This is a genomic window from Sandaracinaceae bacterium, from assembly GCA_020633055.1.
Classification (GTDB): Bacteria; Myxococcota_A; Polyangia; order Polyangiales; family Houyiibacteriaceae; genus JADJJE01.
The window spans coordinates 171,639-286,981 of sequence record JACKEJ010000012.1 but is presented as its reverse complement, the minus strand read 5'-3'; the positions used below and the strand labels follow the sequence as shown (position 1 = coordinate 286,981).

General features: G+C 69.1%; 82 protein-coding genes, 1 other RNA gene and 1 pseudogene (2 of these 84 cut by a window edge). 40 read left to right on the top strand and 44 right to left on the bottom strand.

The features are described 5' to 3' along the window. Positions 1–309: the 5' portion of a Rieske 2Fe-2S domain-containing protein gene (locus H6726_27570; protein ID MCB9661437.1), read on the bottom strand. It extends 678 nt beyond the left edge of the window; only the first 309 of its 987 coding nucleotides appear in the window; it begins with the start codon at positions 307–309; its stop codon lies beyond the left edge, outside the window. A gap of 253 nt (positions 310–562) precedes the next feature. On the opposite strand from H6726_27570, the gene H6726_27565 reads away from it, so the two are divergent. Then, positions 563–1,618, top strand: a complete 1,056-nt coding sequence (locus H6726_27565; GenBank protein ID MCB9661436.1) for a fatty acid desaturase — start codon at positions 563–565, stop codon at positions 1,616–1,618. On the opposite strand, the gene H6726_27560 is transcribed toward H6726_27565, so the two are convergent. Next, the gene (locus H6726_27560) at positions 1,512–2,129 is read right to left on the bottom strand and encodes a Crp/Fnr family transcriptional regulator (GenBank protein MCB9661435.1); all 618 of its coding nucleotides are present in this window, start codon (positions 2,127–2,129) and stop codon (positions 1,512–1,514) included. The two genes, H6726_27565 and H6726_27560, sit on opposite strands and share 107 nt — an antisense overlap. Positions 2,130–2,360: 231 nt before the next feature. On the opposite strand from H6726_27560, the gene H6726_27555 reads away from it, so the two are divergent. Next, positions 2,361–3,737: a cytochrome P450 gene (locus H6726_27555; GenBank protein MCB9661434.1), complete on the top strand. Its 1,377-nt coding sequence runs from the start codon at positions 2,361–2,363 to the stop codon at positions 3,735–3,737. A 25-nt stretch (positions 3,738–3,762) separates the two neighbouring features. Here the strand turns inward: H6726_27555 and H6726_27550 are convergent, their stop codons facing one another. After that, positions 3,763–6,045: a serine protein kinase PrkA gene (locus tag H6726_27550; GenBank protein ID MCB9661433.1), complete on the bottom strand. Its 2,283-nt coding sequence runs from the start codon at positions 6,043–6,045 to the stop codon at positions 3,763–3,765. Next, on the bottom strand, positions 6,042–6,587 hold the full coding sequence (locus tag H6726_27545) for a hypothetical protein (protein MCB9661432.1): 546 nt from the start codon (positions 6,585–6,587) through the stop codon (positions 6,042–6,044). The genes H6726_27550 and H6726_27545 overlap by 4 nt, the downstream gene beginning before the upstream one ends. A gap of 68 nt (positions 6,588–6,655) precedes the next feature. Between H6726_27545 and H6726_27540 the strand changes: the two genes are divergently transcribed. Beyond that, entirely contained in the window at positions 6,656–7,351 is a 696-nt protein-coding gene (locus H6726_27540) for a hypothetical protein (GenBank protein ID MCB9661431.1), read from the top strand. 28 nt (positions 7,352–7,379) lie between these two features. Here the strand turns inward: H6726_27540 and H6726_27535 are convergent, their stop codons facing one another. Beyond that, positions 7,380–8,024 (bottom strand): hypothetical protein, encoded by a 645-nt coding sequence (locus tag H6726_27535; protein MCB9661430.1) that lies wholly within the window; start codon positions 8,022–8,024, stop codon positions 7,380–7,382. A gap of 49 nt (positions 8,025–8,073) precedes the next feature. Further along, positions 8,074–9,048, bottom strand: coding sequence for an RluA family pseudouridine synthase (locus H6726_27530; protein ID MCB9661429.1), 975 nt, complete (start codon positions 9,046–9,048; stop codon positions 8,074–8,076). A gap of 69 nt (positions 9,049–9,117) precedes the next feature. Between H6726_27530 and H6726_27525 the strand changes: the two genes are divergently transcribed. After that, positions 9,118–12,096, top strand: coding sequence for a carboxypeptidase regulatory-like domain-containing protein (locus H6726_27525; protein MCB9661428.1), 2,979 nt, complete (start codon positions 9,118–9,120; stop codon positions 12,094–12,096). 81 nt (positions 12,097–12,177) lie between these two features. On the opposite strand, the gene H6726_27520 is transcribed toward H6726_27525, so the two are convergent. From H6726_27520 to H6726_27510, 3 genes are all read right to left on the bottom strand, one after another. Then, complete coding sequence (locus H6726_27520) at positions 12,178–13,413, bottom strand: PQQ-binding-like beta-propeller repeat protein (protein ID MCB9661427.1); 1,236 nt, start codon at positions 13,411–13,413, stop codon at positions 12,178–12,180. A 2-nt stretch (positions 13,414–13,415) separates the two neighbouring features. Further along, complete coding sequence (locus H6726_27515) at positions 13,416–14,468, bottom strand: hypothetical protein (protein MCB9661426.1); 1,053 nt, start codon at positions 14,466–14,468, stop codon at positions 13,416–13,418. Between the two features lie 186 nt (positions 14,469–14,654). Continuing rightward, positions 14,655–15,200, bottom strand: a complete 546-nt coding sequence (locus tag H6726_27510; GenBank protein MCB9661425.1) for an RNA-binding protein — start codon at positions 15,198–15,200, stop codon at positions 14,655–14,657. Positions 15,201–15,522: 322 nt separating this feature from the next. Here H6726_27510 and H6726_27505 point away from each other — a divergent pair, with 322 nt between their 5' ends. Beyond that, positions 15,523–17,379, top strand: a complete 1,857-nt coding sequence (locus tag H6726_27505; protein MCB9661424.1) for a beta-galactosidase — start codon at positions 15,523–15,525, stop codon at positions 17,377–17,379. Between the two features lie 714 nt (positions 17,380–18,093). Continuing rightward, positions 18,094–18,255 carry a hypothetical protein gene (locus tag H6726_27500; protein ID MCB9661423.1) on the top strand — a complete coding sequence of 54 codons (162 nt, stop codon included), beginning with the start codon at positions 18,094–18,096 and terminating at the stop codon, positions 18,253–18,255. Between the two features lie 463 nt (positions 18,256–18,718). Here the strand turns inward: H6726_27500 and H6726_27495 are convergent, their stop codons facing one another. Beyond that, entirely contained in the window at positions 18,719–19,498 is a 780-nt protein-coding gene (locus H6726_27495; GenBank protein MCB9661422.1) for a hypothetical protein, read from the bottom strand. 229 nt (positions 19,499–19,727) lie between these two features. On the opposite strand from H6726_27495, the gene H6726_27490 reads away from it, so the two are divergent. Next, on the top strand, positions 19,728–21,029 hold the full coding sequence (locus H6726_27490; protein ID MCB9661421.1) for a M18 family aminopeptidase: 1,302 nt from the start codon (positions 19,728–19,730) through the stop codon (positions 21,027–21,029). Between the two features lie 1,223 nt (positions 21,030–22,252). Here the strand turns inward: H6726_27490 and H6726_27485 are convergent. From H6726_27485 to H6726_27455, 7 genes are all read right to left on the bottom strand, one after another. After that, entirely contained in the window at positions 22,253–23,185 is a 933-nt protein-coding gene (locus H6726_27485; protein ID MCB9661420.1) for an FHA domain-containing protein, read from the bottom strand. 9 nt (positions 23,186–23,194) lie between these two features. Beyond that, positions 23,195–24,874, bottom strand: a complete 1,680-nt coding sequence (locus H6726_27480) for a hypothetical protein (GenBank protein ID MCB9661419.1) — start codon at positions 24,872–24,874, stop codon at positions 23,195–23,197. Positions 24,875–25,032: 158 nt separating this feature from the next. Next, positions 25,033–25,707 (bottom strand): hypothetical protein, encoded by a 675-nt coding sequence (locus tag H6726_27475; GenBank protein MCB9661418.1) that lies wholly within the window; start codon positions 25,705–25,707, stop codon positions 25,033–25,035. Beyond that, positions 25,704–26,267, bottom strand: a complete 564-nt coding sequence (gene pyrE, locus H6726_27470) for an orotate phosphoribosyltransferase (GenBank protein ID MCB9661417.1) — start codon at positions 26,265–26,267, stop codon at positions 25,704–25,706. Before pyrE ends, H6726_27475 begins: the two co-directional genes overlap by 4 nt. A 26-nt stretch (positions 26,268–26,293) precedes the next feature. Then, positions 26,294–26,899: a polymer-forming cytoskeletal protein gene (locus H6726_27465; protein ID MCB9661416.1), complete on the bottom strand. Its 606-nt coding sequence runs from the start codon at positions 26,897–26,899 to the stop codon at positions 26,294–26,296. Then, on the bottom strand, positions 26,896–27,252 hold the full coding sequence (locus tag H6726_27460) for a polymer-forming cytoskeletal protein (GenBank protein ID MCB9661415.1): 357 nt from the start codon (positions 27,250–27,252) through the stop codon (positions 26,896–26,898). Before H6726_27460 ends, H6726_27465 begins: the two co-directional genes overlap by 4 nt. Before the next feature lie 60 nt (positions 27,253–27,312). Further along, entirely contained in the window at positions 27,313–28,419 is a 1,107-nt protein-coding gene (locus tag H6726_27455) for a hypothetical protein (GenBank protein ID MCB9661414.1), read from the bottom strand. A gap of 225 nt (positions 28,420–28,644) precedes the next feature. On the opposite strand from H6726_27455, the gene H6726_27450 reads away from it, so the two are divergent. Next, positions 28,645–30,000: a glutamate--cysteine ligase gene (locus H6726_27450; GenBank protein ID MCB9661413.1), complete on the top strand. Its 1,356-nt coding sequence runs from the start codon at positions 28,645–28,647 to the stop codon at positions 29,998–30,000. Between the two features lie 76 nt (positions 30,001–30,076). Here the strand turns inward: H6726_27450 and H6726_27445 are convergent, their stop codons facing one another. The 14 genes from H6726_27445 to H6726_27380 all read right to left on the bottom strand — a co-directional run bounded on the left by H6726_27445 (position 30,077) and on the right by H6726_27380 (position 49,614). Next, positions 30,077–31,318, bottom strand: a complete 1,242-nt coding sequence (locus tag H6726_27445) for a tyrosine--tRNA ligase (protein ID MCB9661412.1) — start codon at positions 31,316–31,318, stop codon at positions 30,077–30,079. An 84-nt stretch (positions 31,319–31,402) separates the two neighbouring features. Then, positions 31,403–31,732, bottom strand: a complete 330-nt coding sequence (locus H6726_27440) for an integration host factor subunit beta (GenBank protein MCB9661411.1) — start codon at positions 31,730–31,732, stop codon at positions 31,403–31,405. A gap of 99 nt (positions 31,733–31,831) precedes the next feature. Further along, entirely contained in the window at positions 31,832–34,450 is a 2,619-nt protein-coding gene (locus H6726_27435; GenBank protein MCB9661410.1) for a HEAT repeat domain-containing protein, read from the bottom strand. 144 nt (positions 34,451–34,594) lie between these two features. Beyond that, positions 34,595–38,410 carry a hypothetical protein gene (locus tag H6726_27430; GenBank protein MCB9661409.1) on the bottom strand — a complete coding sequence of 1,272 codons (3,816 nt, stop codon included), beginning with the start codon at positions 38,408–38,410 and terminating at the stop codon, positions 34,595–34,597. Positions 38,411–38,576: 166 nt separating this feature from the next. Then, on the bottom strand, positions 38,577–39,782 hold the full coding sequence (locus tag H6726_27425) for an aminotransferase class I/II-fold pyridoxal phosphate-dependent enzyme (GenBank protein ID MCB9661408.1): 1,206 nt from the start codon (positions 39,780–39,782) through the stop codon (positions 38,577–38,579). A gap of 165 nt (positions 39,783–39,947) precedes the next feature. Next, positions 39,948–40,541 (bottom strand): NADH-quinone oxidoreductase subunit I, encoded by a 594-nt coding sequence (locus H6726_27420; protein ID MCB9661407.1) that lies wholly within the window; start codon positions 40,539–40,541, stop codon positions 39,948–39,950. Positions 40,542–40,554: 13 nt separating this feature from the next. Next, entirely contained in the window at positions 40,555–42,120 is a 1,566-nt protein-coding gene (locus H6726_27415; GenBank protein ID MCB9661406.1) for an NADH-quinone oxidoreductase subunit H, read from the bottom strand. Next, a complete protein-coding gene (locus H6726_27410) occupies positions 42,117–43,730 on the bottom strand; it encodes a (2Fe-2S)-binding protein (GenBank protein ID MCB9661405.1) in 1,614 nt (537 codons plus the stop codon). Before H6726_27410 ends, H6726_27415 begins: the two co-directional genes overlap by 4 nt. Positions 43,731–43,743: 13 nt before the next feature. Continuing rightward, the gene (locus H6726_27405; protein MCB9661404.1) at positions 43,744–44,964 is read right to left on the bottom strand and encodes an NADH-quinone oxidoreductase subunit D; all 1,221 of its coding nucleotides are present in this window, start codon (positions 44,962–44,964) and stop codon (positions 43,744–43,746) included. A 9-nt stretch (positions 44,965–44,973) separates the two neighbouring features. Then, positions 44,974–45,687, bottom strand: a complete 714-nt coding sequence (locus tag H6726_27400) for an NADH-quinone oxidoreductase subunit C (protein ID MCB9661403.1) — start codon at positions 45,685–45,687, stop codon at positions 44,974–44,976. Next, positions 45,684–46,271, bottom strand: coding sequence for an NADH-quinone oxidoreductase subunit NuoB (nuoB, locus tag H6726_27395; protein ID MCB9661402.1), 588 nt, complete (start codon positions 46,269–46,271; stop codon positions 45,684–45,686). The genes H6726_27400 and nuoB overlap by 4 nt, the downstream gene beginning before the upstream one ends. Further along, a complete protein-coding gene (gene ndhC, locus H6726_27390) occupies positions 46,259–46,618 on the bottom strand; it encodes an NADH-quinone oxidoreductase subunit A (GenBank protein MCB9661401.1) in 360 nt (119 codons plus the stop codon). The genes nuoB and ndhC overlap by 13 nt, the downstream gene beginning before the upstream one ends. 187 nt (positions 46,619–46,805) lie before the next feature. Then, positions 46,806–47,642 carry a secretion protein gene (locus H6726_27385; protein MCB9661400.1) on the bottom strand — a complete coding sequence of 279 codons (837 nt, stop codon included), beginning with the start codon at positions 47,640–47,642 and terminating at the stop codon, positions 46,806–46,808. A 46-nt stretch (positions 47,643–47,688) separates the two neighbouring features. Further along, entirely contained in the window at positions 47,689–49,614 is a 1,926-nt protein-coding gene (locus H6726_27380; GenBank protein ID MCB9661399.1) for a protein kinase, read from the bottom strand. Between the two features lie 84 nt (positions 49,615–49,698). On the opposite strand from H6726_27380, the gene H6726_27375 reads away from it, so the two are divergent. From H6726_27375 to H6726_27335, 9 genes are all read left to right on the top strand, one after another. After that, positions 49,699–50,433, top strand: coding sequence for an ATP-binding cassette domain-containing protein (locus tag H6726_27375; GenBank protein ID MCB9661398.1), 735 nt, complete (start codon positions 49,699–49,701; stop codon positions 50,431–50,433). Beyond that, a complete protein-coding gene (locus H6726_27370) occupies positions 50,430–51,221 on the top strand; it encodes an ABC transporter permease (protein ID MCB9661397.1) in 792 nt (263 codons plus the stop codon). Before H6726_27375 ends, H6726_27370 begins: the two co-directional genes overlap by 4 nt. A gap of 7 nt (positions 51,222–51,228) precedes the next feature. Continuing rightward, a complete protein-coding gene (locus tag H6726_27365; protein ID MCB9661396.1) occupies positions 51,229–52,050 on the top strand; it encodes an ABC transporter permease in 822 nt (273 codons plus the stop codon). A 2-nt stretch (positions 52,051–52,052) separates the two neighbouring features. After that, positions 52,053–52,811 carry an ATP-binding cassette domain-containing protein gene (locus tag H6726_27360; GenBank protein MCB9661395.1) on the top strand — a complete coding sequence of 253 codons (759 nt, stop codon included), beginning with the start codon at positions 52,053–52,055 and terminating at the stop codon, positions 52,809–52,811. Beyond that, positions 52,808–53,827, top strand: coding sequence for an MCE family protein (locus H6726_27355; protein MCB9661394.1), 1,020 nt, complete (start codon positions 52,808–52,810; stop codon positions 53,825–53,827). Before H6726_27360 ends, H6726_27355 begins: the two co-directional genes overlap by 4 nt. Positions 53,828–53,943: 116 nt before the next feature. Continuing rightward, positions 53,944–54,708, top strand: coding sequence for a hypothetical protein (locus tag H6726_27350; protein MCB9661393.1), 765 nt, complete (start codon positions 53,944–53,946; stop codon positions 54,706–54,708). A gap of 25 nt (positions 54,709–54,733) precedes the next feature. Further along, the gene (gene pyrF / locus H6726_27345) at positions 54,734–55,468 is read left to right on the top strand and encodes an orotidine-5'-phosphate decarboxylase (GenBank protein MCB9661392.1); all 735 of its coding nucleotides are present in this window, start codon (positions 54,734–54,736) and stop codon (positions 55,466–55,468) included. Then, positions 55,465–56,232: a 23S rRNA (guanosine(2251)-2'-O)-methyltransferase RlmB gene (gene rlmB / locus H6726_27340; protein ID MCB9661391.1), complete on the top strand. Its 768-nt coding sequence runs from the start codon at positions 55,465–55,467 to the stop codon at positions 56,230–56,232. Before pyrF ends, rlmB begins: the two co-directional genes overlap by 4 nt. 33 nt (positions 56,233–56,265) lie before the next feature. Beyond that, positions 56,266–56,493: a hypothetical protein gene (locus tag H6726_27335; GenBank protein ID MCB9661390.1), complete on the top strand. Its 228-nt coding sequence runs from the start codon at positions 56,266–56,268 to the stop codon at positions 56,491–56,493. A 94-nt stretch (positions 56,494–56,587) separates the two neighbouring features. Here the strand turns inward: H6726_27335 and H6726_27330 are convergent, their stop codons facing one another. Then, positions 56,588–57,328, bottom strand: a complete 741-nt coding sequence (locus H6726_27330; protein MCB9661389.1) for a competence/damage-inducible protein A — start codon at positions 57,326–57,328, stop codon at positions 56,588–56,590. Between the two features lie 39 nt (positions 57,329–57,367). On the opposite strand from H6726_27330, the gene H6726_27325 reads away from it, so the two are divergent. Beyond that, positions 57,368–58,090 carry a hypothetical protein gene (locus H6726_27325; GenBank protein ID MCB9661388.1) on the top strand — a complete coding sequence of 241 codons (723 nt, stop codon included), beginning with the start codon at positions 57,368–57,370 and terminating at the stop codon, positions 58,088–58,090. Between the two features lie 98 nt (positions 58,091–58,188). On the opposite strand, the gene H6726_27320 is transcribed toward H6726_27325, so the two are convergent. The 3 genes from H6726_27320 to argE all read right to left on the bottom strand — a co-directional run bounded on the left by H6726_27320 (position 58,189) and on the right by argE (position 61,292). Beyond that, positions 58,189–58,515: a PEGA domain-containing protein gene (locus tag H6726_27320; protein ID MCB9661387.1), complete on the bottom strand. Its 327-nt coding sequence runs from the start codon at positions 58,513–58,515 to the stop codon at positions 58,189–58,191. Continuing rightward, positions 58,512–60,053, bottom strand: a complete 1,542-nt coding sequence (gene guaA, locus H6726_27315; GenBank protein MCB9661386.1) for a glutamine-hydrolyzing GMP synthase — start codon at positions 60,051–60,053, stop codon at positions 58,512–58,514. The genes H6726_27320 and guaA overlap by 4 nt, the downstream gene beginning before the upstream one ends. A gap of 72 nt (positions 60,054–60,125) precedes the next feature. After that, positions 60,126–61,292 (bottom strand): acetylornithine deacetylase, encoded by a 1,167-nt coding sequence (gene argE, locus H6726_27310; protein MCB9661385.1) that lies wholly within the window; start codon positions 61,290–61,292, stop codon positions 60,126–60,128. A 45-nt stretch (positions 61,293–61,337) separates the two neighbouring features. Here argE and H6726_27305 point away from each other — a divergent pair. The 7 genes and pseudogenes from H6726_27305 to ssrA all read left to right on the top strand — a co-directional run bounded on the left by H6726_27305 (position 61,338) and on the right by ssrA (position 68,642). After that, positions 61,338–61,826, top strand: a pseudogene (locus tag H6726_27305) (NYN domain-containing protein). A 692-nt stretch (positions 61,827–62,518) separates the two neighbouring features. Next, entirely contained in the window at positions 62,519–63,169 is a 651-nt protein-coding gene (gene clpP, locus H6726_27300; GenBank protein ID MCB9661384.1) for an ATP-dependent Clp endopeptidase proteolytic subunit ClpP, read from the top strand. Continuing rightward, complete coding sequence (locus H6726_27295) at positions 63,166–64,281, top strand: histidine phosphatase family protein (GenBank protein ID MCB9661383.1); 1,116 nt, start codon at positions 63,166–63,168, stop codon at positions 64,279–64,281. The genes clpP and H6726_27295 overlap by 4 nt, the downstream gene beginning before the upstream one ends. A gap of 7 nt (positions 64,282–64,288) precedes the next feature. Further along, positions 64,289–65,248: a hypothetical protein gene (locus H6726_27290; GenBank protein ID MCB9661382.1), complete on the top strand. Its 960-nt coding sequence runs from the start codon at positions 64,289–64,291 to the stop codon at positions 65,246–65,248. Positions 65,249–65,360: 112 nt separating this feature from the next. Further along, the gene (locus tag H6726_27285) at positions 65,361–67,040 is read left to right on the top strand and encodes a sigma 54-interacting transcriptional regulator (protein MCB9661381.1); all 1,680 of its coding nucleotides are present in this window, start codon (positions 65,361–65,363) and stop codon (positions 67,038–67,040) included. 145 nt (positions 67,041–67,185) lie between these two features. Continuing rightward, positions 67,186–68,064: a hypothetical protein gene (locus H6726_27280; GenBank protein ID MCB9661380.1), complete on the top strand. Its 879-nt coding sequence runs from the start codon at positions 67,186–67,188 to the stop codon at positions 68,062–68,064. Positions 68,065–68,282: 218 nt separating this feature from the next. Further along, positions 68,283–68,642, top strand: a transfer-messenger RNA (tmRNA) gene (gene ssrA / locus H6726_27275). Positions 68,643–68,655: 13 nt separating this feature from the next. On the opposite strand, the gene H6726_27270 is transcribed toward ssrA, so the two are convergent. Continuing rightward, a complete protein-coding gene (locus tag H6726_27270; protein ID MCB9661379.1) occupies positions 68,656–69,171 on the bottom strand; it encodes an HNH endonuclease in 516 nt (171 codons plus the stop codon). An 861-nt stretch (positions 69,172–70,032) separates the two neighbouring features. Between H6726_27270 and H6726_27265 the strand changes: the two genes are divergently transcribed. From H6726_27265 to H6726_27235, 7 genes are all read left to right on the top strand, one after another. Then, the gene (locus H6726_27265) at positions 70,033–70,995 is read left to right on the top strand and encodes a ParB/RepB/Spo0J family partition protein (GenBank protein ID MCB9661378.1); all 963 of its coding nucleotides are present in this window, start codon (positions 70,033–70,035) and stop codon (positions 70,993–70,995) included. Continuing rightward, the gene (locus tag H6726_27260; protein ID MCB9661377.1) at positions 70,949–72,493 is read left to right on the top strand and encodes an IS21 family transposase; all 1,545 of its coding nucleotides are present in this window, start codon (positions 70,949–70,951) and stop codon (positions 72,491–72,493) included. The genes H6726_27265 and H6726_27260 overlap by 47 nt, the downstream gene beginning before the upstream one ends. Then, positions 72,402–73,220, top strand: a complete 819-nt coding sequence (locus H6726_27255) for an ATP-binding protein (protein MCB9661376.1) — start codon at positions 72,402–72,404, stop codon at positions 73,218–73,220. The genes H6726_27260 and H6726_27255 overlap by 92 nt, the downstream gene beginning before the upstream one ends. A 222-nt stretch (positions 73,221–73,442) precedes the next feature. Beyond that, positions 73,443–74,891, top strand: a complete 1,449-nt coding sequence (locus tag H6726_27250) for a hypothetical protein (GenBank protein MCB9661375.1) — start codon at positions 73,443–73,445, stop codon at positions 74,889–74,891. Next, on the top strand, positions 74,888–75,628 hold the full coding sequence (locus H6726_27245; protein ID MCB9661374.1) for a hypothetical protein: 741 nt from the start codon (positions 74,888–74,890) through the stop codon (positions 75,626–75,628). Before H6726_27250 ends, H6726_27245 begins: the two co-directional genes overlap by 4 nt. Beyond that, a complete protein-coding gene (locus H6726_27240; GenBank protein ID MCB9661373.1) occupies positions 75,628–79,986 on the top strand; it encodes a hypothetical protein in 4,359 nt (1,452 codons plus the stop codon). Before H6726_27245 ends, H6726_27240 begins: the two co-directional genes overlap by 1 nt. Next, complete coding sequence (locus H6726_27235; protein MCB9661372.1) at positions 79,983–81,020, top strand: hypothetical protein; 1,038 nt, start codon at positions 79,983–79,985, stop codon at positions 81,018–81,020. Before H6726_27240 ends, H6726_27235 begins: the two co-directional genes overlap by 4 nt. 831 nt (positions 81,021–81,851) lie before the next feature. On the opposite strand, the gene H6726_27230 is transcribed toward H6726_27235, so the two are convergent. The 3 genes from H6726_27230 to H6726_27220 all read right to left on the bottom strand — a co-directional run bounded on the left by H6726_27230 (position 81,852) and on the right by H6726_27220 (position 96,797). Then, a complete protein-coding gene (locus tag H6726_27230; protein MCB9661371.1) occupies positions 81,852–87,959 on the bottom strand; it encodes a VCBS repeat-containing protein in 6,108 nt (2,035 codons plus the stop codon). Positions 87,960–88,460: 501 nt separating this feature from the next. Then, positions 88,461–91,574: a hypothetical protein gene (locus tag H6726_27225; protein ID MCB9661370.1), complete on the bottom strand. Its 3,114-nt coding sequence runs from the start codon at positions 91,572–91,574 to the stop codon at positions 88,461–88,463. Between the two features lie 27 nt (positions 91,575–91,601). Beyond that, positions 91,602–96,797 (bottom strand): hypothetical protein, encoded by a 5,196-nt coding sequence (locus tag H6726_27220; GenBank protein ID MCB9661369.1) that lies wholly within the window; start codon positions 96,795–96,797, stop codon positions 91,602–91,604. Positions 96,798–97,012: 215 nt separating this feature from the next. Between H6726_27220 and H6726_27215 the strand changes: the two genes are divergently transcribed. Then, positions 97,013–103,165, top strand: a complete 6,153-nt coding sequence (locus tag H6726_27215; GenBank protein MCB9661368.1) for a VCBS repeat-containing protein — start codon at positions 97,013–97,015, stop codon at positions 103,163–103,165. Positions 103,166–103,899: 734 nt separating this feature from the next. Then, positions 103,900–104,031, top strand: coding sequence for an ATP-binding protein (locus H6726_27210; GenBank protein ID MCB9661367.1), 132 nt, complete (start codon positions 103,900–103,902; stop codon positions 104,029–104,031). A gap of 75 nt (positions 104,032–104,106) precedes the next feature. On the opposite strand, the gene H6726_27205 is transcribed toward H6726_27210, so the two are convergent. Genes H6726_27205 through H6726_27195 form a run of 3 tightly spaced genes read right to left on the bottom strand, consistent with a single transcriptional unit; the run spans position 104,107 to position 106,355 of the window. Beyond that, positions 104,107–105,603 carry an IS66 family transposase gene (locus H6726_27205; protein ID MCB9661366.1) on the bottom strand — a complete coding sequence of 499 codons (1,497 nt, stop codon included), beginning with the start codon at positions 105,601–105,603 and terminating at the stop codon, positions 104,107–104,109. 39 nt (positions 105,604–105,642) lie between these two features. Continuing rightward, positions 105,643–106,005 (bottom strand): IS66 family insertion sequence element accessory protein TnpB, encoded by a 363-nt coding sequence (gene tnpB / locus H6726_27200; GenBank protein ID MCB9661365.1) that lies wholly within the window; start codon positions 106,003–106,005, stop codon positions 105,643–105,645. Beyond that, complete coding sequence (locus tag H6726_27195; protein MCB9661364.1) at positions 105,999–106,355, bottom strand: hypothetical protein; 357 nt, start codon at positions 106,353–106,355, stop codon at positions 105,999–106,001. Before H6726_27195 ends, tnpB begins: the two co-directional genes overlap by 7 nt. Before the next feature lie 3 nt (positions 106,356–106,358). On the opposite strand from H6726_27195, the gene H6726_27190 reads away from it, so the two are divergent. After that, positions 106,359–106,895 (top strand): ATP-binding protein, encoded by a 537-nt coding sequence (locus H6726_27190; protein ID MCB9661363.1) that lies wholly within the window; start codon positions 106,359–106,361, stop codon positions 106,893–106,895. A gap of 895 nt (positions 106,896–107,790) precedes the next feature. After that, positions 107,791–109,461, top strand: coding sequence for a PKD domain-containing protein (locus tag H6726_27185; GenBank protein ID MCB9661362.1), 1,671 nt, complete (start codon positions 107,791–107,793; stop codon positions 109,459–109,461). A gap of 118 nt (positions 109,462–109,579) precedes the next feature. Here the strand turns inward: H6726_27185 and H6726_27180 are convergent, their stop codons facing one another. After that, the gene (locus H6726_27180) at positions 109,580–110,020 is read right to left on the bottom strand and encodes a transcriptional repressor (protein ID MCB9661361.1); all 441 of its coding nucleotides are present in this window, start codon (positions 110,018–110,020) and stop codon (positions 109,580–109,582) included. A 227-nt stretch (positions 110,021–110,247) separates the two neighbouring features. Here H6726_27180 and H6726_27175 point away from each other — a divergent pair, with 227 nt between their 5' ends. Continuing rightward, positions 110,248–111,855: a hypothetical protein gene (locus H6726_27175; protein ID MCB9661360.1), complete on the top strand. Its 1,608-nt coding sequence runs from the start codon at positions 110,248–110,250 to the stop codon at positions 111,853–111,855. A gap of 141 nt (positions 111,856–111,996) precedes the next feature. After that, a complete protein-coding gene (locus H6726_27170; GenBank protein MCB9661359.1) occupies positions 111,997–112,647 on the top strand; it encodes a DUF3124 domain-containing protein in 651 nt (216 codons plus the stop codon). 37 nt (positions 112,648–112,684) lie between these two features. Here the strand turns inward: H6726_27170 and H6726_27165 are convergent, their stop codons facing one another. Further along, the gene (locus H6726_27165) at positions 112,685–113,977 is read right to left on the bottom strand and encodes an NAD-binding protein (protein ID MCB9661358.1); all 1,293 of its coding nucleotides are present in this window, start codon (positions 113,975–113,977) and stop codon (positions 112,685–112,687) included. 99 nt (positions 113,978–114,076) lie between these two features. On the opposite strand from H6726_27165, the gene H6726_27160 reads away from it, so the two are divergent. Both H6726_27160 and H6726_27155 read left to right on the top strand, forming a co-directional pair. Beyond that, complete coding sequence (locus tag H6726_27160) at positions 114,077–114,751, top strand: DUF2461 domain-containing protein (GenBank protein MCB9661357.1); 675 nt, start codon at positions 114,077–114,079, stop codon at positions 114,749–114,751. A gap of 175 nt (positions 114,752–114,926) precedes the next feature. Continuing rightward, positions 114,927–115,343, top strand: partial view of an FAD-binding protein gene (locus H6726_27155; GenBank protein ID MCB9661356.1) — the 5' portion only. 1,167 nt of this gene lie beyond the right edge of the window; only the first 417 of its 1,584 coding nucleotides appear in the window; it begins with the start codon at positions 114,927–114,929; its stop codon lies beyond the right edge, outside the window.

Here is a 115,343-nt window from a genome sequence, read left to right as displayed (position 1 = left end):
GCGCGCCTTGGGCGGGATGCGGTCCGCGTACGGGATCTTCGTGCAGGTGCCGGTGCCGTCGAACTGCCACGCGTGGAAGGGGCACTTGACGGTGTTCTCGACGACCTTGCCCCCATGGCCGAGGTGCGCGCCCATGTGCGGGCAGAAGGCTCCCAGCAACGCGGGCTGCCCGTCTTCCCCTCGGAACAGCACGAGGTCCTTCTCGAAGGCCTTCACGGGGAGGACCTGACCGGGGCCGAGCTCGCGGCTCAGAGCGACGGCAAACCAGCCCTTGGGGCTGGAGGTGAAGGGGAAACGGGACTCGCTCATGGTGACTCTCCTGGGGGCCGGCCGCGGCGGGCGGCGAACTAGAACGTGTTTCAGTTTGAGTCCCGTTTGCACGCTGCGTGCCAGGCCGCGATCAGCCTCCTGTGTGTAGCTGTCGCGGGTGGATGGCGCCGATGACGCGCAGGTCTCGCGTGGCGACGGGCACCTGGCGCAAGCGCTGCGCGAGCCCGGCGCGCGACACGAGAATCGTGACCGAGATCAAGACGCGAGCACGAAATGGCCCCACAATGCGCGCATGATCGCCGAGACACCCGAAGTGGATGGGCCCCGGACGGGCAACGCCCTGGTCCGCGCCAGCCGCGAGTTCGCCCAGGAAGACGTGGCCCGCAGCACGCGCGCCACCCTCAGCACCCTCGTCATCATCGTGTTCCTGTGGCTCGGCCACGCGCTCGCGCCGCTCTGGCTCGCGCCCCTGACCGGCGTGATTCTCGGGCTCACGCTGGTGCGCGGCTTCGTGCTGTTCCACGACTACGAGCACGGCGCCATCCTGCGCGGGGAGGCGTGGGCCAAGCCCGTCTACGACGCGCTCGGGCTCGTGCTCCTCACGCCTCCGAAGGTGTGGCGGGACACGCACAACTACCACCACGCCCACAACGCGAAGCTGGTGGGCTCCCACATCGGGTCCTACCCCACCCTGAGCGTCGCCATCTGGAGCAAGCTGAGCCCCAAGGAGCAACGCGCCTACGCGCTGGCACGCAACGGCTTCACCATCCTGTTCGCGTACGTGACCGTCTTCATCATCGGCATGAACATCTCGCCGCTGCGCCGTGACCCCAAGAAGAACCGCTCGGCGTGGGCGGCCCTGGCCCTGCACGTCGCGCTGGCCGCGCTGGCCTTCGGGCTCGGCGGCGTCGAAGGCCTGCTCGTGGGCTTCCTGCTGCCGCTCAACGTGGCGTTCGTGACCGGCGCCTACCTGTTCTACGCGCAGCACAACTTCGAGGACGTGAAGCTGCGCGGCCGCCACGAGTGGGAGTTCACGCGCGCGGCGCTGGAGTCGTCCAGCTACATGCCCATGGGTCCCGCCATGCGCTGGTTCACCGCGAACATCGGCTACCACCACGTGCACCACCTGAACTCGCGCATCCCCTTCTATCGGCTGCCCGAGGCCATGGCGGCCATCCCCGAGCTGCAGCACCCGGGCGAGACGCGGCTGCGCCCTCGCGACATCCTCGCGTGCCTGGCGCTCAAGCTGTGGGATGCAGACGCGCAGCAGATGGTGCCGTTCCCGACGCCGATGCGCGCGGCATCGGGCGCAGGGCCCGACACACCGTCTCCCGCCGCAGCCCCGTGATCTGCGCCAGCACGCCGAGCGACGCCCACGACGGCCGGGTCCCCCCCAACATGCGCAACGTGTGCTGCAGCCGCTCCCGAGCGCCCGACACGGCGCGCAAGGTGGACCACTCGGCCACGCGGTCGCCCGTGCGCTCGTAGACCGCGAGCGTCGGCGCGACCGAGGCGGGGTCCCGAGCGAGCGCGTCGTGGAGCACATCGCGCGGCACCACGCACAGCTTCACGTCGGTCATGGCGCGGCACTCGTCGGCCCAGCCCTCGTCGGCGCGGCGCTGTGCGAAGGCCTCCCCGGCCGTGACCACGTCGAACACCAGCGGTGAGGCGTCGGGCAAGAGCCGCGCACGGACGACGGTGCCGCTCGCCACGAACGTGAGCGCACCCGGCTCGTCGACCAACGGCGGCAGGAGCCTACCTTTGTCGCCGTGCGCTCGAACGAGTGGACAGCGTGCGCAGTCGTGCGCCGTCAGGGTGGGCAGGGTGTCGCGTGCAGGGCAGCCATGAGTGCGGGACATGCGCACGCCCGTTGCGAATACGGTGCCACCTCGCGACGCGCCCCGTGCGCGACACGCGCTCGGCGCGTGTGGCCCGCGACACGCAAGCGCTGCGCCCTCCGTTGCTTGGGACGCAGTCAGTGCGTCGTCGGCACCGCGGACACCCGCACAAGTGCGGCAAACCACGCTGGCACGAGTCGTGCGTTCGGCCGAACGACTGAAACACGTTCTAGTTTTGTGGAGGCAGCCTCGATGAGTCTCAGCTACGCGTTCGATCCCGACTTCCGAGCCATCCCCGGGAGCAGCTCGCCTCTCGAGCTCCGGGAGATGATCCAGAACCCTTTCCGGTTCTTGGAGCAGCGCTACACGCAGCATGGGCCCATCTTTCGCTCCTCGGTCGCCTACCCGTGTGTGTGGATGATCGGGCCCGAGGCCAACCGCACCATCATGGTGACCGAACGCGACAAGTTCTCCTACGAGGGGGGCTACGGCAAGCTCGCGTTCGCGCGCCTCTTCCCGCGCAACATCCTGCTGATGGACGGCGACGTGCACGCCCGCACGCGGGCGATCCTGGAGCCGGCGGTGTCGCGCCTGGGGCTCGAGGAGTCCATCGGCCCGGTGCAAGAGATCTGGGACGCGCACGCGGCTTCGCTCGGTGGTCAGGAGCCCGCCGACGTGTACACGGTGGCCCAGCGCGCCACCTACGAGGTGTCCGCGCGCGTGCTCGCCGGGCTCCGTGACAGCGACGAGATCGAGGAGCTGCGCCCCTACTTCGAGTCGGTCATCGCGGGCGCCATGGCGCACACGCAGCTGCGCTTCCCCGGGGGCACCCTCGACCGCGCCATGAAGGCGCGCGACGTGCTGAACGCGCGCTTGATGCCGTACGTGAAGCGCGCGCGTGTGTCGTCGGAGCGCTACGGCGTGCTCGGTCTGCTGACCGAGTACCGCGACGCGAACGGGCGTCCCTTGCCTGACCACGAGGTGCTGAACCAGGTGCTCTTGCTGTACTGGGCGGGCTACGACACGACGGCCTCGGCCGGGTCGTGGGTGCTGCACTACCTGGCGCATCAGGCCGAGTGGCAGCGACGCCTGCGCGAAGAGGTGTTCGAGGTGCTGGGTGACGAGCCCTACCAGCTGACGGGCAGCAGCAAGCTGCGCCAGGTGAGCTGGTTCCTGCGGGAGATCGAGCGCTGCGGGCCGAGCCTGTTCATGTTCCCGCGCGCCGCCTCGGCGGACTTCGAGTTCCATGGGCACCGCGTCCCCGCGGGCACCCCGGTGTTCTACAGCCCCTGGATGAGCCACCGCTGCCCCACGTCGTTCCCGCAGCCGCACACGTTCGACCCGGGGCGCTGGGACCCGGAGCGCGGCGCGGACCAGGCCAAGGGCAAGTACATGGTGGGCTTCGGGGGCGGGCCCCGTCTGTGCCTCGGGCGCAGCTTTGCTCAGATGCAGCTGCGCATCATGGTCACCACGCTGGTGCGCCGGTATCACATCGAGCCCGACGCGACGACGGAGTTCCACGTGATGGGCCTCCCCGTGCACCACCCGGTGGACTCGCGGGTGCGCTTCCGAGAGTTGATGGCTCACCAGCTCCCGGCGTCGCGGGCGGCGCAGTGGGTGGCCGAATAGGCCCCGTGCCTGCGCGCGCAGCGGGCTACACGTAGCGCGCGTCCAGCAGCTCGGTGAGGGCGATGCGCGCGCTCTCGGGGTCGTACCCACTGGCCTCGAGCTGTCCCCACGCGCGCTCTGCCGCCAGCGCGTCGGCCGGCTCGAGGCGTGCGCCCTCGCCGCTGATGAACGCCACCATGGACCGCCCCACCCGCGCGATCTGCGCCCGGTGAGACTCGAAGTAGGCGGCCTCCAGCTTGGCCAGCTGGCGCGGGAAGAGCGCGCGGTAGTCCACCGTCTGCGGCAGGGCCGCCATGCGGTCGGGCTGATCGATGGCCCACGCAGCGAGACCGCCGAGCACGGTGGCGCGGAACTCGTCGGGGTCCGTGACCTCGAGCGTGGACTCGACGGACCTCAGCAGCTCGTGGTCCGGCTCCTCGAAGGCTTGGGTGACGGGGTTGAGCCAGCGCTCGCCCTTCACGGCGTGCGAGACCTGCGTGACGTAGCGGGCGAAGAGGTCCATGTAGCGCTCCTCGGCCACCAGCCCCGTGGCGGTGCGCAGCTCGAGGTCCACCCGATCGAGCCAGCGCTCACGCACCACCTCGACGAACGCGCGCGCGTCGTGGTAGCCGGCGTCCACATCGAGCCGGAGGAAGTCGTAGTCCCCTTCGGCGCAGAGCGTCTCGAGGCGCGCCAGCACCGCCGGCGGCGCGAGACACGTGGCGCGCGCGTCGGCGGCGACCTCGAGCAGCACACTGCGGATCTCGCGCGCGGACGCCCCGAGCAGCCCCTCGGACGTCCCGACGAGCGACTCCGCATAAACCGCCGACAACCCGCTGCGCAGCGCGAGCTGCTCGTCGTGCTCGAGGCGCTCCGGCACCGTCCCGTCCGCATAGAGCTCCGCCTTCTCGAGCGGTGTGAGCGTGCGCGCGATCGCCCCGAGCGCGCCGTCCTCGTAGGCCTGCGCGACGGGGCGGCGCAGCCGGGTGAGCACCGCCCAGAGCGCCGCGACGAACGTGGTGTGAGGCGCCACGCGCACGCTCACGTTGGGCGCGATCTGCGTGTCGTAGATGGCCTGCTCCTGGCGGTAGTCGCGCAGATAGGGCACGACGATGGGCAGCATGCGTCCACGGAAGGAGCCGTAGTCGTGGTGCTCGCGGAAGGCGGCGAGGTGGAACTCGTTGCTGCTCGCCACGAGCAGGGCGTTCATGGTCATCGTGGAGAAGCTGAGCGGCACCGTTCCCTCCTCGATGGCGAGCAGCAGATACCGCCACGCGTCGAGGGGCCGCTTCAGCAGGTCGCTGAACTCCACGATGCCGCCCGCGCCGTCCACGAGCGGACCGTAGCTCTCGAACAGCGTGAGCGCCGACAGCGACGCTGGCAGCGAAGACAGGGAGCGGTCAGCGGTGATCTGCCGCTCGCTCGCGTCGACGGAGTGCGCGGGTCCGATGGTGACCGCTCCCGAGCGGTAGCGGCGGCTGATGTCGAAGCGCTCGACCTGCACGTGGGACAGCACGCGACGCAAGTCCCCGCGGTAGTCGGTGAGCAACGCCTCGAAGATCTGGCGGTTCTTGTGGCTGAGCTCGCCCGTGGCCAAGAACGCTGGCACCTTGGCGCTGCCGGGCAGCACGCGCGCGAGCAGCTCACGCCGCTCGGCGCGGGGCAGCAGCAGCAGCGGGTGGTCCTTGAGCTCGCTGGTGAGCTTCACCGCAATGCGCGACTCTGGCAGGAGCGCAAACGACTCGAGCTCGCTCCTTGCGCCGCCAGCCGCCGAGAAACCGATCCCGGACTGGTCGGGTGACTTGGGAAAGACCCACGCGAAGCGGTACAGGGCGCCCTCCGCAGCGCGTGAGTACGCCTCGAGGCCGCGCATGAGGCACGCGACGAACGTGGACTTGGCGCTGCCGTTGGGGCCGTGCAGCATGACCATGCGGTTCACGCGCCCCTCGCGAATGAACCCCTCCAGTGCGCGCCGGAAGCTCTCCTGGAGCTCCTCGTGCCCGATCAGTCGCTCGCGGTCGTCGTGGCGGGAGCCCGTGGTCGGCGCCGTATCTCCGCCGAAGTCGAGATCGAACAAGCGGTAACGGTGCGTGAGCCCCGTCGGTCGCGCCACCTCGTAGCGACCGAAGTGGTCGAGGGCATCTCGCGCGTAGGTGGCAGCGTCGCGAACGGCACGCGACGGCTCCCGGGCGACCAAGTCGAGGTACGCGTCGAAGCTGAGCACGCGGCGTTCCCGTTCGAAGCGGTCACGCGTTCGCGCGTAGGTCTGCTCGAGCAGCGCCTCGATCTCCGCAGCGCGCTCGCCCACACGCACCTCGTCGTCGCTCACTGCACCGCCAGCGCGAGGGTGAGGGTGCGCTCTTCCGGCACGCAATTGCTGGGATTGCACATCGCGAACTGCACGCGCGCCTGCACCTCCTTCGCACCCGCTGCGCCCGGCGTGAAGGGCACTTCGAAGCGCACGCGCTCCTCTCCGAACTCGGCGGCCTGGGCCCGCTCCAACCGCGCGGTGGGGAACGAGACCCCCTCGCCCTCGACCTGCACGACGGTGGGGTACTCCATGTTCACGTGCCAGCCCTCGCGACCGGTGAGCTCGATCGCGAAGGAGCCGAGCTGCCCCGCGGTGTACGACTCCGCCGTGGAGGACACCAAGGCGAAGCTGGACCCAGTCGCGGTGGGACCCCCGGGCTCCGCGGGCGCCGTCGTCTCCGCGTGGGTTCCGTGGCCGGCCCCAGCCGCGTTGGGCGGCGGTTCCGTGGGCGCTGGCGCGTCGTCGCCGCACGCGGCGAGAGCCATGAAGGGGAGGGACACGAAGACGAGGGGGAGACCGAGTCGGGTCGGCCGGCGGCGAGCGAGGGTACGTGCTGACATCGTTCGCACTATAGCGCGCGAGCAAGGGAACGCGGGTATCTCCCCGTGGGGCTGATATGCTCCTGCCGGTGCGAGTACCCGAGCAATGCGTTCCCGACCGACGCCAGGCGCGGTCCTCTGCGGCGGCTGCCCTGCTCGTCGTGCTCTCGCTCACGGTCGGGTGCGGAGCCGCGCGCCGGCCCTGCGTCAGCGACGCTTGCGCCGACGGGACGGTCTGCGATCTGGACGGGACCTGCCGCGCGCTCCCCGATCCCGCGCAGGCATCGACGTTCTCGGAGGCCGACGCCTTGTACGCGCTCGGCTACACGAACCCGACGCGGCGAGCGCGGGACCGAGCGGCGTCGGACAGGCTCACCCTCGGCGGCGCACCCGCCGGCGTGGTGAACCTCGTCTTCGCCGTGCCGACCTACCGGCGCGCGATCGTCGAGGCCGTCCTGGTGCTTTTCCCGTATCCCAACGGGCGTACCGCCACGGCGCCCGGCACGCTGAGCGTTCACCGCGTGCGCGCCAGGGAGGTGCTCGACCCGCGGCGACGGACGCCCCTCCTGCCAATCGGTCGACGCTTGGCCGCCCGATTGGAGCAGCCCTCTGCGGCCCAGCCCGTCCGCTTGGACGTGACACGCGCCGTGCGGGCGACCAGCGGCGCGCGCTTGGGACTACAGGTCCGCATGACGCGCGGGGGCGGTGACGCGCCGTGGCTGCTGGCCAGCCCGGACACCCTCGACGAGGCTCGTCGGCCGCGCGTCGAGCTGCTGCTGCGCTGAACCGCGAGGGCCGTCGCCGCGGGGCGGCTCAGTTGTAGTGCACCGTGGTGCGCGTCCCGTTGGTCACGCCGTGCATGCGCTCGATGAGCTCACGCACGCGGGCGACCACCGTCTCGCTCGCAGGCTCGAGGTGGAACGCCGGCTCGACGCCGCCCGTCTCGTCGTTCAGCTGCCACTTCACGAACACGACGAAGCTCTGCTCGAGGATGCGCGCCTCTTGCCCCTGGACGCTCTCGAAGCCCTCGTCCCCGGGCCGCGACAACAGCTCGAGGTCGTCGGGCAGCTCCCCGTACAGCTTGCGCTCCACGTCGAGCGAGATGCGATAGGTCACCTCACGATGCGGGTTGGTGTCCTCACGAAAGGTGTGCCCCGTCACGAGCGCGATCGCCTCCGCGCGCTGCACGCGGCGCTCCAGGGCCTCGGCCCACTCCGCCTCCCATCCGCCTCCCAGCGCGCTGGGGTTGGTGATGTAGCTGATCCCGCGGTCGAACAGCGCCGCGTCGCCCTCGAGGAACGGCGTGGTGGGCTGCACCGTCGGCGCCGCCGCTCCACACCCGAGGCTCCCGAGCAGCAGCAGCGCGACGAGGATGCCCGAAGCCGGCGCGCTCCTCGCTGGAGCGGTGGGGCGAATGAACCCGGTGGCGTGCATCGAGGAGCGGGGCGCGGTCGTCATGACCAGGAATGTAGCCGCAGAACGACACGGGTCCAACGCCCGCGCCTCCTCACGACGCGTCGACCACCAGCGCGGCGAGCTCGTCCGGGAGCGGGGAGCTGACGTGCAGGGGCTCGCCGCTGACGGGGTGCTCGATGGTGAGCGCGTGGGCATGCAGCGCGTGACGCGGAAGCACCAGGCGCCGGGTGAGATCACTCGTCATGCCCCCCTCGATGTACTCGAGGAACGGCGCCGGCCCCTCCGCGCCATAGAGCTTGTCCCCCACGATCGGGAAACCGAGGTGCGCCAGGTGGACGCGCAGCTGATGCTGTCGTCCTGTCTCGGGCCACAGCTCCACCAGCGCATAGCGTGGCCCAGCGCGCAGGGTGCGGAACGTGGTCACAGCGCTGAGGCCCTCCCCAGGCGGGCGCACCTCCATCATCACGTGCAGCCCATCGGCCACCGGCGCGAGGTCCTGGTCCATCGTCCCGGTCTCGGGCGGGCAGCCATGCACGACGGCCAAGTAGGTCTTTTGGGTGTGCCGATACTGAAACGAATTCTTGAGCGCGCGTTCCATGTCGCGCGACTTGCCACACACCACCACGCCGCTCGTCTCGCGATCCAAGCGGTGTGCGAACTGCGGCGGGTCGTCGGGGTAGCGCTCTTTCAACAGCCAGGTGAGCGTGTGCTTGTGGTAGGTCGCCGTCGGGTGCATGGGCAGCCCCGCCGGCTTGTCGACCACCAGGACGTGCTCGTCCTCGTACAGCACACCGAACGACTGCGGCGTCTCGGGCTCGTTCATGGGCGGGCGCACCAAGAGCACCACCTCCCCCGCACGCACGCGCTCGCTCGCTCGCCGCCGAGTGCCGTCCTGGCGATACGCACAGGCCTTGACGATCTCGTTCGCGCGTGTGCGCGACAGGCGCGGGATGCGGTTCTGGATGAAGCGGTCCAAGCGCAGACCGGCGAACTCCCTGGGCACGGGGAAGGTCAGCAGGATCGACTCGGGATCACAGCCGGCCGGGATGTAGGGGGTCTCGGACACCGGCAGGGAGTATGGTGCGCAGCGGACGAAACCGCGACCCCCGGCTGTTACACTGCCGCCCCTTCGCCCGTGGAAGAACCATCCCCGAACCCATCTGCGCCGCCCTCGGCGAGCTCCCCCCGCGCAGGCCTGTGGGCGGGTCTGCTGGCGCTCGCCCTCGTGTTGGTGCCGGGCTCGAGCCGCTCGGGGGACCCTCCGACGCGAGTCGGGGGCGGCGGTGCGGAAGACACGGACACGGACGCGCCAGGGGAACCGCAGGCCGGCGGCCGGGGCGAGCTGCGAGTCTCGCTGAGCGGGCTGGGACAAGACTCGCTGCCCCAGGGTTCGCACCTGTGGCTCGAGGGGTCCGAGGGGGTGACGCGACGCCCCTTGGCAGGCGCTCCGCCCGTCGTCGTGAGCGGGCTGCCGGAGGGGCCCTTCGCGCTCTACGTCCACGTGCCCGGCTTCGTGCTGCTCCACCAGGACGTGGAGCTCGTCGCTGACGCGCGGCTCGACGTGCACCACGCGCTGGCGCCCGCCGCGCTCGCCCGGGTGCATGTCGAGGCGCGTGACGCCGCGGAGCGTGAGGCTGGCGGCATCCCACTCACGGCCATGCACGCGTTCGCCGTGCTGCCCGGGCGCCAAGCGCCGCGTTTCCCGGCGCGACCGGACGGCGACGCGCTCTTGCTGGCGACGCTGCCCCCCGACACCGACGTCGTCCTGTACGTGAGCGCGCCTGGACACGAACGCGCGCAGCTCGAGCTACACACCCCGGCCGCCGGCGAGGCAGTGGAGCTGACGGTCTCGCTGTCGCTCGCGGCCCAGCTCGCCGGCGTGGTCGTCGACACCGCCGGAGCCCCCGTACCGAGGGCGCGCGTCGTGTTGGCGGGCAGCGGAGTATGGCCGCCGCGAGAACTCGAGACCGATGCGATGGGCCGCTTCGCGTGGCCCCAAGTGCCAGCGGGCGTCTACGAGCTCCGCGCGGCCCACGGAGATCTCGTGGGACGCCCCCGCGGCGGCATCGTCGTCGGCGAACGCGAGCCGACGCCCTTCGTGCGCCTGATGCTGACGCCTGGCGCGGTCCTCACGGGAGTGGTGCACGACTCCCTCGGCGCACCCATCGTGGACGCCGAGGTGCTCGCGCTCGAAGAGGCCATCTCGCTCCTGCCGCGCGCTGCCTCGACGGGCGCCGCAGGGGACTTCCGCATGACGGGTCTCTTGCCGCAAGAGCACGTGGTGCGCGTCTCGGCCGAGGGCTTCGTGCCGCGCGAGGTCGAGCACGATCCGCGCTTCGGGCCCATCGACGTCGAGCTACAACGCGCGGCGTCCATCGCGGGGCGCGTCCTGGACCACTTGGGACACCCAGTCGCAGGTGCTGGGGTCGAGGTCCTCGACGACTCCGCGCACCCGGTCATGCACTTCGCAGACTTGTTCACCGTGCAGCGCGCGGGCCCCGTGCCCCTCGCCAGCGACGGCGCGCTGGGCGTGACGCTGGGTGACATCCCCCCCATCCCCCTCGATGTCCACGGCGGCACCCGTCAGCTCACGGGTCAGGCCGTCACGGACGCCACCGGTGCGTTCCTGGTCACGGGGGTCTCGCCTGGTCGCGTGCGCATGCGGGTCACGGCAGACGGCTTCGCGCCCCTCTCCACCCAGCCCCTCACCTTGCGACCCGGGGAGGAGCGGGAGGGGGTCATCCTCGAGCTCCAGCCGGGGACGCTGATCGACGGTCGTGTCGTCGACGCAGGGGACTACCCCGTGGCGAACGTGCTCGTGGAGCTGCGCATCCCGGGCCAGGACGCCGAGACGACGATGACCGCAGGCGACGGAACGTTCACGTTCCAAGCAGGCCGGGGCAACGTGGTGCTGACCGCCAGCGCCGCCGCGCTGCCCGCCGTGCGCTCGCGCGTGACGTTGGGAGACGTCGAGCGGCAGGAGGTGGTCCTGCGGCTCAGCGCCACGTTGCACACCCTCCGGGGGCGCGTGTTCGACCGCGACGACCTCCCGGTCGCCGGCGCCACACTGCGGCTCGAGTCGCTCTCGGCCCGCTACCCGCATCAGCGGGTCGTGGTGGCGGCCGAAGACGGCTCGTTCGAGCTCAGTGGCCTCCCCCCACCTCCGTACAGGCTGGTGGTGTCGCACGAGGCCCTCGCCGACGAGGAGCTCGACGTGGTGGCCACCGACGACGAGCTGCGGATCGTCTTGCTCCCCGCAGGCACGCTGCGTGGCACGGTGGTGGACGACCTCGGCCCAGCCGGGGACGTGGAGATCACGCTCCACCGCGACGGGCGCCCGCTCCGGCACGCATACACGGACGAAGAAGGACGCTTCGTGTTCGAGCGCATCGGCGTGGCTCGCTACACGCTGCAGCTGCGCTCCCCCGTGCACCTGCCTGCCCAGGCAGACGCCGTGCTCGTGTTGCGGCGCGGCGAGGTGCTCGCCTACGTGGACGAGGTGGCGCTGACGCGCGGAGCCCACGTGAGCGGCACGGTCGTGGACGTGCTGGGCGAGCCCGCGCTTGGCGCGGAGGTCACCGTGGGGAACGACTGGAGCGCGTCCGTCAGCGTCGACGACACGGGAGCGTTCGTGCTGGGCCCCGTCGCGGCGGGGGACCTCGTGGTCACCGCCCGACACCCGCAGGCGGGTACGGGGACGACCCGGCGGCCCGTGCGTGTCGACGTCGGCGAGCTGGTCCAGGACGCGTACATCCGCCTCGGTGGACGCGTCCCGCTCCCGGACCCCGAGGTCGAGGCCGAGGTGCGCCCCGAGGACCCAGACGCCGAAGCTGGCTCCGGGCAGCGCGTGACCGGCGTTGCCATCGCCGTCGCGCTGGGGGAGCGGGAGGTCGAAGTCAGCGCTGTGGTGGACGGGTCGCGAGCCGCGCGCGCGGGGCTGCGCGTCGGGGACCAGCTGATCGAGGTCGACGACGTCCCCGTCAACTCGCCGGCCGAGGCGCGCTCTCTGTTGCGTGGCGCGGAGGGTGTCCCCGCCATCTTGCGCATCCGACGCGCGCGCAGGGACCGCATCGTGACGGTGCCGCGCGAGCGCTACACTCAGCCGGACGAGTGAGCGCCGACCTCACCACTCAGCCCTCCCGTCCGCCGCATCGACCGAGCCGGCGCCAGTCGCGTGGGCGACGCGCACCGCGCCTCAGCGAAGCGAGAGACAGAGGGCGTCGCCGCCGTTCGAGAGGACCATGGCGATGTCGTGCGACACCCCGGCCGGCGCGGAGAAGCCGTTGCCTCCGTCCAAGCGCCCCAGCTCTTGGCCACTCTGCATGGCGAGCGCGACGAACGACCCTTGGCTGTCGCCCACCAGCACCAACCCTTGTGCGCTCACGACGGGGGTGGTGGGCGCCCCGCGCTCCGCGCGACGGGACCACAGCACCTCACGCGTCTCGGGCTGCATCACCTCGAGGCCTCGGTCCGCGCTGGCGACGAGCAGTCGGTCCCCGACGGCCGTGATGGACGTGATGGTCGTCTGCTCGGGCTCGCGCCACAGCACGCTGCCGTTGCTCGGCGAGAGGGCATACAGCCCTCCGTGGAAGGAGGCGACGTAGAGGGTGTCGTCGATGATCACGGGCGTCGTGTCCACGTCGGTGAACACGGGCGCGCCGCCTTCGGACGTCTCGATGTCAACGTCGGTGGCGCGCTCCCAGAGCACGCTGCCGTCCGTCACATCGAGCGCAGCGATGGTGCCGTCGCTGAACCCCGCCAGGACGCGACGCCCGACGATGGTGAGCCCGGCGTGCCCCGCGATGTGGAATTCGGACGCGGCCTCCCGGCGATACGACCACAGCACGGCACCGTCTTCACGGGACAGGGCCACCACGACGTCGTCCTCGGTGGCCACGTAGACAGCGTCGTCGGTGAGGATCGGCGTGGTGCGCACGATCCCCGGAGCGCGGCCCTCGAACAAGACCTCCGCGTTGGCCCCCCGCAGCGCATGGACGCGACCGTCCGCACCCGCGATGACGACTTGGTCCCGCACTTCGTCCACCGCCGGCGCGCTCTCGATGGGCGAGCCGAGATTGTAGCGGAACAAGACGCGACCCGTGACGTCGAACGCGCGGAGCCGGCCGTCCGACGCGCCGAGATAGATGCGGCCGTGGGTCGGGTCGAACCCGGGCGACGCCAGCTCCACCGGAAGGTAGCGGCTGTTGTGTTGCTCGATGAGGGACACCGACCACATCACGCGCAACGCGCCCGTGCCGGCTTCTCCCAGCTCACCCGAGCGCGACCCCGCACCGAGCCACGAGTATGCGCCGGCCTCTGCGCCCATGGTCCCGCAAGCCGTCAGGCCCGAGAACGGCAGGAGCGCGACGAGGGCGAGCCAGAGCCACGCCTCCGGTGGGCGCGGGGGGCGTGTCCCGGTGGCGTGGAGCACGCTCAGCGTGCTCCCTGCTGCCTCAAGAGCTGCTCCAGGATCTCGGGGGGCAGCGAATCGAGCCCGCTCGGCGCCGCGGAGCGCTGCACGAGCGACGCATCCAGCGACATGAGCGTCAGCTCGGCCTGGTCGCGCACGTACGGCAACGCGGGTGCGTCCTCGGCTCGCAGCGCCTCGATCAGCGCCTGCAGACGCTCGATGGCGGTGTCCCGCTCCCCCTTTGCGAGGAGCACCCGCGCCTGATGCAGCGCCGCGACCTGCTCGTAGGCGCCCCCGAGACCGGCGAGCCGCTCGTACTGCGTGGCGGCCTCGTCCCAGGCCTCCTCGCCCTCGTACGTGAAGCCAACGCCCTCGATGGCGCCCGAACGCAGGGTGAGGTCCCCCTCGGCGGCCCCGAGCGCCCCCTCGAACAGCGTGCGCGCGTCGGCGAACTCGCCAGCCTCGAGCTTGAAGCGGCCGAGCGCCAAGCGGGCCCACGCGGCTGCCTGGCTGTCCGGCTCGTCCGCCACTACGCGCTCGTAGGCGGCCACGAGCGCGGCATCGCGCGCCGCAGCGTCCGCGTAGCGCTCCTCGCCTGGACGTAGTCGCTCCCCTTCTTCCGGCTCGCCGACGGGCGAGGCGGCGACCATCAGCGCGCTGCTCATCACGGCGCCGGCAGCCCGGGCGCTGGTGCCGCTGAAGTACTGCACGCCGAGCACGATGGCAGAGAGGGCTGCCGCTCCGGCCAGCACCTTCACGATGGTCGCTTGGTGGTCATGCACCCACGATGTGGCCGCCTCCGCGCGGATCTGCACCTCGTCCTCGATGACCTCCTGCTCCTCAGGCGCGGGCTCGTCCGAAGCCTTGCGCGCGGCTGCCTTCTTGGCCTTCTGGGTAGCCTTCGCCGCCTTCGCCGCCGCGAGGCGCTCGCCGGCGGTCAGCGCCTTGCGAGCCTCGGGCGAGAGCTTGGCCGCCGCCGGAGGAGCAGACGTGGCGGTGTCGGACGCGCTCGTATCGGCGTCTCCACCGGTCGATGCCACGTCGATGTCGTTGTCTTGATCGTTCTCACTTGCCACGTGTGCGCGCTCCGTGCGGGCGCCCAGGTCCTGTCGACGCTGCGCCCGCGAAAGGTCGCGGCACTATACACAAGGGGTTGTGCCAAGCAAGCGTCGGGCGCGCTTCCGATGAAGGCGTGACGCAACGCGAGAAGGCGCCCCGAATTGCTCCGAGACGCCTTCGAGATACGAGCCGTGGAGCGTGCCCTACCAGTCGCCGCCGCGGCCGCCGCCATCGCGGCCGCCACGCCCGCCGCCATCGCGGCCGCCACGCCCGCCGCCACGTCCGCCGCGTCCGCCGCGGTCGTCGCGGTAGCCGCCATCGCGGCCGCCACCACCGTACCCGCCGCCGTCACGCCCACCGCCGTAGCCACCGCCACCCTCACGACCGCCGCCGTAGCCGCCGCCGTCTCGACCACCACCGTAGCCGCCACCGCCGCCCTCGCGACCGCCGCCGTAGCCACCGCCGCCGCTGCGGCGTGGACCGCCGCCGCCGCCGCCGCCCTGTCGCTCTTGTGCGATGTCGACACGGATACGCCGGCCGTCCAGCGTAGCGCCGTCCATCTGGTCCCGGGCGCTGCTTGCCAGCTCCGGGGTCGCGAACGTGACGAAACCAAAGCCGCGCGAACGACCGGTCTCTCGATCCTGCACCACCTTGGCGTCCGTCACTTCACCGAACGGTTCGAAAGCAGACCGCAGGGTCTCATCCGTGGTTGCCCATGCCAGGCCACCGCAGAACAACTTGCTACTCATCTCACGTATCTCACATTCCGTGGGCGAACCCACCACTCTCACGACGACATGCGCACTTGGACGTGCTACGGAGCCACGCACAATTTGGGCCCGCAACCGGGACGCTAGCAGCGGTCGAGTTCCGTTTCCAGCGTCCTGTGCGTAAATCGCGCTGTGGGGCGATCGCCCTGCGCGCTCCCGTCAAGCCCAATTGGCGCCTCGTTTCGGCCCCAACTTCGCCCACGTGACCCCTCCCATGTCGCCCGCGCGTGACCCCTCCCCGCCACCCCGCTCGGGCGCTGTGCATTACTTTCGGCTCCCGCGCGCCACGTGGGAGCCCGCGTTGCGCGGGCTTCGCGCGCTGGGCTTCTCCGCCGTCGAGACGTACGTCCCGTGGTCCGAGCACGAGCTACCCGACGGGCGCTTCGACTTTGGCGAGCAAGACCGCCGCAAGGACGTTGGCGCCTTCCTGGACCTCGCGCACGCGCTGGGGCTCACCGCCATCGTGCGCCCGGGCCCCCACATCAACGCCGAGCTCACTGGGTTCGGCATCCCCGAGCGCGTGCTGCTCGACCCCGCCTGTCAGGCGCGCTCACCGCGCGGCAATCCCGTCGTCCTCTACTTCCCGCCACGGATGTTCCCGGTTCCGTCGTATGCGAGCGAAGCGTATCTGGGGGAGGTGCGCCGCTGGTTCGCCGCCGTCGGCGAAGTGCTCGCGCCGCGTGTGCGCCCCCACGGCCCCATCGAGTGGGTGCAGGTCGACAACGAAGGTGCGTACTACTTCCGCAACGGACCGTACGGGCAAGACTACCACCCAGACGCCCGTGCGCTCTTCGGGCGGTTCGTGGTGGCCCGCCACGAAGACCTGGCGACCGCCGCTCGCGCACACGGCCGCCCCTACGCGAGCGCGGGAGACATCACGCCTCCCGAGCGCTTCGATCCACACGAGCCACTCGCGCTGCACCTCGACTGGGCCGCGTTCCAGGAGCACCTGCTCACCACCAGCCTCGCCACCATGCGCGAGCAGCTCCGCGACGCGGGCCTCGGCCACGCGCGCACGCTCCACAACATCTCCCTCGGCGAGGCGGGGCTGCCCATGAGCCTCCCCGCGCTCGAGGCAGAGCTCGACGTGGTCGGCCTCGACTACTACCACCGCGCGGGCGAGTTCGAGACCATCCGGCGCCGCACGCTGTACCTCGCGGGCACCAGCGTGGCGCCGTACGCGCCCGAGCTGGGGGTCGGGGGGCCGCCCTGGTTCCCTCCGCTCGGCACCGACGACTCGCTCTTCACGGCGCTGGTCGCGTGCGCGTACGGGCTGCGCTCGTTCAACGCGTACATGGCGGTCGACCGCGACCGCTGGTACGGCGCGCCCCTCGACGACCACGGGCGCACACGCGCACACGCAGACGCGTGGCAGAGGCTGCTGGGCGCCCTCGCGGAGCTCGAGTTCGAGCGCATGGAGCGGCCGGTGCGCGTCGGCATCGTCTGGCCGCGGCTCTACATGAGGCTCTCGCGTGCCACGCACGTCTACGGTCCTTTCTCGCCGTCCATCATGGACGTCGTGTCGGGCAGCCCCGTGCATGGATGCCGGGTCGACGAGCTGGGCCTCTCCGACGTGGTACAGGTCGCGTGGTGGGAGCGCGCGCAGGGGCTCGCGGCGGCGCTGGACGCACGGCGCATTCCCTATGTGTTCGTCGACGGCGACGCGCTCGAAGACCGATTCGTAGGACTGGACCTGATCTTCGTGCCGACCTTCGAGATCTTCGAGCGGGGTCTCGCGGCGAAGCTCGCAGGGTGCGCTCGTCGTGGAGCCCGGGTGGTGGCGGGGCCGCGTCGCCCGAGGCGCGACGAGCGCGGCGTGCCCCACGCGTTCGACGAGCTCGGGCTGGCGCAGCTCGAGCTCCGGGACGACGCGGCCGCGACCGTGAGCTGCCACGTCGACGTGCTCGGCATCGCCGGTGAGCCCGAGGTCGGCGCGGGTCTCGTCAGCACGATGCACGTGCACCCCGACGGGCGCCGTGTGCTCTTCGTGGTCAACCCCAGCGCGGATGAGCAACGCGCCACGCTGCCTCCCGTGCTCGCGGAGGGCGCTCGAGACCTGCTGGGCGCGACCCCCGCGCCCGTCCCGCCGGCGTTTCGGATGCCGCCGCACAGCGTTCGGCTCCTTGCCGTGTGTCCCGACCGTGGAGCGTGCTCGTGATCTTCCGTGACGACGTGCGCTTCGAGGGCTTCGACGCACCGGACTGGACCGCCCTGCTGGCGCTGCTCGAGCCCGACGCACGCGGACGCAGCGGAACGCTGGTCGTGTGACGAACAGCGACGCGTGCTCAACGCCTGTGTAAAGGCTGGCCGCGTGCAGCCTTCCGGCTCCCGCTCGACCTCGACCTCGAGGCTGCAGCTGCGCACGGGACGGCGCGGGCGTTCATCGTGGCGGAGGGAGTGCCGGAGGAGGTCGCCGAGCGCCCGGCGCTCGACCTGCCCCCGCGCCGGAAGCCCACACCGAGGCGGTAAGAGGCCTGGCGATGACCCGACGACCTGCTGTCGTTAAAGCGCGCCGTGCGAGGTGGAGGCGGCCGGTGAAGAGGCGTGGCTGCGGGCTGCCGCGCACGCCCTTGCCGAGCACCGAGGCCGTGCGTGACGCGCGCGCTCGACCTCGTGCTGCCGGTGGGCACGCGTTCGCGCTCGTCCTCTATGACGAGGATGGTCAGCACGGGCGTCGCGCCTTAAAAGCCGGCGCCATCAGATGGCGTCGACCGATAGTCGCATCCAACGCATCCTCGAGGCCTCAGCGGTGACTAACACGTGACCAACGCGCGCTTGGCGACGCGATCGCGCTCAGTCGCGCCCCTGCACTTGCGGCGTACGGCTGGCGTGAGACGCTCCTGCGTCTGTTGCGCGTGCCTGACCTGGGCGCGTGGGTCACCGCCGTGGCTTCGCAGCGAGGTGTTGGTACACCCCACGCCCGCTCTACGTCGCGGTCGCGCTGGGCGCGGACGCGCTGCGCCTGTTCATCACCCAGGTGACGAGCGAGCTGCTCGGGGTGGAGCTGCTCGAGGTGTTCTGCCCGGATAAGTGAGCTGCGCGAGCACCTGCCTGCGCCTGGCGAGCGCCTGACCGCCACGCCTGGGTGGAACCTGCTCACGACGTTGGCGCATGTTGCGCTGTACCTGACCGAACGCCGAGAAGATGTCGGGCCCACGGCCCCGCGAGCTCCGCACGAGCACCGCCAGTGCGCGCTGGTTTCGGAACCGCCCTTTCTGTCGCACCGGGAACCGAGGCCTAACTCGCCGCCCGCTCCGGCACGGGGAGGCGTAGCGGCGAGGCTCACGGCGTGGTCGCGAGCCGATCAAGCAGCGCAGTCTGCGCGGTCAGCGCGGCCCCTCGAGCGCGGCCACGACGAACACCTCCCCGGTCCAGGCGACGCGGCCCCGCGCAGGCGCCACTCGTCGATGGAGAAAGCCCTCGGAGGCGATCGCGCCCAGTCGCGAAAGCGGCAGCGTCATCGCGCCAGACGTGGAGCGCGGGGGTGCTCTTCACAGTCAGGGCAGCACGCCACCAAGGGGCGGTCGGCTCACACCCGGCTCTGCCAGACGCACGACCTCGCGTCCGCTCAAACTGCTGCCGCGAACAGCGCTCCCGCGCGGCGCGATCGCCGCTCGCCCGTGGCCAGACGCCGGAGCGGTCGGTAACCCTCGAGCGCCGGACCGCCTGCGCGTATTGAGGCTCCGGCTGCAGTACGTACAACGGTGCGCGGTCACCGTCGGCCAGTGCAGAGCCTGCAGTACGCGGCCGCCCGCGTCGACCACGCCCGGCAGTGGCCAGGGCACACGTCCCCTCCGGCGGCGAGGGTCGGTCGGGCACACAAATGCTGGCTCGGGAGCGTCGAGGTCGCTGTGCCCGAACGTCGCGCAGGCCATCCCGCTGCCGCAGGGCATGGGCGCCGCTCGGTGCAGCAGCCGGAACGCGCCCGTGGGCGTCACGCGCAGCGCGAGGTCGCGTTCGCCCAGCGCGCCCGCCGAGCTTGCGACCGGGGACCAGTGATCCAGCGTGACAGGCGGCCCGAACGCCAGCGAGCGGCCATTCCCCATCGACGCCTCGACGTGGGCCTCGCCCCCCTCGACGCGCAGCCAAGCGAGCACCGCGCGGCCGGCCGATGCGCCAGCGACGAGCGCGCGCACGCGCCCGCCGACGACCGAGACGTAGCGGGGGTCGCCGATCAGGTCGCCCCCGCGGTCGAGGCGTTGGAGCCATAGCGCACCCGCGGCCGCGTAGGCGATCACCACGCCGTCCGGACGAACACGCAGGTCGAACGCGTCCACTTCTCGCGCCAGGTCCCGCGGCGCGGCGCTGGGCGAAGCCGACCCTGGCAGACCGCGGGACGCCTGCGCTTCCGCTGGCGCGCCAAACGCCGCCCCTGCGGCGGCACCCGGACGACCATCGTCTCCTGACGAACAGGCACCGAGCGCGAGTGACAACGTCCACAGCACGAACGAGCGCCGAGCGACCCTCGCACGACATCCTGCACGCACAGCTGGTATATGAGGCCACATGACTTCGCTCGACGCCGCCGACGACCTCGTGAGCTTCATCGACCGCGCGCCCTCTCCATACCACGCCGTGCGCGAGGTCCGCGCGCGGCTCGACGGGGCTGGCTATCGCTCTGTCGACGAGCGAGACGCGCTGACCCTCGAGCCAGGCGCGAAGATCTATGTCGTGCGGGGCGGTAGCACGCTGGCGGCGTTCCACGTGGGCACGCGGTCGCCTGCAGACGCCGGGTTCTCGCTCATCGGGGCGCACACGGACTCGCCGAACCTGCGGGTGAAGCCGACGCCCGACACGGCCGCCGGTGGCTGCCAGCAGCTGGCGGTCGAGCCCTACGGCGGCGTCCTCTACCACACGTGGCTCGACCGCGACCTGTCGCTCGCGGGTCGCGTGGCGGTCGCGACCGACGACGGTGTCTCGCTCCACTTGGTAGACTTCGCGCGCCCGCTGCTGCGCGTCCCATCGCTCGCCATCCACCTGCACCGCGGCGTCAACACGGACGGCTTGGTGCTCAACGCGCAGAAGCACCTGCCGCCCGTCTGGGCGCTGGCCCACACCCCCGCGTCCCTGCGCGAAGCGCTCGCCGCCGAGCTCGAGGGAGACGTGGACCCCGAGCAGATCCTAGGCTGGGACCTCGGCTGCTACGAAGTCACCCCGGCTACGCGCTCCGGCCTGCGTCGCGAGTTCATCCACGCGGGGCGCCTCGACAACCTGGCGTCCTGTCATGCCGCCGTGACGGCCCTGCTGCAGGGCGGAGGCGACGTCTGCGAGAAGACACGCGGCGTCGTGCTGTTCGACCACGAAGAGGTGGGCAGCCGCAGCGCGCAGGGTGCCGCCGGCAGCTTCCTCTCCACCTGGCTCGACCGCATCACCATGGCCCTGTCGGGTGGCGGGGCCACGCGTGAGCACACGGCGCGCGCCTTGCGCCGCTCGTTTCTGGTGTCCGCCGACATGGCGCACGCAGCCCACCCCAACTACTTGGACCGACACGACGCTGGGCACCGTCCCGAGCTCGGAGCGGGGTTGGTCATCAAGACCAACGCGAACCAGAGCTACACCACCGACGCCGAGAGCGCGGCGGTCTTCACGGCGCTGTGTCGCGAGGTGAAGGCGCCCGTGCAGCAGTTCGTCACGCGCTCGGACCTCGGCTGCGGCAGCACCATCGGGCCCATCACGGCGGCCCAGCTGGGCATCCCTGCCATCGACGTGGGCAACCCGATGCTGTCCATGCACAGCGCACGCGAGATGGCCGCCGCGGACGACGTGGCGCCGATGATCCGCGCGCTCGGGCGCTTCCTCCAACGCTGAGCACCCTGCCTGTGCCGGGCGCCAGGGTCGCCACCCGCCCCTGCCTGGTCGGGCGCTGCGGTCGCCACGTAGGGCGTCCACGGCGGGGAGCACCTGCCGCCCAAGACGTCAGGCCAGGCCGAGAACTCGGCAGATCAGGGGACGGCGCCGGGCCGGCGACCGTCGGCGGCGGTGCGTCGGAACCTGGCGTACGCAGCGCTCCCGCGAACAGCGTCCCCAGTTCCACCGCAGCTGAAAGCGCCCGTGCCCCTGACGGAACGTCTTGCAAGACCTCCCGGCTACGACATCCCCTGAAACCTGCGGAAGCTCAGCAGCCTCGCGCGTGATGCCCAGGTCTCGCCGTGGCGCTCTTTAGTTGGTTAAGAAAACAAAGCCTTCGAGCGACGCGCAAGCGCAGGATGGCCTGCTCCACTTGGTCCATCATGCGCGTCCTTGAGCGCCCCCGTCGGTGCCCGCAACGGGGCGCCCACCTCGCTGATGCGTGGGTTTGTGGGTGACGCGACGATGTTCGCCGTCGTCCATCCGGATGACCAGCTGTGTTGCACTGTTCTCGAGCCCGCACGTTGCCCGCCAGGTACGCAACAGCAGCTCCGGACGCCCGCAGAACGTGGCTGATGCGGCGCGCCTGAACTCGCGCGCGCACTGCTCGGAAGTGCGAGCCAGCAGGATGTCGTCCCTTGCGCCACGCAGCGGCGGGGAGCTGCAGGGAAACACCTGCAGGCGGTAGAGGTCTTCGCGGAAGCGCCTTCCCACCCCGTCTCGAGCGTGCGGTTGCGGCTGCGACGATGCGCACGCGTCTACCTTGCGCGGGTAAGCCGCGCCCCTGATGGGCGCACTCTCGCCCTCTTTGCGGAAACGGCAGCTTGGCTTGTAGGGCGAGGGCATCCCGCCTGAATTTCTGTCCAGGAATTAGCAAAGCGGTCGGCCAAATGAACAGGCTCCTTCTTGTCCTCCGTGGTGCCAGAACGCCCTTGCGGGTGCCTGGAAACAGCCTGCCTCCAGCAAGTTCTGGCACGCGCAGCGGTGTTCTGCGCGACGAACAGGCGTCGGCACGGTTCGACCAGTGGCGTACCGCGCTTCCGCGACAGCCTGCCGGTGCTGGTCCTTTTCGACGAGCACGGTCACGCGCGTGTCGACCACCTTCGTAGCTGCGCCGAGAGACGCCGGATGGGTGGCCTCCCGATCATGCCCTGAAGGCGCGCTTCCTGACTTCAGTACGTGTCTTAAAGAGCTGTTCGAAAGCCTGGCGCGACAGGATGCGCGCGCGCACCACAACAGGCTGGCCGCTCAAGGATGAGCACAGGCGGTCCAGGGTCCTTCTCCCTGAAGATCCGCTGGCGTCGCGGATTGTCCATACCACACACCGCCCAATGATGTTCGCCCCCGCCACAGCGTGGGACGCTGATGGTGCTGAGATCTGCGCGCCAGCGAGCGACGCTGAAGCGCCTGATAAAACTGTCTGGCGTCCGCTGTGAGACGGCGGCACGCTCCTTCACGATCTTTGAACACGCTGCGCGCGGATGGGGTGCGCGGCGAGAGCGAGACGGCATCACGTACCTGGCTGCCCACGGCGAGCATATCAGGAGTCTTGCTGCGGGATTGACGCCCAGTACCGTCCTTCGGCGAGCGCGATATCGCGTGGCGCGACAGAAACTGAAGATCGACTCGGCCACCGCGTCGATGACGCTCTCCAGGTCCAGCGCGCCGCTGATGCGCTTCTGGGCCTGATAGAGCGCACGCAGCACCTCGCGGTCCAGCGACGCGCGCTCCTCCACCGGGCCCACCTCGGACACCTCGCGCGTCTGCACGAACTCGGTGGCGTCTCCGTCGTCCTCGAGCAGCACACGCACCTGCACAGGGTGCTCGGCTTCTCCCAGCAGCAGCACATCCCCGGAACGCAGGAGCATCTCGCGACCCGGCTGCGCGCCGAGCCCGAACAGCTCGGCCCCACGCTGCAGGCTGGTTCCGTTGGTGCTGTGATGGTCACGGATGACGTAGCCCTCCGCGCAGAACACGACCGACGCGTGCGTGCCAGAGACGTGGTGCGCCGAGAGCGGCAAGTGCGAGTCGGGCGCGCGCCCGATACGCAGCACGTCGACGTCACGCTCCAGCACGAGTCCGGCTTCCTCGCCGGAGATGACCTCGAGGCGCACCATGCGGTGTGATCAGCTCGGCATGCGGGCCCGGAGGCGCGCCTGGATGGGGAGCGCGATGGGCTTGAACTGGTTCCAGATGGCGCGGCCCTCTTCCTGGCTGCGGAGCTCCTCGATCTTGTCGATGCCCGCCTGGCTGCCGTTCGCCGCGATGTGGTCCAGCGCCAGCAGCGCCGCGAAGCGGACGGGGAAGTTCGCGTTGCCGAGCTGGGCAGCGAGGCCCGTCATGCTGGCTTCGTCGTTGTCGGCGGCGAGCAGGCCGATCATGTAGGCGGCCTTCTCCGCCACCTTGGCGTCGGCGTCGCCCAGCTTGCCGACGTAGCAGCTGACGTTGGTGTCGCACTCGGTCGCCAGCGTGAGGTACGGACCGACGTGCTCGTTGTAGCGCGCCGCGTTGTCGCTGTCGGCGGCGATGATGGTGCGCAGCTCGCCGGCCTGCGCGGCGTTGGCCAGCTTGGCCAGGCTCGCGATGGCCGTCTCGCGCAGCACCGGGTGGACCTCCTGGTCACGCGCCGTGGTGAGGAAGAGCGGCAGGTAGCCGGGGTCGAAGGTGTTGGCCATCGTGGCCATCAGCTGCGCGCGCATCTCGACGTCGCGGGCGTTGAGGCTGTTGTACAGCTCGGTGATCACGGTGCGCACCTGCGTGTGCTGCGCATCGCTGAGGTTCAGGCGCGTCAGCGCGATGCAGCCGTTCAGCTTGCGGTCCACCTCGGTGGCGCGCGTCTCGGCCAGCAGCGCGTCGAAGGCCTCCGGGAAGCCGAGCATGCCAAGCGTGGTGGTGGCCTCGGGGCCGACCACCTGCGCACGGTTCAGCGTGAGTCCCGGCTGGCGCGCGACCACGGCGGCGATGAGCGCGTCGGCGGCCGTGTTGGCGGCCTGGTGACCACCGGTGAGCACCTGGAGCATGGGCGCCAGCGAGGGGCGCCCGATGCGCACCAGGGCCTCGGCCGCCACGTCGTTCATGCGCATGCCAGGGTTGTTGGGAGCGAACTGGAAGAGCGCGCCGATCATCGGCTCGACGGCCATGGGGTCACCCAGCTCGCCGAGCTCGCGCGCAGCGAGGCGGTTGATGAGGAAGTTCTGGTTCTCGGACTGGCTCTGCATCACGCGTACGAGGACGGGCGTGGCCGAGTTGTGGTGCAGCGTGCCCAGGGCGCGCACGAACTCGACGCGCATCTGGTTGTCCACCTCGCGCACGCCCGTGATTTGGTCGAAAGCACGGCCGAGCGCCTCGGCGACGGCGGGCTTTTCGCCGTCGGGCACGGTCATGCCGCCGATGGCCTGCGCCGCGCGCACGGCGTGCAGCTCGGTGACGCCGGTGCGCCACTCGAGCGCCTTCTTGAGGGCTGGCAGCGCGCGGGGGTCCTGCACCTCCTTGAGGAGATCGAGGATGGCCTGGCCGTTGGTGCGGTCCTCCGGGAAGTTCAGGTACGTCTCCGTGAGCGCGGGCGTGATGATGTTGGCCACGGCGACGACGGGCTCGGAAGCGCGGTTGCCCTGGTTGTCGGCCAGCACGCCAGAGTAGATGCGCTGGAGGTTGTGGATGGCGTTCTGACGACGCACCGGATCGGCCAGCTCCTCGGCCTGACCCTCCGGGTCGTTCTCGTCGGCGTGGCACGCCAGCAGCGGCGCCGAGAGCGCAGCCATCATCGTCAGCAGCAGAATACGGGTGGGAATCGCGCGCAGCGTCATGCGGACCTCCGGCCCCACGAGCAGTGGGGGACGTGACAAAAGCCCCTTAGAATTCAGGAACTTAGATTGTTCGCCGCGACTATACATGCGCGACCGCGCGCGCGTCAACGACATTTGGCGAACGAAATCAGCGGGTTCTCACGCGCCCGCGGCGGCGTTCAGGGCTGCAGGTCCCAGCGCAGATCGACGCGGCCGCGGGCGCCGGTGAAGCGCAAGATGACGTGGTCCGCGCCCGCTGGAATGGACGGCGTTCCGTCGTCGCGGACGGCAGGAAAGACGAGCCGGAAGGTCTCGCGATAGCTCGTCACGGACGGGAAATAGACGCGGTGCGCGGCCGTGGGGCGACGGATGCGCTCGAGGTCGATGGGCTCGCTCTGGGAACCATCTGGCGCGATGAGCAGGACGCGCCACGCGTTCATGCGTCCCGAGAGGTTGGACTCGCGGAAGTGGTCGCCGGCGAGGGTGACGAAGAAGCGGTGGTGCTCCCCGGCGTCGGCCAGCGTGGCGCGCAGCATCTCGTCGCGGGCGGCTGGTACGAGCGAGTGGTCGTCTGCGTAGCGCACCACGTAGGCCCAACGGAACTCCCAGGACTCGAAGGTCGCGGTCACCCTCAGCACGTCCCGCATTTGGCCCCAGGCAAAGTCCTGCTCGTGGCGCGTCCAACGCTCGTACACGTCGCGGTAGTCGTTCGGCGTGTAATCACGCGGCCCCGTGGCGAGCGACACGGTCGCGGGTCCAGCGCACCCTATGGCCTGCAGCACCAGCGCGAAAGCGATGACCCCGAGGATCCAGCTCGCGCGTCGACGCCGGGGGATGCTCGCGCCGCGGCTCATGACGTGGGAGCTCCGTCGCCCATGAAGTCCGTCCGCGTGTACAGCGACACGTACGGCAGGCCCGCTTCGGAGAGGGCCGCGCCCCCGCCCTCGAGGCGGTCGACGACCGCGACCACTCCCGCCACCTGAAAGCCAGCCTCACGGATCTGGCCCACGGCCCGGAGCGTGGAGCCCCCCGTGGTGACGGTGTCCTCGAGCACGACGAGGCGCGCTCCCGGGGCTAGGTGCGCTGCCCCTTCGAGCAGCTTCTGTGTCCCGTGACCCTTCTGTGCCTTGCGGACATACACGGCGTCGAGCGGGGTGTTGCGCGCGTACGACGTACAGGCCACGGCGCTCGCGAGGGAGCAACCGCCGAGCTCCACGCCCGCCACAGCGTCCAGCCCGGGTGCGAGCGAGGTCGCGGCGTCGAGGAGCGCCGCCCCCACCAACACGTGCCCCTCGGCGCGCAGGACGGTGGGCTTGCAGTCGATGAAGAAGTCGCTGGTCTTGCCGGAGGTCAGGGTGAACGTGCCGCGCCGGAAGCTGTGTTCGCGCAGCATGTCGAGGAGTCGGTCGGTCATGGGTCCTGGTGGTCCAGCGTGGGAAACTAGCGCCGCTCGGCGGCGACCCGCGTCAGGCGCGGCATGGTCAAGGGCGGCCGTACGAACGCCGGACGCGAGGCGGCATGACCCTCGGGCCGCGCCACCTCGAGCGGCGCCACCGTGCGCGCTCGCCGGACGCGAGGGCCGACGACGGCTGCGGCTACGGAGTCGGCGGCTGCAACAGCGGCTGCGGGGTCGGTGGCCGCGCCGAGGAGGCGCGTCGGCGCGGCGGCGGGCGAGGCAGCGAGCGGCGACACCGCCTGGGCGGCGACGCGAGGCGATGTGATCCCGGCCTCGGCACCGATTTGGACGCGCCCCTTCACGCGGGCACCATCGGCCACCTTCACTCGAGGCGCGCGCAGGTCGCCGATCACTTGGGCGCTGCCCTCCACGCGCACGCTCTCCTGACCGACGGCGTTGCCGGCCAGCGCGCCGCGCACGACCACGCTGGAGGCGCGCACTTCGCCGCGCACGGCGCCCCCCTCTTCGATGATGAGCAGACCGTCGACGCGGATGTCGCCGAGCACGCGCCCGAGGATGACCAAGTCACCCTTGCCGCTCAGCTCGCCCTCGACCGTGACCCCACCCGGGATGAGCGAAGGCCGGGTCATGGTGCCTCCAAGAGGCCGGCGGGCAGGTCGACATCCATGTCGATGGTTCCGTCGAGCAGACCGCCGTCGTCCAGCGAGACACGCGCAGCGCGCACGTCCCCAGCGACACGCCCGGTCTCCCCCACGTGGAGCGCACCGCTCACGGCGACGTCCCCGACCACGCGGCCACGCACCGTCAGCGCGCCCACGTCCACGGGCCCGAGAACGTGCCCCCGCTCGAGGACGCGCACATGGCCGCCCACGCTGATGTTGCCCTCGACTCGCCCATCGATGTCCATGTCGGTGTCTCCGCGGATGCTGCCCTTGAGGGTCAGACCTTCACCGATATATGCCTCTAGGGGTCGCTGGGTCACGTTTCTGCACTTTCGAGAGGAGACGGCGGGATATCACCTCTGCACAACGGTGTCAGCCCCTCACGGACAGGGACTGGGGATGTCCTGCCCGTCCGCCAGCCCGCCGAAGTGCCCCGTGTACCCGTCGAAGGTCACGGCGACGCTCAGCGCGTCGCAGGGCAGCGTCGGATCCGGTTCGGCGGGCGGGTCTTGCAGGACGTCCACCATGCCGTTCAGGAGAATCTGTAGTGTGCGGTAGAGCGGCGTCCCGATGCACACGCCGACGTTCGGCCCCTGCGCCACCATGTCGTTGAAGCCCCAGCGGCCGGATACGATCACCTTCGGAGGGGTCGGCTGAGGGTCGATGAACATCTCGTAGACGTTGCCGGCCGCGACCAGGTCGGTGAGCGTGACATCCACGCCCACCGTCGTGCCCACGAGTCGAATGGGGGTGCGGTCCGGCAGCCTCGCGACGAGCACACCATCGGTGACGTAGGCCGTGGTCACGCGCACGTTCGGCGTCGCGACGTCGCCCGCGATGAAGGTGTCGCGTCGCGCCCAGAAGTAGTCGTCCCCGTCCCAGTTGGGCAGCGGGGCAGGCATGGTGCCGCCCGCGTCGACGAACGCCTCGCTGCCGATGACCGTCACGTCCGGGGCGGCACCGCCATCTCCTGGGGTGCCGAACACCGTCTGGGTCACGGTGACCGTCACGCGCGAGTCGTTCTGCTCGCCGTTCCAGTCGTCGATGAGCAGGAGCACGGCGCCGATGCCGCGCTGCTGGGTCATGATCAGGTCGGTGTCGATGCCGTCGGCGCCCAACATGAGCACTGGGAAGAAGCTGTTCCCGAACGTGTTGTCGATGCCCTCCTCACCGTCGACCTGGATGGGGAGCCCCTCTGCCGTCGGGGCGCACTCGGTCCGCAGGTCGTTCTGCGTGGTGCACAGTCCGTCCAGATTGAATCCGATGGTGCGCCAAGGGGCGTCCGCGGCGCTACCGGCATCACCGCTCTGGTCGATCAAGATGTCTCGGAGAATCACGACGTAGGTCTGGTCGCCGGGGCTGTCCGGCTCGGAGACCCGCGACGGGGGGACCCTCCCCGCGCAGCCCGTCTCGCCCTCGACGAGCGAAGGGTCGAACACAGAGCAGGCGCTGGCGCCCAGGCACACCGCTCCCACCAATACCCCCATCACCCCCGATGAGAGGCGAGGTACGTTCCGCCGATACATTCCCGAAGTATAACGAACGTTGGTCAATAACGAACAGGGAATATCAGGGCCGTGGACGCCTTGGCCGCGGCGCGTGAGCGGCACGGCGGGGGATGCGATGGAGGCTCACCCCTGGTAACGTCCCGCGCCCGCCCGCGACCGACTGCGAGCGCGCCGCTCGACGAGCGACCTCCCAGCAGGACCAACGTGGACGACAAGAAGCAGAACAGCCCGCGGCTGAGTGGCCTCGACGACCTGGTGCGCCCCTTTCACGAGGCCGAGACGCCCCGCGCCGCCTTTCGTGTCGGCACGGAGGCAGAGAAGTTCGGTCTGGACCGGTCGCTCGCGCCCATCGGGTTCGACGGGGAGACCGGCGTGCTGCGGGTGCTCGAGGGGCTGGCCAGCGAATTCGGGTGGACCCCGAAGCGTGAGGTCCCGGGCGCTCCAGCCATCGCCCTCACCCGCGGGCACGCATCCATCACGCTCGAGCCCGCTGGGCAGCTCGAGCTGTCGGGCGCTCCGCTGCCGGACATCCACGCGACGCGCGCCGAGATGGACGACCACCTGAGCGAGCTGCAGAAGGTGTCGGAGCCCCTGGGCATCACCTGGCTCGGGGTGGGCTTCCACCCGCTGGCCACACTCGACGCGCTCCCGCGCGTACCGAAGCTGCGCTACCCCATCATGGAGCGCTACCTCCCCACGGTGGGCGCGCGCGGGCTGGACATGATGAAGCGCACCTGCACGGTGCAGGCAAACCTCGACTTTGCTTCGGAGGCGGACGCCATGCGCAAGCTGCGCGTCTCGCTCCGAGCCCAGCCGCTGGTCTCGGCCATGTTCGCGAACAGCCCGTGGTACGAGGGGCGCCATCGCGGTCGGGTGGGCGAGCGCCCGGATGTGTGGCTTCACATGGACCCGGCGCGCACGGGGCTCTTGCCCTTCGCGTGGCGCGAGGGCGCGAGCTACGCGGACTACGTCGAGTGGGCGCTCGACGCGCCGATGTTCTTGATCGTCCGCGACGGTCGCGTGGTGGAGAACACGGGCCAACGCTTCCGGGAGTTCCTGGCCGACGGGTGGGAGGGAACGTACGCCACCGCCGCCGACTGGGAGACCCACCTGAACACACTCTTCCCCGAGGTGCGGCTGAAGCGCACGCTCGAGTGGCGGGGCGCGGACAACCAGCGACGCGACCTGGTGTGCGCCCTCCCCGCCCTTGCCCGCGGACTGCTGTACGACGACGTGGCCCTCGAGCAGGCCGAGGCCCTGGTCTCGCGCTTCACCTACGAGGACGCAGTCGCGGCTCGCGTGGACATCACGGTGCACGGCTTGCGGGCGACCCTCGGCGGCCGCGAGGTGGCGGAGTGGGCCGACGAGCTGCTGTCCATCGCGGAGGGGGGTCTCGACCGCCTCGACGTGCGGGACGCTCACGGGCGTTCGGAGCGCGTGCACCTAGTCCCGGTACGGGCCCTGGTCGACGCCGGCGCCTGCCCAGCCGACTTCCTGCGCAGCGCGCTGCCCGAGGATCAGCCGAACCCGCACGCCGTCGTCGAGCTCACGCGCGTCTGACACGCGCGTCGTCGAGCGAAGGCAGATGGCGACGCGCTGGTGCCGCGGGCGTGAGCGAGCGCGAACCCGTAGCACGTCAGCGCACGGACACACGAGCCCAGGCGCGCTTGCCCGCCTTGATCACGTAGATACCACCGGCCGCGAGCGAGGCCTTCACGTCACTGACCTTGTGCCCGTCCACCTGGACGGCACCCGCGTCGATGAGCCGCCGTCCATCGCTGTTGCTCTTGCACAGGGAGGCGAGCGCCATCGCCTTGGGCAGCCAGAGTCCACCGTCCTCGGCCGCGAGCGTGAACTCCGGCATGTCGTCCGGCACCTCCTTCTGTGAGAACTGGGCCTCCCAGCGCGCCTCGGCCTCGCGGGCGTCGTGAGCGGAGTGAAAGCGCGCGACGATCTCGGCCGCGAAGCGCACCTTGGCCACCTTCGGGTTGAGCGCGCCGCTGTCGCAGTCCGCGCGCAGCCGCGCGATCTCGGCGGTGGGCTGCTCGGACAGCAGCTCGTAGTAGCGCCACATGAGCGGGTCGCTGATGCTCATGAGCTTGCCGAACTGCTCGTCGGGCTTCTCGGCGACGCCGACGTAGTTGTCGAGCGACTTGCTCATCTTGTCGCCCACGATGTGTCCGTCTTCGAAGCGCGCGCTGAGCCCCTCCAGGATGGGCGTGGTCATGACCACCTGCGGGCGCTTGCCGAACTCCTTCATGAGGTCGCGGCCCACCATCAGGTTGAACAGCTGGTCGGTCCCGCCGAGCTCCACGTCGCACGCGAGGTGGACCGAGTCGTAACCCTGCACCAGCGGGTACAGCAGCTCGTGGATGGAGATGCTCTCGTGTTGCTGGTAGCGGCGCTTGAAGTCGTCACGCTCCATCATGCGCGCCAGCGTGTACTTGCCCGCCAGCCGGATGACGTCGTCGAAGCGCATCGGCATCAGCCACTCGCTGTTGAACACCACCCTGGTCTTGTCCGGGTCCAGAATTCGGAAGGCCTGCTCGGCGTAGCTCTTCGCCCCCTCGGCGATGTCCTCCGCGGTGGGCACCTGGCGCGTCTTGCTCTTGCCCGACGGATCCCCGATCTGGGCCGTGAAGTCCCCCACGATGAACACCACCTCGTGCCCGAAGGACTGGAACTGGCGCATCTTGTTCATGAGCACCACGTGCCCCAAGTGCAGGTCGGGGCGCGTAGGATCGAAGCCGGCCTTCACGCGCAGCGGGCGCCCCTCGGCGAGCCGCTTCTCGAGGTCCGCCTCGACGTGCAGGTCGACGACGCCGCGCTTGAGCTCGGTCAGCTGTTCGGACGGGGTGGGCATGTGGCTCTCCGGCATGGCTCCCGAACCTGACCCAGAACGCGCGACCGTCAACCGCCAAACGGGCCCTGGGCGGACGCGCGGGGGCCGCAGGCCCGGCGATCAGTCGTCGTCGTCGTCGTCGCTCGAGTCGTCGCTGGGGGCCGCACTAGCACGTGGCTGGTTCACCAGCTCCTTCAGCTCCTTGCCGACCTTGAAGAATGGGAGGCGCTTGGCCGCCACGTGCACCGGCTTGCCCGTCCGCGGGTTCCGCCCGCTGTACGGTGGATACTCACGCACGCTGAAGCTTCCGAATCCGCGGATCTCGATGCCCTCGCTGCGCTCCATGGCCTGGGTCATCGAGTCGAACACGCAGTTGACCACCTGCTCGGCGCGGCTCTTCGTGATCTTGGTTCGCTGCGCGACAGCGTCGATGAGTTCAGACTTGGTCATCGTGTTGCACCCGGTCGCGTGACTTCGAACTACGCGTAACCATGGCGAGAATAAGAAAGGACGATCACGGGGTCAACCGACTTCCGCGCCCACCAGCCGTCAATGGTTCGTCTCCGCTCGCAGTTCGGCAGCCAGCTCTTCACGGGCTGTCTCGGCCGCGACGCCGTCCGAGTCGCGAGCCCGGAGGAGCAGGCCTCGCTCCGGCAGGTCGCGCATGGCGCGCGCCGCGAGGCTACGGGTGACGGTGTCCTCGCTCTGGATGGCGTTCCAGAGCTGGCCGCGGATGTACGCCCGGCTGGCGCCTCCAGGCCCGCTCCAGCCGTTCCGCATCACATCCAGCACCTTGTTCCAAGCGTAGCTGTAGCTCTCCGACGAGCCCGAGAGGCCCTCACGCAGCTGCGCCGCCGTGCGCAGGCGACGCCAGAGGGCGTTCTGGGCCATGTCCTCGGTCACGAGGCTGAACCAGCCGCGCTCCTCGCTCAGCACCGCGTCCTGCAGGATCTGCGCGAGCTCGCGATTCTCCGCCAATGCCTCCATCAGGGCCGTCACCGCGTCGCGGCCACCCCCGAGCGCGATGGCCATGGCAGCCCCCCGCTCCGTCTCACGGTTGCCGAGCATGCGCACCAACGCTGCATCCGAATCTGGGTTGGCCGCATAGCCCACGGCGAGCGACGCCGCTCGGCGAATCTCGTACGGCACCTGCATGTTGCCGGCCAGGTCGAGCATCCGCGTGTTGAGCCCGGGGCGCGCGCGCTGCCACAGCGCGGCCGCGTAGTTCTTGCGGGACTGCAGCGACAGCGACCCATCCAGGATCTTCGCGAAGATGGGCGCCATCTGCTCGTCCGATGCCACCATCCCGATGTTCGCTGCGGCGATCTCGCGCAGCTCGTAGTCGTCCTGGCCGTCTTCGACGATGACGATCATCTCGTCGACGATGTCTGGGCGGCCGAACGCGCCGAGACCCATCAGGGCGGAGCGACGGGCGTCCAGTACGGCCTGCGTCGCGAGCGAGCGGTCGCTGGGCCCGGTGGTCCCCATGTTCAGGTTGCGCGGGCGCGTAGCGATGCGCCGCAGGCGGTTGAAACCGGGGGTGTAGTCGAGGTCCGCGAGGGCCAGCGCCGCGGCCCCCGCATCCGTCTCCTCCAGCTGCTCCACCAAGAACGCACCGAACGAGCCGTCCCCCGAGCGTCCCATGGCGCGGAGGATGTCGGCGCGACGCGCCGGGCGGTGCTCCAGGAGCTCGCGCAGCGTGCTCGAGATCTCGGGGCTGGCGACGTAGCGCAGCGCCCCGAACGCGTCGTCCGCGCGTCCCTGGCCGGTGCGCGCGACCGCGGCCAGCACGGGCGCTGCGCGTGGGTCCTCGAGCTCGGCGAGCCCGAACGCGGCCTCCGTGCGAATCTCTTCGTCCTCGTTCGACAGGTAACCCGCCAGGTTGTCCGCCACCCGTGGATCGTGAGTGCGGGCCATCATCTTCACCAGCTCCAGCACGACCGCCCGGTCCCGCGCCTCGGCTGCGAGCACTGCCAGCTGTGTGCCGGACGCGCTCTGCCGCAGCGACTCGAGCACTCCGCCTCGCAGATCCGCGTGCGAGTTGAGAACGTTGAACAGCGGGCGGGCGGCGCGCGCGTCCCCCGTGCGGCCCAGGCCTGCCGTGACGGCGCGGATGACCTCGGGCGAGCGCGTGGGCGCTCCCTCGGCGGTGTCGCGTGTGGGCGCGGGGCGCTCCAACTCCGCCGTCAGCATGCGCGTCAGAGGTTCCACCACGTCGGAGCCGCGCCCCTCGGCCAGCGCGTGGGCCGTGAGCACGCGCACGCTCTCGCTCTCGTGGCGGATGAGGGCGTCCGAGCCGAGGCGCTCCGTCCCGAGCACGCCGACCACGACGTCTGGCGCGAAGCCGTCCAGCGTCTGCAGGCGGCCCTGCGTGAACATCTCGAGCACGGCGTCGGCGGCGCGCTCCTCGCGCAACAGCGCGAGCGTCCACACCACCTGGGCGCGGTCACGCTCGTCGGTGTTCGCCAGCTGGTCGTACAGAGGTCCGCGCGCGCTCTCGGCGGCGGGCAAGCCAATCTGCGCCAGCGCGCGGGCGGCGGCGCGACGCACGACGCCCGCGTGCTCCAGCTCGCCGATGATGGCCGGCACCGCCTCCGCGTCTCGGAAGTGACCGAGGTTCGCGAGGATGCGCTCCTTCACGTCTTCGTACGGCGCCTCGGGGAGATACTCCCGGAGCGCCGCCAACATCTGCGCGCGGTCCTCGATGCGGCCAATCTCCTCGAGACGCTCGAAGCGTGACTCGTGATGCTGACGGCTGACGAGCGCCCACGCACCCACGCCGATGATCGCGACGACGAACGCCGCAAAGATCATCCGGCCAGACTTGGTCGTGCGGGTCCCGATCTTCTCGAGCGACTGGTCATCTTCCTGACCGAGCGTCATGCCGCCGCCACCGCCGCCGAGCCCGACGCCCAGCAGTGGATTGAGGGGCGCATCGCTCCCGCCCGGAGGAGCCGCGAGCCCACCGATCCCGAACGGATCTGCGTCGGAGGCCGTCGGCGCAGGAGGGGCCTTGAGCGCCGCGGCTCCGAACGGATCGAGTGAGGCGTCCGCTTCGTCTGCCGCCGGAGGCACGGGCGGCAGACTGTCCAGCATCTCGAGTCCGAGCTCCTCGACGTCGTCGGACTCGGGGAGCGGAGGAGGAGGCGGCGGAATGTCGTTGCTCATGGCGGCGCAACGATACCGGGACCGTTTGGCGACATCAACCGTCACGAAGGCCGCTGTGGGCGGATTGACGGCGAAGCCCCGCGCGATCACTCGAGCGGGGCTTCGTCAGTTCATCAGGTGAGCGCGGCGGCGCTCACAACTCGGTCAGTAGCCGTTGGCGACGGTGACCTCACCGGAGGTGTAGTCCACGAAGAACCACCAGCCGTTGCCCAACGTCGGGTGGGCAGCCAGGCCCGGCGCATTGCCATCGTCGAGGCCGTCCGGTTGGCTCGGGCGGGCCGACGTTCCGTTGCAAGCGGCAGAGTTGACCCCATCGGGCAACACATCGTTGCGCAGGTTCACGGTCACGGCGATCGGGTCGGTGACCATGATGTCGATGTTGGCGTCCGCGAAGGTGAGGAATCCCGCGAGGACACCGTTCTGGATGCCCGTCGCCGGGTTCCCGTTGAACGTACCCGAGAACATCGCGTCCCTGAGCGGGATGACGACATCGGCGCCTTGAAGCGTGAGGGCGAGGTTGAACGTGCGTCCGTTCCCGGATGCAACGCTGTTCGTCGTCATGAAGCAGCCGCTGGCGCCCGCCACGCTGTCGTTGACCACCGAGAAGCGGTCCGTCGGACCCACCCACTGCTGTGGATCGACGAACGCGCGGTGCGGCACGTTGCAGTTGCCCGTCCGCCGGACGACGTAGTCGAACGCCAGAGACGTGCCCATCGCGTTCGTGCAGTTGGTCTGCGACGTGCAGTTGCTCTGGACCGCATTGACCACACCGGTCGCGTTGTTGACCTGGCTCAGGTTGTCGAAGTCGAAGACGTAGCTGAAGTCCAGGAACGAGTCGGCGTCGTCCCCGTCCGTGTCCAAGAGCTCTTGGAAGGTCGGGTTCAGCGCCGGGATGACGACATCGCCGAGGAGGAACACGTTGTTGACCTCGGGATCGTTCGTGATGTCACCGCACAGGTTGACCGTGACGATGAGCGACACGCGCTTGTCGAGGTGGAGGTGCGGATCCTCGATGCGCGCCGTGTTCAGGCGGTACACGCGCTGGTTCGACGTCTGGCACACCCCGCCGGAGCACGTGCCTCCGGTGCAGGGCGTGCCGTTCATCACGGGGGTGGACCCGCAACCCGTCGGCGGGTTGGTCGCGGTCGTACAGAAGTCCGCGGTGCACTCGTTGGAGTCGTTGCACATCCCGTTGTTGGGTGTGAACACGCAGCCCGTCATGGCGCTGCACGAGTCCGTGGTACAGGACGCGTTGTCGTTGCACATCCCGTTGTTGGGCGTGAACACACATCCCGTCGCCGGCGCGCAGGTGTCGACCGTGCAGCTGATGCCGTCGTTGCACGTCAACGCCGTTCCCGCCACGCACTGACCAGTCATGAGGTTGCAGGTCTCCGCGCCGTTGCACATGTTTGCGTCGTCGCACTGACCATTGCTCGTGCACTGCACGGAGCAGCTGCCCGCCTGACACAGCCCGTTGTTGCCCATGCCGTTCTGGCATGGCGTCCCGTTCACGACGTTGTTCGACGTACAGCCTCCCATCTGGCTGCAGCTGTCCGCCGTGCACGGGTTCATGTCGTTGCATGCGCCGTTGTTCGGCGTGTTGGTGCAGCCCGTCGCGGTGCACACGTCGGTGGTGCAGGACACCATGTCGTTGCACGCCGAGTTCACCGTCGTGAACACGCACCCCGTGGCCGGGCTGCAGGAGTCGGTGGTACAGGCGACACCGTCGTTGCAGACCAGCGGTGTGCCGGCCACGCACTGACCGTTCATGAGGTTGCACGTCTCCGTGCCTGTGCACATGTCGTTGTCGTTGCACTGCGCGTTGGTCGTGCACTGCACGGTGCAGGTGCCCGCCTGACAGAGACCGTTGTTGCCCATGCCGTTCTGACAGGGCGTGTTGTTGGCGACGTTCGTCGCTTGGCAGCCCGTCGCGGTGCACATGTCGGCGGTGCACGGGTTCATGTCGTTGCACGACCCGTTCACCGGCGTGTTGGTGCAGCCCGCCAGCGTGCAGGTGTCAGTCGTACAGGCGACGTTGTCGTTGCAAGCGGAGTTGACCGTCACGTTCTGACACTGGCCCGTCCCGAGGTTGCAGCTGTCCGTGGTGCAAGCGACGTTGTCGTTGCACTGCGCGTTGGTGGTGCAGCCGATCACGCAGGTGCCCGACTGACACTGACCCGACCCGGCTCCCGTCATGCAGGGGGTGGTGTTCGCCACGTTCGTCTGGGAGCAGCCACCTGCGCCACAGGTCCCCGCCGTGCACGGGTTGCTGTCGTCGCAGTTCGCGTCGCTCGCGACGTTCGAGCAGCCCGTGGCAGGCGCGCACGAGTCGTTCGTGCACGCCACGTTGTCGTCGCAGTCGAGCGCCGTACCGGGCACGCAGACGCCGATGCTGGTGTTGCAGGTCTCGACGCCGTTGCACGCGTCCGAGTCGTCGCACTGGCCGTTGGTCGTGCAGCCCACGGTGCATGTGCCTGCTTGGCACAACCCGTTGTTGCCCGCGCCATTCATGCACGGCGTGCCGTTCATGACGTTGGCCGACTGACAGCCCCCGGACTGGTCGCAGGTATTGACCGTGCAGGGGTTCGAGTCGTCACAGCTCGCGGAGCTCGGCATGTTCACGCAACCGGTCGCCAGCGAGCATGAGTCGTTCGTGCATCCGACGCTGTCGTCGCACGCCGAGTTCACCGCGACGTGTCCGCAGCCCGCGGTCGCGTCGCAGGAGTCCGTGGTGCACGCGAAGCCATCGTCGCAGTCGAGCGGGGACCCGCTGACACACACGCCCTGCGAGAGGTCGCAGGTCTCGCTGCCGTTGCAGACATCGCTGTCGTCGCACTCCGAGTTCATGGTGCAGCCGACCTCGCACACGCCGCTCTGGCACAGGCCGTTGTTGCCGGCGCCGTTGGTACAGGTCGAACCGTCCACCACGTTGGTGCTCCCGCAGCCGCCCGTCGCGTCACAGGAGTCGGCCGTGCACGGGTTGCTGTCGTCGCAGCTGGCCTGGTTGGGCGTGAACACACAGGCCGTTCCGTCGCAGGAGTTGGCCGTGCAGGCGACGCCGTCGTCACAGCGCGCGTCCAGCGGCTGGAACTGGCAGTCCATCGTCGCATCGCACACGTCCAGCGTGCAGGGCACGTTGTCGTTGCACGCCGTGTCGACCGGCATCGACGTGCAGCCGACGCCGGGCTGGCAGACGTCGGTGGTGCAGCCGACCCCATCGTCGCACTGCGTGTTGTCCGCCAAGTTGCTGCAGACCCCGTTCGAGGTATTGCACGTGTCCGTCGTGCAGGAGACGCCGTCGGAGCAGTCGCTGTCCTGCGTGCAACCCGTGCTGCACTCCCCCCCGTTGCACATGCCCGCGCTGCCAGCTCCGTCCGTGCAGGACGTACCGTCCGTCGCTGTAGTGGCGGAGCAGCCGCCCAGCGTACAGACGTCCACCGTACACTCGTTGCCATCTTCGCACGCCGCATCGTCGAGCACCTGAGCGCCACAGATGCCGGTCGACACGTCGCACGTGCTCGTGGTGCAGCTGAATTCGTCCGCGCAGTCTTGATCAGCCACGCACCCACTCGAGCACACACCCGCCGTGCAGGTGCCGCTCGCGCCGCCAGCGTCCGTGCACGCGGTGCCATCAGCCAGGTTGGAGTTGTCGCAGCCGGTGGCCGTGCAGCTCGACGCATGGCACGAGTTGCCATCGTCGCACTGCGTGTCGCGACCCGCGTGGGCACACATCCGGTTCCCTCGGCGGTCTTCTTCGCATGTGTCCTCGGTGCAGGGCACACCGTCGTCACAGTCGGACTCGGTGTCGCACGAGATCATGAGGCCCATGTCGCCCATGCCCTCGCCCATGTCCACGTCGGGGCCGAGATCCACCTCGACGTGGGGGCCATCGCCGCATCCGCTGATACCAATGACGGCCGCCAATATGGCTACCGGACCAAGATGCTTGAGTCTAGACATCGCTCCACACCCTTCATGTGCGTCGTTCCACTTGTTTCGACGCCCGACAGCGTCGCCCAAGCCACGTAGACATGAGGTGTGGAGAAATTATACAGCCGGAAAACGATTAAATGACACGACGTGCCGAAATCGTGAATCCAAAACGGATTATTCTCCTATCGGTGTGTCAGGAGCCCACCTTCGCGAGCGCCTGGGCCAGATCGGCGATCAGATCGTCCGCCTCCTCGATGCCGACGGCATAGCGCACGAGGCTGTCTCGAATCCCGATGGCCTCGCGCTGCTCCGTGCTCAGCTCGAAGTAGCTCATCAGCGCCGGCTGCTCGATGAGGCTCTCGACGCCGCCCAGGCTGGGTGCGATACGGGGGATGGCGCAGGCATCGATGAAAGCGCTGGTCCCAGCGAGGTCGGAGTGGAGGTCGAACGTCACCACGCCTCCGAAGCCCGTCATGAAGCGCGACGCGACCTCGTGGTTCTTGTGCGATGCGAGCCCGGCGTACCACACCTGCTTGACCTGCGGCTGCTGCTCGAGCCAGCGGGCGACGGCCAGCGCGCTCGCGTTCTGCTGGGCCACACGCAGGGCCAGCGTCTTCATGCCGCGGTGGATGAGGTACGCCGCGTGGGGGTCCAGGTTGGCGCCGAAGACATGACGCTGGTCGCGCACGAGCGACACCAGGGCCTCGCTGCCCGCCACGACGCCGCCGAGTACGTCGTTGTGTCCCGCGAGGTACTTGGTGGCCGAGTGCACCACCAGATCGATCCCGTGTTCGCACGGGCGCAGGTTGATCGGCGTCGCGAACGTCGAGTCGATCATCGAGTAGATCTTCTGACGCTCCTTGCGCCGTGCCCGCACGAGGTCTGCGATGACCGCCAGGTCGGGGACGGTCTGGTACGGGTTTGTCGGGGCCTCGGAGATGACCAGGCGCGTCTCCGGGCGGATGGCGTCGGCGAGCGCCTTCACGTCCGCTGGCGGGACGAGCGTGCACGTGACGCCGAACTTACTCAGGAAGGTGGTGACGAACTGGCGCGTCCGCCTGTAGCAGTCCGCGAACAGGATGACGTGTGAACCATGCTCCACCAGCGACAGGATCGTGAGCGTCACGGCGGCCATGCCGCTCGCGAACGCGGCGGCGTCCTCGACGCCCTCGAGCGCCGCCACCTTCTTCTCCACGAGCGCGACGGTCGGGTTGCCGTAGCGCCCGTACTCCATGCGCTCGATGCGCCCTTCGAAGTAGTGGATGAGCTCCTCCGTGTTGGCGAAGGAGTAGGTGGCGGTCTGCGCGATGGGCGCGGCGAGCGCGTCATACGGGTAGGAGCGCGGCTCGCCGCCATGTACTGCGGTGGTGAGTGCGGAGCGCTTGGTCGACTCGGACATGATCGAGCGAGCCTAGCAGCGCGCCTCGGTGGAGGCACGTAGGCGCGTCCGCACACCACACGCGCGCACGAGCCCGAGCCGACGCGAAGAAGGCCCGGGGTCCGCACCCCGAGCCTTCCTCATCTGGAGCGGCGCCACCCAGCGCAGCTCATCGCGTCGGAGCTGTCAGTGTCCGCGTTCGCGGTCCACGCCGGGGTGCGTCGCGTCGCCCGGCTCGTGGCGCGGGTTGGCCGTGAGGTAGCTCCCGTCGCGCCCGGGGAGCGACAGCAGCGTCTCCTTGTCGTAGAGGAAGTGCTCGCGCGAGGTGCTGGGCGGCATGTGGGCGCCGGTGTCCATGCGGATGGCGTCGCACGGGCACGCCTCGACGCAGTACCCGCAGAAGATGCAGCGCAGCTCGTCGATCACGAACGTGACGGGGTAGCGCTCGTACCCGTGGCGCGGGTCCTCCTCGTCGTACTCGCCGGCCTCGATGTGGATGCACTGCGCGGGACACGCCGTGCTGCAGCACAGGCAGGCCACGCAGCGCGGAGACCCGTCGGCCCGCTGCGTCAGGCGGTGGATGCCGCGGAAGCGCTCGGGGTAGGCCTCGGTCTCCTCCGGGTACATGAGGGTGACGATCTCGCCCTCTTCCCGGCTGCTGAACGTGTTCTTGAAGAAGCGCCCCATGGTGAGGCGCAGACCCGACGCGATAGCGGGCACATAGGCCTGTTCGGCGACGGTGCGGGCGGGCTTGGTGATGACCTTGACGGTGGCAGCCATGAGAACTCCAGAGTCAGGACGCGGCCGGCTGGGCGGTGCCAACCGTGCGCGGGTCGCGCTTGAACGCAGGGAGGAAGAAGAAGACCAGGCTGCCGACGGTGACGGCGGTGCCGCTCCACACGGCCACCCTGAGCGCGCCCTCGCCGAGCAGCACGACCACACCCGTGAACAGGATGTTGCCCAGCGCGGCGGGGAGCAGGCCCTTCCAGCACAGCTGCATCATCTGGTCGTAGCGGAAGCGGGGCAGCGACCAACGCGTGAGCAGCTGGAACCAGATGAGCGCGACGATCTTGCCGAGGAAGCCTGCGACGCCGATGGCGAGCACGCCCCAGTGCGCGAGCGCGATGCCCGTGGCGTCGATGCCGGGTGCGGCCGCGTTGTACGGGACGCCCATGATGAACGACGCCAGCTGCGCGTCCCACACGCCCGGGAGGTCGATTCCGTCGCGGTACACGAAGGGCAGGTCCCAGCCGCCGAAGAAGATGACCGCGGCGACGGCCGCCAAGCCCACCACCTCGATGAACTCGCTCATGAAGAACATGCCGAACTTCATGCCGGAGTACTCGGTGAGGTAGCCCCCCACCAGCTCGGACTCACCCTCGGGGAGGTCGAACGGGATGCGCTTGGTCTCGGCGATGGCTGCCGTGAAGAAGAGCACGAAGGCGATGGTGATGGGGAGCACGCACACGCCCCACACGCCGTTGTCGTGCTGCCAGGTCGCCATGGCCTCGAGCCGCAGCGAGTCGTAGATCATGAAGCACGGCACGATGGTGAGGCCGAGGGCGACCTCGTAGCTGACCATCTGGCTCGCCGCGCGGATGCCGCCGATGAGCGAGTACTTGTTGTCCGAGGCGTAGCCGCCGATGGCCGCGCCGATGATGCCCGTGCCCGCGATGGCGAACAGGAAGAGCACGCCGACGTTCAGGTTGGCCACCTGCATGGGGATGGCGGTGGCGTCCGCGACCACACCGTTGCGCGGAACGACCGCGTCCCAGTGCTCGAGGTAGAGCACGTCGGTGAAGGGGATGACCGCGAACACCGCGATGGCCGGCATGAGCGTGACGATGGGCGCCAGGGAGTGCAGCAGCTTGTCGGCCTTGGGCGGGACGAAGTCCTCCTTGAAGATGAACTTCAGGGCGTCTGCGAGTGGGTGCAGCAGACCCGCGAGCGAGATGTTGCCGCCGTTGTCGGCCAGCATCTGGTGAATCTTGGCGCCGACGTCGAGCAGGCCACCGAGCGCCAAGAGGCCGACACCCATCGCCGCCAACTCCGCAGGGGACGCCGGCAGCATCGCCGGTTGATCACTGGCCCACATGTACGCGAGCAGGAGCAGGGTCAGCGCGCCCAGCCCCCCCGCCCCCAGCGCCCCGAGCCGCATGGGCGCGACGGAGGCGCGGAACGCATCTGCCGCGCCGGACGGGAGCCGGATGCCTGCGCGGTGCGGGCCGATGCGGTCTTGCATCATGGCGCTCTGGCGGCGCTCGGCCCACACCAGCATGGGCGCGAAGGCCCCCACGGTGACCAGCAGGATGAAGAGGATCTTCAGCGCCGTGGTGATCAGCAGGAGTCCGGTGGTCATGCGCGTGCCTCCGCGCCGCTGGCGGCGACGCTCTCCGCGGCCGTCTTGGCCAGCTTGCTACGGATGTCTTGCAGCCCGCCGAGCGCCAGGTCGTGACCCATGGCGCGCGCCAGGTCGGCGACCGTCTTCCAGCCCGGCTCGATGCCCGCCTGTGCGGTGACGGCGCGGCGGAAGGCCTGGCTCATGCCCTTCGCGTTCACGAAGGTGCCGTGCGTCTCGAACACGCTGGCGACGGGCAGCACCACGCTCGCCGTCGCGGGCAACGCGCCCACGTGGCTGGTGAGGCTGACGACGGCGTCCAGCTTGGTCAGGGCCTCGAGCTCGGCCAGGTTCTCGAGGCTGGCCGCGCCGAGCGCGATGACCGCCTCGACCTCGCCGCCCAGGATGTCCTGCAAGAGATCCTCGGTGGTCTCGTCGAGAGCGCCGCCCGCCGCGAGCCGCGCGCCCGCCGTGTTGGGGTTGGGGTCGGCGCTGCGCAAGATGGCGTCCGCCACCCAGCCCTCGCGCTCGGCGTCCAGGCCGGCAAGGTAGAGCTTGGTGGTGCCCAGCTTCTTGGCCAGCTGCGCCAGCGCGTAGTTGTCCTCGTTGCTGTGCTGGGCGCTGAGGACCACGCCGATCTTGTTCGACGTGACGGCGCCGAGCTGCTGCGCCGCGCGCGCGACGGGTTCATCGCCGAACGCGGGCACCCGCGCCTCGCCACGACCAATGGTGGCGGCCAGCACGCGATCCTCGCTCTGGCGGCGGTACGTCATCATGCCGTCGTCGCACATCCAGAACTTGTTCACGTCCATGTTGTCGCGCGGGCGCAGGCGGTAGACCTTGCCGTAGCGCGGGTCGAAGTCCACGTGCGTGTTGCAGCCCGTGGCGCAGCCCGAGCACACGCCCTCCTGGCTCTTGAGGAACCAGACGCGCGCCTTGAAGCGGAAGTCCTTGCTGGTGAGCGCGCCGACCGGGCAGACGTGCTCGGTCATGAGCGTGTAGCGGTGGTCGAGCTCGCGCCCCTGGGCCACCGTGATCTCGTTGCGGTTGCCGCGCTCGCGCATGTCGAGCACCGGGTCGCCCGCCAGTTCGTCACACACGCGGATGCAGCGGGTGCACATGATGCAGCGCTCGGCGTCGTACACGATGGTGGGTCCGAAGCGCACGCCCTTGGGCTTGTGCACGGGCTCGGTGAGCTTGCGCTTCGCCGTGCTCTGGTGCTCGTAGTAGTAGTCCTGCAGCTTGCACTCACCCGCTTGGTCGCAGATGGGGCAGTCCACCGGGTGGTTGAGCAGCAGCAGCTCCTGGACGGCGCTCTGGGCCTGCTTGACCTCCGCGCTCTCGCTGCTGATGACCATGCCCTCGGCCGCCGTCTGCTGGCACGCGGGCGTCAGCTTGGGCTTGGTGTCGGGGACATAGGCCTTCTTCTTCTCGTCCCACTTGACGATGGGCATCGCCATCTGACGGCCGCTCTCGATGTGCACCAGGCACATGCGGCAGTTGGCGGCGATGCTGAGCCCCGGGTGCCAGCAGTAGTGCGGGATCTCGATGCCGGCGCGCCACGCGGCCTGCATGATCGTCTCGCCCGCTTCGAAGGGGACTTCTTTCCCGTTCAGGGTAAACGTCGACATAGTTGAATAGACCTCAGCGATCGCACTCGCCGCCGATCATGTTGATCGACCCGAACGTTGGGATGATGTCCGCGATCATGTCGCCCATGATCATCTCGCGCACCGCCTGCAGGTTGTACCAGCAGGGGGGCCTCACGCGGATGCGGTAGGGGGTGCCGCTGCCGTCGCTGACGATGAAGAAGCCGAGCTCGCCGTTGCCGGCCTCGGTGAAGCTGTAGACCTCGCCCTTGGGGGGCTTGAGGCCCTCCATGATGAGCTTGAAGTGCGCGATGGTGCCCTCGATGGTCGAGTACACCGCGCTCTTCGGCGGCAGCGTGATGCGCGGGTCGGACACGGACACAGGCCCCTCGTCCGGCATCTTGTCCAGGCACTGCTCGAGGATGCGGAGCGACTGGTGCACCTCTTCGAAGCGCACGCTGAAGCGGTCCCAGTTGTCGCCGTCCTGCCCGATGGGCACCTCGAAGTCGAGGTCGCCGTAGACCAGGTAGGGGTTGTCCTTGCGCACGTCGTACGGGATGCCCGCCGCGCGGCCGATGACGCCCGTGCATCCGAGCGCGATGGCCCGCTCCTTGGTGAGGATGCCGACGCCCTGCGTGCGGTCGAGGAAGATGCGGTTCTTGGCCAGCATCGTCTCGGTCTCGGCGATGACCTTGCGCACCTCGGGGATGCGGTGCCGCACAGCCGCCTTGAAGCCGGGGGTGGGCGCCGCCGCCATGCCGCCGATGCGCGCGAAGCTGTGCGTCATGCGCGCGCCCGTCTCGGCCTCGAGGATGTGCCAGAGCCACTCGCGCACCTTGAGGATCCACAGGAACGGCGTGAACGCGCCGAGCTCCATGGCCGCGGCGCCGTTGCACGTGAAGTGGTCGCAGATGCGCGCGATCTCGGAGAGCATCACGCGGTAGTACTGCGCGCGCTCGGGCACCTCGATGTCGAGCAGCTTCTCCACCGCCAGCGCGTAGCCCACGTTGTTGCACATGGGCGAGACGTAGTTGAGGCGGTCGGTGTACGGGAAGACCTGCGCCCAGGTGCCCCGCTCGCAGCTCTTCTCGAAGCCGCGGTGCAGGTAGCCCGGCTGCACGTCCACGTTCTGGACGATCTCACCGTCCAGGTCGAGCACCATGCGGATGGTGCCGTGCATGGCCGGGTGCGAGGGACCCATGTTGAGGCGCATCGGCTCCGAGGGGAGCTCGAGGGCAGCGTCGTCGTCGAGCAGGATGTCGTCGGCTGGCTCCACGTTCTACTCCTATTCCTGCGGGGCTTCTGCGCTCTCGGCGGCGCGCTTGGCGGCGAGCTTCTCCATCAACAGCTGCGCGGCGGCGCTGTCGCTGAGCGTGCGCGTCTGGCCCTGCTGCTGGGCGATGGCGGGGCTCACCTGCGTGGGCTTGTCCGCACCGAGGCGCGCCTCCCAGTCGATGCGCGCGAAGGGCTGACCCTCTTCGATGCCGAAGGGCGCGAGCTTGGCCATGTCGGTCGCGTCGCGGTACTCGACGATGGGCTGCACACGGTCGATGGGGTAGTCCTTGCGCAGCGGGTGCCCGACGAACTCGTCGTACATCAGGATGCGGCGCATGTCGGGGTGATCCTTGAAGCGGATGCCGAACATGTCGAAGACCTCGCGCTCACCCCAGTTGGCGCCCGCCCAGACGCCAGTGAGCGTGGGTGGCGTGGCGCCGTCGGCCACCTTGGTCTTCAGGATGGCGCGGTGGTTCTTCTCGAGCGAACGGACCATGAGCACCAGCTCGAAGCGCGGCTCGTCCGGCTCGCGCTCGGGGTAGTCCACGGCCGTGATGTCCGTGAACATGTCCATCTTCAGCTGCGCGTCGTCGCGCAGGAAGGTGGCCACCGCGACCCAGTCGCCCATCGCGACGGTCGCGCTGTCGTCGCCGCGGAAGTCGCTGCTGGCGAGGACCTTGTCACCGAACTGCGTCTTCAGGCGTGCAATCACTGCCTTGCTCATCCGTGGCCTCCCGTCTTGGTGGCGCTGGCCACCGGGATCTCACCCACGCGCTCCTTGAGCTGCCGGGGCACCTCGGCCGGGAGCACGACGGCGGGCTCGCGGTTGCCGTTGGTGATCTTCTCCTGCAGGAGCATGAGCCCGTCGAGCACGGCCTCGGGGCGCGGGGGACAGCCGGGGATGAACACGTCCACCGGGATGACCTTGTCGGCGCCGGGGATGGTCGTGTAGTTGTCGTAGAACCCGCCGCAGCTGGCGCAAGTGCCGAACGCGATGACCCACTTGGGGTCGGCCATCTGCTCGTAGATGCGCTTGAGCACGGGGCCCTGGCGCTGGCTGATGGTGCCGACCACCCAGAGCACGTCCGACTGGCGGGGGCTGAAGCGCGGAGCCTCGGCGCCGAAGCGCGCGACGTCGTAGCGCGGGCCGGCCACCTGGAAGAACTCCATGCCACAGCAGGCCGTGGCGAACGGGTACTGGAAGAGGGACCACTTGCGCGACCACGCGAGTAGCGCGTCGAACTTGGTGGTGAAGAAGCTCTCGCCGCTCGCGCCACCGATGACCTTGAGTTGGTTCAGCTCTCCCATTCGAGGGCTCCCTTCTTCCAGGCGTAGATGAGGGTGACGCCCAGGATGACGATGAACAGCAGCATCTCGACGAAGCCGAGCCACCCGAGGCTGCGGAACATGGCCGCCCACGGGTAGAGGAAGACCGCTTCGATGTCGAAGACCACGAACAGGATGGCCGTCAGGTAGAACTTGATGCTCATCCTGATGTGGTTGGCACCCGTGGTTTCGGACCCTGACTCGTACGGAATGGCCTTTTCCGCGGTCATGTTCTTGGGCCCGGCCAGCGAGGTGGCCGTGAACATGCCGACGGCGACCAAGGTGGCCACGCCCAGCATGATGAACACGGGGAGATAGACGGCGAACATGAAGCGTAGCGCTCCGGTTGAGGGGTGGTTTCGGCCTTCGACCGGGGCGTCGCGGCACGTTTTCACGCACTTCGCGAGGGGGCCCAGGTTCGAGCGGCATGGTGATAGTACCCTGGCTTCCGGGTGTCAATGAAGGTCTCTTCGGGGCCGGCGCTTCGCTCCCGGGCCCCCCTCTCGGGCCCCTCCCCTATTCGGCCGCCGCGACCGCCGCGCCGGCCTCGAGGGCGGTCGCCAGGCTCGCTTCCAGGACCCTCACGCGCTGACGAGCGCGTGTCACGACCACGAGCAGGACCAAGGCCAGGGCGGCGTAGCCCGCCAACCCAGCGATCCCGATCGCTCGCAGCGCGGACGCGGACCCCCGCGTCACCGACACGGGACCGAAAGAGACCAGCGCTTGCCGCGAATCAGACGGCGGCGGGGCGATGACGGCCATGACGGACACGTCCTCGGGCAGCATCCCGTCCACCGCCCCCGCCACGAGGGACCGCACGGATGCCTCCTCATAGGGTGTGTCGCCCCGATGGTGCTTCAGGAGCACCGAAGCCCGGGGCCGCTGGGGGGCGTCATCCATGAGCCCCAGCCGCCGGTCCGGCAGGGCAACGTGCACCCTGGCGTCCAGCACCCCGTCGATGCGCTCGAGGGTGGCCGCCAGCTCTCCGGCCAGCGCCATGGCCAGACGCGCGCGCTCTTCGGTGGCGGTGGGGATGAGGCCACCGGCGCCAAAGACTTCGTGGATGCCCGGCTCACGAGCGGCTGGCAGCCCGGCCTCCCGCAGAACACGCAGCGCCGGCCCCACGTCCTCCGTGCTGACCTGGATCTCGAAGCCAGCGTCGTTGCCCGCGCCGGCCACCTTCTCCGCGCCGATCCCCTGGGTGTGCAACGCGACGACCACGGCGTCCGCCTGACCTTCGTCCAGCCCGCTCTCCAGGGTTGCCTGACACCCCGACCCACACAGCGTCGCCCACACCACCCCGAACATGGCGCCCACGCGCCCCCCTCGACCAACCTCCGACCATGTACGCATGAGTGCGTGAATGGCCTACACGTGCGTGACGCGCAAGCGGACCGTGTCAGCGCGCGTTGAACCGATAGCGTGAACCCATCCGGGGAGCCCCGAAGGTGGGGAAGCGGATGCCACGCACCACACGGTTGACGCACGCCTTGAACTCCGAGCTGCCCTGCGGAGTGCTCGCGCCCTGCACCTGGCCGCTGCCCAGGATGGCGATGTCGATGGTGACCGCGTTGAGGTTGCCGCCGCGCCCCTGCTCGGGCACCACGCACGCGCCATAGATGCGGTTGACGTGCTGATTCATGGTGGCCGCGACCTGGGCAGACGTGAGCTGTCCACCGCCAGAGCCGCCGCCGCTGATGTCCCCCATCTCGACGGCGCGGTTCATGGCCTCCTCGTAGGTCAGGCCACCACCGCCGCCCCCGCCAGACTCGCCGCCGCCAGCCCCTCCGCCGCTGCCACCGGCTCCGCCGTGCCCGCCACCGCCGTGCCCGCCGCCGCCGCGACGGTGCCCCCCCGCGTGCGGATCGGTCAGGGTCTCGGCCGTGCCCTCGATCTCGATCTCGCCCATCTCGTAGAGTCCGTCGAGATCGGCCTGGGCCAAGCGCTCGGACTCGCTCGCGTCGCGCGTCAGCGCGAAGGCGACGCCCCCGCCGACCACGGCCAGGATGAGCCCGCCCGCCACCAGGACCTTGGTGCGGCCTGCGCGCTTCTCGGAGCTCGCCACCTTCTCCACGGCCACCGCGGTGGCCTCCTGCTTGACCTTGGCCTCGCGCTGCGACGCGAAGTCCGCAAACTCGGGCCACGCAGTGACGGGCTTCCGCTCGCCCGTGTCCATGTTCATGACGCTGTGGGCCGAGGTGACCTCACCCGCCGCCAGCATGCGCACCAGCTCACGGCCCGAGAACGGCCCGTGGTCGAGCCCGTCCTTCACCACGATCCAGCGCTGCGAGTCGTTCTCCGTGACCTGCGCCAGCAGCGCGCCGAGGTCCACGATCGCGGAAGGTGCCGCGCCACCTGGCGCCGCGTCCGGCCGAAAGCCCTGGTCCAACGAGACGCGAGCGCCAACCTGCGGGCGATCGCCAGCAGGCGGCTCGGGCGCGACGAGCGATGTGCGACCCGCGACGCCGGCCTCACGCAGCGCCACGCCGAAGTCGTCCGTGGGTCCCGGAGGCGGCGCGTGCTGGACCAGCTCGTCCAGCGTCTCGCGCACCACGTCGAAGATCGCGTAGCGGTTGGCCGGGTCGGGCGCGAGGCACTTCAGCAGCCACGCGTCGATCTCGGCCGTGGCGTCTGGATGCGCCTTCGACGGCGGCACGAAGCCCTGCGCGGTGGAGCGCCCGGTGAGCAGCTGGTAGGTGATGGCCCCGACGGAGAACACGTCCGACTGCAGCGTCGCCGTGCCGCCAGCCTTCACCTCCGGCGCCATGCAGGTCTGCTCGGCGGGGGGGAGGACCGCGATGCCGAGCGAGCGCACGAGCGCGTCCGCCACGCCGAACTCCGTCACCTTCACGACGCCGTTCTGTCCGATCCACACCGCGTCTGGACGCAGCGCGCCATGAGGAGCCCCGTCACCGTGCTCCTCGGCCGCCTCGAGCGCCTCGCACACCGCATGGATGACCTGCGCGGCGCCATGCAGCGACACGGGCTTTCCGTCGCGCCCAGCGAGGCACGCCGCCAGCGTCTGCCCTTCGACCCACTCGAACGCCAGCACGTGCGCGCCCAGCGCCAGCCCGAGGCCGAAGGTGCTGGCCACGTTGGGGTGGCGGATCTTGGTGGCCGCTCGCACGGCGCTCTTGAGGGCTGCCACGACCGGTTCCGTCATGTACGCGGGCCGGAACACGCGCAGCGCGATCGGTCGCTGGGTCTTCGTGTCCTTGGCGCGGTACAGCGCCCCGAGCGAGTCGGCGTGCGCGAACGCCACGACCTCGAAGCGGTTCAGGACGAGGGTACCCGCTGGCAGCGATGGGATGGAGGGGTCGGTCATGGCCACGCACAGGGTACGACGTCGGAGCTATCTTTTTGAAACGAAACTTGTACACTCCGCTTCCGCCGCGCGCGTCCTGATACGGTGATCAAGGTCCACGACATCCATCTACGCTTCAAAACCCCTGTATTGCGCGGGGTTTCCCTCGAAGTTCCCCATGAGTGCATCTACGCGCTCATCGGCCCTGGTGCGGCGGGCAAGAGCGTCCTGTTCAAGACCATCGCGGGCCTGCTCACGCCCGAGACGGGGCAGGTGTGGATCGACGGGGAAGAGGTCACCTTCCACGACGAGCTGAAGCTCGCGCAGCTGCGCAAGAAGATCGGCTATCTCTTCCAGAATTACGCGTTGTTCGATAAAAGCGTGGGGGACAACATCGCGTTCCCGCTGCGCCGCCTGTTCGACAACATCAGCGAGGAAGAGATCAAGGAGCGCGTGGCCGAGCGGCTCATGCGCATGTCCCTCCCCGGCTTCGAAGATCGCAACCCGAACAGCTTGTCCGGCGGGCAGAAGAAGCGCATCGGCGTGGCCAGGGCCACCATCATCCGCGCGCCCTACATCCTGTACGACGAGCCCACCGCAGGGCTCGACCCGGTCACCAGCCAGCGCATCTGCAACCTCATCCGCGACGAGGCGCGGGAGCAGCGCAGCACCGTCATGGTCGTCTCCAGCGACATCCAGCGGGTCTTGAGTATCGCCGACCGTGTCGGCATGCTGCTCAACGGCGAGCTCATCTTCGACGGGACGCTCGAAGAAGCGTGGGCCTCGCGCAACCCCTACGTGCATCAGTTCATCCGCGGCGAGACAGAGGGCCCCCTATGAGCAACGGAACGTCGGCTACGTTGGCCATCCCCGAGCGGGTGGGCGCCACGCTGCTCGGGATCGCCGGGCAGGCGGGTGGCATCGCCATCATGGCGGGTCAGATCCTGCGTCGCTCGCTGCCGTGGAAGATCGACCGCTACGAGTTCTTCCGGAACATGTACCGCATGGGCGTCAAGTCGCTGCCCATCCTCGCCGCCACCGCCTTCTTCGTCGGCGCCATCATGGTCATCCAGGCCGCGCCGCTGGTCATCCGCTACAACGCGCGCAGCTTCGTCGGCTGGTCGGCCATCTACACCACCTTCCGCGAGATCGGCCCGCTGCTCATGGCGCTGATGTTCAACGGGCGCGTGGGGGCCAACAACACGGCCGAGCTCGGCACCATGGCGGTCACCGAGCAGCTCGACGCCCTGCGGGCCCTGGCCATCGACCCCATCGGCTACCTGGTCGTCCCGCGGGCCATCAGCATCGTCATCATCCTCACCCTGCTGTGCGTCATCGGCGACTTCCTCGCCATCGTGGGCGCCATGGGCATGGCCAGCTTCATGCTGGACGTGAACTGGATGCTGTTCCTCAACTCGTCGCTCCCGCGGCTCGAGATCTGGGACTTCGCCGTGGGTGTCATCAAGGCCTTCCTGTTCGGCATCATGATCGCGCTGAACTCCTGCTACTACGGCCTGTCCACCAGCGGTGGCGCGCCCGGCGTCGGCCGCTCCGTCAACGCGTCGGTCGTGGCGGCCGCCAGCGGCGTCTTCATCGCGGACTACCTGTCCACCTTCATCATGGACTGACGCGCGCATGAGCACTGCCACCGCCGAGACCCAAGCGCACGAACCGCACGACCACGACGACGACGTCGAGGACAGCCAGCTCGAGTTCTACGCGCGCGAGATCAAAGACCTGGTGGGTGTCTTCAGCCGCACCCTCTACTACTGCGTGCGCGGCAAGCGCGAGAAGGGCGACATCGCCGCGCAGATGTTCGCCATCGGCAACGGCTCGATGTTCTTCATGTGCGTCACCATGGCGTTCATCGGCGCCATCGTGGCCTACCAGATGGGCCTGCAGACCAAGAAGATCATCCCGGACATGTCGCTCCTGGGCGCCACGTTCCTCAAGCTGCAGGTCCGCGACCTGATCGCCTCGGTGGGCGCCATGCCGCTCGCCACGCGTGTGGGCGCAGGCATCGCGGCCGAGATCGGCAGCATGGTGGTCACCGAGCAGACCGACGCGTTGCGCATGAGCGCGGCGGACCCCGTCGACTTCCTGGTCGTGCCACGCTTCATCGCGGCCGTCGTGATGGGCACGGTGGTGCTCTGCATCGGGGGCGCGGTCGGCATCGGCTCGGGGATGCTCGTGGCCATGGTCAGCTTCGATGTGAACCCCAACACCTTCTTCAACCTCAGCATGCTCACCTCGGGTGACGTCATCCTGGGGTTGCTCAAGATGGTGACCTACGGCGGCACCATCGCCATCGTCAGCTCCCAGCGCGGGCTGCGCACCTTCGGTGGCTCCGAGGGCGTGGGCATCGCCACCACGGAGGCGGTCGTCGGCTCCCTGTTCGGCATCATCGTCTGGCAGTTCATCCTCAGCGCCGTCGGCTACGTCCTGCTCCCCGCCTGATCATGTCCATCATCTTCGAGAACATCCACAAGGCGTTCGGCCCGAAGGTCATCCTGAAAGGGGTGGACCTCGAGATCGGCACGGGGGAGTGCTTCTTCATCATCGGCGGGTCGGGCGTGGGCAAGAGCGTGCTCATCAAGCACCTCATCGGCCTGCTCTACCCGGACGAGGGCAACATCTACCTGGGTGAGAAGAAGCCGGAGAACGAGGTCAGCCGCAAGTCGGAGACCGAGATGTACCCGGTCCGCATGCGCTGCGCGATGGTGTTCCAGAACTCGACGCTGTTCGACTCCATGAACGCGGTCGAAAACGTCGCGCTGCCCCTGCGCAAGCACAAAGGGCTCAGCATGAACGAGGCCCTCGAGCAGGCCATGGTGCAGCTCGAGAAGGTCCACATGCAGGACTTCGCCAAGGCCTACCCGGCCGAGCTCGGGGACGGCATGCGCAAGCGCGTGGCCATCGCCCGCGCGCTCACGCTGGACCCGGAGTACGTGCTCTTCGACGAGCCGACCACCTCGCTCGACCCCATCAGCGCGCGCCGCGTGGACCAGATGATCCGCGAGCTGTGCGACGTGGTGGGCGTGACGAGCATCGTCGTCAGTCACGACCTGGTGTCGATCGAGTCGATCTCGGATCGCATCGCGATGCTGTATAAGGGAACCGTTCGCCTGCTCGGTACGTGGGCGGACTTCGAAAACACCGACGACCCCGTGGTGAGGCAGTTCATCAGGGGAGAGGCGGAAGGGCCGATAGAGCTATGAGTAAAGGTGGAATGTCCCTCGAGGTGCGCGTCGGCCTGCTGATCCTGGTCGCAGTGGCGCTGCTCGGCGTGTTCGTGATCGCGCTCCGCGGGGGCCCTGGCGGCGACGTCAAGACGCTCTACATCGACTTCGACAACCCCGGAAACGTGCTGGGCGGCGCCCCCGTCAACATCGGCAACATCCGCGTGGGTCGCGTCGAGGAGATCGAGTACCGCGGTGGCCAGCTCGACCCGGCCACCGGTCGGAGCCCGCTCATCCGCATCCGCCTGCAAATCCAAGACGAGTACTTCAGCAGCATCCACGAAGACGCGCGTGTGTACGTCACTTCCACCAGCATCGTGGGTGAGAGCCTGATCGCCATCGACCCCGGCAGCCAGGACCGCCCAGTGGTCGCCGACGGGCACATCCTCGTGGGCATCGACCCCCCGCGCATGGACCAGGCGTTCGCGATGATGTTCGAGCTGCTCGAGAACATCCACGGTCTGTTGCGCGACAACCGCGAGGAGCTCGACTCACTGCTCTCCGCGGCCGCCAACATGGTGCGCTCGCTGGACGGCATCTTCACGCGCCACGGCGACCGTATCGACCGCATCATGCAGAACATCGAGACGGCCACCGACCAGACCAACGATCTGCTCGGGAACGCCAACGAGCTCATCACGGGCCCGCGTGTGCAGCGCACCCTGCGCAACGTGGATGGCATCACCAGCAGCATCAACCGCGACATCGACCCACTCTTGGCCGATGCGCGCAGCATCGCCGGCAAGGTGGACGACCTGCTGGACATGCTCGGCGAGGAGCAGCAGGCCCAGATCCGCAGCACCATCGCGGATGTGTCGGACATCTCGCACCGGGCCACCGGCATCACGGAAGACGCCGAGCAGATCGTCACCCACATCCGCCAGGGGCGTGGCACCGTCGGCGCCATGCTCATGGACGAGGAGATCTACGACGACGTCCAGGAGATGCTGCGGGACCTCAAGCACAACCCGTGGAAGCTGTTCTGGCGTGAGTGAAATTCGGCCCGAAAGGGCCGACGCCTGGCGCCGCGAAGGCGTTGACACGAAGCATCCCCCCCTGCAAACTAGTTGACGGGTCGCCGCGTTTTTCGACCCACGGAGCAGCGTTACCGATGTCCGATCAGAAGGAATCCTCCGTCCTATTCAACCTCAAGGAGCTGATGAACCTCGAGGAGGACCGCATCCAGTCGGAGGCGGAAGCCGCCGCGGCGGCCGCACAGGCGGAGCGGGAGCGGATCGCGGCGGAGGCCGCCGCGAAGAAGGCGGCCGAAGAGGCACGCATCCGGGCGGAAGAGGAGGCTCGCGCCGCGGCTGAGCGGGCCGCGCGTGAAGAGGAAGAGCGCCTGCGCCGGGAGGCCGAAGAGGGTGCGCTGCGTGTGCGCCTCGAGGCTGAAGCCGCGGCGCGCGCCGAGGAACAGGCCCGCCTGCTGGCTCACGAGCAGAAGCTCGCCACCATCGAGGCCGAGAAGAAGAAGGGCGTCCACCCGGGCATCATCGTCGGCATCATCCTGCTGGTGGTGGGCGGCGGCGTCGGCGCCTACTTCGGCGTGGTCAAGCCGCAGCTGGAGGAGCGTGAGCGGGCGGCCCGCGTGGCGGCGGAGCAGGCCGAGCACGAACGTGCGGCGCGTGAGGCCGAACGTACCCGTCTGAACGCGGAGGCAGAGCGTGCCCAAGCGGACGCCCAGGCTGCACGCGAGGCGGCGGCCCAGGCGCAGGCCGCGGCGGCGGCAGCGGCGGCCAACATGAGCGGCTCGTCGGGCGGCAGCAGCGGCGGTGGGCGCCGGAGCCGCGGCAGCAGCTCGTCCTCCTCCTCGTCGGGCATGACGAGCAGCGGGATGAGCGGCTCCAACAACCCGCTGAGCGGCCTCGACTTCTGATCCCCCTCGGGGTAAGCCCCCTGGCATGAGCCGAGACCTCGAACGAGCGCCCACGACCTCCCCTCGTGGGCGTTTGGTTTTTCCGCTGGATGTCGCCGACCTAGTCACCGCGCGTGGGCTCATCGAGCAGCTGCGCGCCGAGGTCGGCGTGTTCAAGGTGGGGCTCGAGCTGTTCACTGCGGCCGGACCCGACGCCGTGCGTGCCGTCCACGACGCGGGAGCCGAGTGCTTCCTGGACCTCAAGCTGCACGACATCCCTGCAACCATGGCGAAAGCCACAGCATCTGCGGCGCGCATGGGGGTGCGCTTCCTCACGGTGCATGCGGCGGCGGGACCGACCGCTTTGCGCGCGGTGGCCGAGGAGGCCGGCGACACCACGCTGCTCGCCGTCACCGTGCTGACCAGCATGGACGACGCCGAGCTCGATCACATAGGCCTCCTAGGGCCCGCGGCGGCGGCGGTCGCGCGCCTGGGCGAGCTCAGCGTGACGGCCGGCGTCGGTGGGCTGGTGTGCTCCCCTCTGGAGGTGCCCGCGCTGCGGGCCGCGCTCGGGTCGGCCCCCACCCTCATGGTCCCCGGCGTGCGTCCGGCCGGCGCCGAGGTGGGCGACCAGAAGCGCGTGGCCACGCCAACCAGCGCCATCGCGGCTGGCGCGGACTACCTGGTGGTCGGCCGCCCCATCCGCGAAGCAAAAGACCCCGTCCAAGCAGCGCGCGCGGTCGTGGCGGAGATCGGGAGCGCGCTCGAGGCGCGAGGATGAAGCGCATCCTGACCGGCCCACGCTTCGTCGCCGAGGCGTTGCGCGGCGGGGCGCGCCAACAGGTGCACGTGGTCTACGTGCACGAGGCCGACTCGGACTCATTGCGGGAGCTGCGCGCCCTGGCCGAGAAGGCGAAGGTACGCGTCGAGGAGCGCTCGCGCGCGGTGCTCGACGAGCTGAGCAAGGGGGTGCGCCACCAGGGCGTGGTCGCCATCACCGGCGAGTACCCCTACGTCGAGCTCTCCGAGCTCCTCGCCCAAGCGGGGCCGTGCCCGCTGCTCGTCGCCCTCGACAACCTCACCGACCCGCACAACTTCGGTGCCATCGTGCGGAGCGCCGTCGCCTTCGGGGCTCATGGCCTCCTCGTCCCCAAGCACAACGCCGTGGGGGTCACGCCCGTGGTGGTCCGCGTCTCGGCCGGCGCCACGGAGCGCGCACGCATCACGCGCGTGACCAACCTGCAGCGCACGCTCATGACGCTGCGCGATCAGGGCCTCCAGATCGTCGGGCTGGACGGCGACGGGGACACGGACATCTACGCTCTACCCGAAGCCCCCGAGGGTCGCGTGGTGGTGATCGGCTCCGAGGGAGACGGGATGCGCCGGATGGTGCGAGAGCGCTGCGACGTCATCGCCAGCATCCCCATCAGCGGGGAGGCCGAGTCGCTGAACGCCTCGGTGGCGGCCGGCATCGCGCTGTCCGAAGCACGCCGTCAGATGAGCCCCGCGCGCACGAACGCTGCGGACACGGCAGTTCGCGGGTAGGCACGGCCCCCCTCGGCCGATAGACTGCGCGCCATGGAAGCATGGATGATCATTCAGGCTGTCGGCGGAGTCGGCGCCCTCGCGTGCGTGGCCGGAGCCGTCGTGGCCTTCAAGCGTGGCAAGAAGCCCTTGGGCGCGCTCGCCTTGGTGCTGGCGGCGGTGTGTGGGTTCTTCGTGCTGAACGCCACTGCGTTCGTTCCCACGCCGGTGGACAGCGAGGTGGCGCCCACCCCCGAGGACGACTTCGACGCGCCCTTGTGAGCGCAGCCCGCGCACGCTCGAGCTCGCGCAGCGGCCGCCGCCACGGTCCCAGCGCCAGACACCACAGCACGCCGACGCGGGCTCGGACCAGCGGCTACGCAGGGCTCGTGCGGCGCACGAGCTTCTCGGGCGGGATGGCTTCGACGAACGCGTCGGCGGCCGCAGCGCTCTTGTCTGCGTCCACGCTGTCGAAGGTGACGCGCACCCGGTAGGCCGGGTCGCTCCACACGAGGTAGCTCCCGATGGTCACGTCGGGGTGCGCGAAGGTCAGGGACGTGAGCAGCTCGGCGATCTCCCCCTCGTCGCAGCGGGTGTACACGGTGTGGTTGAAGAAGCGCTGCCCCTCGTCCAGCCGCTCGCGCAGGGCGTCCAGCTTGCGCTCGAAGATCTCGGGCACACCCGGCAGGATGTAGACGTTCTCGCAGACCACCGTGGGCCACCCGCTGCGCGCGCTGCGCACCAGCTCGGCCCCCTCGGGCATGTTCGCCATGCGCAGGTGGGCTGGCGTGACGGCAGCGCCGAAGTGCGCGCGAATCATCCCTGCGATCTCGGGGGACTCGACGACGGGACGACCGAAAGCCGCAGCCACGGCGTCGATGGTGATGTCGTCGTGGGTTGGCCCCACCCCGCCGCTGGTGAACACCATGTCGTGGGAGCTACGGAGCGCATTCAGTTCGCGGACGATGATGGGCTCTTCGTCGGGGCAGACCACGACTTGGCGCAGGGACACGCCGAGCTCGAACAGCAACCGCGCCAGATAGCGGGTGTTGGTATCTTCGATCTTGCCCGTTAGTATCTCGTTCCCGACCATCAGGGCGGCGGCGGTCTTCGGCACCGCGCGAGGATAGCGCGTCACGCCATCGCAAGGAACATCATGGACACCACGACCAACGGCTGGACAGTTCTGGATCGCGACGCGGGGGTGCTGTCGTACGAGTACATGTTCTCGAAGGCCGGGCGCGCCAACACCTTCGTCGCGCGCATGGCCAACGACAAGCTGCTCGTGGTCAGCCCGGCCACGCGCATCAGCGACGCCGCGTTGAGCGACCTCGCGGAGTTCGGCGAGGTGGGCGCCGTCATCGCCCCGAACGGCTTCCATCACCTGGGCGTGGCCGAGTGGCGCGCCAAGTTCCCCAAGGCGCGCTTCTTCGCCGCGCCCGAGACGGTGATGCGGGTGCGCGCCAAGAACCCAGAAGCCGGGGCCTTCGAGCCCATCAGCCTCGTGCCGCTCGTCGCGGGGCCGCGCATCGGCATCGGGGAGGTGGAGAACACCAAGTGCGGAGAGACGTGGGTGTGGGTGGAGGTCGAGGGAGGCCACATCTGGTTCGTGTCCGACATCTTGGCGAACATCCCCAAGCTCCCCAGCAACCCCCTGGCGTGGCTGGCGTTCAAGCTCAGCGGCAGCGGCCCCGGGTACAAGGTGTTCAACCTCGCGCTCAAGTTCATGGTCAAGGACAAGGTCGGTGCCCTGCGCGGGCTCGCCAGCGAGATGGAGAAGCACCCGCCCAGCATCGTCGTGCCGGCCCATGGCCCCCCGCTGGCCGACGCGGACATCGCACAGAAGACGCAGGCGCTCATCGCCGCTGCGGTCGGTTAGCCCACGCGCGAGCGGCTGGCGGCGTCGTGTCCGTGACCCCGCGACCTGCGCCCGTCATCGCGGTGGCGGTCTGCGGGCGCGCGCTCGCGGGTCGGGCCTCAGCGGGGGATGGGCCGCAGCTGCACGCGCAGCGTGGTGGTGCCGGGCGGCAGGTCCAGCTCCACGTCGTGCGGGAAGTAACCGTCGGCCTCGACGCTGACCTGATGTCGGCCGCGGGTCAGCCGCGGCGGCCTCGCCTGGAGCACGCGCGCGCTCCCGACGTCGCGGTCGTCGATACGCACCCGCGCGTTCTCCGGCTCGGTCACGACCGACAGCCGCGTCGGCTCGGTGGGGTGCTGCTGCGCACCACACGCGACGAGCACCACGCTCAGCAGCGTGCCGTAGAGCGCCCCACGCACCACCCTGCCCGCTTGGCGCACGCTCACTCCCACTCGATGGTGGAAGGCGGCTTGGACGAGATGTCGTAGCAGACGCGGTTGCAGCCGCGCACCTCGTTGATGATGCGCGTGCTGGTCTTGGCGAGGATGTCGTGGTCGATGCGGGCCCAGTCGGCCGTCATGCCGTCGCGCGACGTCACGGCGCGCAGCGCCACCACGTACTCGTAGGTGCGCTCGTCGCCCATCACGCCCACGGTCTTGACCGGCAGGATGACGGCGAAGCTCTGCCAGATCTCCTCGTACAGGCCCGCCGCGCGGATCTCCTGCTCGAAGATGGCGTCGGCTTCGCGGAGGATGTCGAGCTTCTCGCGCTCGATGACACCCGGGCAGCGCACCGCGAGCCCGGGACCGGGGAACGGCTGCCGCTGCAGCACCTCGCGCGGCATGCCCATGGCCTTGCCCACCTCGCGCACCTCGTCCTTGAACAGCAGCCGGAGCGGCTCCACCAACGAGAGGTTCATGCGCTCGGGCAAGCCGCCCACGTTGTGGTGGCTCTTGATGACCGCGCTCGGGCCCTTGAACGAGACGCTCTCGATCACGTCCGGGTAGAGCGTGCCCTGCACCAGGTGCTTGGCGTCGGTGATCTTTTTGGCCTCGCGGTCAAACACGTCGATGAAGACCTTGCCGATGATCTTGCGCTTGGTCTCCGGGTCGCTCACGCCAGCGAGCGCGCCGAGGAACTCTTCGGAGGCGTCCACGTGCACCACCTTCAGGTGCAGGTTGTCCGCGAACATCTCCATGACCTTCTTGCCCTCGTCCTTTCGGAGCAGGCCGTTGTCGACGAAGATGCAGGTCAGTCGGTCGCCGATGGCCTTGTGCACCAGCATGGCCGCCACGGAGGAGTCCACGCCGCCCGACAGGCCGCAGATGGCGGCGCCGTCCCCCACCTGCTGCTGGATGGTGGCCACGCTCTGCTCGACGAAGTTGCCCGGGGTCCAGTCGGCGGCCACGCCGGCCGTGTCTACGAGGAACGCACGCAGCATCTCGACGCCACGCGGCGTGTGCACCACCTCGGGGTGGAACTGCACGCCGTAGATGCGCCGCGACTCGTCTGCCACCGCGGCGAACGGGCTGTTGCCGGACTTCGCCACCACCTCGAAGCCCTCGGGCAGCGCCGCCACGCGGTCGCCGTGGCTCATCCACACGTTGACGTCGGCGCCGGCCTCGAAGGCGGCCAGCAGGCCCACGGCCTTGTCCACGTGGATGCTCGCCGGCCCGTACTCACGCTCGTTGGCGGCCTCGACGCGCCCGCCCAGCAGGTGACAGGTGAGCTGCATGCCGTAGCAGATGCCCAGTACGGGCACGCCCAGCTCGAACACCCCCTTGTCCACGCTCGGCGCGCCCTCGGCGAACACGCTGGCCGGGCCCCCGGAGAGGATGACCGCAGCCGGCGCGATGGCCCGCAGCGCGTCGATGTCCATGGTGCACGGCTGGATCTCGCAGAAGATCTGCAACTCACGCACGCGCCGCGCGATCAGCTGGGTGTACTGGGAGCCGAAGTCGAGGATGATGACGGGCGACGACATGAGGCCGCGTTTATCATGGGAGCGGGTCAGGGTCGACCGCTCCCGGACGGGCCCGTCCCCCGCCGTGGGCGGTCAGGCGTCGTCCCCGCAGAAGCGGTGCAGCAGCTGGGCGTAGAGGCCCGTGGCGTGCTCGAGGTCGGACACGCGCAGCGTCTCGTCGGGCTGGTGCGCCACGGAGATGTCGCCGGGCCCCATCACCACGGTCTCCATGCCGAGCTCGTTGAGGTAGGGCGCCTCGGTGCCGAACATGACGGCCATGGCCGCGTGCCCCGTGGTGGCCTCACAGGCGCGCACGAACTCCGAGTCGGCCGAGGTCTCGAAGGGGGGCACACCGTCGACCAGCGCGGCGCACTCGGCGCTGAGTCCCAGGTCGCGCACGGCCTCCTGCACGGCCCGGTTGAGCTCCGCGCGGATCTCCTCGGGGACCATGCCAGGCAGAGGCCGTACGTCGAGGTGCAGCTCGCAGCGCGCGCAGATGCGGTTGGGGCTGTCGCCGCCGAACACCTTGCCCAGGTTGAGCGTGGGTCCGGGCACGCTGAAGGCCTCGTCGTGGAAGCGCCCCGCGAGCTCCTCGCGCAGGCGACCGATGGCGGCGATGACCTGCCCGAGCCCCTCGATGGCGTTGCGCCCCAACGAAGGATCGCTGGAGTGCCCCGAGTCTCCCTCGATCAGGATGCGCTCCATCATGACGCCCTTGTGCTTGCGTACCGGGCGCATGCCCGTGGGCTCGCCGATGATGGCGTGTCGCCCCAGCCGGCGCCCCTCGCGCACCAGCTGCTGCGCGCCCCACATGGTGCTCTCCTCGTCCGCCGTGGCGACCAGCACCACGGGCTTCTTCAGGCGCCCTGCCCCCACCTCGCGGACCGCGTGCAGCATGCACGGGAAGAAGCCCTTCATGTCCGCCACCCCGAGCCCGAACAGGGACCCATCGGCGCGCTTGGTCAGCGTGAACGGGTCCGTCTGCCAGCTGCCGCGGTCGAAGGGCACGGTGTCCGAGTGCCCCGAGAACACCAGTCCCCCGGGCTGGTCCTCGGGCCCCAGTGTCGCGATCAGGTTGGCCTTGTGCGGCGCGTGCGTGAGCGGCACCACCTCCACGCGAAAGCCCAGCTGCTCGCACAGCTCGGCCAGGTGGTCGATGACCCCGACGTTGGTCTGGTCGAAGTCGGGATCGGGCGAGCTGACCGAGGGGGTCTCCACCAGGCTGCGCAGGATGTCCACGTGGGACGGCAGGGAACGCATGCGGGACATCGTACTTCGTGTTGGCACTGGTGTAGAGTGCGCGCCATGAGCGACGCGCCCTCGGTCTACAACTTGGCGGTTTTCTGCGACTACGAGAACGTGGCGCTGGGCGTGCGCGACGCGCGCTACGACGCGTTCGACATCCAGCTGGTGCTGGCCCGCGTGCTCGACAAGGGCAAGGTAGTGGTGAAGAAGGCCTACGCCGACTGGGACCGCTACAAGTCTGCCAAGCGCCCCATGCACGAGGCGGCCTTCGAGCTGATCGAGATCCCGCACGCGCGCATCAGCGGCAAGAACTCGGCGGACATCCGCATGGTCGTGGACGCGCTGGACCTGTCGTACACGAAGGCTCACGTGGACGGCTTCGTGCTCATCTCGGGCGACAGCGACTTCTCGCCGTTGGTGAGCAAGCTGCGCGAGAACGACAAGATGGTGATCGGCGTGGGCGTCAAAAACAGCACGAGCGACCTGCTGGTCGATAACTGCGACGAGTTCATCTACTACGACGACCTGGTGCGCGCGCAGCAGGGGCGCAGCAGCCGCAGCGCGGCCAGCCGACGCAAGAAGGGCGGCTCGCAGACGAGCGCATCGGGGGGCACGACTGGCGGTGCGGCAGGGTCTACGACGGGCAGCCCGGCAGCGAGCGCGACCGCCGGAGCCAAGAAGGACGCGTCCGCCCGCGACGCGACCAAGGACGCGAAAGACACGCGGGACGGGGGCGGAGCCGGGTCGAAGGACGCAGGCGCGTCCAAAGACGGCAAAGACGGCAAGGAAGCCAAGGACGCCAAGGACGCCAAGGACAGCCCGCGCAACAAGCCCACCGCCACGGAGGCCCTCGGCACGCCCGAGGAGGCGCTCGAGATCGTGCTCGAGACCGTGGAGTCGCTCTTCGCCGACCGCGACGGCAACCTGTTCGCTTCGATGGTCAAGCAGGTGCTCAAGCGCAAGCGCCCCAACTTCTCGGAGGCGTACTACGGCTACCGCACGTTCAACCAGCTCATCGAAGACGCGGGCGCGCGCGGGCTGCTGGTGATCCAGAAGGACGAGCGCTCGGGCGGCTACGTCATCTTGAGCTTCGGCCCCGAGGCCTGACGCCCAGCTCGTCGTGGCCGTGACACCGGAGGCGCGCGCCGGGGACGAGCGCTCGTGCTCGGGTCGCGCGCGACGCCCCCAAAGCCTCGTCGCGGGGGGTTGTTGAGGGGCTCGGGGAGCGTTACAAGCACGTCATGACCGCCACCTTCGACCCCTCGCTCCGCCCCCAGGCCATCGGGATCCCCTCCATCGTCGAGACGACGCACCGCGGCGAGCGCGTGTGGGACATCTGGAGCCGGCTGCTCAAGGACCGCATCATCTTTCTGGGCACGCCCATCGACGATCACGTGGCGAACCTGGTCATCGCCCAGCTGCTGTTCCTGGAGAGCGACGACCCGGACAAGGACATCACCATCTACATCAACAGCCCCGGCGGTGTGGTCACGGCAGGGCTCGCCATCTACGACACCATGCAGTACGTGCGCTGTCCGGTGTCGACGGTGTGCATTGGCCAGGCGGCGTCCATGGCAGCGCTGCTGCTCGCGGCGGGCAGCAAGGGCATGCGCCGCGGTCTGCCGCACAGCCGGGTGATGATCCACCAGCCCCTCGGCGGCTACCAGGGTCAGGCCACCGACATCGAGATCCATGCCAAGGAGATCCTCTCGCTGAAGCGGCGCCTGAACGAGATCATGTCGGCGCACACGGGGAAGACCTTCGACGAGGTCACGCGCGACACGGAGCGCGACAACTTCCTGAGCGCCGACGAGGCGCAGGCCTACGGCATCCTCGACGAGGTCATCAACATCCGTAAGCCCGGCCCGGAGAAAAAGAAGAAGAGCAAGTGAGCGAGCGCGCGCCCATCGAGCTGACCCTCGTCCGCCACGGCGAGTCCACGTTCAACGTCACGGGCCAGTGGCAGGGCCAGGGCGACGCGCCCCTCAGCCCGCTGGGTGAGCAGCAAGCGCTGCGGGTGGGCGCCCGCCTGGCCCGTGAGACGTTCGACCGGGTCGTCAGCTCGGACCTGCAGCGCGCGCACCGCACCGCGCTGGCCACGGGTCACCCCGTGGAGACGCGCGAGGAGTGGCGCGAGATCGACGTGGGGCGCTGGGAGGGCCTGACGCGCGCCGAGGTGGCGCAGCGCTACCCCGACGAGGTCAACGGTGCCATGCGCGGCGACGACGTGAAGATCGGCGGGGCGGAGTCGTGGTCGGACCTGAGCGCGCGGGTGGAGCGCGCCATGTTGACCCTGCTGCGCGAGGTGGAGCCTGGCGCGCGCGTGTGCGTCGTCGCGCACGGCGGTGTCATCGCCAGCTTGGTGTCGGGCGTGCTCGGGCTGCGCGAGCACCGCCCGCGGCCCATCGGGCGCATCTCCAACACGGCCATCAGCCGGCTGGCGGTGCAGCTGGACCCGACGGGACAAGCCCTCGCGCACGCGCGCCTGCTGGCGTTCAACGACGCGTCGCACGCGTTCGGGGTGCCGGCCTGGGCCAGCGAGATGTACGAGGCCGGGCAGCGGCTGGTCACCCTCTTGGCCGATGGGCCCACCCTCCCCATGCCGTGGGCGGGCACCGACGGGAACGTGCTGCCGGTGGCCCGGGTCAGCGGCCGCAGCGACGCGGCACGGGGGCTGGCAGATGCGCTGCGCGTGCCCTTCGAGGCGCTCGACGACGCCGCCCTCTCGCGCGTGTTCGAGGCGCCCGTCGTGGCCGCCCCGGAGACGGACGGTGAGGGGCCGAGCGAGGGACCCGCCGCGGCGCACCCCGCCTCGCGCGAAGGCCGGCACGTGGTCGTCCTGCCCCCAGCGGACATCGCGCGAGTCGTCACCGCGCGCATGCGCCACGCCCCGGAAGGGCCTGCGTCCGTCGCAGCGCCCACGGTCGGCAGCGTCACCAACGTGGTCATCACGCGCAAGGGGCACACCTTCGCGGACTACGCGAGCGTGCGCGGCGAGGCCTGAGCGGGCGGTGAGCCTCCCGCCCACGCCCCCTGCGGACCCCGCGACCGGACCCGTCGACGTGCCCCCCGTGACCGCGCCAACGCGGGTGGCGACCCCACCGCCTCCGCAGGCCACGAGCACACTGGGCGCGGCACCTGCGGGACCGTCTGCGGCGCGCACGCGTTGGCCCGCTTCGTGGTCCGCCCTCCTGACCGTGCTGGCCGTCGCCAGCCTGGCCTATGGTCTCAGCGTACTCGTCGGTGCACACGTGCCCACCAGTCCGCTCGTCGGCGCCGTGCTGGCTTTCGGTGCCGTGGCGGTCGCCATCAGCGGCGTGGCGGTGCTCAGCCCTACCGCGACGCCACGTGAGCTGGCCGTGCTGCTGCTGCCGCTCGGCGTGTTGGTCGCGGTCGCGCTGGCGCGCTCTTCGCTGCCCCTGGCGGTCGGCGCGGGGCTGATCAACGCCGCGCTCCTGGCCTTCGGCGCAGTGCTGGGCAGCGCCGTGGGGGGGCGCGTCGAGCACGCAGGGCACCTGGTGCTCTTGGCCTGGGTGGCGTCCGCGGTGGACATCCTGAGCGTGTTCGTGCCGGAGGGGCCCACCGCGCAGATCATCGCCAACCCAGAGACCGCCCTGCCCCTGGTCACCCTCAGCTGGCCCATCTACGGCACCGCGCGCATCGAGCCACTGATTGGCGTCGGCGACGTGGCCATCGCGGCCGTGTACGGGGCGGCCGCGCGCGCCACCAGCCTCCCGCGCCGACGGGTCGTTTGGGGGCTGATGGCCGGCTTCGCGCTGACGTTTGTGGCGTTGCTGGCGTTCGAGCAAGCGCTCCCGGCCCTCCCGATGCTGAGCCTGGGCGTGGTGGTCGCGCTGGCCCCCGCCTCGCTGCGCATCCCGGCAGCCGACCGTCGCAAGGGAGTCGGGTTCGCCGCGCTGATCACGGCGCTGGTCGCGGCCCGCCTCGGCACTTGGCTGCTCGCTCCCTAATCCGGAGGACGCACATCCCTGGGCAGGGCCTTCCGAGCGCCGCCGAGTGCGCGCCGAGTGGACCCTTTAAATCCGTAGACCGCCGGCCGGACCAGGGTCATAGTCGTGCGTGATGGGTTCACTGGACCGCACACAGCCCGAGGAGCTGACGCCGTTCGTGGTGGTCAGCTCGCCAGAGGGGCTCCGAGTGGTGGAGCTCGAAGCCGGGCGACCGCTCTCCGTGGGCAGCGCCGCCGACGCGAGCGTCATCGTGCGGGGCGCGGGTGTCCTGCCCCTGCATGCCACCCTCCTGTGGCAGGAAGACAGCGTCACGCTCGACTGCTTGCCAGGCGCGTCCGTTCACGTCGGGGGCAAGGCCGCGGAGCCGTCTCAGCTGCTCGAGCCAGGCGAGGACGTCGTCGTGGGCGACACGCAGCTGGTGCTGGGCATCCCCTCCACGCTGGACGCCGTGCGTCGCCGCACGCTCACGCACCAAGAGTTCCGCGAGCGGCTGTACGAAGAGCTGGCCCGCGCCGGCCGGCAGTCGCGGCCGACCACCCTGATCATGGTCAGCACGCCACCGGGTGGGGGGAACATCGTGGCCGAGCGCGCTCTCGAGAGCTTCCGCGCGGGCGACGTCGTAGGCATCTACGCCCAGGACGAGCTCGAGTTCCTGCTCCCGGACACGGCCCTCGGCACGGCCAGCACCGTGGTGGAGCGCCTGCTGGACGGCCTCGAGGGGGTCAGCGTGGGCCTGTCCGTAGCGCCGCTCGACGCCGACCAGCCCGAGCGGCTGTTCTGGTCCGCCCGCAGCGCGCTCGAGGCCGACGCCGCCCGTCAGCGGAGCGCGCGTGAGCGCCGCGAAGAGGACACCGGGGAGGTGACCGGCGACGTCTCGCTCGAAGAGGCGACGGACACGCTGCGCGCCGCGCTCGACGACGTCCCGAGCGACAGCACCTGGCTGCTGCTCACGGGCGAGATCAGCACGGGCAAGGGTCTGGCCGCGCGCATCGTCCACGAACGCGGCCCGAACCCGGACGGGCCCTTCGTCACGCTCTACTGCTCGGAGCTGTTCGACGCCGACAGGCTGCGCTTGGCGCTCGGAGACACCGAGAACCCGGACGCTGATCGGGACGGCGCCGACTCGACCGCCCGCATCGACGCCGCGCGTGGGGGCACGCTGCTGCTGGACGAGCTGGGCGACCTCCCGCGCGAGGCCCACGTGGCCATGCGCAAGGCCCTCTTGGCGCGACGCGACGCTTTCCGCGTCATCGGCACCACGCAGCGCGCCATCGCGGGCTTGGTGGCGCGGGGCGCATTCGACGCGGAGCTGTTCTCGCTGTTCGCCAGCCCACCCGTGGAGCTGCCGCCCCTGCGCACGCGCACCGCGGACATCCTGCCGCTGGCCACGCGCTTTGCGCTCGAGGCCGGCTCGCCCGCGCCCGTGCGTTGGTCGCCCGGCGCCGTCGCGCGGCTGCGTAGCTATCCCTGGCCGGGCAATGTGCTGGAGCTGAAGAACGCCATGCACCGGGCGGTGAAGCTGGCCGGCCATGGCGAGTTGCTGGGCGAGCACATGCCGGCCGAGCCCATGCCCATCGCGTCCAACCGCGGGCGCCTGCGCGAGCACGTAGACGGCATGGAGCGCGACGCCATCATCAAGACGCTGGCCGACTGCAACCACAACCAGACACACGCGGCCAAGGCCCTGGGCATCTCGCGCCGAGCGCTCATCTACAAGATGGAGAAGTTCGGGCTCAAGCCGCCGCCACGCAGCGGGCGGCGCACCACCACGCGGCCCGACCCGCTCCCCTGACGGCCCCGGAGGACGGTCCGCGTAGACGCTCGGCGCACGAGGGCCACGCACGCGGCCGACCAGGCCCCGGAGAGCGCTCGAGAGGTGCCCATCTCCCCTCCCCGGGTGGCCCGCGTGCAGCGTCTGAGGTAAGACCCCCGCTCAGATGTCGAAGGATTCGCCGCCCGACAAGCGTGAAGTCGCGCGCTCGCTCCTGTTGCGGGGCAGCATGTTCGTGCACCTCGACCCGCGGGTCGAGGGTGTGGTCGTGCCCCCCTGGCTGCGCAAGCAGCCGCAGCTCGTCCTGCAGCTGGGGCTGGACATGGTCGTACCCATCGTCGACCTGCGCATCGACAAGGACGGGGTGTACGGCACCCTGTCGTTCAACCGCTCCCCCTTCACGTGCATCGTCGGCTGGGACGCCATCTTCGCCCTCGCCGGCGACGACGGACGCGGCATGGTGTGGCCCGAGTCCATGCCCCCCGAGATCCTCGCCGAGGTCGAGCGTGAGGCTGGTCGTCGTGGCCCCGTGCCACTCAGCGCCGTGGCCGACCTCGAGGACGACTACGACGACTACGACGATGAGGACGACGACGCCGACGAGCGGCACGCCAAGGGGCGCCCCGGCAACGTCATCCGGCTGCAGCCCAAGCTGAGCGCGCTGCAAGGGGGGCTCAGCCCACAGGCGAAGCCCAGCCCGAGCACCGCGCCGCGGCCGGCGTCGGTGCCAGCGCCTCCCGCGCCGGGAACGGACGGTGGGGTGCGCGAGCGCGACACGCTCGAGCTGCTGGAGCTGGGCTCTCTGCCCGAGGATGACTCGCCGTCGTCCACCGACGAGGCGCCGTCCGCCCCCGAGCATGCGAGCAAGGCCGCTCGCTCCTCGAGAAAGGGTAAGCGCGACGCCGCGCCGCCAGAGCCGCCCTCGGCTCGGCCCAGCGCGCGCCCCGAGCCTGCCACGGCCGCGGCGCCCCCGAGCCGCGGAGACGGCGACGACGAGCCGGAGCCCCCCGGCCCGCGCGGGTCGCACCTGCGGCTCATCAAGTAGGCGCTGCGGAGGGGACGCGGCCAGCGGCAGGTCGACGGGCGACGCCCCACGGCTCGGCCCCGTGGTGTGCGTACGCATCGCCACGCTCGCGCGGCCGACACACCTGCCCCTTGCGCCGGGCCCCAGCGGTCCCCATAGTCCGCAAGCCTTTGACAACACGAGTCTCTCTCGCGCCGGTCGCACCAACCGGCCGAGCGCTCGTACCTTGGGCGAACCCAGGGGGCGATCGGTTTCGACGGGGATGCAGAAGGATTGGTTGCGTGACCGTCGGCCTGAGCACGACGTAAATACGTTCAGGAACCCATAACTGCCAACGATAACGCAGTTGCTCTTGCGGCCTGAAAACCCATGAGCCGTCGAACCCGCGAGCCCGTCAGCGCTCTCGGGCAAGACGTCATTCGAGCTGACTGGCTCTCTCGGGCGTGACCCGACGAGAGAGTGAGACAAAGGGACACTAGCGGTAAGGCGAGCCTGTTCGTGGGCGCAAGCTGCTGCGAAATCTCAAAACACGAAATACGCACGTAGACGCCTCTCTGGAACGTTCTCGGACGCGGGTTCGATTCCCGCCGCCTCCACCATAATTTCAACAACTTACGCTCGCTGGTGACAAAACCGGTGACAAAAGTGTCCTGACAACCGCCGGTCCACTCCATCGGCAAAGAGTCGGGCCCTCGGTTCCCACGCCGCAACGAACCGGGCCGTTCGTTCGTCTTCGACCTTCCGCCTTCGGACGACGCCACGTTGCGGCTGTGGACAGCCGTACATGTTGCGGAGGTAGCGTTCCTCCACGGCGAAGACAGCCTGTGCGTCCCGGCGCTCGAGGGCTCGGTGAAGCGCCAGGTGCACGGGAGTTGGCAGCAACACCAGGTTCACGAGTGCGTTGTTGGCGCAGTCGAGGTCGCGATGATGGACGTCCTCCTCGTCAGCCAGCGGACGCCCCAGCAGTTGCTGAACGACCAGGCGGTGCTCCCAAACCCAGACGGGAGCCCGCTGGCTCCCAGCAAAGTGCCCCCATGCCCGAACGTACCCTTGTTCGGTCTGCTTGCGCGCGAGGACCTCGGCGTCGGGGTCGATCACCTGCGGGTTGCGTTTCGCTCCAGATTCCATGAGTGCTCCACCTCCATGGACGCGCCTTCATGGCTCCGTCCGCCGCAGACTCCGTCTCTACCACGCTTGTGGAGCAATCGAGGACAACGATCACGCTTCCGTTGGCTGATGAGCAGGCCCTCGCAGACAACTCCGAGCGCACGCTCTGCCTTCGCCATCGCCAAGAGGCCCCGTCGTTCCGTGGGCTTAGCCGACGACACGCGCCTAGGGCTGGGAGCGATGTGGCTCCGAGACACGCGCCGCCCGATGACGGCGAGAGACGCACCGGCCGCTCAGCAACGGCGAACGGACGCTGTCGGCGCCTCGACGCTCACGAGAATTGACCCGGGTCTGCTCACGAGAAATGACCCACCCCGCGTGAGCGACCTCGACGTCGGCTGACCACAAACGCGGCGGAGCGCGGCGGGTACCGGACGCTGCGGGATGGCTCGCAAGCGTCCCTGCCAGATCTGCCGCTGCTGGTTCCTGCCGCATCCCCGCGCTGGGGACCGACAGCGCGTGTGCGGCAAGCCCGAGTGCCAGCGTGAGCGTCACCGGCGTTCTTGCGCGGAGTGGCACTCGCGGCACCCGGGGTACGACCGCGAGGAGCGGCTGAGGAAGAAGGTGCGACCGGCACGGGAGGGGTCGCGGCGGGACCCGGAGGTGGACCCGCTGACGGAAATTGACTGGGAGGCGGCGCGAGACGCAGTGGGCGCGGAAACCACTATTTTCATGGAGGAAACTCAGAAAGTAGTGGTCGCGTGGGCGCGAGACGTAGTGCGCGCGGAAACACCTAGAATCAAGGGCGAAATCGTCAAACAACTGAACAGACGTTCGCGAGACGCGATAGGTGAGCGGGCGCCGCCCGGATAGCCATGGGGCGTGCAGCTCGAGCTCCACCAGCTCCATCTGAAGTACGCGGCCTTGCGGCTGACGGACCGCGCGCGGCGGGCGGCGCTGATGGCGAGCCTGTCGAGCGATGGGCAGCAGCTGCCGGTCGTCGTGGTGCGGACGGATCATGCGGACCGGTACGTCCTGATCGACGGGTACCAGCGGGTCGGCGCGCTTGCGGCGCTGGGGCGCGACGTGGTCGAGGCGGCGGTGATCGCGATGCCGGAGGACCTCGCGCTCGCGATGAGCCATCGGCTGCAGAAGAGCCGGGAGCCGAGCGCTCTCGAGGAGGGCTGGTTGCTCGCGGAGCTCGTGGTCGGTCACGGACACACGCAGGGGTCGCTGCCGACGCTGCTCGGTCGAGACAAGAGCTGGGTGAGCCGCCGACTCGCGCTGGCAAACGCGCTGCCGGAGAGCGTGCAGGCCCGGGTCCGTGAGGGACGGGTCGGGCCGCGGGCGGCGACGCGCACGTTGGTGCCGTTGGCGCGCGCCAACGCCGAGCACTGCGCGCGCCTGGTCGAGAACCTACCGCGCCCGGCGCCGAGCGCGCGTGCGATCGAGCGGCTCTACGAGGCGTGGCGCAAGGGCGACCCGGACGTGAAGGCCCGCATCGTCGACAAGCCCGGCCTCTGGTTGCGCGCCAACGAGGAGCGGGATGGGGACGGCGAGGCGGAGCCGACGTTGCTGGGCGACCTGAGCATGCTCGCGTCGATCGCCGCGCGCGCGGGTCGACGGATCGACGGCGGCGCGATGGCGACGATGACGGCACGGGAGCGTCGACGGTTCGAACGGATCGCGCGCGAGGCGCGCCACGCGTTCGGCGGGCTGATGGCGCGCCTCGCCGAGAGCGACGAGGACGCCGACCACGAAGACGCGGCGGCGACGTCGCGAGCCGAGGAGATGAAGGATGCTCGATCGAGAGACCCGCATCGCGATCCTGCGACTGCAGCGTGAGGGCCATGGCCCGCGGATGATTGCCCGTGCCGTCGGCGCGAGCCGCAACGCCGTGCGCAAGGTGCTTCGAAGCGGCGAAGCCGACGTGCCGGGGATCGACCGGAAGATGACGCTCGACCCGCACCTCGAGACGGTCCGCGGGCTACACGAGTACTGCGGCGGGAACCTCGTCCGGGTGCACGAGACACTGCTCGACAAGAAGATCGAGGTCGCCTACGCGACGCTGACGCGCTTCTGCCGGGAGCACGGCATCGGGGTCAAGGAGCGGCTGCCCTTCGGTCGCTACGAGTTTGAGCCGGGCGAGGAGATGCAGCACGACACGTCGCCCCACGTGGTGCGGATCGGCGGGCGCCTCACGCCGGTGGACTGCGCGTCGCTCGTGCTCTGCTTCTCGCGGCTCCAGTACGCGCAGGTCTACCCGCGATGGTCGCGCTTCGAGTGCCGGGCGTTCTTCACCGAGGCGCTCGTCTACTTCGGCGGCGCCGCCGGCCGATGCGTAATCGACAACACGTCGGTCACGCGTCTTCGCGGCACGGGCAAGGACGCGGTGATCGCGCCCGAGATGGAGGCGCTCGGCAAGCGCTTCGGCTTCTTCTTCATGGCGCACGAGCTCGGCGACAAGAACCGCTCCTCGCGCGTCGAGGGGCCCTTCAACCACATCGAGAAGAACTTCTATGCCGGCCGCGACTTCGCAGATGTCGACGACCTCAATCGTCAGCTCCGCGACTGGTGCGTGCGCGTCGCGAACAAGCCGAAGCGCTCCCTCGGGTGTGCGCCGATCGACCTCATCCAGGTGGAGCGCCCGCGGCTGCGCCCGCTCCCCGTGCACGTCCCCGAGGTCTACGAGACGTACGCGCGCCGCGTCGACACCGAGGGCTACGTCAACCTCCACACCAACCGCTACTCCGTCCCGGCGCGCTCCGTCGGCCGGCGAGTTCAGGTGCGCGAGACGATGCACGCCGTCCGCATCTACGACGGCCACGACCTCATCGCCGAACACGACCGTAGGCAGCCCGGAGCGAGGCGGCGGATCCTGCTGGAGCAACACCGGGGCGAGCGCCGCGGCAGGTCACGCGACCGCAGCATGACCCCCGAGGAGCAGACGCTCCGCGCCGCGTCGCCCACGCTCGGTCGCCTCGCCGATGAACTTCGAAAGCGCCATGGAGGAAGGGCGATTCGAGCGATGAAGCAGCTCCACGCCATGTGGCTCGACTACCCGCTCGACCCGCTCGTGAGCGCGGTCGAGGACGCGCTTCGCTACGGCCTGGTCGACCTCATGCGCATCGACTCGATGGTGCTCGAGCGGGTGCGCGGCGACTTCTTCCGACTCCCCGCGAGCGACGACGTGGAGGTCGACGACGACGCTCCCGTGTCGCCCGCGTCCACCCCCGAAAGCGAACGAGACGATGCCACGAAGACAACCGCCGAAGCCGCCGAGCAAGGCGAGCAGACCGACGAAGCCGACCGAGACGACGGAGATCATCGAGACGAAGACTGAGCTCGACGACGACCTCGACCAGCTCCTCGAGAGCCTCAAATTCAAGCGGCTCCGCGAGGTCCTTTCCCGCGAACTCGCACGCGCCGAACGCGACGCGCCGAGCTACGCGGACTTCCTCCGGCGCATCCTCCGCGAGGAGCTCCAGGACCAGCAGATGCGCTTCCTCGAGCATCGGATCCGCCGCGCGAAGCTCCCCGAGCGATGGGTCCTCGACACCTTCCCGTGGAAGCGGCAGCCCGCGGTGAAGCGCGCCGCGATGGAGCAGATCGCGGAGCTCGACTTCGTGCCCCGCGCCGAGAACCTCGTCTTCGTCGGACCGACCGGCGTGGGCAAGACCGGCATCGCCAGCGCGATCCTCCTCCGCGCCCTCGAGCACGGATACCGCGGCCTCTTCATCAAGGCCCAGGACCTCTTCGACGAGATGTACCAGAGCCTCGCCGACCACTCGTCGCGACGCCTGCTCAACCGCCTCTCCCGCCTCGACCTCCTCCTGATCGACGAGATGGGCTACCTCAACCTCCGCCCCGAGCAGAGCAACATCTTCTTCAAGCTCATGGAGGAGCGCTACGGCCAGCGCGCTACGATCATCACCACCAACCTCGACTACGACGACTGGTACGACTTCCTCGGCAACAAGCCCATGGTCGCCGCCCTCCTCGACCGACTCCGCCACCACTGCCACACGATCCGCATCGACGGCCCTTCGCTCCGCGACCCGTCCGGCTGATCTCGACGAGCTGCCCGATGCACGACGGCCGCGCCCCGACGATGGGGTGCGGCCGTCCGTGATTTGACCGGCGCCGCTCCCGAGCCGCGGACGTCACGAAACGCGGATCGGAGGTGGGTCAGTCTTCGCGAGCAGGGGTGGGTCAGTTCTGGCGAGCGTCCAGGGTCGGCGGTCTTTCGGCTCCCGAACGTCACACCCCGGCGGTACCCTCCCCGCTCGAGCATGTCGGACCCCAGCACCGAGCCACCGTCGGACTCTCCCGCTGCGCACACGGAGCGCTGGCAGGAGGCCGTGACCCGCCGCGTCCGCGCGTTGCTGCGCACCGCCCCGCTCCACGCGCCGGAGCGTCTTCAGCGCCTGCGCGACGCGGATCTCGGCTCGGTGGACGTACGGTCGCTCGTGCTGCGCGCGTTGGACGTCACCATCGAGGAGATGGGCCTCGGTGCCGGAGCTCGTCGTCTCGATGTACACCGCGCGTTCGGCGAGATGCTGGCGGCCGGAGGGTCGCCCCTCACGCGTGAAGAAGCCGCTGGCATCGCGGATGTGGTGGTGGACGCGCTCCTGAACGAGCCGCGACGCACCGCGTTCTCCGAGCCGTACATGGACTGGTCGGGTGACACGCCCACGCAGCGTCAGCTCGAGTGGAAGCTGCTCCAGGAACAGGAACTGTCTGACGGCCGCTTCGTGCTGCAAGCCACCACGGAGGGCATCAACGTCTACACGGGCATGCTGGAGTACGACGTGCGGGACGCGCAGGTGGCCGAGGAGGCGGTTCTGCACGCGCAGGTTCGCCGTGGTCGCATCCGGGACGCGGTGCAGACCGCCCGCAATGCGCGGCTGCGTAGCATCGAGCTGCAAGAGCAGCTGGTGCGGCTGCTGAAGGTCGTGGAGCGTGACGTGGCGCAGCTGCGCTGGGAGGTCGACATCGGCCAGCATCTCGAGGCGTCGCGGGAGCACCTGGGCGAACGCATGGACGCCGAGCGCAAGCTGCGCGCGATGGTCAGCGAGCGCCGCATCACCGCGTCGGATGCGGATGCGCCCCGTCTGGCCGAACTGGAAGACATCATCGAGGACTGCTTGGGCCGGCACATGCGCTTGCAGGGGCACGTCATGCGCGCGGTGCCCGCCTTCTTGGCGGAGCAGGAGCGGCAGATCTTCCGGCCGCGGGCGCTGGTGGCGCTGCCGGACCTCGAGGCCGACGTGCTGCGCCCAGCGCTCGGTCTCCCGGGAGGTCTGCTCAGTGACCTGACGCCAGACCTGTTGCGTGCGTTCTTGCCCGCCGCCGCTCCGGCTTGCCTCTATGTCCCACAGCTGCTGGACCGGCTGCTGGCCCCGCCTCGACAGCCTGTCCCCGAAGCGGTGACGGTAGAGGACGAGGTGCTCGAGCTGCTCGAGGACGTAGCGCCGTACTACAGCGCGGAGGACGAGCGGCTGGTGGCCGAGCTGCTGAGCGAGGTCGACGAACGCGGTCTCGCGATGACGGCCGCACTCGAGCGCATCCGGGCACGCGGGGCCGGGCCACGTGCTTCCGGCCTGCTGGTGCTGAAGGCGCTGCACGCGTTCTCCCCCGAAGGCGACACCGAGGGGCTCGAGACAATACGCAGCGGCGGCACGCTCCACGACGAGGACTATGTCGGCGACGAGCTCACGCTCTACCGAGGCACCGCGTGAAGGCAGACGACGCGCACGACCTCGGGCTGCTGCTGCGCTTCGCCCTCACGCCGCGCAGACGCCCCTCGCAGGACCCGCAGTACCATCAGCTGGTGCAGCGCATGCAGCGGGACAGCGCGTTCGCGGACGCGTTCGGTCGCTTGGCGGAGGGCGCCGGGCTCATCGTGCTCTCCGCAGACGACTACGGGGTGACCTTGGGGTGCACGGACGACAGCCCCTTCGCCATGCGCCTCGCCGACTTTCGGGGCGGGATGAGCGCGGCCGACCGCGCGGTGTACGGGCTGGTGTTGCTCGCCATCGCTGCGTGGTGCTTTCCGAAGGGCAGCGACCTGGACGACGTGAGCGCCGGTGCACGTCGGATCGACGTCGTGGAGCTGACGGAGTTCTTGGTGGAGCTTTGCGAGCGGCTTCGAGACGAGCACAAAGAGGACGCCGAGGTCGTGGAGGGCGACGAGGAGTTTCGCGAGGCGTGGCGCCTGGTACTCGAGGGCGTGGCCAGCAAGCCGAGCGCGAGCGGGCGACGCGGGTCCACGACACTGGCGGGCAAGGTCAAGCACACCCTCGAGAAGCTGCATGACGCGGGGCTGGTGGTGCGCGATGGTGAGGCGTCGAGCGAGCGCTACCGCAGCACGCGTGCGCTCCGCACACAGCTTCGCGAGCTGGCCGCTCACGAGGGCTTTCAGCGGGTGCAGAACGCAGGTGAACGGTCCGTGCCAACGGGTGGAGCAACCGCCTGATGCCCAAGCTGCGCCGCGTTCACTTCGCCTCCATCGGCTGGCCCGATGCACGCCTCGCGCCCCTGGGCTTGGACCTACGCGACGATCGTAGCGGGGCCACGGACTCGGTGCTGTGGCTGCGCAATGGCGGCGGCAAGTCGTCCATCCTGAACCTGTTCTTCAGCACGTTTCGTCCGGGGTTGAGCGACTTTCTGGGACGCGCGGTGGAGGGGCAGCGCCGCCACCTGGCGGACTACGTAGCTGCCGATGACAGCGCCTTCGTCCTCACCGAGTGGGAGCTGGACGCCCCCGTGGCCGCACCGCGAACGCTGATTGTGGGCCAGTCGCTCGAGTGGCGCGACGGCGCGAAGTCGGCGGACCCTTCGCGACTCCAGCGTCGCTTCTTCAGCTTCTTCACGGACGACGAGCTCGGTTGGCCCAGCATCCCGGTGCAGGGGCTCGGGGATCCGCCGTGCACGACGCAAGAGGCATTCGTAGGCTGGCTGCGCGCACAGCACGCAGAGCGCCCAGCGCGCGAGGTGGTGGTGGAGGACAGCCAACGCAAGTGGGGTGAACACTTGCTGGCGCTCGGCTTGGACCCCGAGCTGTTTCACTACCAGCTCAAGATGAACCGGCGCGAGGGCGCCGCGGACGAGCTCTTTCGGTTCCCCACGGCCACGGCGTTTGTGGAGTTCTTCATCGAGCTGACGCTGGACACCTCGCGCGCGGCGGTCATCTCGTCGCACCTGGGAGACCAGCGTGACCGCCTGGCGCAGTTGCCCGCGCAACGGGCGGAGCAGGCGTTCATCCTCGAGGTAATCGCGGTGCTGGGTCCGTTCCGTGAGGCGTGCGCGCGCCTCAGCACCGCGGAAGGAGCGGCAGAGAAGGCCCGCGAGCAGGCGCACCGCGTGGCGGCCGGGCTGTTGCAGCTGCGCAGCGAGCTCGATGACGCGCACGCTGCTGGCATCGAACGTGTGGCCGCCGCCGCGGAGCAGAAGCGTCAGGCGGACAACGAGGCACGGCGCGTGGCCCGCTGGGCGGAAGGGCTCACCCGATCGGCGGAGCGGCACGATCTCAGCGAAGCTAAGGACCACCAGCAGCGCGCGGTGGAGTTCGAGCGCGCGAGGAGGCGGGATCTCGCCTTGCGCGAGGCGTGCCGGCCATTCCGCGCGCAGCTGGCACTGGAGGACGAGCGCCGCTTGCTCGTGGAGCAGCTGGCTGCCGAGGAGTCGGCGCGGGCGCCGCAACTGGATCAACTGAAACAGCGCGGCTCGGACTACGTCACGGTTCTGTCGCGCGAGCTGGACCACACCGACGGGCTCATCGCCAAGTACGAGGCCGAGCGCGAGAACGCCGTGATTGCGGAGCGCGCGCTGCAGACGCTGGTGAATGACCAGGCACGTATCGCCGCTCGCGCCGAGGCCGACGAAAAGCACGCGCGCGAAGCCATCGGTCGCCGGGACAGCGCTCGACAACGGCTGACCCAGGACGGCCTGTTGGAAGCCTACGAGGACGTGGCCGCGGCCGTGGCCCGTTGGGAAGCCAAGAAGGCTGCGGCAGAACGAGAGGCCGAGGAGGCGTGCAACGATCGCGATGCGCAGGCGCAGGCGCTGGAGGCGCTAAGCACCGAGAGGAGCGCCACCGTCGCGGACCAGGCCACCACCCGGGGGAGCGCGTCGCGGGCGCGCGAAGATGTGAGGGCGGCCCTAGCCGAAAAGGAAGTGCTGGATGCCGATCCACTCCTGTGTGAGGTCGAGGAGTGCGAGCGGGCCGACGGCTTCGCCGGTGGGGTGGAGGGGCGCCTCCGGGACGCAGCGGCGAACGCGGACAAGCAGCGCATGGACAGCCGCGTCGCTGGGCTCTACGACGAGCAGGCGCTCCGCACCTTCGAAGACACCGGGCTGTGGCCCGCGCCGCGCGACGTGGACCGCGTGGTGCAGCGACTGCGCACAGCCGGTGTGGACGCGTTCTCAGGCACCGAGTACCTGGCCCGCAACCTGCGCGACGACGCGGCGAAGAAGCGAGCACTCATCGAGGCGGCCCCTGACACGTTCTTCGGAGTCATGGTGCCGGCGGATGCCCTCGACCGGGCCCAGCTCGTGCCTGGGCTTTCGGATGAGCTGCTCGGGCCCGTCGCCGTGCGTTGCTACACGCTCGTCGCCCCGAGCCATACGCACGAGGGCTTCGTGGTGGGCCCAGGAGATGACGCGGCATTCCACCACGGCGCTGCCGCGAAGCTGCGTTCCTCGCTCGAGGAGCGCGTTGCCGCTCGGGCGCGGGCGCAGGCGCTTGCCCAAACCCGTGCAGACCGGCTGCGGGCGCTAGCCGACGATGTGCAACGCTTCGTGGCCCGCTGGGGCGACGGCAAACTCGACGCTGCGGTGGAACGCGCCGACGCCCTCGCGCGCGAGCTGTCGTTGCTGACGGCGCGCATCGAGCGGCAGGACGAAGAGATGCGGGTCTGCCGCCTGCGGAGGGACGCTGCAGAACGCATCGTGGGCGACGCCCGCTCCCGCCTCGGGGCCTCCGAGCTGGCTCTGGCGAGGCTCACGGAGCATGAGCGCACGCACGAGCGCGAGCTGATGCGTCATCGCGACGCGGTGGCTGCGGCCGCCAAGACACTCGCAGAAGTGGACGCCAAGCGGCGCCAACTTGACGCGGAGATCGCCGAGCAGGTGGCGCGCCGGGACACCGCCCGGGACCGCTGGAGCCACACGCGACAGCGCGCGAACGAACTCACGCGGACACGAGACGGCGTGGGGTACCGGCGCGAGGACACCAGCGATGCATCGGGCAGCGGGGAGCTGCCGAACCTGGATGTGGCGGCGCAGCGCTATCAGGTCGCGCTCGAGGTGTACGAAGGGCTGGTGAGCGACAGCCGGCTGCGTGGTCGCCTCGACGGGGTGGAGGCCAACCTCGAGACCCAGAGCCGTCAGTTCGCCCAGGCACTCGGCGCCGAGTTCACGCGTAGCGACGTCGAGTCGTTCTCGCAGCTTGCGGAGAGCCGGCTCGACGACCTGATCGTGGAGGCGAAGACCGCCGCGGAGCACGCGTCGGCGCGCCGTCTGCAAGCCGAGCAGCGCACGCGCGACGCCCACGCGGTGGTCCGGCGCCACGCCGACCGTGCCCGCGACGCTGACGACCTGCCCATCGGCGAAGACCCGCCCACTACGGCGGCTGCGAGCCGCGTACGGGCGGACGAGCTGCGCGAGCAGAGCCGCGCGCTGCAGGAGCAGGCGCAGACGTGGGACGCCCAGGGCAAGGAGGCCCAAGCCCTTCTATCGCGCATCGAGCTGCGCCAGCAGCGTGCCGCGAACGACCTCAAGCGCATCGCGGACAGCTGCGATGTCGCGCCCGCAGTGCCAGCTTCCCACGCCGCGATCGATCGCGACTCGGAGGACAACGCGTCCACCACGGTGGACGAGACGGTACAGACGTGGAAGGCGTGCCGCGCAAGCGTGGAGGCCTCCCTCGCCGAGGCAACACGGTTGCGGGAGGCGCTCCAAGCGCTGGCGACCGACCCCCGCTTCGCCGACCAGAAGCACAGCCTCAAGCAGCACCTCGGCGCTCCGCTGGATGCCTTGCGTACTGCAGCTGCGGGCTACCATGGCGGCCTGGTGGAGCGCGTGGCGGCGCTGGCCAACGAGATCGCAGGCGTGGAACGTGACCGGGACACGATCGTGACCGAGGTACTGACCGTGGCCGACGAGGCCGTGGCCATCCTCAAGAGCGCCGAGCGCGCCAGCCGCTTGCCGGAGTCGCTCGGAGCCTGGGGCGGTCAAGCGTTCTTGCGCGTGGACCTCGAAGTCCCCACCACGGACGACGAGCGGCGCGCGCGGCTGGGCCCGCTCGTGGACGAGCTGGTGCAGTCGGGCAAGATCCCCGGCGGACTCGAGCTGGCGCAACGCGCGGTGCTTCGCCTACACGGCAGCCGCAGCCTACGCGTGACCATCCTCAAACCTGAGCCGTCGCGCCGTCTGGAGCGGGTGGACGTGGTGTCCATGATGAACTTCAGCGGTGGCGAGCGCCTGACTGCGGCCGTGTTGCTCTACTGCACCCTGGTGCGGCTGCGAGCCGAACGACGGGGCACGCACCGGAGCCTGCGGGGCAACGTGCTGTTGTTGGACAACCCAATAGGCACTTGTTCGAGCGTGCCGCTGATCGAGCTCCAGAGGGAGGTGGCGCAGGCCATGGGGACTCAGCTGATCTACACCACGGGCGTGGACGACCTTGCCGCGCTGGCGCAGCTCCCCAACGTGGTGCGGCTGCGCAACGCGCATCGTAGCCAGCGGGGCAACCGGCACGTGACGCTCGGGGCGGACGACCAGGGCGAGGGGGTGGTCGCCGCGCGCGTTGTCCGACGGAGACGCGAGGCGTGAGCGCCTTCCTCGAGGCGTTGCTTCGACACGGCCACGGACGTGCGCGGGTCGCCCTCGACGATGTGTGGCGAGCCTTCGTGGAGGCGGACCCTGTGTCGGCAGCGAGCACGGACAAACGCGCGCTCTTGCGCAAGGCGCTGGGTGCCCTCGTGGACACGGGGGTGGTGCAGCTGCCCAGCACCGCGCGCCGCTGGGACCGCAGCGCGGAGCCACCGTTGCCCCTATGGGTGCAACACGTCCGCGAGGCGACACCCCGCGTAGCGCAGCCAGACACGGCGTGGGCTCCGGAGCTCGAGTTCGCGCGCAGCGTCACGAACCCTAAGCAGCTCGCGTCGCTCGCCCGTGTGCAGGCCTGGCTCGCGAGGGGAGGACGCGAGCGCCCTCTGGTCCCCGCGCGCGAGCGCGCCCTGGACATCTTTGGCCATGAGAAGGCCATCGACGGAATGGCGCGTAGCGCGCTCTTCGACCCGGGACGCCTAACGTACACCCTGCTGCGGTGCTTCCCGGTCTCGCCGCCCATGGTGCACCGCGCCGAGCCCCAAGCGCCGCCCGTCGCGCTCATCGTCGAGAACCACCACACCTACCACTCGTTCGTGCGCTGGAACGAGCGCGCCAAGCGCTACCGTGCGGTGGCGTACGGCTCCGGCAAGGCGGCCGTGCACGGCATCGGAGCGTTCGCCCAGGACCTGCACGCGCTCGGGGTCACGACCGTCGAGTACTTCGGTGACCTCGACCGCGCCGGCATCCAGATTCTTCGTGCGGTGGCTGAGGCTGCAGCGGAGTGTGGCTCACCGCCCATCCACCCAGCGGCAAGCTGGTACGAGCTGCTGGTGGAGCGCCGGGCGATGGTGGTCCCGCTGCGTGACGACACCGTGGAGGAACCGTTGAGCTCCGACCTGGTGACCTGGTTCACCGACTCGCTCAGCGCGGCCGGACGAGAGACCGTGGTGGAGCTCCTAGAGGCGGGGCTCCGGCTGCCACAGGAGCTGGTCGGGTGGGAGTGCCTCGCGGGGTTAGCGTTGGAAGGACGTTAGCGCCGAGAAGAGACCGAGGCGGCGCTGAACTAGGGATGCGGACACCAGGCGGGAGCACGCGACGAACCCACCAAATCGGTCGGATACCTTGTCCGCATCGGCCGGGGCGGCGCGTCCATCACCCGACATGCATGAACAGGAGCCGAGATGAGCCACGGTGGTGGTGGGCGTGTTCACGTGCGGGCTGCTCGGGTCCAAGTCCTCACTATCGTAGGCGATGGTGCGCAGGGGCTGGTAGTCTGCCCGCAGCAGGGGCGCCAGCCGTGCGACACTGTGCAGTCCACCGCACGCACCCTGCGCAAGCTCGTCAAGGCCGACCGCCTTCATCGCGGACCGCAAGCCGACGCCATTCCTCTGCTCGAAGTCCTAGTCACGAACGTGCCCGCGATACTGGGGGCCGATGGACGTCGTGCCAGGGACCCTCTTGAAAGGTCTCAGCCAACTCGCGGCATCGTCACTACCATCGCAGCGTCAGTGTTGGAGGCGCCTCATCCAATGCTTCGGCGAAGTCTGACCGGAGGTCACCGCGTCGGCGTGCCGGAATTATCGCCAGCAGCAGCACGACAACACCACTACCACACAAAGCGCCGAAAATTGTCTGCCGTCGCCCTGTTGGATGAGTATTTCCAACAAGCGCAAGCAATCCACTCCCCACGAGGAGACCACCCAACGTAGCCGCGGCACGAAGTCGAAGCGTGTACTCAGATTCACGGGCCATGAACGCGTCTTCGTCAACAACAACCTGCCCGAGCGCCGTGTTTCCATGAGAGATCAACACTGCTGCCATCAGAAGTGAAATAGTAGCGTTCTTCATACTCGCACTCCCATCGTCTAGAGTATTAGTTCACCCGTCCGCCGGTCGAACACTTCAACCTTTGAAGGCAACCCTTCCCCTCCGGACACGGATCGTTCATAGATCTCGAATAGCTGAAGCGATGCATCGACAGCGCGGCGAGCGCGGTCCGTTTGACCTCTCCCGAACGTCACCCACCCGTCACCGATATGCGCGTGTAGGAATGACTCGCCACCAGCATGATCGACCACGTTGGAACCGTCGCTCGGAGGCCATGGAACATCGAACCCGTGCTCGGGCGACTGCGAGTCCTGAACGGTATGCATTGCCGCTCCCAAGTGTCGCATTGCTTGCTCCCGGTCACCAGCGAGCCCAGCCTCGATCGCAGCGAGCAACTCTCTGTTCACAAACTCGTTCGCAAGCGAGATGCTCTCCTCACGAGTCCTACCACGATCACGCATTGCGTGTTTGTGCTGATGATCTGGCCTCTGATCGCGATCTACATCCAAATTTCCAGCAATGACGGCACCAATGTCTTGGCGAGACAAACTCGACACTCCACGAAGCGCTCTGCGCGTTATCTGTCGGTGCACCCACTTCGACCAGTTTCCGCTCTCATCGACCATGGACAAGGGTGATGAGTTCATGGGAACATAGCGGTTCGCGCCACCCAGGATGAACAGATGTGACTGTTGTGTAGTAACGATTTCAAACAACGGGTCTGCGGCGGTCCATCGGCCGAGCCTGGTGTCCAGGTACCGCGCGGAGTGGTAGCTGAGCCCGGTGCTTCCATCGCGCTCCTGCCCGGTGTAGCTGCGGTCGGGGAGGTGCGCGGACTGGGCCCTTGGATGCCCATAGGGGTAGTGCTCCATACGCTGGAGGACGTCGCCTGCTTCGTCGGTGGAGAGGACGACGCTTCCGAGGTGGTCGCCGTGCCAGTACTCGACGAGCGGCTCCTGTGCGATGAGGAGGGTACGGGCTGCGGCGCGGAGGGTGTCGTCGACGCTGCGCTGGCTGTCCACTCCAGGCACGCCACTCACGCCGGCTTCGTTGGCGCGTACGACCCATGCGTCGGCGGCGGTGACGCGGCCGTCGCCGCCTGCGGGGGCGCCGTCGGAGTGGGTGGTGGGCGCGAAGAGGGCGCTCTCGACCTTGGCGACGCGCTCGCCGTTGAGGCTGACGTAGACGGTGACGATGCCGTCGCGGACCTCGAGGTCGGGGCGCAGGTAGTGGGTGCGCTGGCCGTCGTCTTCCTTGAGGACGCGGTCGCGGGTGGCGCCGTAGGCGAAGCGGGCGACGGGCTCGCCGGAGTCGTCGTTGTCGACGGCGCTGAGCCGCCCCATGAAGTCCCAGGTGTTCCGCTGGCCTTCGCGGGTGAGCATGTTGCCGGCTTCGTCGTAGGTGTAGGTCTGTGCGCCACCTGCGGCTTGGCTCGAGATGCTGGAGACGGCGTGGGGGCCTGCGCCGGTGCCGTCTTGTCCGTAGCCGAGCTCACCGAGGTGCATGAGGCTCTCGCGACCGCGGTCGGAGCGCTTCTCCACCAGGTTGTCGATGGTGTCGTAGGCGTAGCTCAGGGACTCGGCGGTGAGACGGCCTTCGTCGAGGTGCGCGGCGGTGAGGCGGTAGAGGGCGTCGTACTCGAAGCGGCCTGCGCTGGTGGACTCTGTCGCCTCGGCCGGGCGCGCGTCGTTGAGGGTGACCAGGTGGTCGGCGCGGTTGAAGCGGTAGCTGTAGTCCTGGAGCGTGCCGCTCGGGCCGTTGGTCTCGAGGGTGTCGAGGCGTAGGCGCGCGTCGTAGGTGCGGACGGTGCTGGTGCCGTTGGCGAAGTTGACGCGTGCGGGGAGGTTCTGGGGGTTGAAGGCGACGGAGGTGACGATGCCTGTGACGGATCGCTCGCGGGAGAGACCGTCGTGGGTGCGTGCGAGGGAGTAGCCGCCCGGGTAGGTGGTGGCGGTGATGCGGTTGGCGTTGTCGAAGGTGTCGCTGACGGTGTAGCGGACGCCTTCACGCAGCGAGTGCGTGGTGACGAGGCGGCTGCGCGCGTCGCGCACCATGCGGTCGGCGCCGCGCTCGCCGTCGAGCAGCGGATACGACACGCTGGCGGCCATGCCCTCCGAGTATACGCACTCGGTGCAGGCGACGTCGCGGTCGTAGCGGGTCTCGACGACGGTGCGCATGGGGTCGCGTTCGTCCCAGAAGGCGGTCTGGCGGTTGGCCTCGTCGAAGCTCGAGCGGGTGGTGACGCCGCGCGCGTCGGTGCGGGTGAGGGGGTTGTTGGCGTCGTCGTAGGTGAAGCGCGTGATGCCGCTGTCGGGGTGGGTGACCTCGGCGATGCGGCCGGCGAGGTCGTACACCTGCCACTGCTCGTTGCCGTGGTCGTCGAGCAGGCTGCGGATGCGGCCGAGCGCGTCGTAGCGGAAGCCGATGACCACCGGCGGGCCCTCCGCCGCGAGCAGACGCTCGAGCCGCAGCGTGCGGCCGAGGCCGTCGGCCACGGTGGTGGTGGGCGTGTTCGCGTGCGGGCTGCTCGGGTCCAAGTCCTCGCCATCGTAGGCGATGGTGCGCAGGGGCTGGTAGTCCGTGCGCAGGGTCGTCGCCGTCCCGTAGACGCTCTCGTCGGGCTGCGTCACGTGCAGCACGCGGCCCGTGGCATCGAACTGCGAGCGCAAGACACGCACGCCCGTGGGCGCGCTGCGGTCGCATGCGGCGGAGGTGCCGAGGTAGGGCTGGTAGACGCGGCTGGGCTCGCCCTGGATGTTGAAGGTGACGTAGCCGGTGGCTTGGTACGTCCCGTCGCCGACGGCGGTGCGGTTCTGGACGGTGCGGCCCATGCCGTCGACGCAGTTCACGGCTTCGAGGTCGGGCGTGGGGCTGCCGGACACGCTCCGCGTGCGCGTGATGATGCGGCTCACCGGCTCGACCAGGTCGTAGGCGTACTCGGTGGTGGGCGTCGCGAGCGTGTCCCCCGGCTGCGCGATGCCTGTCACCCGCCCGTACTCGTCGTAGCCGTAGGCCGTCTCGCGGCGCTCGCTCATGTTGGTGGTGCCGACGACGCGCATCCACGCGGTGGAGCTCGTGATCTGCTCGAGCAGCGGCTCGTACGCCACCTCCATGCGGAGAGCATAGAAGTCGCTGCGCACGGCCGGGTCGTCGAAGAGGCGCAGCTCCGCGGTGGGCAGCACGCCGTCGGCGTCGTACTCCATCCGCACGTCGTGGCCGTTCGGGTCGCGCGCAACGGTGACGTTGCCGTGCGCGTCGTGCGCCAGGCGCGCGGTCTGGATGAAGTAGCTCCCGCCTGCGTCGCGACGTGCTTCGGTCCGCCGCGGGGTCCCGCGCGTGAGCGTCTGCCAGGGCAGGCCCACGAAGTCCGGCCCGTCGTAGTACGTGCGCTCGTCCGTGACCTCGGCACTCCCCTCCACGCCGTACATCTGCTTCTGGTACACGGCGCGCAAGATCCACCGGCCGCTCGTCGCGCTGCCTGGCGCGATGAAGCGCTGGATCTCGTGCATCTCGTCGCCGCGGCAGCTGGCGTCGCAGGGCTCACCCTGGACGTCGGGGCTGCGCCCGTTGCAGGCGGTGCACGCGCCCCCGCCCACCGCCGTCACGCCCAGCTGATGCTTCTCGGTCTGGTTGCCGTAGCCGTCGTGCGCGTAGGTCTCTTCGAGGGTGACCCACTCGCTCGCGGCGGCGCCCTCTTGGATCACGGTGGTCTTGCGCTCGGGGCACAGCCAGCGGATGGGGTACGTCACGCCCGCCGTCGCGATCTGCGCGAGCGGGCAGTCCGCGTACACGTAGGCCTCGGTCGACAGCACGCGCCCGTCGCTCTCCACCTGCTTGTCGGTCACGAGCCCGTGCCGGTAGCGGTCGGTCACGCCGAGGTCGAAGTGGTGCACGCTCCGGCCGTCCTCCATGGAGTCGTCGCCTTCCGCGAAGACCTCCACCTCGCCGAAGCCACGAAACTGGCTCTCCTCGCCGTCGTAGTAGCCGTCGCGGTAGTGCATGCGCTGGATCTGGCGCACCTGCGAGAGCGTGTCGTACGTCGTCAGCTGCTCGAGCACGAGCATCGCGTGCGGCAGCCGGTGCTCCCACGCGTCGGGCCCGCCGTCGCGGCCCATGTGCGCAACGGTCGTGCCGTAGGTCATCTCGATGACCTTGCCGATGCCGTTGTCGATGCGGTTGAGGAGGTTCGGGTGCTCGGGGAAGAGCTCCACGTACGTCACCATCCCCGACGCGTTGATGTACACGACGTCGTTGCTGCCCGAGCCGTTCATGTCGGCGAAGCGGATGCTGACCTCGCTCGTGCGCTCGGGCAGCGAGCCGTTCAAGTCCGCCGAGGACAGCGTCTCCATCGGCTCGAACTCGGTGCCGTCGCAGTTGAGGGCGAAGCGGATCTCGGTGCCCTGCACAACCACGACGTCGGTGAGGTTGTCGCCGTTGAGGTCCGTGAACTCCATCTCCGCGGGCGTCAGCGTGCCCGGCAGCCCGAACATCTCGCGCGCTGCAGAAGCGAAGTCGCCGTGGCCCAAGTTCATCCAGTAGAAGACCGCGCCCTGCACCGCTTGCACCACGTCCACCATGCCGTCGCCGTTCATGTCGACGAGGCGCAGGCCGTCCGTGCTGAAGCTGCGGCTCACGCCCGCGATCGGCGTCGCCGCTTGATACACGCCGTTGTCGTTGCGGTGGAACCACGCGCCGCCGCTCTCGAGGTGCACCACGTCGATGGCGCGGTCGTAGTCCACGTCCAGAAAGCGCTGGTTCGCGTCGGACGTGAAGCTCGGCAGGCCCGTGTCCATCAGCGCCTGCGCGTCCCAGTCGCCCGTGCCGCGCCCGAACAACACGCGGTCGTTCAGCCCGTCCACCATGTCCACGAACCCGTCTCCGTTCAGGTCCACCATCTGCACTTCCGGCGAAGACAGCGCCATCGCTCCGCTGCCCGCCGTCGCGCTGGTCCGTACCGGCGACAGCGACGTCTCTCCCGTCGCGCTCACCGTCTGCACGAACAGCTGGTGCACCCCGCCCGTCGTGTCCACCACGTCCGGCAGCGCGTCACCGTTGATGTCCAGCAGGTCCGCGTCACCCGTGCGGAAGTCCACGCCTACGCTCCCGATCGACCGCACGTACGCCCGCTCGCAGCCCGGCGCGCCGCTCGCGCACCCCGGGTCGAAGCCGCGCGTGTACGCGAAGCGAAAGAAGATCGGATACGGGTCCACGTCCCCCGTCCCGTACGTCGTCACCCGCGCCAGCCGCGTCAGCCCGCCCGTCAGCGTGTACGGCTCGTAGCTCAGCTGGTAGCGCCGCAGCTGCGTGCCCTCCACCAGCACGCGCACGTGCCGCAGCCGCCGGTTCAGCAGCACCTCCACGCCCGGCTTGCCGTCCGAAAGCACGTCCTCGCGTGCTTCGTACTCGAGCTCCACCTCGTAGCGCGGGTCGCTGCCACCACGGAACACCCAGCCGATGTGCACCACGTACGGGCGCCCGCCGTCGAGCTCGTAGTCGTACCGGATCCGGTGGTCGTACGTGTCCACCATCTCCACCAGCCCGTACGAGTACGTCCCGCGCGAGCCCGCCATCCGCGACTCCGGCACGAGCACGCCCGCCGCCGTCGCGCCGTAGTACCCCACGCGCCCGTCCGGGAACTCCGCCCGCCAGTAGCCCTCGCGCCCGTTGCCCATCGCCCCGTCCGCGCCCAGCCACGTGTAGCGCACGAACCCGCCCTCGAACCGCGCCCGGTACGTGCTCGACCCAGGCAGCCGCACCAGCTCCGTGCCCTCGTGCGCGAACAGGTCCGCCGCGTCGTAGTCCGGCACCCCGCGCGACGTCATCCGCTCGATGCTGTCCACGCCGCCCAGCGACCAGCCGAGCCCGACCGAAGACTGCCCGCCCGTGCTCGCGTAGCTCAGCCGCAGTGACGGCGCGAACCCGTTGTACCCACCCGGCACCGAGAACGGCACCCCGTACGACACCACGCCCATGTTGAAGTTGATGCTCGCGTCTTCGCCCACACCCTCCAGCGAGCCTGGCCCGCTCGGCAGCTTCAGCCGCGACGGCGAAAGGCCCCCGCCCTCATCCTGAGCTTGCGCGGCCGGCCCCTGGAAGAGTCCAAGCGCCGCCACCAAGCTCAGAAGACCGAGAACACGCTTCGCCATGGGCACCCTCGAAATCAACAAGTCATCTCCACGTGCGCGAGCTCGCATCGCTCTCGTCACAGCGTGACAAGCGCCCCGCCCAGGCTCCCGCCCTGCCGGTCGAAGCAGTTGGTCTGCTCGAGCGTAAGTGGCTCGTCGCCCTCCAGGTATCCAAGAGAGACGCCTGTACCAATCGGGCGGTCCTCGCTGGAGATGACTGTAACGGCTGTTCGTCGTCCTCGCCGCACTGAGGTGCCGCGCACAGAGTCGTCGAACCGCACGCTGGTCAACTGCGTGGCTCCATCGACCACCACGAACTCACAGGCCCGGGCGTCCGATGACAGTACCTGGACCGTCACCTCCCGGGGCCGGACACACATGTTCTGATGGCAGTCGAGTCCGTCGCGGCAAGCCCCCAGTGCAGTGCAGGCGCAGTCCCGTTGACCCGGAAGACACTGGTCACCCCCCCCACAACCGCTGAGGCAGACGAGCAGCAAGATGAACGCGCAACGGAATGACATCTTACGGACAGGTCAGGTAGCGACGGTGACTGATGGTGATTCCGTGGCGCATGCCGTAAGCCAACGTGCCCAAGTCACTGACAGCTAGTGCCACGTCTCCTGGCTGGGCGGCATTCATGACCGTTCGGTAGCGCTCAGTTCCGGCCATGTCGTAGGCCACCAACAGCGCCTGCGTGGCGGTCCGCACGGCGACCATGATGAGACCCTCCCAGTACACCGCATCGTAGAGCCCCTGTTCGAGCACGTCGCCCTCGCTCACACCGGCCGGGAGCGGAGCGTTTACCCCGAGTTCCACCGGGCAGGTCGCCGAGTTCGGACAAGTGATGTTGGTCGAGTCCACGATGTAGAGAAGGAGATTTCCGTCGGACTTCCTGGAGACGACGCCCACCAAGGAGCCTGTCAGAGCGAATGTGTGAGGGTACGCACTGTTGGGTCCCGCTTGAACGACAGCCGCCTGAACCACCTTGTTGCTCTCGCGAACTCGCGCGATGCCGATCGTCGACGCTCCGGTTCGCCCGTAGGCCACTACACCGTCCCCGGCGAAGCTAGGAGAGGCGATGGCTGAGATGCCGCGATTCGCGTCTGCAACAATACCGCCGTAGGTGGTAGCAGTATCCGTAGTGAACGGACGAATCGACGCCAGCACGCCACCGCTGCTGAAGAACAGCAAGGGTTCGGGCAACGGAGCAACAGCCGAGAGACCGGACCCGACGTTGGTGTGGTTCACCGGGTGAACTCCAGTGCTTCCACCTAGGATCGCGACCAGCCACCCGTCTGAGGTGCCGTTGACGAGGAAGTTCCGGCGGTAGAGGCTGTGGCCGGCACTTCCCGAGAACCATGTAGTACTCGTCCGAAGGATCGTGTTGGTTCCCGACACGCGCGCGAGACGGTCGAATCCAGCCCCCAATGCCGGCGAACCATTCTCCTCGGTGGCAGTGACGCGCGTCGCAAGCGATTCGGTCAGCTGATACATGTGTTCTTGGGAATTGGTTGTCGCCGTAACGCCGCCTCGTACGCCAAGAAAGCCGTTGGACATGCCCACGAGGTCGAACTGAGCTGTCCCCGATCCGCTGACCAGCCCACTCACCCCGCTCACCGGACGCACGCCCTCATCGGTGTAGGAGTCGCAATCATTGTCGTTCCCATCACAGGTTTCCGCTGGAGGGGTGCAGGCAGCGGCCGCGGGGGGCACGCAAGCTGCCGTGCAAGTGCCGCTACCTGTCGACCCGCAAGTTGCAACGCAAGCCACAGTTGCCCCAGGCTGACACGAGCCGTTGCCATCGGTGCGACGGCACCCGCACTCGCTGCGCCCAAAGTCGTCGAGCGCTTGGTCAGACCAGCAGCGCTGGTGAGGGTTCGACGCATCGTAGTCGGCGCAGCTCGTCACCCCAAGCTCGTCGCACTCGTTGATGCAACCGCGTACATAGTTGATCTCCCCAACCGGCGTCGTTCCGTCTCTCACTGTGAGAGCCGCTGACAAGTAGTCCACCACAACCCACTGGGCTACCTGACCGTTGTCCGACGCGTTCTGCGCCCCACAGGCGAACGTGGGGAGATCGCTATTGGTGAAGCCCGGCGTGTGGGTAAACGTCGCGGACTCGAGTGTGCAGTCATTCGTACGTCCCAGAGACCGGTTGGCCCCACCCTCATTCCAGATGACGGACTCACTGTTGGCGATAACACGGCTTGGCGCCGATGCGGCGGTAGCCGACCCATAGCCGCCGAGGGTCTGGCCCACGACACAACGGAACTGGCTATGGTGGAACATTGCGCGACTGCAGCCGCTTGCACCAGCACAGGAGAAGTCGGCACCCGCACGGCTCGTAGCCCCTCCGCTGACGTAGAGCGTGTCGTCGTGGCGATCGCAGGAGCGCCAGTACTCAGTCGCTCCCGAGCCATACTCGAGCGTCAGAGCGCCGTTCCCGCTACCGGTGCGAGGGCGCTCCGCGATAACGTAGGTGCCCGGTGCGCCCCCGGTGCCAGCGATGAAGTACCCGTCGTGAAGCTCCATGAAGTATGCGTACTCCGTGTACCGGTCGAAGTACCCCTGGAGGCTCGACGACCCGGTGACGCTCGCGTCATCGGTCTGGCCCTCGTCGACGTCGGCGAGCCCGTTGTGGTTGAAGTCGTCGGTGACCGAGTCGCAACCCTTCGTGAAGCTGTTGAGCACCGCGGCGGGGACGGTCTCCCCACGATAGGTCGGCAATGTTGCGGAGCTCGAGCCGTCATTTCGCGGACTCTCGTACAACGGCAGTGGCGCGGCCGTGGCTTCTGCGAGCGACGTACCTTCCTCGTTGGTGAGCCGGAACTCACCCACCATCCGGAGCGCGCACCGCGCGTTCACACGAACGTTCGCCTGCGCGTTCTCCATGGAGTTCACTGCGGCCGACGTCACCCAACCGTCGCCATCGGCGTCGCACGCCGTGGCGTGGTTCTGCTCGGGGAAGTACCCAGGCTCGGTCTCGCAGAAGCACACCCCGTTGGCGACGCCAGTCTCGACGATTAGCCGTCCCGTCTCACCTGGCTGGCCTGGCAGGTTGCAGGAACTGGCCGAGGCGAGTCCGCCGCTGCCACAGCGGAAGCAGGTCATGCTGGCCGGATCGAATCCTTCCCCCGCCGGGCAGGACGTCACGCACTGCGCGTCGCTCGTGGACGTCTCAGCGTTGCAGCCCTGCCCCATCGAGGCACATCCGAGATCCGCGCAGGTACGTGGTGTCCGGCACGCCCCCAACGTCGAGTCCCATACGAATCCACTGACGCAGCTCTCGTCGCATCGTGGCTCTGGGTCCATCACACACACGCGATTCTGGCTCGCGCAGGCCAGCTGCTCGCAGGTACCACCGGCCTCGCACTCGAAGTTCCCGTTCTGGAAGTAGCCCAGCTCACACGCTCCGCATGCCGGCACAGGGCCCGACGTATCGCAGACCCTGTGCTGGGCTGCGCAGGCCAGGTCACCGCAGTCGTCGACAGGCACACAGCCGTTCGGTCCGGGCTGCTGCCCGACGGGGCAGCCCGAGTCTGGGGTTGGCCCCATGTCGTCTGTTCCGCCGCCGTTGCCACCGCCGCAACCAGCGACGAGGAGGAGTGAGAAGAAGGCAATCTTGAGGATCTTCATGTTCAGGCTCCGCATGGAGGACCGCGACTAGAACGCGGTGAAGTCGGTGTAGTAGAGGTAGATGCGAACGTCGGTGAGCGAGCCGAGGTTGACGTCCTGGTTCACGAACTCGTCGCGCTGGTTGAAGGCGAACTCCCAGTTCGTGTTCACGTACGGCCGCTCTCGCAACCGTTGGTTCTGGTAGATGTCGGGCGTGAAGCTCCGCACGCCGTTGAAGAACGTGTTGACCACCGCCGTGCGCTCGGGGAAGCGATAGAAGCTGTTTTCGTCGTTGATCCCCGTGACGAGCCCAGTCCCGGACACGGTGAGATACACGCGACCGACCGCGTCGCCGACGTCCGACCCAATCAGCTCGACCTCGATGTGCGAGAGCTTATGATTCCGCGTCAACGGGGAGAGTCGAGCGACCGACGTGTTGAAGGGGATCGTCAGGTGGCCGCTCGGGCTCAGCCACTGCGGGTCGGATAGGGCCACGCGGAAGCGCTCGACACGTTCCGCCTGGGTCAGCGTCGTGCCGTCGTCCGCGTAGCGGGGAATCTGCAGCACGTCGTCGCGGAGCGACAGAATGTCGACGCGGTTGTCCGGTCGCCCCACGTCCTCCAGGAAGACGAAGTACTCCTCTTCCAGGTCCGCGAGATAGTTCTCTAGGTTGTGGTCGCCCCGCGCCACCAACCGAACCAAGCTTAGCTCGTCGACGCGGGCGTAGCTCTGGGAGGTGTAGTACTCGAACACACGCGTCGCTCGGTACGCCTCACGGACCGCGGTCCGGAAGGAAAGATCCGCGTTGATGATGGCGTCGTTCTTGTAGATCCGCACGTTCGGATCATTGCGTGCGGCCTGCACGTTGATCGCCAGCTGCTCCGACTCACGTTGCTCTGCCTCTACACGCGAGGCCTGGTTCCGCAGTCGCGTAACTTCCGCAAACGCGAGGCGAAGCTGGTACTCAGCACGAGTCGCATCGAGCTCGAGTCGAATCGCTTCCAAAGCCATCGTTTGGGTCCGAGCAAGGCCATCTGCCAGCAACTGTTGGCACTGCACGGACGCCCGGTCGTCCGTGAGCTGGACCTGCACACGCTCAATCTCGGTCTGGAGATTGTTCGTGATCGCGAGCTGGGATGCCCGCGCCACCATGGCTGCGGCCTGGACCGAGGTGTACGCAACCGTAACCCCAACCGCCGCGGGGCAGTCACCGGGCGAATTCGCTGTCCCGACAGTTGGCGGAGTGCACTTGATTAGTGACAGCGTCCGGAAAGCATTCTCCGCACCTCGCTGAACCTCATCCACAACGGCTTGAGCAGTGCGGAGTCGCCCCTGAAGGTTGCTCACCCTTCCGGCTGCTATGACTTCGAGGTCGGCGAGGTCGTCGATGAGGTCGCACTGCGCAACCATTCGACCTTCCTCGATTTTGATGGCTTCCTGATTCGCAAAGAAGGCATTTCCGATCCCTTGAATGTCGATGCCCGCGATCTCGATCTGGGCCGACGCATTGTGGATGGCCCCGTTCCCCATCACGCCGCACGGGTCCTGATAGGCAGCGGCCGTGGGGTTGAGGTGGGCGTAGCGTCGGATCGCCGGGTACACGACACCATCTGTTCCAATCATCGTGCCGCACAGTTCGGCCAGCTGGTTCTCGTAGTTGTTGCGGATGTTCGTGAGTTCCGACTGGAACGCGGCCTCGTCTGTCTCGTACGTGCGGCTCGAGTTGATGGCGAGGTCCTCGCGACTCGCCGCGACAGCCGCAGCGTTCCGCGCGCGCGCGAGCAAGGTCTCGACAGCGTTCGGGCCGTTCGGGTCGAGCGCGGGCAGCGGGATGTAGTCCTGGGCGAATCCGAAGGTGTTCAGCTCATCCGTGAAGTCCCCGTAGAGCTCGCGCATGTCTAGTAGCGCGATCTTGTAGACCGTCGCGGCACGCTCGAGCTCGGCGACGAGCTGGTCGCGTTCTGCGGGGCTGGCGCGCACTTCGATGACCTCTTCGATCAACCGAGCGATGACCATCGACTCGAGGTAAGCGGACGTGTAGCTCCGCTCGACGACCCGCCGGGCCAAGTCCGCACGGTTGAACCCTTGGTAGCGGCGCGCGATTTCGCCGTAGGCCCTCGCGCGCTGCGTGGAGGCGCGAAGAACCCGGCCCAGGTACGAAGTGATCGTCTCTTGGGTCACGAACGCGGACACGCTCGAGTTCGCGAGGGATGCCCACAAGTACTCCAGTAGCGAATAGAAGCGGTCGAGGGCGAGCTCGTAGTACTGCGCCGCTTGGTACAGCGTGTACATCTCGAAGCCAGCGACGCCGGACAGGTCGATGCCCTGAGGCTCGAACAAGCGCCCCTCGAAGCTGACGAGCGACTGCCCCGCCAGGTCGAAGCGGGACTGGAACGCCTGGGTGTACTGCTCGTCGCCCAGCATGATCAGCAGCTGCGCGTACAGTGGTTCGAACCCATCCACCGTCGGGTCCACGGGAAGCGTCGGGTCAGGAATGGTCTCGTACGAGAACGCCACGGTGAGGAAGTCGTCGAGTGCGTCGCGTGTGGCGGTCTGACCGTTCAGGACCGTACGGTGCGCCGGGCTGGTGCCTAGGTACGCCAAGCAGCTGACACGGTCGCGAATCTCCTCGATCGCGGCCGGGTCGTAGCAGTAAGGGTTCGCCGTCGACCCAGGCACGCAGATCTGCGGCGCGAAGCCGATGCTGCGGCCCTCGCGGTTCTGGAACTGGGTCTTGTAGCGGAACGCCTCCGCAATGGCGACGCGGATTGGGTTGAAGACGAGACCGTTGGACGCTCCGGGCGCGTAGAACGTCTTCCCGTCGAGCAGGTCGCTACGGTCGTCGTCGCAGTAGGCCCCGTCGCTGCACGAGTACAGCGGGTTTAGCAGCACATTGGTGTCGGACGCCGCCACCCAGCTGTTCAACACGGTCTGGCACGTGCCGTTGTTCTGACAAGGCAGCGTCCGAAGGTTCCCGGTGCAGGCACCCGACTGACACTGGAAGTACGTGACGCCACTGCCCGCAGGGCATGGTGTGACGGCTCCGACCGCATACGGGCCACCGTCGAACAAGCCTGTGTCGTGGCAGAGGTAGTGCATCCCCGACGAAATGACGCCGCCCGTGGGCGCCTGAGCGCTGCCGTTGATGAGCACGTTGGCCAAGCGCACGGCGTCGGCCGGAGCCGCCGTCAGATTGGTGCGCGTGAGGAGGCCCGCGTCGCACCGTGCAGCGTCGGACAGGGCCACGGAGATGTCCCGATCGTCCGCCTGCGCATTGCCCTCGTACGCTTCGTCTTCGAGCTCAGCGTTGACGCGCGTGAGGACCATGAGGCCGTAGGCGCCGAAGTCCGACGTAGCCCCGCCGACGAACTCTCCCTCGAAGTCTTCGCGGAAGAAGACATACATGCGCTCTTGGTTGACGAGCGCGCCATCCACCAGCTGAAGCTGACGAACGCGAGCGCGGCCATCCGGAATGGGGTTCGACCCAGAGAGGCTAGCGTTGAGGGACGCCGAGCCGAGACCGAAGGGCTGCATGTCGTCCCGGCACTCGTAGGAGTACCTCACACCCGTCTCGGGGTCTTCCGCCGTGTCTCTGAGGAATCCGGGCACGAGCCACGGAGTGCGCGTGTGCTCGTATGCGCCCGACGACGCGGCGCAGTTGGAGTCGCCCGCTGTGGTGGCGTAGCGCCCGCCCACCGCGATGGTGGCGGAGAAGTCGGACAGGAAGCCGAGACACGTGCCCAGCCGCAGGTTGGAACACTGAGTGGGGTCCTGCTCGAACGCGAGCCGAACCTCTGGGTCGCCGGCGTACTGGAGACTCTCTTCGGTCGCGATCCGGCCGGTCATGTGCGTCGCGTCATCGAGTCGGATGTCGAGCGCAATGGGCAGCTCTACGATGCCGCTGGGCACGCCGTCGCTGGCGTCCGTCGAGTACACACCGAGCCCGGCGCCACCAGCGTTGGAGGTGACGCTGGGATAGCACGCGACCGCACCGCAGCCGGGCCCGGAAGCCGTGCGCCAAGACTCGGTGATGGTGGAGGTGAGGATCGATTCGAACTCGAACGTGGAGAGGTCGCCTCGCCGCAGGGCGTCCCACCGCTGGATCAGAGCGTTGTCCACGGCACTCGCTGGCCCGCCGTTGACCCATGCGTCGAGGCCCACATCGCCGAACTGGGTGAAGTAGAAGACCTTGCCCATCCAGCGGCCTGTGGTGCTCCGTGAGTACGCGATGGTGACGCGCCGCGTCCCAAGCTCGCTGGACACCTCGAGCACACCTTCCCAACGCGGGGGCGGACCTGTCTGAGCATTGAGCAGCTCCACCGATACCCCGGTGGAACCTGCGGGGACGGTGACGGTGTACGTCTGGACGTTCTGCACAGCACCGGGCGCTCCGACGCCCAGCCAGGGCATCGGCGAGTTCTCTTCGTGCACCAGGGTGTCCCCAAACACCGTGTGGGAGACCTTGCGCACGGTGAAGTCGATCGACCGGGGCGCGTCGTGGGTGAGCGTGAGGACTTCGCCCGGGTCCACGTTGGTCATCCGAACGGTCGTCGCGCTGAGCGTGAAAGCCCCCTCGACCTCGGAGTTGGACAGGGCTGCGGTGGGCTCGGGAGAGGGCATGCAGTAGCCGAAGTCGCTATCGGTGAGCTCGCAGTGCGTCGTGTCCGGGCAGGACTCCGAATCGGCGGCGGAACAGGGCACTCGGCACGAATGCCGGTAGCAACGCGCCATCCCGCCGCAGTCCGAGTCGTACTCGCAGTTGGAGTAGCAGCTGCCGAGGATGCAGACCTGGAAGTCGGGGCACTCGGCGTCAGTCGCGCACGATGGAGCCGGATCCTCGGCCGAAGCCGCGCAGGAGCCGTTGACGCAGACGAAGCCGTCGAGACATCCCTCCATCAGCCCTTCCACCGAGCAGGCCCGATAGGTGCCGTCCCCGTCGGTGAAGCCGGTCTGACACGGCGAGTAGCACTGTGGGTCCTGGGGCACGATGCGGTTGGTCCCAGTCGTACAGATGTCCATCTCGCAGCGGAGCCCGCTGGCGCAGGTGCCGTTTCCGAAGCAGTCGCAACCTGCCGTACCCTGGTCACAGGCACGGCAACGATCGTCACTGTCGCAGATGTAGCCGGGTAGGCAGGTGCGGTTCGAGAAGCACCGTGCGCCGCCGCTCCCCACACCACCATTCGAGTTGCAGCCTACGAGCGAGGCGGCCGCCAAGAACACACAGACCAGGACCGTTGGAGGCACGTGCCTCCAGCACAACGCAAGCATTCAAAACTCCCCCCCGGTATCGTCTCCCACTCCAGGACCCGATGACGGGGCAACTTCCAGAACGCGTGTAGTGTGGCTGTACAGGGCGTCCCCAGTCAAGGTGGGCGGTGTCGCCGTGTCGGAAGCGCTGGCGATGCAGTGGGCGCCGTGTGATGGTGCGCACGACTCATCATGCAGGTGGGAGGTCCAACGTGAACCGGGTAGTAGTTGTCGCGCTGTGCTGGCTCCCTCTGGTGTGGAGCACCCCCGCCGAGGCGCAAGATGAGGGAGGGGGGCTTTCGCCATCGCGGCTGAAGCTGCCGAGCGGGCCAGGCTCGCTGGAGGGTGTTGGTGAAGACGCGAGCATCAACTTCAACATGGGCGTGGTGTCGTACGGGGTGCCGCTCTCGGTGCCGGCTGGGTACAACGGGTTCGCGCCATCGTTGCGGCTGAGCTACGCGAGCACGGGCGGGCAGTCTTCGGTCGGCCTCGGCTGGTCGCTGGGTGGGGTCGACAGCATCGAGCGGATGACGTCGCGCGGGGTGCCGGACTACGACGCGGCGGACTTGTTCGCGCACGAGGGCACGGAGCTGGTGCGGCTGCCTGGGTCGAGCACGTACCGGGCGCGGTTCGAGGGCGGGTTCGTGCGCTACACGTGGCTGGGCGCGGACGGGGCGATGGGCAACGGGCGCGAGGGCTATTGGCGTGCGGAGTTACCGGACGGGCGCGTGGGGTACTACGGCGCGACGGCGGCGGGCGTCATCGTGCCGGAGTCGCGGATGGCGGGCTCGCGCGGGACGTACTCGTACGGGCTGGTGGAGATGGTGGACACGTACGACCACCGGATCCGGTACGACTACGAGCTCGACGGCGGGCGCCCGTACGTGGTGCACATCGGCTGGGTGTTTCGTGGGGGCAGCGACCCGCGCTACGAGGTGGAGCTCGAGTACGAAGTGCGCGAGGACGTGCTTTCGGACGGCAAGCCGGGCGTGGAGGTGCTGCTGAACCGGCGGCTGCGGCACGTGCGCGTGCTGGTGGAGGGCACGCAGCTGCGGCGCTACCAGCTGAGCTACGAGCCGTACACGCTGACGGGCGGGCTGACGCGGCTGGCGCGGGTGACGACGTACGGGACGGGGGACGTGGACCCGTATCCGATCTTCTTTCGCTTCGCGTACACGCGCGGCTTCGACCCGGGGTGCGCGAGCGGCGCGCCGGGCTGCGAGCGTGCGTACGTGCGGTCGATCGGGAGCGTGGGGGTGGACTTCCGCACGGGTGACGCGGACCTGCTGGACATCAACGGTGACGCGCTGCCGGACGTGGTGGACACGACGGGCGGGGTGCACCAGCTGTTCGTGCAGACGGTGAGCGCGACGGGAGAGACGTCGCTGTCGCCAGTCATGACCAGCGCGACGGCGGGCAGCGGAGCGATGGCGCTGTCGTCGCCGGAAGTGCAGATGGTGGACCTGAACGGAGACGGGTTCGTGGACATGGTGGACGGGCTGAACGACCGCGTGTTGTTCGGGCGCGGCACGGGCGACTGGGACGCGCAGGCGCTGATGGACACGGGCCTGCCGAGCTTCACGTCCGACGCGAACCAGCGCTTTCTGGACGTGGACTACGACCGCGCCATCGACGTGGTGCACCTCGAGAGCGGCGGCGCGTGGTTCCACCGCAACGACAACGGCGTGTATCAAGCGGCGACGCCGATCGCGGGCGTGAGCCGCAGCTTCAGCACGGACGGCCTGCGCCTCGTCGACATGAACGGCGACGGCATGGTGGACGTGGTGCAAGCGGTGCAGGGCGCGGTCTTCTACTGGATGAACTTGGGCCACGGCGACTTCGCTTCTGCAGCGCGCGAGATGTTCGGGCTGCCGGGCACGCTGACGCCCGCGGAGATGGAGTTCACGGACCTCAACGGCGACAACCTCACCGACGTCGTGGTTGTGCAGGGCACCGAGATCCGCTTCGCCCTCAACTGCGACGGCACCGAGTTCGAGCCGATGGAGACGCTGTCCTCGGCGGACTTGAACGGCTCGCTGCCCGAGCGCACGAGCGAGGTCAGCATCCGCTTCGCCGACATGAACGGCTCGGGCAGCAACGACGTCGTGTACATCAACGCGTCGGGGATGGTGACGTACGTGGAGCTCTTCCCCGAGCACCCGAACCTCCTCAACCGCATCGACAACGGCATCGGCAAGGTCATCGAGATGACCTACGGCACGACCGTTGCGCACATGGGCCGCGACGGCGGGCCCGACGCGTGGGAGCACCGGCTGCCGCACGCGATGCTCGTGCTCGAGCAGCTGACGACGTACGACACGCTCTCGCAGGTGCGCCAGATCCAGCGCATGCACTACCGCGACGGCTACTACGACGGCGAGGAGAGCCAGTTTCGTGGCTTCGGCGAGGTGGAGGTCTTCGCGGAAGGCGACGACTCCATGGAGGACGGCCGGAGCGTGCACCACTTCGACCTCGGCGTGACCGACCGCTACCGGCACGGGCTCGTGACCGACAAGCAGGTGGAGAGCGACGGGCGCGTGCTGTCGACCGAGGCCTACGTGTACGCGGACTGCCCGCTCGCGCAGATCGCGACGGCGGGCGTGACGTACCCCATCCGCTGGCTGTGCCCCGAGCGCAAGACCACCGTGATCCAAGAGGGCGCCGCCGCGAGCGAGTGGGTCACCCTCGAAGAGACCTACGCGCACGACGGCTACGGCAACCAGACCGAGAAGCATCAGCTGGGCGTGACGGCGGTGGGCGGGGGCGCGTGCACCGCCTGCAACGGGCGCAGCCCCGACGTCCAGGGTGAGCCCTGCGACGCCAGCTGCCGCGGCGACGAGATGCACGAGATCCAGCGCTTCATCGCGCCAGGCAGCGCGACGAGCGGCCGGTGGATCTTGCGCGCCGTGTACCAGAAGCAGATGTACGGCGTGGAGGGGAGTGCCGAGGTCACGGACGAGCGCACGTACTACGACGGGCCGGACTTCGTGGGCCTGCCCTGGCAGACGCTCACGCGCGGGACCCCGCGGCGGACCGAAGCACGTCGCGACGCAGGCGGGAGCTACTTCATCCAGACCGCGCGCCTGGCGCACGACGCGCACGGCAACGTCACCGTTGCGCGCGACCCGAACGGCCACGACGTGCGGATGGAGTACGACGCCGACGGCGTGCTGCCCACCGCGGAGCTGCGCCTCTTCGACGACCCGGCCGTGCGCAGCGACTTCTATGCTCTCCGCATGGAGGTGGCGTACGAGCCGCTGCTCGAGCAGATCACGAGCTCCACCGCGTGGATGCGCGTCGTCGGCACCACCAACATGAGCGAGCGCCGCGAGACGGCCTACGGCTACGACGAGTACGGGCGGGTGACAGGCATCGCGCAGCCGGGGGACACGCTCGCGACGCCCACCACCGAGTACGCCTACGACCTGGTCGAGCCGGTGAGCCGCATCATCACGCGCACGCGGAGCGTGTCCGGCAGCCCCACGCCCGACCTCGAAGCCGTGAACTGCGTCGACGGCATGGGCCGCACCGTCCAGAACCGCACCGCCGTCGGCGACGGGACGTACCAAGCCACCGGCTACGTCACCTTCAACATCCAGGGCGAGCCCAGCCGCGTCTACCAGCCCTACCTCGGCACCTCCGCCGCATGCGACCGCAGCGCGCCCACGGGCGTGCGTGTCTTGCGCTCGCAGTTCGATGCCACGGGCCGCGTGCTGCACGTGACGCAGCCCGACGAGAGCGTCTACGGGACGGCGACGACCCTGCGCACGGACTACCAGCCCCTGCGCACCATCGCCTACGATGGCGAGGACTTGGACCCGAGCAGCCCGCACGCGAACACGCCCACCACCACCGTGGCCGACGGCCTCGGCCGCACGCTGCGGCTCGAGCGTCTGCTCGCGGCGGAGGGCCCGCCGGTGGTCATCGGCTTCCGCTACGACGCGCTCGGCCGCATCCGCAGCCTGCTCGACGACCACGGCAACGAGCAGTGGCAGGTGTACGACCTCGCCGGCCGCATCGCCGAGGTCACCCACCCCGACAGCGGCATCACGCGCTTCACCTACGACGACGCCAACAACCCCCTCACCCGCACCGACGCGCGCGGCGTCACCACCCGCTCGAGCTTCGACGAGGCCAACCGCCAGACCGCCTTCTGGGACGAACGCGACCCCATGCGCACCGTCGTCGAGACCCGCTACGACCGCGACGTCGCCTGCACCGAGTGCGTATACTCGGAGGGCATGGCCGCCAGCGTGTCGTATCCGCTGCTCGACGGCGAGCGCGGCGCCGACCGCATGGTGCGCGACGCGCGCAGCCGCCTCGTCACCACGCACTCGCTGCGTGAAGGCGTCCGCTACACCGTCAGCGACACCTTCGACAACGCCAACCGCATCACCGCCACCACCTACCCGGGCGGCTACTCCCTCGCACGCACCCACGACGGACTCTCCCGCGAGCGATCCGTCTCAGGCATCGTCACCTCCGTCGCCTTCAACCCCCAGAACCTCCCCGCACGCGTCAACTTCGCGAACGGCACCAGCACCGTCCGCACGTACGACGCACGCCTGCGCCTCGACACCCTCGAGACCAACGGCCCGAGCGGCACGCTCCAGGACTACAGCTACGGCTTCAACCGCGCCGACCACCTGGTTACCCTCAACGACGCGCGCCCGGCCGAGCCTACGGAATCCACCAGCGCCGGCCGCTTCGAGTACGACGCCCTCTACCGCCTCACCGCCGCCCACCTCGACGAGGGCCGCCTCACCGCCGAGTCGCTCAGCTACGCCTACGACACCATCGACAACCTGGTGGAGAAGCGCTCCGACCGCGGTCGCGAGAGCCTCATGCACCTCGGTGAGCTCGGCTACGGACAAGACGGCACCAGCGCAGGCCCCCACGCCGTCTCCAGCATCTCAGGTCAGGCCGCAGGCGGCGCACAGACCTACACCTACGACGAAGCCGGCAACATGCTCACCCGCGAGGGCCAGCGGAACACCTGGGACTTCATGGGTAGGCTCACCGAGGTCGAGACAGCGGACTCCGGCGAGCCGGTCGCCCGCTTCGCCTACGGCGCCACCCGCGACCGCGTCCTCAAGGAAGACGACGGCCAGCGCACCCACTACCTGCGCCCCGACCTCGAGGTCCGCGACGGCATCGTCACCGTCTACGTCAGCCTCAACGGCGAGCGCGTCGCCAAGGTCGAGAGCGCCCTCTTCGCCCCCACCACCCACTCCGACGGCGCCCCCGCTGGCGGCGACGGCCGCGTCACCGCCGCCGACGCATGGGTCGTACGCGCCAACGAAGCCGGCGTGAGTGGCGTGCCTGGAGTGGACAGCCAGCGCAGCGTCGACGACACCCTCCGCGCCGCAGCCCGTACCCTCCTCGTCGCACACGAGCCGCTCGTCGAGTACTGGCACGGTGACCACCTCGGCAGCGTCGTGCTGTCCACCGACGAAGCAGGCGGCGTCCTCCAGCGCATGGAGCACTACCCCTACGGGCATCCAAGGGCCCAGTCCGCGCATCTCCCCGAGCGCAGCTACACCGGGCAGGAGCGCGATGGAAGCACCGGGCTCAGCTACCACTCCGCAAGGTACCTGGACACCAGAACGGGGCGATGGACCGCCGCGGATCCCTTGTTCAGCACACTTGCTGCGCTTAGAGAGTCGACATGTCACGCAGCCCAAGCTGTCGCATCTCACGCATATTCAACATCTCCGACCACACTCGTCGACCGCACTGGAACCGTCATACGAGTGCAGGGAAGCACGTCAGACCAGCAAGCGATCCTCTGGACGCTACAGCAAATGACTGGACTCAGCGAACAACAGATGCAGATCCGGAATGGTGAGATTTGGGTCGATCCCAACGCATCCTCCGAATACAGGCACTCACTGGCACTCGTTCGGTCGATTGCCAATGACACAGAACACACGACAACCATCTCCACGACGCAAGAACCACACTCGTATGCGACCCCGGTCGGGGGTCCAGGGGCTGGCACGAACGGTGTCGCCGCGGACACGGACGTGAGATGGAGCATGAATGATTCTTTTGAGGTCGTGCGCGTGGACCTGGCGACGAACACAATCAGCCGAGAGCTACTCTCAGAACCAGCAATGGCGCTGTTCCACGAACTACTTCACGCCGACCACAATCGGCGCGGAGTCCGTCGCACAGACGTAGGAGCGTATCAGACAGAAGGACAAACGATCATGGAGGAGGCCGAAGAGCTGAGGACCGTCGGAATACCACATGTCTACGAGACATCGTCGGGCCTCATCATCGAGTGGAACGACGGCGCGGAGCACGTTTCCGAGAACGACATTCGGCGCGAGCACGGGATGCACCTTAGGGCGTCGTACTGAGATGATTGACTCCCTTATCGCGTCGAACGAGACACGAAGACGTCTCGTCTGGCGCATCTACTCTGCCGTGATTTCTGCTTCACTTTGCCTGCTCACAGGTGGATGCGACGCGGACAGCATGGTGGTTCCGGCAAAGCGGACGAATGACATCTTGGTTCTCGTCGACGGTCATCGCGGTCGCATCGACAACCCCGACCCGTTCGACGGTCCTGGCCTGGGATCGAGGTGGCCTCTGCAAGAGCACCACCTTCATGACGTGGAGCATGGATTGGACGAGTACGTGTCCAGCGTGTCACCAAGCGTTCCTTGCGCGTCGTCGTCAATGACCCGCATATACATGGGCATACGCGGGCCCTACGGGCCGCTCGTTCGCGTGTACTTGGAGTGTCCGCAGCTTGGGGCAGAAGTGAGTCTCGGAGACGCGACGCTGGCCGCTGAGCACCGGAGAGCGCGTCGGATGGTCGTCGTCTTTTCCCCGGGCACAGGGGAGTACTTCCTGCAGCGGAACCAGATCAACTGGCCCGAGTAGCGAGGCACCCATCACCGACAGGGTTCGCGTCGGGACGGCAGCGGCTGACAACCTTGTCCCCGCGCCGCACCCGGTCTTCAGCGGTTCCGTCGCGTCCATGTGCACCCCATCGTCAGCGGAAAGCACACAGCGCACGTGAGCGAACCCCAAACCCCACGGCGGCGCGTCACCGCGCTAGCCCCACAGCGCTGGGCTCAACCGCGACATGGTGCTCGAGCGCTGGGACCACTCCAGCAAGGTCCACTTCGACCGGAAGGTGCTCGACGCGTTGGTGTGCCTCCGCTTCGTCGAGAGCGCGCGCAACGTCGTCATCCTGGGCCCGGTCGGCGTGGGGTGACCGATCAGCGACACCGGGATGCGACGGACGTCGGCCCGTGCGAGCCTGGTCGGGGGCTCGCCGTGTGCATGGGGTTCAGAGCATGGAGCGCTTGAACGCGGCCGGCGTCATGTCGGCCACGTCGAGCCCGAACACGTCGCGGTGGGTGCCGAGCCGTTCGAAGGCCCAGGCAAGGTAGGCCTGGACGGATACCCCGTTGGCGCGGCAGGTAGCCACGATGCCGAGCAGGACGCAGGCACGGTGCGCTCCCTCGGAGCTGCCGGCAAAGAGCATGTTCAGGCGCAGCTTCGCGACGTTCTGGAACTCGCGCTCGGTGGGCGAGTTGTCGATGGGGACGTCCGGGTCGTCGATGAATCGGAAGAGCGCATCGCGGTGGTTTCTGTAGTAGCGCACCGCCGCCATGAGCGGTTCCGAGGGGAGGAGCACGGGCTCGACGGCGGCGAGCCACCGCTCGAAGTCGTCTGCGAGCGGCCGGATGTAGCGTTGCCGATGCTCTCGCAACGCCTCGCCTACGAGACCGAGCGCCTGCGCCTTCTCCTCTTCGCCGTAGATGGCGCCGATGAACGCCCCGCCCTCTTTGGCGAGCCCTGGCTGGGTGGCCTCGGCGTCGCGAAACTTGCGGCGCCCGTGAGCGTTGCAGCCGGTCTCGATCACACGCCCCGTCTCGAACACCGCGTTGAAGCGATGCTCGGCGTCGGCCGTGAGCTTGCCCTTGAACGGCGCGAGCTTGGACACCACCGACTCGCTGCTCTTGTCGGCCTCGTACTGGAACACCGCGAGCTCGTGGTTTCGGTACAGCTCGATGTAGCCGTTGTGAGCGACCGGGAGCTTGGGCACGATCACCTTGATGCCCGTACCGTCGGTGGCCATCCACGAGCCCGCGAGGAGCTGCCGCCAGTGGTAGCCATCCACAGGCGCGAGCAGGTCCGCGGCGCGCTCGACGAACGACACCAACGTCCCCATCGCCAGCGGCACGCCCCGCTCAGCGAGGTCGCGGCGCATGCGGTCGAGTGGCGTCAGCAGCCCGAACTTCTGATGGACGAACCACGCGAGCCACTCGCAGGTGACCTTCGAGCGGTCATAGGGCGCCGGCAACGAGCGGGGCGTGGTGCGTCCGCCGCAGCTGCGACAGCGACACGTGGTCCGCAGCACGCGGCGCCGACGTTGATGCTCCTTCACGACATGGAGCTTCTCTTCCGCGAGTTCCTCGGCCGCGTCGAGCGCGGTGCTGCCACAGTGGGAGCACGTGTCCGGTCGGAGAACGTGCTCCTCGGCCTCGAGGTGCGCGGGGATCTTGTTGCGGCCCGTCGGCTTCACGGGCGACTTGGGCTTCTTCTCCTCGTCGGGTTTCTCCGGCGCCTGCGGCCGGTCCTCGAACGCGAGCTTGGCGGCGCCCTCGACGGTGGGCGGCGGCACCGGGGGCTTCGGAGCAGGCGTCTTGCGCTGCTTGCGCTGGGCGATGGCCAGCAGCTCGGCGACGCGCTCGTTCAGCTTCGCAAGCTGTTCGACGAGCTGCGCGACCTGCCCGCGTAGCTCGGCATTCTCTCGTTGAAGCGCGGCGACGTCGACCACGACGGCAAGAGATCACGCCTCACGATCGCTGTCGATCCCCTACCGACCAACGTCCGTTCGTGCCCGTCGATACCAGCCCTGCCGCGCCGCCGTGAAGTCGATGCCGGCGAGCAGCGACGCGAACGCCGTTCCGTCGATCTGCACCTGGGTTTGTGCACCATCGAAGGGTGGAACTTGAAAGCTTCCAGCCTCCAACCGCTTCGCAAGAACGCACCAACCCGAGCCATCGAACCACAACGCCTTCGCGATCCGTCGACGCTTGTTCATGAACAAGTACAGGTGCCCGTCCACGGGGTCGAGCCCCAGCCGACGCACCGCGCCCGCCAGGGAGTCGAACGAGCCACGCATGTCGACCGGGTCCACCGCCACGAACACGCGCACCGTCGGTGGCAGGCTCAGCACCTGCGCAGCACCGCCATCACCCGCGTGAGCGTCTCCTCGCGGAAGTCGTCGCCGAACTCCACGCGGGCGCCGTCCACCTCGAGCACGTAGCGCCCCGTGCCCCCGAGCGCCGTCGGCCGTGAGGTGGGCACGAGCTCCACGAGGCCCCCGCGCACCTGCTTCACCGGTGCCTTCGTGGGTCGGGCTGCCGAGTTCTCGCGCCGGCCCAGGTTCACGCGCCACGCGTTCAGCGAGCGGCCATCGATGCCCTGCTCGCGCGCCCACGCCCCGAGCGACCGCCCCGACGCGGCCACCGCCTGCAGACACCGCCGAGCCTCGAGCTCGTCGTCAACCCGTCGCGCTTTCGCCATGGCGTGAAGACTGACCGAGCTGCCCGCCCCGATCATCCCGGTGTCGCTGATGGGTCACGGCGTGGGGAGACATTCCTCGCGACCGCTCTCGGCCACATCGCATGCAGGCACCGCTTCCAGGTCATGCTCACCCGCGCTGACGACATGCTGCGGCGACTCAAGCAGAGCCGCGTCGACAACTCGCGCGACGCGTTGATGGTGGAGCTGACCACGGTCGACCTGCTCATCATCGACGACTTCGCGCTCGAGCCGATGACCCGTGACGAAGGTCGCGACATCTACCAGCTCTTCGTCGAGCGCAACGGCCGCGCCCCCACCATCGTGACGAGCAACCGCGACACTGCGGAGTGGATCGCGACCTCTGACGACGTCCTGCTCGCCCAGAGTGCCGTCGACCGATCCATCAACAACGCCTACGACCTCGTCGTCGAAGGCGAGTCGTACCGACATCGGCTCAAGCCGAAGGTCACCGGCGACGAGGCTCCCCCGACGGTCCCGATCAACAGGCCCGACCACCCCATCCGCCGGGGGCGGCGGTAGCCCAGTACGTCGTCGCCTCCGGCTCCTCCGGGCGTGACACGGCTACGATCAGACGGCATGCTCGGCCCAGTGTCGTCGGACCATCCCCTGGTCCCATGATCCTGAAAACCTGGCGGTCCCTTGGGGGTGCAAAGCGGCAGTGCTCCTGCCAAGTGCGCCGCGACATCCGACCACCCAGCCAGAGCCGTACCGACGTCAGGTGTCGCCATCCGCGCATGGCCCCACAGAGCGCGAGAGCGTACCGTCGTCAGCCGCGAGAAGGGCAAGCCCGTCGTGTCACCAGCGCGGCACAGCGCGCGGCCAACCAGCGCGAACAAGCGGCATTTGCGTGCCCTCCCCGCCTCCGAAGATCGCCAGATTCACGGCAAACACGCGAATTCGCACCAACTTCGGCCGGTTCGATTCCCGCCGCCTCCACCATTCACTTGCTATTTCAACACGTTACAAGCATCGAAGCGCGCAAACTGTGCTCACCCGCTGCCTTTGAGTTGCATTTGAGTCTGCTCGGGCAGTTTAGGGTTCACCGCCGGTCCGGTTGATGCTTTGAACGGCGCGAAACGCCGCGCGAGCCGCGGAAAGTGTCCCTCCACAATGCTTCGAGCACGTACATCTGCAGCAGCTCAGCAGTAGTCCGCTCCGTGCGCTTCGCGAGCGCACGAAGCGCGCGCGCGTGCTGCGCGACGGTCGCAGGCCTTCGCTCACAAGAGCACCTCGAGCGCCGCACGAACGCCGGGCGCGGCCTTCGGCGCGCATCGGAGGCAATTGCATCCGCATAGCACGCATGAGGCAAGCGCGCGGCGCTTCCTGGCACCTGAAGCGCAAGATTCCATCCGCACGAGACACACCCAGGTCGACTGGCTACCCTGCACCGCATGTCGACTCTTTGGAGGTGCTCATGAGTGCGTTGGTCCGCGCAGCGGTCATGGTGGGGGTCTTCGTGTCGGTCGCGAGCTGGAGCGGCCGCGCTGCCGCCCAGGGGCCCACGGCGGCGTTCACGTTCACTGTCACGGGTGACACGGTGTTCCTGACGGACACGTCCACCGGCCCAGCCGCCATCACGAGCTGGACGTGGATGTTCGGTGACGGTGGGGGCTCCATCGCCCAGAACCCCATCCACGACTACTGCACCTCGATCGGGCAGTGCTCTTCCGGGCCCCACACCGTCACCCTGACCGTCTCGGACGGAAACGGCCGCAGCGACACGGTCAGCATGCTGATCACGCTGGAGACCCCTGGCGCGAGCTACACGACGGACATCTCGGGCTTGACCGTGGTCTTCACCGACACGTCGACGCCCGGCGCGTCGGCCATCACGTCATGGCTCTGGGACTTTGGCGATGGCGGGACGTCGACGCAGCAGAACCCGACGCACACGTACGCGACGGGCGGGATGTACACGGTGTGCCTCACGCCGGTGAACGACCAAGGGGCCAGCGCGTCGTGCGGCCAGGTCACGGTGGCGAGCCCGCCTGTCGCGGCCTTCACGCATCAGGTGAACGACCTGACCGTCGCCCTCACGGACACCTCCACCGCAGCCAACGGCGCCAACGTCGTCGCGTGGGCCTGGGACTTCGGTGATGGCAACACCTCGACGCAACAGAACCCCTCGCACACCTACTCGGCGGGCGGCACCTACACGGTCACGCTGACCGTGACGGCCTCGGCGGGCGGCACCGACACGGTGAGCAGCATGATCACCGTCAGCGCGCCCGCTCCGACCTGTAGCATCACCGCGCCCGCGATGAGCAGCACCGTCTCCTCGCTGGCCACGCTCATCGTGGACGCGGACCAGTTTGGCTCGGGGACTGTCGCGCTACTGTTCGAGTGGTCCACGGACGGCGGCAGCACGTTCCATGCGGCGACCGCCGCGACGGGCTCGCCCACCAGCAACCCCGCCACCGGCATCACCACGCCAGCCACGAACGTCAGCTTCGCGTGGGACTTGGTCGCGGACGCCGTGGCGCCCAGCACGGCGACAGCGGCCATCGTCCGCGTCACCGTGACGGGTGCGTCGACTGGGACCTGCGCGCTGAACAGCCTGACGGTCGACCCCGCCCGCTGCGGCGACGGCGTGGTGGCCGGAAGCGAGGTCTGTGACGACGACAACAACACGGACGGCGACGGATGCAGCGCCAACTGCCTCTCCGACGAGACCTGCGGCAACGGGGTGCTCGACGCGGCGAGTGAGGTCTGCGACGACGACAACAACACGGACGGCGACGGATGCAGCGCCGACTGCCTCTCCGACGAGACCTGCGGCAACGGCATGCTGGACACCAGCGTGGGCGAGGCTTGCGACGACGAGAACACCACGGACGGTGACGGATGCCAGGCGGACTGTGCGCTCCCAGTCTGCGGCGATGGCGTCCTCGACACCGGTGAGGGCTGCGACGACGACAACGAAGCGAACGGCGACGGTTGCTCGAGCGACTGCACGATCGAGACGTCGGGCGGCGGAGGATGCAGCGTGGGGAGCCCGCGCGACCACAGCGTCCTCTGGCTGCTGCTCGCGTGCGCGGCCTGGTTCACGCGGCGGCGGGCGCGTGCGGCGGTCCCGAAAGGCTGACGGCGAGAACGTCAATGGGCGAGCGCGTGATGCCCGCTTGGCGACGCGCTCAGCACCCCTATCCCTACGGGTCCTGAAGGGCCAGCAGCGTGGCGCGTGGCGGCCGGACGAGCGCCGCTCAGCCTGCGGACGCCGTCTCGCGGCAGCTGGGGCACTCGCCCACCAGCTGCAGCTCCGCGTCCGCCAGCGCCTCGCGCCAGCGCGGATCCACAGGCGAGGCCAAGCGCGCCTTGGGCAGGCACTCGACCGCCCCGCACGTGCGGCACGAGAAGTGCGGGTGGTAGTGCGGCTCCTCGTCCCCGTGGCGCGCCGCGTAACGCGCCACGCCGCCCACGTGGCTGGCCACCCACGCCAGCTGCGCCTCGACCAGCTTGAGCAGGTTGCGGTAGATCGTGGCCTGGTCCCAGTCCGGGCTCGCCAGCTGGGTCACCACCTCGCCGTGCGAGAGGGGGCGCGGGCTCTCGAGCAGTAGCTGATACACGGCCACGCGCGGCGCCGTCGCGCGCAGACCGGCGGCCTGCACCCGGCTCCTCACCTCGCTCTTGGACACGCGCTGCATGCGGGGCACCGTATCGGGCGTGCGCGCACGAGACAACCCGCGCGTGCGGGAAGCTCGACGACCGCCGCTCGGCACCGCAACGCGCACGCCCTGCAGCTCGAACCGGAGGGAACGCGAGGCCGAACCGCACCACTTGACGTAGGGGCACCGTTCACGCCTTGATCCCGTCCATGTGGGAATCGCTCACGCAGCCGCACAGGGCCTCGTGGTTCATCGTTGCGCTCGCCATGGGTGCCGCCCTCGCGGCGCTGCGCTGGAAACGCACGCGGAGCGCCCTGGTGCCTGTCTCCCTGCTGCTCGGCGCGTTGCCGGTAGTCGCCGCTGCCGGCATGAGCGCCCAGGAAGCCGCGCAGCTGACATTGGCCCCCGACACCAACCTCGCCGCGGCGGACGTGACTTCGCGCGGGCCGATGGCGACGATGTTGTTGTGCATCCTGCACGAGCGCCTGTTCGTCGGGCAGGCGGTGACCGCCGTGGGCCTCGCGCTGGTGGGCACGGCTCTGGCGTTGCAGAGCCGGAGACCCGCCTCGGAGGACGCGCCCCGACCGGGCTCCCTCGCGCTCGTGTGGGCCGCGTGCGCGCTCACATCCGTCGTCGCCGCCTACGCTGCGGGCCAGCGGACCGTACTGCTGGACGCGCTGGCGGTGGCCCCGCCGGGCGCCTACCTTGCCGCGCTCCTGGACGCCGCGGACGCGCGTGAGCACCTCCAGTGGCTACGCACAGTGTTCGCCGCGATCGCGGTCTTGCTGGCCCTGCGCGCCACCGCCACGACACGGGGCACGCTGCGTGAGCGGGTCGCGACAGGGGCTGCGCTGCTGCTCGGAGTCGCAGCGCTGCAGACCGATGTGGCAGCCGAGGGCGTGGCGACGTCGCGCGTGGCAAGCACGTTCGCGACCCCATGGACCGACGACGCGTCCTTCGAGCCCATCGTCACCGCGGACCTGACCACCGAGCTGTCGCTGGGCTACCCCTACACCGAGGTCGCGGTGGTACTGGGCACCGACGGTCCGCGTGACTACATCCGAGGTATCGCCCTCCCGCGTGAGGTCCCCGCGCTCACCGAAGCCCTCGGCGCACTGCGCGAGCGCTTGGCGCAGGAGCGCGCCGACGTGGCCGAGGCCTACGAAGCGCGCGAGGTCCAGGAGGAGCCCCCGCTGGAAATGGACAGCGACGGCGCGAACGAGATGGCGGCGCCAGCCGACGCGATGGGGCGCGTCGTCGCCCGTGCGGCGTGGACTCGCTGCGCGCCCGCGAGCGAGGAGCACACGCTGGCGGTCGCGGTGGACCGGCGCGCGACGGCCGACGCGCTGCGCGTCATGGTGGAGGCTGCCACGAGCGCTGGGTTCGGGCGGCTGGAGCTGGTGGTGCCCGCGAACGACCCGATCGAGACGCGCGCGCTGCACGCCCGTGACACCACAGGGGGCGCGCTGGTGGGCCACGCCATGCACGCGCTGCAGTGGCTGCTCGTGGCGCGTTGCGTGGCCGGGGACGTCCCGTTCATGACGGGCGTGGTGACCGACGTACCGCTCCGGACGCTGCGGCGCAGCGATGGTTCGGACGCCCCCGTGGGTGACCCCCCCGGCCTCGATGCGCTCCCAGACCTCCCGCCCGACCTGCCCACCGTCGTGCTCGCCTTGGGTGAAAACGCCACGCCCATCGCCCTGCTGCAGGCCACGCAAGACATGCTGGAGCGCATGGTGTCCGATACCCCACTCCTCGTGAGCTCACCTGCTCTGCTGCCAGCGCCTCCCCCCGCCCGCGCCTCTGGACCCGCTGCAGTCGACGAAGCAGAGGAGGCGACGGCCGAAAGCGCTGCCGAGCCGGCGGCCGAGTAGCCCCCTCGGCCTCGTCGCGCGCCGAGTGAGCGGACCACGTCGGTGGCGCGGGTGCACCATCGTGTGGCTCAGGGAGTCGACACAGCCCCTCCTACGCGTGGTGCCTTGCTTCACGCATCATCCGAGGGTCATGCTCCGCCTGTGACCGACCTCCCGCGCGTCTCGTCCGCCCCGCACCCGCTCCTCGCCTGCTCGCTCGCGCTGCTGCTGCCCCTCACGAGCGCGTGCGACGACCCGGGAGCGACGAGCGGCTCGACCGACCCCGCGTCGCCCACCACGCGCACCGCACCCACCGACGAGCCCGTCGCCGACCCACCGCCCGAGGCCGAGCCCGCCGGAGGGCCGCGCCTGCGCACCGTCTACGTGCCCGCCTACTCGGTGCTGCCCCGGGGCACCAACCTCGACCGCTCGGCGCTGCTCTCGGTGCTGCTCTCCGTGCGCAACGTGGACTCGACCGCCACCGTGACGCTCACGCACGTGGACTACTTCGACACGTCGGGGCACCGCGTACGTCGCTACCTGGACGCCCCGCGGCGCCTGCGCCCGCTCGAGACGGCCGAGTTCACGGTGGAGACGAACGACGCCACGGGCGGCTCGGGCGCGAACTTCCTCGTGTACTGGGAGGGCCCCTCGGACGCGCACCCGCTGCTGACGGAGACGGTCATGGTCGGGCACCTCGGCAGCGGTCACGTGGCGTTCACCTCCCGTGGCGTGGAGCTCGACCGGCGCCCGAACCCGTCGAGCTTCGAGGCCGAGGAGAGCCCGGCGTCGGGGAGCGCGCAGGCCCCCTGACCAGTCCAAGCGCGGCCCCCTGCGCGCCCCGCGCACCTCAGCTCCGAAAAGCCTCCTCCAGCTTCGCGCGCAGCAGCTCGGCCACGCTGTGCACCGTCACGCCCGAGACCCGCTGCTCGCCCTCGTGCAGCGGGTTGGTCATGCGCAGCACCACCTCGATGCCTGCGCCCCCGGCCTGCCGCAGCAGCGCCGCGCTGCGCAGGTTGAGCGAGTCGTTGTCCGTGCAGAAGAAGGCCACCGTGGGCGGGCTGGTGAGCGCCGACGCGGTCCACTCCTCGGCGTCACGGTGTTGGGATGCCACGAACGTCCAGCCGGCGGAGGCGGCCTCCTCGCGCGCGTAGGGCTCGCGGTGGGTCCCGTGCTGATCCACCACCTCGATGCAGCGCGCGCCGCCATCGGGGACGTCCTCGGCGCAGCACCCCTTCGCGTGCAAGAGGGCGCGAAACACCGCGCGCCCGAAGCGCCCGAAGCCGATGATGGCGACCCGCGTGTCGGCGGCGTCGCAGCGCGAGAGGGCGGCGGCGATGGCGGGCTGGGCGAGGAGCCGCTGCGCCGCCGAATCGAACTGCCGAAACGCCTCGATGCCCCGGTCGCCGACGCACTCGAGCAGCAGGCTCTCGGCCAGGTCGTCGTCCACCATGGGCACCAGCGCGCGCGTACCCGGGCGGTCAGGGGGCACGCTCTCCCTTGCGACCACAGCCGCCTTGAGGTTGATGAGCGGATCCCCCGCCGTGAACCACACGGCCTCCGCGCGCTCCACCCCCGCAGCCCGCAGCACCGAGGCCGAGGTCATGTCGCCCACGATGACCGGCACGCTGCGCCCGCCCACCATCATGGCGTCCACGTCGGCCACGGCGCGCTCCACGACCACCACGTCGCGCCCGGCCCGCACGGCGTACTCCGCCACGATGCGCCCGTGCGTGCCGAACCCGCACACCACCACCGGCGCGTCCATCGCCGCGATGCGGGCACTGGCAGACCGCACCACGCGCCAGAAGCGCAGCAGCACCTCGAACACGGCGCCGGCCGTGAGCGCAGGGTCGGCGAACAGCACGAACCACATGAGCGCGTTCTCCGCCGGGACGGTCGAGCGTGGAAAGAAGCCGTCACCGTCCAACGCGAAGAAGCGGAACGCGTAGTACACGGCCTGCGGTCGAGGCAGCCCCGTCGGGGCCGCCAGGGTGGGCACGTTCGCGAGCGCATACACCGTGAGCGCGTACAGCGAGATGAGCGGCACAGCGCGCAGGATGAACCCCCGCCGCGTCGCGAAGGCCAGGACGGACAGCGCGCGCCGCTGCCAACGAGGACGAGCGTGGTGCGAGGCGGGCATCGTGCGCGGAAGAGCATCACCAGTCCGGGCGCGCGTCAATGGATCGCGACGGACCGCTGTCGCCACGCGCCCCGACGCGCTGGTAGCATCGCGCTCACCATGACGTTCCAAGGCTTCGGCAAAGACACGGTGGCGTTCCTCGCGGGTCTCTCTGCCCACAACGACAAGGCGTGGTTCGACGCGCACCGCGCCGACTACGACGCGCACTTCGTCGCGCCCGCGCTGGCCTTCGCGGAGGCCGTGGGCGCAAAGCTGCAAGCGCTCGACCCCGACGTGGTCATCGAGCCGCGCGTCAACGGCAACCTCTTCCGCATCAACCGCGACGTGCGCTTCTCCAAGGACAAGACACCCTACAAGGACCACCTCGACATGTGGTTCTGGGCCGGCGAGCGCAACCGCGGATCGGGCTTCTTCCTGCGCGTCACGCCCACCCACGTGCTGCTCGGCGCGGGGCTGCACATGCTGCAGAAGGCCGACCTCGACGCCTACCGAGAAGCGGTGGCTGACGACGCTCGCGGCGTGGCCCTCACCAAGGCGCTCGAGCGCTGCGAGCGCGCCGGCTACCGCGTGGACGGGTCGCACTACAAGAAGGTCCCGGCGGGCTACGCCGCCGACCACCCGCGCGCCGCGCTGCTACGCCACGCCTACCTGGCCGTGGTGCATGAGCAGCCCCACCCGAGCGAGCTCGGCAGCAAGGCCTTCGTCACCTGGTGCGCGAAGCACTGGAAGGCGATGCTGCCGGTCCACACGTTCATGCGGGAGGTGCTCAGCTGACGCGAGCCGGGCCCCGGGGCAAGTGGCCAGCCCCGCCGCTGCCGCCGAACGGACCACCACCGCGCACCCGCGGATTCACACGCAACAAAACTTGCCGCTTCTAGCATAAACCAGTTGGGATACGTGCGGACGAGCGACTGGCGAAGCGGATGTGAGCCGTGCCGATTGACACTTCATGGGGTCGCTGGTAATCAGCGGCGTGTTTTCGCGAGGGACAGACGGATTCTTCCATCCAACCGATGAGGACGACCTCCGAACCCTCGTAGATTTCGCGCGAGGTTCGGGTCGCCGCGTGCGCGTTCGTGGTTCCATCCACTCCATCCCGGGCGCCATCTACAGTGGCTCAGACGGCCCCGATGCGGCGCACATGGACGTCATGCTGGACCGCATGATCCGGGTTTCTTTCGATGACACGCGACGAGAGGTGACCGTCCAAGCGGGATGCCACCTTGGTCGAGATCCACGCGACCACACCCGAACGTCGCGGTGGGAGTCGTCGTTGACGACGCAGCTCGAGCGACGGGGCTGGGCGCTGCCGGACCTCGGCGGCGTGACGCACCAGACCGTCGCGGGATTCCTCATGACTGGTTCG

Excerpts from the sequence above, each read along its gene's own strand:
- H6726_27565 (MCB9661436.1), top strand. The coding sequence starts at position 563 with ATGATCGCCGAGACACCCGAAGTGGATGGGCCCCGGACGGGCAACGCC.
- H6726_27560 (MCB9661435.1), bottom strand. The coding sequence starts at position 2,129 with ATGTCCCGCACTCATGGCTGCCCTGCACGCGACACCCTGCCCACCCTG.
- H6726_27555 (MCB9661434.1), top strand. The coding sequence starts at position 2,361 with ATGAGTCTCAGCTACGCGTTCGATCCCGACTTCCGAGCCATCCCCGGG.
- H6726_27545 (MCB9661432.1), bottom strand. The coding sequence starts at position 6,587 with ATGTCAGCACGTACCCTCGCTCGCCGCCGGCCGACCCGACTCGGTCTC.
- H6726_27535 (MCB9661430.1), bottom strand. The coding sequence starts at position 8,024 with ATGACGACCGCGCCCCGCTCCTCGATGCACGCCACCGGGTTCATTCGC.
- H6726_27510 (MCB9661425.1), bottom strand. The coding sequence starts at position 15,200 with ATGAGTAGCAAGTTGTTCTGCGGTGGCCTGGCATGGGCAACCACGGAT.
- H6726_27490 (MCB9661421.1), top strand. The coding sequence starts at position 19,728 with ATGACTTCGCTCGACGCCGCCGACGACCTCGTGAGCTTCATCGACCGC.
- H6726_27485 (MCB9661420.1), bottom strand. The coding sequence starts at position 23,185 with ATGGTGCGCCTCGAGGTCATCTCCGGCGAGGAAGCCGGACTCGTGCTG.
- H6726_27480 (MCB9661419.1), bottom strand. The coding sequence starts at position 24,874 with ATGACGCTGCGCGCGATTCCCACCCGTATTCTGCTGCTGACGATGATG.
- H6726_27475 (MCB9661418.1), bottom strand. The coding sequence starts at position 25,707 with ATGAGCCGCGGCGCGAGCATCCCCCGGCGTCGACGCGCGAGCTGGATC.
- pyrE (MCB9661417.1), bottom strand. The coding sequence starts at position 26,267 with ATGACCGACCGACTCCTCGACATGCTGCGCGAACACAGCTTCCGGCGC.
- H6726_27465 (MCB9661416.1), bottom strand. The coding sequence starts at position 26,899 with ATGACCCGGCCTTCGCTCATCCCGGGTGGGGTCACGGTCGAGGGCGAG.
- H6726_27455 (MCB9661414.1), bottom strand. The coding sequence starts at position 28,419 with ATGGGGGTATTGGTGGGAGCGGTGTGCCTGGGCGCCAGCGCCTGCTCT.
- H6726_27445 (MCB9661412.1), bottom strand. The coding sequence starts at position 31,318 with ATGCCGGAGAGCCACATGCCCACCCCGTCCGAACAGCTGACCGAGCTC.
- H6726_27440 (MCB9661411.1), bottom strand. The coding sequence starts at position 31,732 with ATGACCAAGTCTGAACTCATCGACGCTGTCGCGCAGCGAACCAAGATC.
- H6726_27435 (MCB9661410.1), bottom strand. The coding sequence starts at position 34,450 with ATGAGCAACGACATTCCGCCGCCTCCTCCTCCGCTCCCCGAGTCCGAC.
- H6726_27430 (MCB9661409.1), bottom strand. The coding sequence starts at position 38,410 with ATGTCTAGACTCAAGCATCTTGGTCCGGTAGCCATATTGGCGGCCGTC.
- H6726_27425 (MCB9661408.1), bottom strand. The coding sequence starts at position 39,782 with ATGTCCGAGTCGACCAAGCGCTCCGCACTCACCACCGCAGTACATGGC.
- H6726_27420 (MCB9661407.1), bottom strand. The coding sequence starts at position 40,541 with ATGGCTGCCACCGTCAAGGTCATCACCAAGCCCGCCCGCACCGTCGCC.
- H6726_27415 (MCB9661406.1), bottom strand. The coding sequence starts at position 42,120 with ATGACCACCGGACTCCTGCTGATCACCACGGCGCTGAAGATCCTCTTC.
- H6726_27410 (MCB9661405.1), bottom strand. The coding sequence starts at position 43,730 with ATGTCGACGTTTACCCTGAACGGGAAAGAAGTCCCCTTCGAAGCGGGC.
- H6726_27400 (MCB9661403.1), bottom strand. The coding sequence starts at position 45,687 with ATGAGCAAGGCAGTGATTGCACGCCTGAAGACGCAGTTCGGTGACAAG.
- nuoB (MCB9661402.1), bottom strand. The coding sequence starts at position 46,271 with ATGGGAGAGCTGAACCAACTCAAGGTCATCGGTGGCGCGAGCGGCGAG.
- ndhC (MCB9661401.1), bottom strand. The coding sequence starts at position 46,618 with ATGTTCGCCGTCTATCTCCCCGTGTTCATCATGCTGGGCGTGGCCACC.
- H6726_27385 (MCB9661400.1), bottom strand. The coding sequence starts at position 47,642 with ATGCGTACATGGTCGGAGGTTGGTCGAGGGGGGCGCGTGGGCGCCATG.
- H6726_27380 (MCB9661399.1), bottom strand. The coding sequence starts at position 49,614 with ATGACCGACCCCTCCATCCCATCGCTGCCAGCGGGTACCCTCGTCCTG.
- H6726_27370 (MCB9661397.1), top strand. The coding sequence starts at position 50,430 with ATGAGCAACGGAACGTCGGCTACGTTGGCCATCCCCGAGCGGGTGGGC.
- H6726_27365 (MCB9661396.1), top strand. The coding sequence starts at position 51,229 with ATGAGCACTGCCACCGCCGAGACCCAAGCGCACGAACCGCACGACCAC.
- H6726_27360 (MCB9661395.1), top strand. The coding sequence starts at position 52,053 with ATGTCCATCATCTTCGAGAACATCCACAAGGCGTTCGGCCCGAAGGTC.
- H6726_27355 (MCB9661394.1), top strand. The coding sequence starts at position 52,808 with ATGAGTAAAGGTGGAATGTCCCTCGAGGTGCGCGTCGGCCTGCTGATC.
- H6726_27350 (MCB9661393.1), top strand. The coding sequence starts at position 53,944 with ATGTCCGATCAGAAGGAATCCTCCGTCCTATTCAACCTCAAGGAGCTG.
- pyrF (MCB9661392.1), top strand. The coding sequence starts at position 54,734 with ATGAGCCGAGACCTCGAACGAGCGCCCACGACCTCCCCTCGTGGGCGT.
- rlmB (MCB9661391.1), top strand. The coding sequence starts at position 55,465 with ATGAAGCGCATCCTGACCGGCCCACGCTTCGTCGCCGAGGCGTTGCGC.
- H6726_27335 (MCB9661390.1), top strand. The coding sequence starts at position 56,266 with ATGGAAGCATGGATGATCATTCAGGCTGTCGGCGGAGTCGGCGCCCTC.
- H6726_27325 (MCB9661388.1), top strand. The coding sequence starts at position 57,368 with ATGGACACCACGACCAACGGCTGGACAGTTCTGGATCGCGACGCGGGG.
- guaA (MCB9661386.1), bottom strand. The coding sequence starts at position 60,053 with ATGTCGTCGCCCGTCATCATCCTCGACTTCGGCTCCCAGTACACCCAG.
- argE (MCB9661385.1), bottom strand. The coding sequence starts at position 61,292 with ATGCGTTCCCTGCCGTCCCACGTGGACATCCTGCGCAGCCTGGTGGAG.
- clpP (MCB9661384.1), top strand. The coding sequence starts at position 62,519 with ATGACCGCCACCTTCGACCCCTCGCTCCGCCCCCAGGCCATCGGGATC.
- H6726_27285 (MCB9661381.1), top strand. The coding sequence starts at position 65,361 with ATGGGTTCACTGGACCGCACACAGCCCGAGGAGCTGACGCCGTTCGTG.
- H6726_27280 (MCB9661380.1), top strand. The coding sequence starts at position 67,186 with ATGTCGAAGGATTCGCCGCCCGACAAGCGTGAAGTCGCGCGCTCGCTC.
- H6726_27270 (MCB9661379.1), bottom strand. The coding sequence starts at position 69,171 with ATGGAATCTGGAGCGAAACGCAACCCGCAGGTGATCGACCCCGACGCC.
- H6726_27260 (MCB9661377.1), top strand. The coding sequence starts at position 70,949 with ATGCTCGATCGAGAGACCCGCATCGCGATCCTGCGACTGCAGCGTGAG.
- H6726_27255 (MCB9661376.1), top strand. The coding sequence starts at position 72,402 with ATGCCACGAAGACAACCGCCGAAGCCGCCGAGCAAGGCGAGCAGACCG.
- H6726_27250 (MCB9661375.1), top strand. The coding sequence starts at position 73,443 with ATGTCGGACCCCAGCACCGAGCCACCGTCGGACTCTCCCGCTGCGCAC.
- H6726_27240 (MCB9661373.1), top strand. The coding sequence starts at position 75,628 with ATGCCCAAGCTGCGCCGCGTTCACTTCGCCTCCATCGGCTGGCCCGAT.
- H6726_27230 (MCB9661371.1), bottom strand. The coding sequence starts at position 87,959 with ATGGCGAAGCGTGTTCTCGGTCTTCTGAGCTTGGTGGCGGCGCTTGGA.
- H6726_27225 (MCB9661370.1), bottom strand. The coding sequence starts at position 91,574 with ATGAAGATCCTCAAGATTGCCTTCTTCTCACTCCTCCTCGTCGCTGGT.
- H6726_27210 (MCB9661367.1), top strand. The coding sequence starts at position 103,900 with ATGGTGCTCGAGCGCTGGGACCACTCCAGCAAGGTCCACTTCGACCGG.
- H6726_27195 (MCB9661364.1), bottom strand. The coding sequence starts at position 106,355 with ATGGCGAAAGCGCGACGGGTTGACGACGAGCTCGAGGCTCGGCGGTGT.
- H6726_27185 (MCB9661362.1), top strand. The coding sequence starts at position 107,791 with ATGAGTGCGTTGGTCCGCGCAGCGGTCATGGTGGGGGTCTTCGTGTCG.
- H6726_27180 (MCB9661361.1), bottom strand. The coding sequence starts at position 110,020 with ATGCAGCGCGTGTCCAAGAGCGAGGTGAGGAGCCGGGTGCAGGCCGCC.
- H6726_27175 (MCB9661360.1), top strand. The coding sequence starts at position 110,248 with ATGGGTGCCGCCCTCGCGGCGCTGCGCTGGAAACGCACGCGGAGCGCC.
- H6726_27165 (MCB9661358.1), bottom strand. The coding sequence starts at position 113,977 with ATGCCCGCCTCGCACCACGCTCGTCCTCGTTGGCAGCGGCGCGCGCTG.
- H6726_27160 (MCB9661357.1), top strand. The coding sequence starts at position 114,077 with ATGACGTTCCAAGGCTTCGGCAAAGACACGGTGGCGTTCCTCGCGGGT.